Origin of the sequence: Thalassospira sp. GO-4 (assembly GCF_023588965.1) — a bacterium.
Classification (GTDB): Bacteria; Pseudomonadota; Alphaproteobacteria; order Rhodospirillales; family Thalassospiraceae; genus Thalassospira; species Thalassospira povalilytica.
In genome coordinates this window covers 1,210,001-1,325,343 of the sequence record NZ_CP097807.1, presented here as the reverse complement: position 1 = coordinate 1,325,343, position 115,343 = coordinate 1,210,001, and the positions used below count along the sequence as shown (strand labels likewise).

104 protein-coding genes and 4 tRNA genes (1 of these 108 cut by a window edge) are annotated in these 115,343 nt (G+C 54.5%); 63 read left to right on the top strand and 45 right to left on the bottom strand.

Translation table 11 applies throughout. The features are described from left to right. The 3 genes from M9H61_RS06345 to M9H61_RS06335 form a co-directional block, all read left to right on the top strand. A protein-coding gene (locus tag M9H61_RS06345) for a nucleoside deaminase (RefSeq protein ID WP_250284008.1) crosses the window boundary here: on the top strand, positions 1-108 show its end. Its footprint begins 498 nt before the window's first position; 108 of the gene's 606 nt are visible here — the last part of the coding sequence; the start codon falls outside the window, past its left edge; it ends in the stop codon at positions 106-108. 73 nt (positions 109-181) lie between these two features. Next, positions 182-1,684: a DNA-3-methyladenine glycosylase 2 family protein gene (locus tag M9H61_RS06340; protein WP_250284006.1), complete on the top strand. Its 1,503-nt coding sequence runs from the start codon at positions 182-184 to the stop codon at positions 1,682-1,684. Further along, positions 1,684-2,208, top strand: coding sequence for a methylated-DNA--[protein]-cysteine S-methyltransferase (locus tag M9H61_RS06335; RefSeq protein ID WP_242513042.1), 525 nt, complete (start codon positions 1,684-1,686; stop codon positions 2,206-2,208). Before M9H61_RS06340 ends, M9H61_RS06335 begins: the two co-directional genes overlap by 1 nt. Positions 2,209-2,267: 59 nt before the next feature. Here the strand turns inward: M9H61_RS06335 and adhP are convergent, their stop codons facing one another. From adhP to M9H61_RS06310, 5 genes are all read right to left on the bottom strand, one after another. Beyond that, the gene (adhP, locus tag M9H61_RS06330) at positions 2,268-3,290 is read right to left on the bottom strand and encodes an alcohol dehydrogenase AdhP (RefSeq protein WP_068518539.1); all 1,023 of its coding nucleotides are present in this window, start codon (positions 3,288-3,290) and stop codon (positions 2,268-2,270) included. 137 nt (positions 3,291-3,427) lie between these two features. Then, positions 3,428-4,252 carry a ferritin-like domain-containing protein gene (locus M9H61_RS06325; protein ID WP_250284004.1) on the bottom strand — a complete coding sequence of 275 codons (825 nt, stop codon included), beginning with the start codon at positions 4,250-4,252 and terminating at the stop codon, positions 3,428-3,430. A 155-nt stretch (positions 4,253-4,407) separates the two neighbouring features. Then, positions 4,408-5,178 carry a response regulator gene (locus M9H61_RS06320; protein ID WP_250284002.1) on the bottom strand — a complete coding sequence of 257 codons (771 nt, stop codon included), beginning with the start codon at positions 5,176-5,178 and terminating at the stop codon, positions 4,408-4,410. 262 nt (positions 5,179-5,440) lie between these two features. Beyond that, the gene (bcp, locus tag M9H61_RS06315) at positions 5,441-5,905 is read right to left on the bottom strand and encodes a thioredoxin-dependent thiol peroxidase (RefSeq protein WP_068518536.1); all 465 of its coding nucleotides are present in this window, start codon (positions 5,903-5,905) and stop codon (positions 5,441-5,443) included. Between the two features lie 101 nt (positions 5,906-6,006). Next, positions 6,007-8,988: a bifunctional [glutamine synthetase] adenylyltransferase/[glutamine synthetase]-adenylyl-L-tyrosine phosphorylase gene (locus M9H61_RS06310; RefSeq protein WP_250284000.1), complete on the bottom strand. Its 2,982-nt coding sequence runs from the start codon at positions 8,986-8,988 to the stop codon at positions 6,007-6,009. Positions 8,989-9,257: 269 nt separating this feature from the next. Between M9H61_RS06310 and M9H61_RS06305 the strand changes: the two genes are divergently transcribed. Beyond that, positions 9,258-12,809: an AsmA-like C-terminal domain-containing protein gene (locus M9H61_RS06305; protein WP_250283998.1), complete on the top strand. Its 3,552-nt coding sequence runs from the start codon at positions 9,258-9,260 to the stop codon at positions 12,807-12,809. Between the two features lie 132 nt (positions 12,810-12,941). Here M9H61_RS06305 and tyrS read toward each other — a convergent pair whose 3' ends face one another. From tyrS to M9H61_RS06285, 4 genes are all read right to left on the bottom strand, one after another. After that, positions 12,942-14,195, bottom strand: coding sequence for a tyrosine--tRNA ligase (gene tyrS, locus M9H61_RS06300; RefSeq protein WP_068518533.1), 1,254 nt, complete (start codon positions 14,193-14,195; stop codon positions 12,942-12,944). 145 nt (positions 14,196-14,340) lie between these two features. Further along, positions 14,341-15,003 carry a cupin domain-containing protein gene (locus M9H61_RS06295; RefSeq protein WP_114113626.1) on the bottom strand — a complete coding sequence of 221 codons (663 nt, stop codon included), beginning with the start codon at positions 15,001-15,003 and terminating at the stop codon, positions 14,341-14,343. Between the two features lie 83 nt (positions 15,004-15,086). Beyond that, entirely contained in the window at positions 15,087-15,857 is a 771-nt protein-coding gene (locus M9H61_RS06290) for an SDR family NAD(P)-dependent oxidoreductase (RefSeq protein ID WP_114113627.1), read from the bottom strand. A gap of 98 nt (positions 15,858-15,955) precedes the next feature. Then, on the bottom strand, positions 15,956-16,519 hold the full coding sequence (locus M9H61_RS06285; protein ID WP_114113628.1) for a TetR/AcrR family transcriptional regulator: 564 nt from the start codon (positions 16,517-16,519) through the stop codon (positions 15,956-15,958). A 134-nt stretch (positions 16,520-16,653) separates the two neighbouring features. Between M9H61_RS06285 and M9H61_RS06280 the strand changes: the two genes are divergently transcribed. Continuing rightward, entirely contained in the window at positions 16,654-17,778 is a 1,125-nt protein-coding gene (locus tag M9H61_RS06280; protein ID WP_114113629.1) for an anhydro-N-acetylmuramic acid kinase, read from the top strand. A 45-nt stretch (positions 17,779-17,823) separates the two neighbouring features. On the opposite strand, the gene M9H61_RS06275 is transcribed toward M9H61_RS06280, so the two are convergent. After that, on the bottom strand, positions 17,824-18,462 hold the full coding sequence (locus tag M9H61_RS06275) for an alpha/beta hydrolase (RefSeq protein ID WP_068518531.1): 639 nt from the start codon (positions 18,460-18,462) through the stop codon (positions 17,824-17,826). A gap of 245 nt (positions 18,463-18,707) precedes the next feature. On the opposite strand from M9H61_RS06275, the gene cysE reads away from it, so the two are divergent. The 15 genes from cysE (at position 18,708) to M9H61_RS06200 (ending at position 31,240) form a co-directional block, all read left to right on the top strand. Further along, a complete protein-coding gene (gene cysE, locus M9H61_RS06270) occupies positions 18,708-19,445 on the top strand; it encodes a serine O-acetyltransferase (protein ID WP_206928464.1) in 738 nt (245 codons plus the stop codon). Between the two features lie 88 nt (positions 19,446-19,533). Continuing rightward, positions 19,534-20,016: an Rrf2 family transcriptional regulator gene (locus tag M9H61_RS06265; RefSeq protein WP_068518530.1), complete on the top strand. Its 483-nt coding sequence runs from the start codon at positions 19,534-19,536 to the stop codon at positions 20,014-20,016. Positions 20,017-20,065: 49 nt separating this feature from the next. Beyond that, positions 20,066-21,193: a cysteine desulfurase family protein gene (locus M9H61_RS06260; RefSeq protein ID WP_068518529.1), complete on the top strand. Its 1,128-nt coding sequence runs from the start codon at positions 20,066-20,068 to the stop codon at positions 21,191-21,193. Positions 21,194-21,221: 28 nt separating this feature from the next. Further along, positions 21,222-22,445 carry an IscS subfamily cysteine desulfurase gene (locus M9H61_RS06255; protein WP_068518528.1) on the top strand — a complete coding sequence of 408 codons (1,224 nt, stop codon included), beginning with the start codon at positions 21,222-21,224 and terminating at the stop codon, positions 22,443-22,445. 60 nt (positions 22,446-22,505) lie between these two features. Then, the gene (gene iscU / locus M9H61_RS06250) at positions 22,506-22,904 is read left to right on the top strand and encodes a Fe-S cluster assembly scaffold IscU (protein WP_068518527.1); all 399 of its coding nucleotides are present in this window, start codon (positions 22,506-22,508) and stop codon (positions 22,902-22,904) included. Positions 22,905-22,948: 44 nt separating this feature from the next. Beyond that, entirely contained in the window at positions 22,949-23,290 is a 342-nt protein-coding gene (locus tag M9H61_RS06245) for an iron-sulfur cluster assembly accessory protein (RefSeq protein ID WP_068518526.1), read from the top strand. 143 nt (positions 23,291-23,433) lie between these two features. Then, positions 23,434-24,054, top strand: a complete 621-nt coding sequence (gene hscB / locus M9H61_RS06240; RefSeq protein ID WP_101247651.1) for a Fe-S protein assembly co-chaperone HscB — start codon at positions 23,434-23,436, stop codon at positions 24,052-24,054. Between the two features lie 31 nt (positions 24,055-24,085). Continuing rightward, on the top strand, positions 24,086-25,984 hold the full coding sequence (gene hscA, locus M9H61_RS06235; protein WP_250283994.1) for a Fe-S protein assembly chaperone HscA: 1,899 nt from the start codon (positions 24,086-24,088) through the stop codon (positions 25,982-25,984). A gap of 144 nt (positions 25,985-26,128) precedes the next feature. Then, positions 26,129-26,464, top strand: a complete 336-nt coding sequence (locus M9H61_RS06230) for a ferredoxin family 2Fe-2S iron-sulfur cluster binding protein (RefSeq protein ID WP_101247649.1) — start codon at positions 26,129-26,131, stop codon at positions 26,462-26,464. Positions 26,465-26,520: 56 nt separating this feature from the next. Continuing rightward, positions 26,521-26,718 (top strand): Fe-S cluster assembly protein IscX, encoded by a 198-nt coding sequence (gene iscX, locus M9H61_RS06225; protein WP_068518522.1) that lies wholly within the window; start codon positions 26,521-26,523, stop codon positions 26,716-26,718. A gap of 150 nt (positions 26,719-26,868) precedes the next feature. Further along, positions 26,869-27,573, top strand: a complete 705-nt coding sequence (gene tenA, locus M9H61_RS06220; RefSeq protein WP_250285031.1) for a thiaminase II — start codon at positions 26,869-26,871, stop codon at positions 27,571-27,573. 117 nt (positions 27,574-27,690) lie between these two features. Then, a complete protein-coding gene (mnmA, locus tag M9H61_RS06215; protein WP_068518521.1) occupies positions 27,691-28,836 on the top strand; it encodes a tRNA 2-thiouridine(34) synthase MnmA in 1,146 nt (381 codons plus the stop codon). Between the two features lie 243 nt (positions 28,837-29,079). After that, positions 29,080-29,156: transfer RNA gene (locus M9H61_RS06210), tRNA-Met, on the top strand. Between the two features lie 175 nt (positions 29,157-29,331). Further along, positions 29,332-30,135 (top strand): trypsin-like peptidase domain-containing protein, encoded by an 804-nt coding sequence (locus M9H61_RS06205; protein WP_250283992.1) that lies wholly within the window; start codon positions 29,332-29,334, stop codon positions 30,133-30,135. A 421-nt stretch (positions 30,136-30,556) separates the two neighbouring features. Next, entirely contained in the window at positions 30,557-31,240 is a 684-nt protein-coding gene (locus M9H61_RS06200) for a hypothetical protein (protein ID WP_250283990.1), read from the top strand. Between the two features lie 201 nt (positions 31,241-31,441). Here M9H61_RS06200 and M9H61_RS06195 read toward each other — a convergent pair whose 3' ends face one another. The 4 genes from M9H61_RS06195 to M9H61_RS06180 form a co-directional block, all read right to left on the bottom strand. Continuing rightward, the gene (locus M9H61_RS06195) at positions 31,442-31,810 is read right to left on the bottom strand and encodes a type II toxin-antitoxin system HicB family antitoxin (protein ID WP_250283988.1); all 369 of its coding nucleotides are present in this window, start codon (positions 31,808-31,810) and stop codon (positions 31,442-31,444) included. 47 nt (positions 31,811-31,857) lie between these two features. After that, positions 31,858-32,046, bottom strand: a complete 189-nt coding sequence (locus M9H61_RS06190; protein WP_250283986.1) for a type II toxin-antitoxin system HicA family toxin — start codon at positions 32,044-32,046, stop codon at positions 31,858-31,860. Positions 32,047-32,122: 76 nt separating this feature from the next. Further along, positions 32,123-33,259: a DMT family transporter gene (locus tag M9H61_RS06185; RefSeq protein WP_250283984.1), complete on the bottom strand. Its 1,137-nt coding sequence runs from the start codon at positions 33,257-33,259 to the stop codon at positions 32,123-32,125. A gap of 144 nt (positions 33,260-33,403) precedes the next feature. Then, complete coding sequence (locus M9H61_RS06180; RefSeq protein WP_250283982.1) at positions 33,404-34,312, bottom strand: DMT family transporter; 909 nt, start codon at positions 34,310-34,312, stop codon at positions 33,404-33,406. Positions 34,313-34,612: 300 nt separating this feature from the next. Between M9H61_RS06180 and M9H61_RS06170 the strand changes: the two genes are divergently transcribed. From M9H61_RS06170 to M9H61_RS06110, 13 genes are all read left to right on the top strand, one after another. Further along, on the top strand, positions 34,613-35,536 hold the full coding sequence (locus M9H61_RS06170) for a LysR family transcriptional regulator (RefSeq protein ID WP_068518517.1): 924 nt from the start codon (positions 34,613-34,615) through the stop codon (positions 35,534-35,536). A gap of 144 nt (positions 35,537-35,680) precedes the next feature. After that, positions 35,681-36,718: a C4-dicarboxylate TRAP transporter substrate-binding protein gene (locus tag M9H61_RS06165; RefSeq protein WP_068518516.1), complete on the top strand. Its 1,038-nt coding sequence runs from the start codon at positions 35,681-35,683 to the stop codon at positions 36,716-36,718. Between the two features lie 96 nt (positions 36,719-36,814). After that, positions 36,815-37,333: a TRAP transporter small permease subunit gene (locus M9H61_RS06160; protein ID WP_068518515.1), complete on the top strand. Its 519-nt coding sequence runs from the start codon at positions 36,815-36,817 to the stop codon at positions 37,331-37,333. Further along, entirely contained in the window at positions 37,330-38,640 is a 1,311-nt protein-coding gene (locus M9H61_RS06155) for a TRAP transporter large permease (RefSeq protein ID WP_250283980.1), read from the top strand. Before M9H61_RS06160 ends, M9H61_RS06155 begins: the two co-directional genes overlap by 4 nt. Before the next feature lie 10 nt (positions 38,641-38,650). Next, the gene (locus tag M9H61_RS06150) at positions 38,651-39,316 is read left to right on the top strand and encodes a glutathione S-transferase N-terminal domain-containing protein (RefSeq protein WP_206928469.1); all 666 of its coding nucleotides are present in this window, start codon (positions 38,651-38,653) and stop codon (positions 39,314-39,316) included. Further along, positions 39,313-39,861, top strand: a complete 549-nt coding sequence (locus tag M9H61_RS06145) for a carboxymuconolactone decarboxylase family protein (protein ID WP_250283979.1) — start codon at positions 39,313-39,315, stop codon at positions 39,859-39,861. Before M9H61_RS06150 ends, M9H61_RS06145 begins: the two co-directional genes overlap by 4 nt. A gap of 48 nt (positions 39,862-39,909) precedes the next feature. Continuing rightward, entirely contained in the window at positions 39,910-40,782 is an 873-nt protein-coding gene (locus M9H61_RS06140; RefSeq protein WP_250283977.1) for an amidohydrolase, read from the top strand. Between the two features lie 10 nt (positions 40,783-40,792). After that, positions 40,793-41,593, top strand: coding sequence for an SDR family NAD(P)-dependent oxidoreductase (locus M9H61_RS06135; protein WP_250283975.1), 801 nt, complete (start codon positions 40,793-40,795; stop codon positions 41,591-41,593). 205 nt (positions 41,594-41,798) lie between these two features. Next, positions 41,799-42,728 carry a helix-turn-helix domain-containing protein gene (locus M9H61_RS06130; RefSeq protein WP_082817790.1) on the top strand — a complete coding sequence of 310 codons (930 nt, stop codon included), beginning with the start codon at positions 41,799-41,801 and terminating at the stop codon, positions 42,726-42,728. 501 nt (positions 42,729-43,229) lie between these two features. Beyond that, positions 43,230-44,210 (top strand): C4-dicarboxylate TRAP transporter substrate-binding protein, encoded by a 981-nt coding sequence (locus M9H61_RS06125; RefSeq protein ID WP_114114143.1) that lies wholly within the window; start codon positions 43,230-43,232, stop codon positions 44,208-44,210. Positions 44,211-44,302: 92 nt separating this feature from the next. Further along, the gene (locus tag M9H61_RS06120; RefSeq protein ID WP_228196535.1) at positions 44,303-44,755 is read left to right on the top strand and encodes a TRAP transporter small permease; all 453 of its coding nucleotides are present in this window, start codon (positions 44,303-44,305) and stop codon (positions 44,753-44,755) included. Then, positions 44,755-46,035 (top strand): TRAP transporter large permease, encoded by a 1,281-nt coding sequence (locus tag M9H61_RS06115; protein WP_250283973.1) that lies wholly within the window; start codon positions 44,755-44,757, stop codon positions 46,033-46,035. The genes M9H61_RS06120 and M9H61_RS06115 overlap by 1 nt, the downstream gene beginning before the upstream one ends. A 54-nt stretch (positions 46,036-46,089) precedes the next feature. After that, a complete protein-coding gene (locus M9H61_RS06110; RefSeq protein ID WP_250283971.1) occupies positions 46,090-46,806 on the top strand; it encodes a GntR family transcriptional regulator in 717 nt (238 codons plus the stop codon). A gap of 76 nt (positions 46,807-46,882) precedes the next feature. Here the strand turns inward: M9H61_RS06110 and M9H61_RS06105 are convergent, their stop codons facing one another. Next, the gene (locus M9H61_RS06105) at positions 46,883-47,722 is read right to left on the bottom strand and encodes an SDR family oxidoreductase (RefSeq protein ID WP_250283969.1); all 840 of its coding nucleotides are present in this window, start codon (positions 47,720-47,722) and stop codon (positions 46,883-46,885) included. Positions 47,723-47,904: 182 nt separating this feature from the next. On the opposite strand from M9H61_RS06105, the gene M9H61_RS06100 reads away from it, so the two are divergent. Then, positions 47,905-48,510 (top strand): TetR/AcrR family transcriptional regulator, encoded by a 606-nt coding sequence (locus M9H61_RS06100; protein ID WP_250283967.1) that lies wholly within the window; start codon positions 47,905-47,907, stop codon positions 48,508-48,510. A gap of 10 nt (positions 48,511-48,520) precedes the next feature. On the opposite strand, the gene M9H61_RS06095 is transcribed toward M9H61_RS06100, so the two are convergent. Further along, entirely contained in the window at positions 48,521-49,591 is a 1,071-nt protein-coding gene (locus tag M9H61_RS06095; protein ID WP_250283965.1) for an EAL domain-containing protein, read from the bottom strand. Positions 49,592-50,066: 475 nt separating this feature from the next. Here M9H61_RS06095 and M9H61_RS06090 point away from each other — a divergent pair, with 475 nt between their 5' ends. Both M9H61_RS06090 and M9H61_RS06085 read left to right on the top strand, forming a co-directional pair. Next, complete coding sequence (locus M9H61_RS06090) at positions 50,067-51,839, top strand: tetratricopeptide repeat-containing sulfotransferase family protein (RefSeq protein WP_250283963.1); 1,773 nt, start codon at positions 50,067-50,069, stop codon at positions 51,837-51,839. An 81-nt stretch (positions 51,840-51,920) separates the two neighbouring features. Continuing rightward, entirely contained in the window at positions 51,921-52,895 is a 975-nt protein-coding gene (locus tag M9H61_RS06085) for an adenosine deaminase (RefSeq protein WP_250283961.1), read from the top strand. Between the two features lie 76 nt (positions 52,896-52,971). Here M9H61_RS06085 and M9H61_RS06080 read toward each other — a convergent pair whose 3' ends face one another. After that, positions 52,972-53,952 carry a phytanoyl-CoA dioxygenase family protein gene (locus tag M9H61_RS06080; RefSeq protein WP_250283958.1) on the bottom strand — a complete coding sequence of 327 codons (981 nt, stop codon included), beginning with the start codon at positions 53,950-53,952 and terminating at the stop codon, positions 52,972-52,974. A 143-nt stretch (positions 53,953-54,095) separates the two neighbouring features. Here M9H61_RS06080 and M9H61_RS06075 point away from each other — a divergent pair, with 143 nt between their 5' ends. Continuing rightward, positions 54,096-55,061 (top strand): AraC family transcriptional regulator, encoded by a 966-nt coding sequence (locus M9H61_RS06075; RefSeq protein ID WP_250283956.1) that lies wholly within the window; start codon positions 54,096-54,098, stop codon positions 55,059-55,061. A gap of 42 nt (positions 55,062-55,103) precedes the next feature. Here the strand turns inward: M9H61_RS06075 and M9H61_RS06070 are convergent, their stop codons facing one another. From M9H61_RS06070 to M9H61_RS06060, 3 genes are all read right to left on the bottom strand, one after another. Then, positions 55,104-56,063, bottom strand: coding sequence for an alpha/beta fold hydrolase (locus M9H61_RS06070; protein WP_250283954.1), 960 nt, complete (start codon positions 56,061-56,063; stop codon positions 55,104-55,106). Continuing rightward, positions 56,060-57,364, bottom strand: coding sequence for a carboxylesterase (locus tag M9H61_RS06065; protein ID WP_250283952.1), 1,305 nt, complete (start codon positions 57,362-57,364; stop codon positions 56,060-56,062). Before M9H61_RS06065 ends, M9H61_RS06070 begins: the two co-directional genes overlap by 4 nt. Before the next feature lie 173 nt (positions 57,365-57,537). Next, positions 57,538-57,942 carry an OsmC family protein gene (locus M9H61_RS06060; RefSeq protein ID WP_068518502.1) on the bottom strand — a complete coding sequence of 135 codons (405 nt, stop codon included), beginning with the start codon at positions 57,940-57,942 and terminating at the stop codon, positions 57,538-57,540. Between the two features lie 198 nt (positions 57,943-58,140). Between M9H61_RS06060 and M9H61_RS06055 the strand changes: the two genes are divergently transcribed. After that, complete coding sequence (locus M9H61_RS06055; RefSeq protein ID WP_068518501.1) at positions 58,141-58,476, top strand: hypothetical protein; 336 nt, start codon at positions 58,141-58,143, stop codon at positions 58,474-58,476. 177 nt (positions 58,477-58,653) lie between these two features. Then, positions 58,654-60,306 carry a diguanylate cyclase domain-containing protein gene (locus M9H61_RS06050; RefSeq protein ID WP_233433131.1) on the top strand — a complete coding sequence of 551 codons (1,653 nt, stop codon included), beginning with the start codon at positions 58,654-58,656 and terminating at the stop codon, positions 60,304-60,306. 30 nt (positions 60,307-60,336) lie between these two features. On the opposite strand, the gene M9H61_RS06045 is transcribed toward M9H61_RS06050, so the two are convergent. The 5 genes from M9H61_RS06045 to M9H61_RS06025 all read right to left on the bottom strand — a co-directional run bounded on the left by M9H61_RS06045 (position 60,337) and on the right by M9H61_RS06025 (position 67,869). Beyond that, positions 60,337-62,244, bottom strand: coding sequence for a sulfotransferase (locus tag M9H61_RS06045; RefSeq protein ID WP_250283950.1), 1,908 nt, complete (start codon positions 62,242-62,244; stop codon positions 60,337-60,339). Positions 62,245-62,357: 113 nt separating this feature from the next. Beyond that, positions 62,358-64,109 (bottom strand): tetratricopeptide repeat-containing sulfotransferase family protein, encoded by a 1,752-nt coding sequence (locus M9H61_RS06040; protein ID WP_250283948.1) that lies wholly within the window; start codon positions 64,107-64,109, stop codon positions 62,358-62,360. Then, positions 64,106-65,884, bottom strand: coding sequence for a sulfotransferase (locus tag M9H61_RS06035; RefSeq protein ID WP_250283946.1), 1,779 nt, complete (start codon positions 65,882-65,884; stop codon positions 64,106-64,108). The genes M9H61_RS06040 and M9H61_RS06035 overlap by 4 nt, the downstream gene beginning before the upstream one ends. 174 nt (positions 65,885-66,058) lie before the next feature. Then, complete coding sequence (glnA, locus tag M9H61_RS06030; protein ID WP_008890688.1) at positions 66,059-67,468, bottom strand: type I glutamate--ammonia ligase; 1,410 nt, start codon at positions 67,466-67,468, stop codon at positions 66,059-66,061. Between the two features lie 62 nt (positions 67,469-67,530). Further along, positions 67,531-67,869, bottom strand: a complete 339-nt coding sequence (locus tag M9H61_RS06025; RefSeq protein ID WP_007091888.1) for a P-II family nitrogen regulator — start codon at positions 67,867-67,869, stop codon at positions 67,531-67,533. A gap of 482 nt (positions 67,870-68,351) precedes the next feature. Between M9H61_RS06025 and M9H61_RS06020 the strand changes: the two genes are divergently transcribed. Continuing rightward, positions 68,352-69,524 carry an aminotransferase gene (locus M9H61_RS06020; RefSeq protein ID WP_250283944.1) on the top strand — a complete coding sequence of 391 codons (1,173 nt, stop codon included), beginning with the start codon at positions 68,352-68,354 and terminating at the stop codon, positions 69,522-69,524. Between the two features lie 113 nt (positions 69,525-69,637). Here M9H61_RS06020 and M9H61_RS06015 read toward each other — a convergent pair whose 3' ends face one another. Further along, on the bottom strand, positions 69,638-70,639 hold the full coding sequence (locus M9H61_RS06015; protein WP_250283942.1) for a Gfo/Idh/MocA family protein: 1,002 nt from the start codon (positions 70,637-70,639) through the stop codon (positions 69,638-69,640). 338 nt (positions 70,640-70,977) lie between these two features. Here M9H61_RS06015 and M9H61_RS06010 point away from each other — a divergent pair. After that, positions 70,978-71,054: transfer RNA gene (locus M9H61_RS06010), tRNA-His, on the top strand. Positions 71,055-71,099: 45 nt separating this feature from the next. On the opposite strand, the gene M9H61_RS06005 is transcribed toward M9H61_RS06010, so the two are convergent. Both M9H61_RS06005 and M9H61_RS06000 read right to left on the bottom strand, forming a co-directional pair. Continuing rightward, positions 71,100-71,675, bottom strand: a complete 576-nt coding sequence (locus M9H61_RS06005; protein WP_250283940.1) for a hypothetical protein — start codon at positions 71,673-71,675, stop codon at positions 71,100-71,102. Next, the gene (locus M9H61_RS06000; protein WP_250283939.1) at positions 71,653-73,116 is read right to left on the bottom strand and encodes an AAA family ATPase; all 1,464 of its coding nucleotides are present in this window, start codon (positions 73,114-73,116) and stop codon (positions 71,653-71,655) included. Before M9H61_RS06000 ends, M9H61_RS06005 begins: the two co-directional genes overlap by 23 nt. Before the next feature lie 240 nt (positions 73,117-73,356). On the opposite strand from M9H61_RS06000, the gene pyrC reads away from it, so the two are divergent. Next, on the top strand, positions 73,357-74,400 hold the full coding sequence (pyrC, locus tag M9H61_RS05995; protein WP_250283937.1) for a dihydroorotase: 1,044 nt from the start codon (positions 73,357-73,359) through the stop codon (positions 74,398-74,400). A gap of 10 nt (positions 74,401-74,410) precedes the next feature. Beyond that, entirely contained in the window at positions 74,411-74,803 is a 393-nt protein-coding gene (locus tag M9H61_RS05990; RefSeq protein WP_250283935.1) for an ester cyclase, read from the top strand. Between the two features lie 10 nt (positions 74,804-74,813). Here the strand turns inward: M9H61_RS05990 and M9H61_RS05985 are convergent, their stop codons facing one another. Further along, on the bottom strand, positions 74,814-75,575 hold the full coding sequence (locus M9H61_RS05985) for a putative metalloprotease CJM1_0395 family protein (protein WP_250283932.1): 762 nt from the start codon (positions 75,573-75,575) through the stop codon (positions 74,814-74,816). A 313-nt stretch (positions 75,576-75,888) separates the two neighbouring features. Between M9H61_RS05985 and M9H61_RS05980 the strand changes: the two genes are divergently transcribed. Continuing rightward, positions 75,889-76,842 (top strand): DUF547 domain-containing protein, encoded by a 954-nt coding sequence (locus M9H61_RS05980; RefSeq protein WP_250283930.1) that lies wholly within the window; start codon positions 75,889-75,891, stop codon positions 76,840-76,842. Positions 76,843-76,936: 94 nt separating this feature from the next. Here the strand turns inward: M9H61_RS05980 and M9H61_RS05975 are convergent, their stop codons facing one another. Beyond that, positions 76,937-77,176 (bottom strand): hypothetical protein, encoded by a 240-nt coding sequence (locus M9H61_RS05975; RefSeq protein WP_250283928.1) that lies wholly within the window; start codon positions 77,174-77,176, stop codon positions 76,937-76,939. 475 nt (positions 77,177-77,651) lie between these two features. Here M9H61_RS05975 and M9H61_RS05970 point away from each other — a divergent pair, with 475 nt between their 5' ends. From M9H61_RS05970 to M9H61_RS05950, 5 genes are all read left to right on the top strand, one after another. Then, entirely contained in the window at positions 77,652-78,626 is a 975-nt protein-coding gene (locus M9H61_RS05970; RefSeq protein WP_250283925.1) for a DMT family transporter, read from the top strand. 187 nt (positions 78,627-78,813) lie between these two features. Further along, positions 78,814-81,615: a DNA gyrase subunit A gene (gyrA, locus tag M9H61_RS05965; protein WP_068518490.1), complete on the top strand. Its 2,802-nt coding sequence runs from the start codon at positions 78,814-78,816 to the stop codon at positions 81,613-81,615. Positions 81,616-81,626: 11 nt separating this feature from the next. Continuing rightward, positions 81,627-82,154 carry a pantetheine-phosphate adenylyltransferase gene (gene coaD, locus M9H61_RS05960; protein WP_068518489.1) on the top strand — a complete coding sequence of 176 codons (528 nt, stop codon included), beginning with the start codon at positions 81,627-81,629 and terminating at the stop codon, positions 82,152-82,154. A gap of 62 nt (positions 82,155-82,216) precedes the next feature. Further along, positions 82,217-82,720, top strand: coding sequence for a peptidylprolyl isomerase (locus M9H61_RS05955; protein WP_068518488.1), 504 nt, complete (start codon positions 82,217-82,219; stop codon positions 82,718-82,720). A 152-nt stretch (positions 82,721-82,872) separates the two neighbouring features. Then, a tRNA-Lys gene (locus tag M9H61_RS05950) sits at positions 82,873-82,948 on the top strand. Between the two features lie 40 nt (positions 82,949-82,988). Here M9H61_RS05950 and M9H61_RS05945 read toward each other — a convergent pair. Continuing rightward, positions 82,989-83,534, bottom strand: coding sequence for a hypothetical protein (locus M9H61_RS05945; RefSeq protein ID WP_250283924.1), 546 nt, complete (start codon positions 83,532-83,534; stop codon positions 82,989-82,991). A gap of 346 nt (positions 83,535-83,880) precedes the next feature. Between M9H61_RS05945 and M9H61_RS05940 the strand changes: the two genes are divergently transcribed. The 5 genes from M9H61_RS05940 (at position 83,881) to M9H61_RS05920 (ending at position 86,919) form a co-directional block, all read left to right on the top strand. Continuing rightward, positions 83,881-83,956, top strand: a tRNA-Lys gene (locus M9H61_RS05940). 315 nt (positions 83,957-84,271) lie between these two features. Next, positions 84,272-85,147 carry a MotA/TolQ/ExbB proton channel family protein gene (locus tag M9H61_RS05935; protein ID WP_068520073.1) on the top strand — a complete coding sequence of 292 codons (876 nt, stop codon included), beginning with the start codon at positions 84,272-84,274 and terminating at the stop codon, positions 85,145-85,147. Between the two features lie 23 nt (positions 85,148-85,170). Next, complete coding sequence (locus M9H61_RS05930; RefSeq protein WP_068520070.1) at positions 85,171-85,560, top strand: biopolymer transporter ExbD; 390 nt, start codon at positions 85,171-85,173, stop codon at positions 85,558-85,560. Further along, positions 85,557-85,964 (top strand): biopolymer transporter ExbD, encoded by a 408-nt coding sequence (locus M9H61_RS05925; RefSeq protein WP_228196512.1) that lies wholly within the window; start codon positions 85,557-85,559, stop codon positions 85,962-85,964. The genes M9H61_RS05930 and M9H61_RS05925 overlap by 4 nt, the downstream gene beginning before the upstream one ends. Position 85,965: 1 nt before the next feature. Next, positions 85,966-86,919, top strand: coding sequence for an energy transducer TonB (locus M9H61_RS05920; protein ID WP_068520065.1), 954 nt, complete (start codon positions 85,966-85,968; stop codon positions 86,917-86,919). A gap of 94 nt (positions 86,920-87,013) precedes the next feature. On the opposite strand, the gene M9H61_RS05915 is transcribed toward M9H61_RS05920, so the two are convergent. The 5 genes from M9H61_RS05915 to M9H61_RS20645 form a co-directional block, all read right to left on the bottom strand. After that, a complete protein-coding gene (locus tag M9H61_RS05915) occupies positions 87,014-87,307 on the bottom strand; it encodes a DUF2218 domain-containing protein (RefSeq protein ID WP_114114366.1) in 294 nt (97 codons plus the stop codon). Then, positions 87,308-88,099 (bottom strand): ABC transporter ATP-binding protein, encoded by a 792-nt coding sequence (locus M9H61_RS05910; protein WP_250283922.1) that lies wholly within the window; start codon positions 88,097-88,099, stop codon positions 87,308-87,310. 10 nt (positions 88,100-88,109) lie between these two features. Beyond that, positions 88,110-89,180 (bottom strand): iron ABC transporter permease, encoded by a 1,071-nt coding sequence (locus tag M9H61_RS05905; protein WP_250283920.1) that lies wholly within the window; start codon positions 89,178-89,180, stop codon positions 88,110-88,112. A gap of 25 nt (positions 89,181-89,205) precedes the next feature. Then, a complete protein-coding gene (locus M9H61_RS05900) occupies positions 89,206-90,351 on the bottom strand; it encodes an ABC transporter substrate-binding protein (RefSeq protein WP_250283918.1) in 1,146 nt (381 codons plus the stop codon). A 337-nt stretch (positions 90,352-90,688) separates the two neighbouring features. Next, positions 90,689-92,014 (bottom strand): globin-coupled sensor protein, encoded by a 1,326-nt coding sequence (locus M9H61_RS20645; RefSeq protein WP_305879852.1) that lies wholly within the window; start codon positions 92,012-92,014, stop codon positions 90,689-90,691. A gap of 223 nt (positions 92,015-92,237) precedes the next feature. Between M9H61_RS20645 and M9H61_RS05885 the strand changes: the two genes are divergently transcribed. The 3 genes from M9H61_RS05885 (at position 92,238) to M9H61_RS05875 (ending at position 95,403) form a co-directional block, all read left to right on the top strand. Continuing rightward, on the top strand, positions 92,238-92,741 hold the full coding sequence (locus M9H61_RS05885) for a hypothetical protein (protein WP_068520058.1): 504 nt from the start codon (positions 92,238-92,240) through the stop codon (positions 92,739-92,741). 196 nt (positions 92,742-92,937) lie between these two features. After that, entirely contained in the window at positions 92,938-94,029 is a 1,092-nt protein-coding gene (locus M9H61_RS05880) for a TRAP transporter substrate-binding protein (protein ID WP_068520057.1), read from the top strand. Positions 94,030-94,305: 276 nt separating this feature from the next. Continuing rightward, on the top strand, positions 94,306-95,403 hold the full coding sequence (locus M9H61_RS05875; RefSeq protein ID WP_068520056.1) for a TRAP transporter substrate-binding protein: 1,098 nt from the start codon (positions 94,306-94,308) through the stop codon (positions 95,401-95,403). Positions 95,404-95,573: 170 nt separating this feature from the next. On the opposite strand, the gene M9H61_RS05870 is transcribed toward M9H61_RS05875, so the two are convergent. Beyond that, positions 95,574-95,963: a hypothetical protein gene (locus M9H61_RS05870; RefSeq protein ID WP_114114363.1), complete on the bottom strand. Its 390-nt coding sequence runs from the start codon at positions 95,961-95,963 to the stop codon at positions 95,574-95,576. A gap of 154 nt (positions 95,964-96,117) precedes the next feature. Here M9H61_RS05870 and M9H61_RS05865 point away from each other — a divergent pair, with 154 nt between their 5' ends. From M9H61_RS05865 to M9H61_RS05850, 4 genes are all read left to right on the top strand, one after another. After that, positions 96,118-100,086, top strand: a complete 3,969-nt coding sequence (locus M9H61_RS05865) for a NahK/ErcS family hybrid sensor histidine kinase/response regulator (protein WP_250283917.1) — start codon at positions 96,118-96,120, stop codon at positions 100,084-100,086. Between the two features lie 77 nt (positions 100,087-100,163). Continuing rightward, positions 100,164-101,081, top strand: a complete 918-nt coding sequence (locus M9H61_RS05860; RefSeq protein WP_250283915.1) for a restriction endonuclease — start codon at positions 100,164-100,166, stop codon at positions 101,079-101,081. Between the two features lies 1 nt (position 101,082). After that, the gene (locus tag M9H61_RS05855; protein WP_250283913.1) at positions 101,083-101,790 is read left to right on the top strand and encodes a sensor histidine kinase KdpD; all 708 of its coding nucleotides are present in this window, start codon (positions 101,083-101,085) and stop codon (positions 101,788-101,790) included. A 17-nt stretch (positions 101,791-101,807) separates the two neighbouring features. After that, entirely contained in the window at positions 101,808-102,266 is a 459-nt protein-coding gene (locus M9H61_RS05850) for a hypothetical protein (protein WP_250283910.1), read from the top strand. Between the two features lie 93 nt (positions 102,267-102,359). On the opposite strand, the gene M9H61_RS05845 is transcribed toward M9H61_RS05850, so the two are convergent. The 7 genes from M9H61_RS05845 to M9H61_RS05815 all read right to left on the bottom strand — a co-directional run bounded on the left by M9H61_RS05845 (position 102,360) and on the right by M9H61_RS05815 (position 107,930). Further along, positions 102,360-102,740 carry a type II toxin-antitoxin system HigA family antitoxin gene (locus M9H61_RS05845; RefSeq protein ID WP_250283909.1) on the bottom strand — a complete coding sequence of 127 codons (381 nt, stop codon included), beginning with the start codon at positions 102,738-102,740 and terminating at the stop codon, positions 102,360-102,362. 22 nt (positions 102,741-102,762) lie between these two features. Then, positions 102,763-103,065: a type II toxin-antitoxin system HigB family toxin gene (locus M9H61_RS05840; RefSeq protein ID WP_250283906.1), complete on the bottom strand. Its 303-nt coding sequence runs from the start codon at positions 103,063-103,065 to the stop codon at positions 102,763-102,765. A 96-nt stretch (positions 103,066-103,161) separates the two neighbouring features. Next, the gene (locus tag M9H61_RS05835; protein ID WP_250283904.1) at positions 103,162-103,776 is read right to left on the bottom strand and encodes a LysE family translocator; all 615 of its coding nucleotides are present in this window, start codon (positions 103,774-103,776) and stop codon (positions 103,162-103,164) included. Positions 103,777-103,967: 191 nt separating this feature from the next. Then, the gene (locus M9H61_RS05830) at positions 103,968-104,798 is read right to left on the bottom strand and encodes an AraC family transcriptional regulator (RefSeq protein WP_250283903.1); all 831 of its coding nucleotides are present in this window, start codon (positions 104,796-104,798) and stop codon (positions 103,968-103,970) included. Between the two features lie 163 nt (positions 104,799-104,961). Next, the gene (locus M9H61_RS05825; protein WP_250283901.1) at positions 104,962-106,146 is read right to left on the bottom strand and encodes an AI-2E family transporter; all 1,185 of its coding nucleotides are present in this window, start codon (positions 106,144-106,146) and stop codon (positions 104,962-104,964) included. A gap of 205 nt (positions 106,147-106,351) precedes the next feature. Continuing rightward, on the bottom strand, positions 106,352-107,134 hold the full coding sequence (locus M9H61_RS05820; protein WP_250283899.1) for an outer membrane protein: 783 nt from the start codon (positions 107,132-107,134) through the stop codon (positions 106,352-106,354). A gap of 124 nt (positions 107,135-107,258) precedes the next feature. After that, the gene (locus tag M9H61_RS05815; protein ID WP_250283897.1) at positions 107,259-107,930 is read right to left on the bottom strand and encodes a response regulator transcription factor; all 672 of its coding nucleotides are present in this window, start codon (positions 107,928-107,930) and stop codon (positions 107,259-107,261) included. A gap of 416 nt (positions 107,931-108,346) precedes the next feature. Between M9H61_RS05815 and pepN the strand changes: the two genes are divergently transcribed. Further along, positions 108,347-110,989 (top strand): aminopeptidase N, encoded by a 2,643-nt coding sequence (gene pepN, locus M9H61_RS05810; RefSeq protein ID WP_250283895.1) that lies wholly within the window; start codon positions 108,347-108,349, stop codon positions 110,987-110,989. A 76-nt stretch (positions 110,990-111,065) separates the two neighbouring features. Here pepN and M9H61_RS05805 read toward each other — a convergent pair whose 3' ends face one another. Further along, positions 111,066-113,258 carry a methyl-accepting chemotaxis protein gene (locus tag M9H61_RS05805; protein ID WP_250283893.1) on the bottom strand — a complete coding sequence of 731 codons (2,193 nt, stop codon included), beginning with the start codon at positions 113,256-113,258 and terminating at the stop codon, positions 111,066-111,068. 768 nt (positions 113,259-114,026) lie between these two features. Between M9H61_RS05805 and M9H61_RS05800 the strand changes: the two genes are divergently transcribed. Continuing rightward, positions 114,027-115,127, top strand: a complete 1,101-nt coding sequence (locus M9H61_RS05800; protein WP_250283890.1) for an SPOR domain-containing protein — start codon at positions 114,027-114,029, stop codon at positions 115,125-115,127. The last annotated feature ends 216 nt before the right edge of the window (positions 115,128-115,343 follow it).

Genomic DNA, 115,343 nt, shown 5'->3' with positions numbered 1-115,343 from the left:
CAGCGGGCGGATTATATCGCCCGGGCCAAGGCGCTTTCCCATGAATATGACCGCTTGTCCGCCCAGTATCAGAATGGCAAATCCGACAATGACATTCCGTTGAACTGACGGTATCGGGCGATTTGACGTCTGAGTCCGAATCTGGCGAGTTTTGATCGCCGGTTCTGATACACTGCGGGGCATGGAACAGCTCAATAACGATATATGCTATCAGGCACTCAAAACCCGTGATCGCCGGTTTGACGGACGGTTTTATACCGCGGTTCTGACCACCGGGATTTTTTGTCGCCCGATCTGTCCCGCGGTCACGCCAAAGCGTGCCAATGTGGAATTCTATCCCAGTGCCGAGGCCGCAATTGCCCACGGGTTTCGCCCGTGTCTGCGATGCCGGCCCGAAGCAGCCCCGGGAAGTCCGGCCAGTGCCGGTGTCCACGCGACGGTGGCCCGTGCCGTGCGCCTGATTGATCAGGGCGTGCTTGAAACCGGATCGATTGCCGATCTGGCCGACCGGCTTGGGGTCGGGGATCGGCATTTGCGTCGGATATTCAAGGAACATACCGGTGTAACGCCACAGGAACATGCCAAGGCCAGACGCCTTTTGCGGGCGCGCCAGCTGATTGTTGATAGCAACCTGACCATGATTGAAATTGCCGATATTGCCGGTTTTGGCAGTTTGCGGCGGTTCAATGATGCCATGAAGCAGGCCTATAGACAGGCCCCGACGGCCTTTCGCCGGGGGATCAAACTTAAATCATCGCAGGCCCGTTCCGGTAACAGGGGCGATGATGATCCGTTTGCGCCGCGCAATGACGATCTGATTTTGCGATTGCGCGCCCGTCAGCCGTTTGATGCCGAATATCTTCTGGCATTCTTCCGGGCCCGCGCCATTCCGGGGCTGGAAGCCGTCCGGGACCGCATCTATGCGCGCGGCTTTGCCATGGGCGATCAGGTCGGACTTATGATCTGTCATTTCAGTCCGGATCAAAGCGGGGTGGATGTGATCCTGCGGGGGCCGGCCCGCGAAGCAGTGCTTGAAATCGGCGCACGGGTCAGGCGCCTGTTCGATCTGGACGCTGATGTGCCATCAATCACCGCACAGTTTGCCGAAGACATGCTGCTTGCCCCCCTGATTGAAAAGCGCCCGGGGCTGCGCGTTCCGGGATGCTGGGACCGGTTTGAACTGGCCATGCGGGCCGTTCTTGGTCAACAGGTTTCGGTTGCCGCGGCGCGCACTTTGGCGGGCCGTCTTGTCGCACGGTTCGGTGCCGAATTGCCGGGCGATCTTGTTGCCGGAACCGGGGTGACGCATCTGTTTCCCGATGCGCCACAGCTTGTCGGTCAGGAACTGATTTCCATCGGACTTACCACCCGTCGTGCGCAAACACTGGCCGATGTCATTGAACTGTTTGCGGATCGCGCATCCGATCAGAAATCGGGCGAAACCCTGATTGCCGATTTGACGGGGATAAAGGGGATCGGCCCCTGGACGCTTAATTATTTCGGGCTGCGTGGGCTTGGCGATCCGGATGCCTTTCCGGCGGCTGATCTTGGCATTCTTAAGGCATCGGCGATGGGCGGCGGACCTGACAAGGCCAAGGCGCTTGATGCCCTGTCTGAAAGCTGGCGCCCCTGGCGGGCCTATGCCGCGCAATATCTGTGGTCGGCACTCGAAGGAGAAGGATGATGACAACGACAATCTATGTAACCCGCTATGCCAGTCCGATTGGCCAATTGTCCCTGGCGACCGTTGACGGCAAGCTTGTGCATCTCGATTTCGAAAACAATGATGATCGTCTGAAAACCATCCAGACCCGGCGGTTCAAAAAACTCGACTGGGTCGAAGATCGCACTGCCACCCCAAAATCGGTGATCGACTGGCTTGATGCCTATTTCAATGGTGATGTGGTGCGGCTTCCGGTTGATGCCATCAACATGATCGGTACGGATTTTCAGAAATCGGTCTGGGATGCCCTGATCACGATCCCAAGTGGCAAAAGCATATCCTATCGCGGGTTGGCCGATCAGCTTGGCAATGCCAAGGCCGTGCGTGCGGTGGCACGCGCCAATGCGCTGAACCCGGTGTCGATCATTGTGCCATGTCATCGCGTGATCGGATCAAACGGCACACTGACCGGCTATGCCGGGGGGCTTGATCGCAAGAAATGGCTGCTTGATCACGAGGCCGCCATGCTGGCGCGTGCCGCGTGACATTGAAAACAAAAGGCTGCCTGATGGCAGCCTTTTGCATCTCGGGATATGAAGATTGATCAAATCGACATCACGATACGGCCATCAATCTTGCCATCGCGCATGCGGTCAAAGATCGAATTGATGTTTTCCATCGGCTCGGTCGTAAAGTGCGAATGCACCTTGCCGTCGCCTGCAAATTCCAGCGCTTCCTGAAGGTCGGCACGGGTGCCGACGATCGAACCGCGAATGGTTTTGCGCGACAGAACCGTATCAAAGATATCAAGTTCGAACGTTCCCGGCGGAAGACCAACCAGCGACATGGTGCCACCACGACCCAGCATGCCGACACCCTGTTTGAAGGCGGCGCGTGAAACTGCGGTCACCAGAACACCGTTGGCGCCGCCCATCTGTTTCTGGACTTCCGATACCACATCGATCTCGGATGCATTCAGGGTCCAGTCCGCACCAAGATCACGGGCGAGTTTCAGTTTGTCATCGGCAATATCCACGGCAATGACTTTCATGCCCATGGCCTTGGCATATTGCACGGCCATGTGACCAAGCCCGCCAATCCCCGAAATCACAACCGTTTCACCGGGTTTGCATTCGGTTTCCTTCAACCCCTTATAAACGGTCACACCGGCGCACAGAACCGGGGCGGCATTGCCAAATTCAAGCGGTTTGGGCAGATGCCCGACATAGTCCGGATCAGCCAGAACATATTCCGCAAAGCCGCCATTGACCGAATAGCCGGTATTAAGCTGCTCGCCGCACAGGGTTTCCCACCCGGTAATGCAGTGATGGCAATGTCCGCAGGCCGAATGCAGCCACGGCACGCCAACACGATCGCCTTCCTTGACGGATGTAACCCCTTCGCCAACTTCGGCAACGATGCCGACACCTTCATGGCCGGGGATAAAGGGCGGATTAGGCTTGACCGGCCAGTCACCCTCGGCGGCATGAAGATCGGTGTGACAGACACCCGATGCTTCGATTTTCACAAGGATTTTTCCCGGCGTGACTTTCGGAACGGTCACTTCTTCGATGGAAAGCGGTTTGCCGAACGCGCGAACGACGGCGGCCTTCATAGTGCGTGGCATGGTCGTGCCTCCTGACGGAATGGAATATGTGCCGCACCGGTGCGGCTGTCTCATTCTCGGAAAAAGGCTAAACCTGATTGCTTATGCACGCTTTGCGCTGGGTCAAATTTTAAAAATCCCAGTTCGCGACATCGGGCCTAAAGACCATCTGCCTCGCCCGGCAGTTCCAGAACATAGTCCTGATAATAATCCGGCGGCATGCCCGCCTCGTAACGGGCTTCGTCATTGAATGGCGGTTTGAGAGGCCCGCGGAAATGCTTGCGCAGCATGTCATGCCAGGTGGTGTAATAGGGCAGGCCACGCTGATCGCAGACATATTCATAATATTTGCGCCCCGCAGCAACATGGGCGATTTCATCATGGGCGATGATTTTAAGGATACGGGCACTTTCCGTATCTCCATGTGCCAAAAGACGTTCAATGGTGGGCGGCGTGGCGTCAAGCCCGCGCGCCTCAAACACCATCGGCACCACGGCCAGACGTGGCAGAATGTCATAGGCTGTATCCATAGATGTTTGCCACAGGCCGTCATGGGCGGGCAAATCACCATAGGTCGCACCCATTTCGCCAAGGCGCTTGTTGATCATTTTGAAATGTCGGGCCTCGTCATCGGCGACCTGTACCCAGGCATCGTGGAAGTCCCGCGGCATGTCGGCTTCGGGAAAGCGCACGCAAAGATCCCAGGCCAGATCGATGGCATTAAGCTCGATATGGGCCAGGGCATGCAAAAGCCCGATGCGGCCCTGGACACTGCCTTTTTTGCGCTTGGGCATTTTGTTTGGTGCCAGAAGTTCCGGCTTGGCCGGGCGACCGGGACGATCAGGCAGGTCGGTTGCCCCGACCTCGGTAATCTCGCCATTGCGCCACATCGCGGCGAGTTCGGCCGTTACATCGGCTTTTTCGGTCGCATCTTCGGTCAAAAGCGCACGTTTGGCTGCTTCGGCGAGGGTAAGCTTGGTCATGACGGCCCGGTTTTCAGAATGATTTTCAGATCGGCTTTGTCTGCCATCTGCCGGGGATATGGTCAATGGCCAAACAAAAGGGCGGCCTGCAAATTCGCGTGCCGCCCCTGTGATACATTGCGACAGATACTGTGCTGCCTACGGATATGTCGTTATCAGGTGATGTTGAACCGTGCCAGTGCCTCGGCCAGATCTTCACCAAATGCATTGCCCTTGCGGATGATTGCCGTGCGGCATGGAAGATCCTGCAAGGACGGGTGGTTCGGTGCATCGGACGTCAGAACAGCCGTCGGGATGGCCCGGGTTTTTGGCATGGCCTGCAACGCATTGGCCAGATCAACACCGCTCAGCTCATCAATGGTTTTGGCAACAATGATGAAGTCGGGGCGGGTGCGAACGGCAAGTTCGATGGCCTCGAACGAGGTCTGTGTAACGGAACTGCGATAACCGCATGCGGCGAGTTCGCGTTCAAGAATGGTTGCCATGGAGCGCTGCGGGATCACCAGCAATGCTTCGACATTGGCCTTTTTAAGCCAGTTCGGATCAATGTCAGGGGCACGTTTGGACGGCAATTCACGGACAAATTCCGCGGTGTCGGTGCCGCCGGCGGTCATGTCACCTTCAAGCAGGCTTTGGATCTTGTCGACAAAGGCCTGGATATCTTCTATGGAACCTTCATTCAGTTCCTTGCAGGTGGTGACATAATCGGCCAGGCGATGACTGGTCAGATTGATCAGTGGTGCCGCAACCGATTTGCCCTTGTAACGCAAATTGAAAACTTCGCGCTGGATAGAGGTCAGGTGTGCGGGGTCGCTTTTGCCACGCGCATTTTGCAGATGGAGGTCTATCGCACTGATGATGTCATGTGCCTCATCGCGAAAATCCGCAAGCATCTGATCGTCGAGATCAACAACATTTTTGTTCATAGCAATACCTGCTTTGCCGGCGTGCCGGTTTGTTTTCTCTGAACAGGTGAAAAGCACCTTCACCCAAACTCCCATATGTAAATTGTTATCCTGACATGTAACCCAAGGCAACAAAATCAATGTGTTGGAATGGCCGTTTTGGCAGTTTGGCGGGTTAAATTTTAAAGTCGGCGAAGGCCAAAAAACAAAGCCCCGGCAATCAGTTGCCGGGGCTTGCGGGGTAACGGGACCAATTGGTCTGCTACGAGTGTCATTTTTTTGATCAAAGGGCGCGAACGGCTTCTAGAACCTCTGCCACGTGGCCTTTGACCTTTACCTTGCGCCAGGCATTGCGGATGACGCCGCTGCCATCAATGACAAAGGTGGACCGTTCAATGCCCATGAATTTTTTGCCATACATGCTTTTTTCTTTCCAGACGCCGAAATCTTCGCACACGGTGCCGTTTTCATCCGATGCCAGAATGAAGTTCAGGTCATGTTTGGCCTTGAACTTGTCATGGCGGCTGACACTGTCCTTGGAAATGCCGATGATCTGGGCATCGACGGCGCTGAAGTCCGGCTCGGCATCACGAAATTCACAGGATTCCGTGGTGCAGCCCGGTGTCATGTCCTTGGGATAGAAATAGATCACCACCGGTTTGCCTGCCAGATCGGACAGCTTGATGCTGTTGCCACCATCGGTTGGCAATTCGAAATCCGGGGCCTTGTCACCTACTTCAAGTGTCATGTTCCATCCTTTGTCTGTCTGTGTCGCTGTGCGATCCGTTCCGCACTGAAAATACAATCCTTTATAAGGATGGCAAGGCCAGCCGGATCATTTCGATCCGGCTATTGTGTGGTTTCGGGCGGGCTGATCTTTTCGGCCGGATCGGCGATGATCCGGTCATAGATCGTTTTGATCCGGGTTGCCGTGATTTCGATTTTGTCCTGAAGACTTGCGAAATCGTCACATTTCCCGGCCCGTGCCAGCATCTGTTGCAGGTCGGTGCTGGCCCGTGCGGGATCAAACGGCCCTTCGGTCGTCAGGCGCAGCATTGCCTGAAGTGCCAACCAGAATGATCCGGCATTGGCCAAAAATTCTGCCTCTTCATTTTCAAGAATGCCGGCCGTGCCAAGCCGTTTGAACACATCGCGTGTGGTTGGCGACAGAATGTCGGCATGGTCATGGGCGTGGCGCAGTTGCAGATATTGCGCGATGAATTCCAGATCAACCAGCCCGCCGCGCCGCATCTTGATCGCCCAGGGGTGATTGTCGCCTTTGCCGGCTTCCATGCGGTTGCGCATGTCATAGACCGCACGTACCAGCTGATCGGGGTCACGTTCCTTGCGCAGAACGGCCGTTGTGGTGGCAATCACCTTGTCACACAGCGATTGCGGCCCATAAACCGGGCGCAACCGCGTAAGTGCCATGTGCTCCCACGTCCAGGCTTCATTGTTCTGATAGGCTTCGAAACTTTTGAAATGGGTGGCAAGCGGGCCTTTTGACCCGCTGGGCCGCAGGCGAAGGTCGGTTTCAAACAGAACACCTTCGGCGGTGGGGGCGGAAAGGGCGTTGATGTAACGCTGGCTCAACCGGATGAAATAATGCCCGGGTGAAAGCGGTTTTTCCCCATCAGACTCTTCGGCTTCTTCGGGCACATCATAGATGAACACCATATCAAGGTCCGACCCCGGGGACAGTTCCTGACCACCATGTTTGCCAAGCGCAAATACCGCAAGCCCGCCATCGGCAAAGGTACCGTGCTTGGCGGCGAAATCATCAGCAATGCGCGGGAACAGGGCGCGAATGGCAACATCTGCCACATCGGCCAGTGCACGACCGGCCTCGTGCGGGGTCTGGCGGTTCTGGATGGTCTGAACGTCGATCTGGAATTTCTGGTCATTGGCCCAGCGTCGCGCCACATCCAGCCAGTCTTCGACCATGTCTTCACGTGACAGGCGCGCATCAAGTTCTGCCAGCATGCTGTCGGCATCGGGCAATTCTTCATGGAAGCCCGACATCAGGACGAAATCAAGAACCGACGCGTTGCGCCCGATATATTTGGCCATACGCGGGGCGGTTCCGGCGATCTGGGCCAGAAGTTCAAGCAGTTCCGGGTGCGCGGTAAACAGCGAGAACAGCTGAACCCCGGCCGGAAGACCTTTCAGGAACTCGTCAAAGGCCCGGAATGCCATATCCGGGTTGGTGGTTTTCGACAGTGCCCCCAAAAGTGTCGGCATCAGTTCGGTCAGAATTTCACGCGCCCGGCGTGACCGGGTGGCGCGATAACGCCCGTGATGCCAGCCACGCACCGTAACCGATACATTTTCGGCATTCTCAAACCCCATTTCACGCAGATTGGCAAGCGTGTCGGGATCGTCTTCGGTGCCGGTAAAGACCAGATTGCCGGTCGTGCTGTCGCCGGTCAGCGGCGTGTCGTCTTCAAACAGTTCGGCATAGTTGTTTTCAACATTGCGCAGATGAAGCAGCAGATGATCCTTGAACGCATCAAGCGTCGCATAGCCAAGGAAAGTCGCAAGGGCGCGCAGCCCGTCATCCGTATCAGGAAGGGTCTGGGTCTGCTGATCATTGATCATCTGAAGCCGGTGTTCGACCGTGCGCAGAAATTCATAGGCCGCCAGCATTTCATCGCGAACTTCCTCGGATACCTGTCCGAATTTGGTCAGGGCGCGCAATGTGTCACATGTCGCCTTGCCACGCAGCGCAACTTCGCGCCCGCCCCAGATCAATTGCTGTGTCTGTGCGAAAAATTCGATCTCGCGAATGCCGCCGCGGCCAAGCTTGATGTTATGGCCGGGAATGTTGATCTTGCTGCCGCCCTTATGGGCGTTGATCTGACGCTTGATCGAATGGATGTCCTGAATGGCAAGGAAATCGAGATGTTTGCGCCAGACGAACGGTCGCAGGATTTCCAGAAACTCGTTGCCGGCCGCCCGGTCGCCGCCAACAATGCGGGCCTTGATCATGGCCGCACGTTCCCAGTTCTGCCCCACCGTTTCATAATAGGTTTCAGCCGCAATCATTGACAGGATCGGCGGGGTCGATGCCGGATCGGGACGCAGGCGCAAATCGGTTCGAAACACATAGCCGTCCCCGGTGCGTTCTTCCATCACGCGCGTGATGTCACGCACCATGCGCACCAGATCCTGTTGCAGGCGATCCTCATCAAGGTAGGTGACAACATCCTGATCATACAGGAAGATCAGGTCGATATCGGATGAATAGTTCAGTTCACCCGCACCCAGTTTTCCCATACCGATCGCAAAGATCCCCGATCCTTCAAGCGGGTTTTGGGGATTGGGCAGGTCATATTTGCGCTGGCGCGCCATCGCACACAGGCAATGGGCCATGGTGAAATCAAGTGTGGTTTCCGCAGTTTCGCTGATCGCTGATGTGACTTTATCAAGCGGCCAGGCCTTGCAGATATCGGCCATCGCAATCACCAGTGCGGCCCGGCGTTTTGCCTTGCGCACCGTGGACATTGTTGTCGCCTGATCAAGATCACGGGCATCCGCACTTTGCCGCACCGGATCCAGTGCGGTGACAAAGGCATGATCAAGGCCGCTTTCGAATACTTCGCACACAATGTCGGGATCGCGCAGGCACAGATTGGTCAGATAGGGGCTGTTACCAAACAGGGCTGCCAAAACCGCCTTGCTTTGGGGATCGGACGCAATATCGCCAATTTTGGATGCCAGACTTTCAAATGCCGGGCGATCGCCAAGGGCGTTCCATCGTTCAAACGCATTGGCAACACGTTCGGCATCAAAGGGTTGGGGCAGGTCCTGTGAAATCCAGGAAAGAGACACTTTTTGCTTTCCTTGTATTGCGAAAAGGTAACGAACCGGGCTATGCACAAACTTGTGCCTGATTGCATGCTCTTGGCAAGGAGATTGCAACCCCGATCATACGGGTGACTGTCTCTATGTAGCTTTTCTGCGATCGGACAAAAAGGGATTAGATCAATACTGGCAGTTCCGGTGATATCTGTTTCGTCTTGCAGAACGGAAACACCGGCCAGAACGTGTGCAGTGGTGCTATTGCGACATATGATATCAGGAAAACAGGATAAATAAGGGTGCGCCTCGTTAAAAGCTTTGCTGGATGGCTGGCGCTGATTTTGTCGGCGGTCGTGCTGTTTGTTGGCGTATTTGCAGCAGTCACCATCTGGCGACTGTCTCAGGAACCTGTGTCCCTGCACCGCATTACCCCCTATATCGTTGATCATCTTAACAAGTCGATGGGTGAAAACCGGCTGTCGGTTGGCGATGTCGTTTTGCGCTGGCGCGGATGGGCCGAAAAATTTGATGTCGGCTTGCGCGATGTCGTGATCATTGGCGGGGATGATCGTGAACTGCTCCATATTCCCGAAGCAGACGTGGTGTTTTCCAGCAAGGCCCTGTTTGAAGGGGTTCTGGCACTTCGTGAATTGAACCTGATCGGGCCGCGCATTCGCCTGGAACGTCGTGCCAATGGTCAGATCGATATCGGCTATGTCGCCGAAAACCCCGATGGGACAGCACCACTTGCCGGACCGGACGAAGACACATCCGTCGAACCGCAAGACCCGGTTTATGACAGCGGGCGGGGGGCGTCGGTCACGATCGATTTGCCCGAAAGTGACGATGCGCAGCCGGTTCTTCCCGAAACCACCGAAATACAGTCCGCACCGCAAACATCCGATGATGAAACCGATGTGGCAACCGCGCCGATTGAAAGATCAGGCAGCGAAATCCTGCGCGATGTGGTCTCGATCCTGTCTGGCGAACGCACCGATTTTCCCGCTGCGGCCTATTTTGAAAGTTTCGGGATTGTAAATGCCGACCTGCAGGTGCGCGATGAACAGCTTGGCATCGTCTGGGCTGCGCCGCAGGCTGAAATTCTGTTGTCGCGCAAGCCGCTTGGCATCGGGGCCGAAGCCTCCTTGCAGGTCAGTGCTGGTGCCTTGTCGACCCGGGTCAATGTGACCGGTGATTACAGCACAAGCAGCGGTGAAATCGATCTCGAAGCCCGCATCGGCGAGGTGGAGCTTTCCGATCTGGTCAGCATCTCTGACATCTTTGAACCGATGCGCGATGCCTATGTTCCGGTTTCGGGGGTAATCCGTGCCAAATATGATGTCAGTGGAAAGCTGGTTTCTGCTGCGACCGATCTGGAAGTCGGAAGCGGGGTGATTTCACTGCCATCCGAAATCCGCGCGACCTATCGGGTCAATGACGGCAAGATCGTCACAAGCTATGTACCGGGCCGGTTCAGTGTTGATGACGTGACGCTTAATGTCGGGGATGCCACGGCATCGGTTACCGGTGTCGTGCTTGATCCGTTTGGCAAATGGCAACTTAGTCTGGATGCCAAGGCAACCGATGTGGCCACAGATGATCTGGATCGGCTTTGGCCGGAATCGGTTGGCGAAGATGCCCGTATCTGGGTTGTAACCAACCTGTCGGACGGCATCGTTCATCAGGCCACCCTGCATACCGAACTTCATCAGGATGACGTCGGCGATGTGGTGCTTGATGCGCTGGGCGGACAGATGACGATGTCCGGTGTCACGGTGCATTATCTGGGGGATATGCCCGATGTGCATGATGCCGGTGGCCGTGCCGAATTCGATGAAACCAGTTTCAATATCTATGTTGATCGCGGACAGGCAGACGGCCTGACTGTAACGGATGCCAGCATCCTGTTCACCAAGCTTGACGAACCGGTCCCGCTTGCCGAAATCGAAGTGGTCGCCAATGGCAGTGCGCGCAAGGCGCTTGAACTGATCGAAGCTCAGCCGCTTGGCTTTGCCACCCGCCTTGGCATTGATCCGGCCCAGATTGCTGGTGAACAGGCGACCCGCGTGCGCCTGAATTTCCCGTTGCTGCGCGACGTGACATTCGACGATGTCGAGGTCGCGGCGGCATCGCGCATCCAAAAGGCCAGCATCACCAACGCGTTCCGCGAACTTGATGTCAATAACGGTAGTTTCGAACTTCAGGTCAACACCAAGGGGCTGGAACTGACCGGTACGGCATCGATCGGAAAGGGCAAAACCGCCATCAACTGGGTTGAAAGTTTTGATACCGCGGCCAAAATCCGCAGCCATTATAGCCTGTCTGGCGATCTCGATCTGGCGGTGATGCCCGATGTGGAACTTGATGTTGCTCCCTATCTTGCCGGGATGGGCAAGGGCAAGGTCGAAATCAGGGTTCTGGATGACCGGGTCGAGATCAAGGGGGATGTGGCGCTTAATGATGTTGCCATCACGCTTCCGATGGAACGGGTCAACTACACCAAACAGCCCGGTGCCGAAGCCAAGGCAAGCTTTGATGTGGCTGTTCGTTATGAAGGCGGCGGCACGCTTAAATCCTTTGCGGTGATGGGACCGGCACTGGTGGCGTCCGGCACCGGCAAATGGCGCGGTGAAAACCCGATTGCCGATCAATGGTCCTTTGAAATCGACAATACCCGTTTTCGTGAAAACACCGGTCTTTCGGGAACGATCAGGCTTGCCAATGATGACAGGATGCTGGTGGACCTGCGCGGGGCGCAGTTTGACTTGCGACCGTTTGTCGAGGATGAAACATCGCCTGAGCCCGCAGAAAGCAGCGACACCAAACCGTCGGAAAAACGCAATGTCATTGTCAATCTGACCGGTGGCGGCTTCCTGCTCAAGGGGGCGGAGCCGCTGCTCAATGATGGCAAGGTCACCTTCCGGCAGAATAATGAAAATCGCGAAATCGAAATCACCGCCCGTCAGCTGATCGCAACCCCCTGGATCCTGTCGGATGACGCCGAAGATACCGGCAAGCCAAAGGATGCCAAGGCACCAAACAGTGGCGGCATCGGACAACGCGCCAGCCGCGAAGGCGGAACGACCGAGATCTTCCTCGATATCGAACAGATGGTGATGGCCAATGGCGAACTGTTTGGCGATGTCAAAGGATCGATCCATGTTGTCGGACAGGAATGGGACCGGCTGGTTCTGAATGGTTCGCTGGCGGACCGGGCCACCATATTTGCACAAGTCAGCCGCGATGATTTTTCCACCCGCAAGGTCAGTCTGACGGCAGAAGATGCCGGTAAATTCCTGCGGGCGCTTGATATGTATGAAAACCTTCTGGGCGGGAACATGACGGTCGAAGGCACGGTCGATGAAAGCGACTTTGCCCAGCCCTTTACCGGATCGGTCAAGATCGGCGATTTCCGTGTCGTCAACGCACCGATTGCCGCACGTGTCCTGGGGGCAGCATCTCTTTCGGGGCTCAGCGACGTTTTGCAAGGAAACGGCATTTCCTTCACCGAGCTGAATGGCGATTTCACCTATGTGAATGATGTGCTGACCTTGTCAAAGGTCGCTGCCAACGGCACCGCGGTTGGTGTTACCGCGAACGGATCGATTGATCTGGCAAAATCCGAAATCCGTCTGGCCGGGTCGATTGTGCCGATCTATGCCATCAATTCGGCCCTTGGCGTGATCCCGATCCTTGGCGATCTTCTGGTGGGGGAAGAAGGCGGGGGCATCTTTGCGCCGACCTACACCATCGAAGGCGACCTTGGCGAACCTGATGTGACGGTCAATCCGCTTTCGACATTTGTGCCCGGCGTGCTTCGCAACCTGATCACCGGTGCCGAGCCGGGCTAAGGTCCAGGCGGGGTAAGGCCGGACCAATCAAGTTGATCGGTCCGGAAACGGGACGATGTTAGCGCTAACAAACGGAAAAAGCCCCGCGCAAATTGCACGGGGCTTTTTAAAATTTTGACCGGATATATGTGATCAGACCGGCTTGATCAGGACATGGCGTTTCTTGCCAGCAGACACCTTGATCACGCCATCGGCATTCACTGCATCTGCGGTGATGTTGGCATTTTCGTCACTGACTTTTTCGTCATTGATCTTTGCACCGCCGCCCTTGATCAGACGGCGTGCATCACCACCGGATTTGGCAAGATCGGCACGACGGAACAGATCGAAGGCCGGGATGCCGGCATCAAGATCGGCCTTGGCGACTTCCACGGTCGGAAGATCGTCGGCCAGAACGCCTTCTTCAAAGGTTTTGCGTGCGGTTTCAGCAGCGGCAAGGGCTGCTTCTTCGCCGCGGCAAAGTTTGACGGCCTCGAATGCCAGAACTTTCTTGGCTTCGTTGATTTCCGAGCCTTCAAGTTTTGCGTATTCGTCGATCTGTTCAAGCGACATCTCGGTGAACAGGCGCATGAACTTGATGACGTCGGCATCTTCGGTGTTCCGCCAGAACTGGTAATAGTCATAGGACGACAGGCGTTCTTCGTTCAGCCACACGGCACCCGCCGCGGTTTTGCCCATCTTTGCACCGGATGCGGTGGTCATCAGCGGGGTCGTCAGACCAAACAGCGATTTCTCGTCAACGCGACGACCCAGTTCAACACCATTGACGATATTGCCCCACTGATCCGATCCGCCCATCTGCAACATGCAGCCATAGTTGCGGTTCAGTTCGACAAAGTCATAGGCCTGAAGGATCATATAGTTGAATTCAAGGAAGCTCAGCGACTGTTCGCGTTCCAGACGCAGCTTGACCGAGTCAAAGCTCAGCATCCGGTTGACCGAGAAATGGCGACCGAAATCACGCAGGAATTCGATATAGTTCAGCTTGTCGAGCCAGTCGGCATTGTTGACCATGACCGCATCGGTCGGGCCATCGCCGAACGTCAGGAACTGCTGGAAGACCTTCTTGATGCCCGCCATGTTGGTGGCGATGACTTCGTCGGTCAGAACCGGGCGCGCATCATCACGGCCGGTCGGATCGCCAACACGCGTGGTGCCGGCCCCCATCAGAACGATCGGCTTGTGGCCGGTTTTCTGCAACCAGCGCAGCATCATGATCGATACAAGCGATCCGACATGAAGGCTGTCTGCGGTGCAGTCATAACCCACATAGCACACCACCGTATTTTCCGATGCATAGGCATCAAGGCCTTCAAGATCAGTACATTGGTGGATGTAACCGCGGTCATGCATGACGCGGAGAAAATCAGACTTCAGTTCAGTCATGGTTTTTTGCGCTATGTTGGTTGTGATAGAAAATTCGACCCGCCCAAAGTGCGGAGGCGATGATCTAGCACATTCATAGCAAAATGGGCAACGATGCAACCAACATCAGTTGCCCATCTCGGTTTTCAGATGTGTTTTTTCCACATTAGGCCGCTTCAGGCAGGTGCCCGGTTTTTACATAAATCAGGCATCCTTCGTCGGTGTAAGGCGCGTGGGAACTGAGATGCGGGCTGCGCAGCCAACTTCCCTGCGGATAGGCGCCATGTTCATCGGCAAACGTGCCTTCGATCACATAAATTTCCTCGCCGCCCCAATGACGATGAGCGGAAAACTGGGTGCCCGGTTGCCAGCGCACCAATGCGGCGTGTTCTGTGCCGTATTCATGAAGCGGCAAAACCGACAGCCCCTGCGCGATGCCGGGCAGGAAGGTCGCATTCTTGGTGTCGATCTTGATTTGCGCTTTGTCACCCGCATCAAACTGATGCAATTTCACAAGGATCGTACAGCCATCCTTGGTGAACGGCTTGTGGCGGGTGCCAATTGGATTTCGAAGGTAACTACCGACTTCATAATCACCGGTTTCGTCGGAAAATACGCCATCAAGGACAAGGATTTCCTCGCCACCATCATGACTATGGGCGTCAAAGTAGGAATTCGGGGCAAAACGAACGATGGTGGTGGCACGCGCCACTTCATCACCAATGCGATCAAGCATCATGCGCTCTACGCCATTGGCTGGCGATTTTTGCCATTTATAATCATCAGGCCGAATAACTACCCTTTTTGTGAAATCAGCATTCAACAACATAACGTCTCTCCCTTTTGCATCAGGGGCGGGGACAAAAACGGCAGCCCAAATTCGATCTTAAAGACCTGGGCTGCCAATGCGGATTAATTACGCCCGGCCATCACGCCGCCATCAACCGGCAGAACCGTTCCCGTAATCCATGATGCCTGACTGGAGGCCAAAAACAGAATGGCCTCGGCGATATCGACGGGTTGCCCGTTACGACCTAGCGGGTGGAAGCTGTTAAAGCCCGGCAGGACTTCCTTGACCTGCTCATCAGTCATAAACGTGTTGTAAACAGGCGTTTCCACAACCGCAGGGGCGACTGCATTGATACGGATATTGTGTTGGGCAAGTTCGATCGCGAGGTTTTTGACCATCTGATGAACACCGGCATTTGCCGCAGAATAGGCCGCCGACGGTGTCGCGCCAATCGCCTGCAGCGCCCAGATCGATCCGGTTTGCACGATGTTGCCGCCACCTTGCTTGATCATGGATTTGGCAGCGGCTTGGGCGGCAAAAAACTTACCCTTCAGGATGATATCAACGAACCGGTCATAGTCGGCTTCACTGAGTTCGAGGAACGGTTTGGGCTCAAACACACCGGCATTGTTGATCAGGATATCCACCCCGCCAAAGGCATCCTCGGCGACTTCAACCAGCTTGTTAGCCGTTTCTGGCAGGGCAATGTCAGCTGCTACCAGTTTAATGCGATCTGATGCATTCGAAATGGTTTCTGACGCCGCCTTAAGTTTCTCGGCGTTGCGGCCATTCATCACGATATTTGCACCTGCATCGTGAAGGCGTTTGGCAACTTCAAGGCCGATACCTGAACCGGCGCCGGTGATGATTGCAGTTTTATTTTCAAAGGTCATAGGATGCTACCTACTAGTTGGAAGGTTGTGTGGGGTTAAAAAATGACGACGGGTCTCTTGGGCTGTCGTCATTTCGAGTGTTTGGTTCGTCGATTATCTCAGGCGCTGACTCGCGCCAGCAAAAGTGCAGTTGCCGATATGAAAACATCAACATCCTGTTGGGCGTGGGCCATTAGCTGTGCGCCTTCGACAAGTGCAAGGCATTGTGCAGCTTCCAATTTGCTATCCGTCACATTTTTGATCGACCCATCTGACTTCGCATCATCAAACAGGGTTTCAAGCCAGGCGAGGCTCATGGCATGAAAGCGTGAAATCTCGTTCAATGTTGCGTCATCAAGACTGTTTCGATCCGAACTCAGCGCCACGCAAAGGCAGATTGTTTTCCCGCCCTGAAGTGCGTCTTGATACAGCCCGACGTAACCACGAAGTCGGTCTGCGGCACTGTTCGTACCGCGTTTGACTTCAGACAGGGCATCATCAAATGAAATCCGATAGCGTTCCATCATCGCCTGACCAAGGATAGCCTTGGTTGGGAAGTGATGATGAATACTGGCTTTGCGGATGCCAACGGCTGCTGACAAATCCGCATAGCTGAAACCATCAAAACCGCGCTGACGTGCGATTGTCTCTGCTGAATCAAGAAGTGCTGTTTTCGTGTCCATGCCAACCTACTAACAGGTAGGTTGGCGGGAGTCAAGTTTGACGTAACGCACAATGATCCACCTGCGAATTCATCCTTGTCGCGTTTTGATGTTCAACGATAAGCTGCCGGTCTTATCGAATTACGAGGCACGACATGACACAAGACTGGATCACGGCAATCGGAATGATGAGCGGCACGTCACTTGATGGTGTCGATGCGGCTCTGATCGAAACCGATGGCATTGATGTGCGTCGTCTTGATCAGTCTGTTTTTGTGCCCTATGCGCCGGAACTGCGCGAACGGATGCGTGAATGTTTCGGCAATCGCAGTGCCACCAATTCCGAACATGTCGTGGCGGATGATTTGACACAGGTTCATGTTGATGCCGTTAACATGCTGCTGGCCAAGGCCGGGATGTTGCCCGGCGATATCGGGATTATCGGCTTTCACGGGCAGACCGTGTTTCATGAACCGGCATCCGGGCTGACCCGTCAGATCGGAACGCCGCATATGCTGGCGGAAAAAACCGGCATTCCGGTGGTCGCCGATTTCCGTCTGGCCGATGTTGCCGCGGGGGGCGAAGGCGCGCCACTTGCCCCGATCTATCATGCTGCCCTGATGAAAAGTGCCGGGGTCGAAACGCCGGTGGCGGTGCTTAATATCGGTGGTGTGTCCAATGTCACCTGGATTGGCGATGGTGCGGACGGGGCGGATCTTCTGGCCTTTGATTGCGGGCCGGGTAATGCGCGTCTTGATGACTGGATGTTACGACATACCGGCAATCCGGTTGATCTGAATGGCGCGACGGCGGCATCCGGAACGGCGGACCCGATGGTCGAAATCAAGTTCCTTGAAGACCCGTATTTCGACCGTGTACCGCCAAAGTCACTGGACCGCGAAGACATGGCTGCGCGCATTGACGGTCTGGTGGCCGAGGCAAGGCTGAATGTTTCTGACGGTGCGGCAACGCTTGCCAATTGCACGGTTGCCGCCATCGTCGCGGGGGTGAACCATTTGCCAGTCGCGCCCAAAAGCTGGTTTGTCTGTGGCGGCGGGCGGCATAATCAATATGTGATGGAAACGCTTGCAAGTCGTCTTGGCGTGCCGGTGCGTCCGGTCGATGACCTTGACTGGGATGGCGATGCGGTCGAGGCGGAATGCTTTGGCTATCTTGCCGTGCGTCACTTGCGCGGCTTGCCGCTCAGTTTTCCGGGGACGACCGGGGTGCCCGCGCCGTGCTGTGGCGGAAAGCTTTATCCAACGAAAAAGGCCGCCTGATCAGGCGGCCTTGATTTCGAGATCGTCAGACATGTTGGCGGGCGGTTATGCGCCGCGCTTGTCGAGATAGGCGATCGAATGCTTGATCACGTCATCTTGCTGTTTGGCAAAATAGTGATCGGCGCCGTCAATCGTGCACATGTCGACTTCGATGCCTTTCTGGGCATTGAGCTTGTCGGCAAGCTTGTTGACCGAGGCAACCGGAATGTTGGTGTCCTGTGACCCGTGGATCAGGATGCCCGATGACGGGCAGGGGGCCAGGAAGGTGAAGTCATATTCACTTGCCGGGGCTGCTACCGAAATAAAGCCGTCAATTTCCGGGCGGCGCATCAAAAGCTGCATGCCGATCCACGAACCGAACGAATAGCCGGCAACCCAGGTTGCGCGCGCATTGGCATTATAGGTCTGCATCCAGTCAAGCGCAGATGCCGCATCCGAGAGTTCACCGATGCCCTGATCGTAAACGCCCTGCGAACGTCCGACGCCGCGGAAGTTAAACCGCATGACGGAATATCCGCGATCCTTGAACATGTTGAACATGTTAAAGCACAATTTGTTATTCATTGTGCCACCCTGCTGGGGGTTCGGATGCAGGATAAGTGCGATGGGCGAATCGTCAGCGCCGTTATGGTGATAGCGACCTTCAAGGCGACCTTCGGGGCCGTTAAAAATGACCTCAGGCATGGATCAGACTGCTCCTGTCCACGAATGGAATGAAGTGTGTAACAAAAATATCCGAGTCTTTTTGTAAGTTTTTTCGTCTTTGCGCATAAATTGCTTTGGGCAAATACTTGACCAAGTTACTCGGTTATCCTATATTCCGGCTAACCCGATGGTGCCGACAAAACCCGATCTTGCGAGTGTCGCGAGGCCGGGCGTAGGCGTGGCTGCCGGGAATCGAAGGTACTAATTACACAGTGGACCGCCCCATGTTCAAGCTAATTCGTCAGGAAATTGACGCGATGATTGCCCGCGACCCCGCGGCACGCTCCCGCTGGGAGATCGCGCTCTGTTATCCGGCGTTTCATGCGATCATGGGATATCGTGGCACACACTGGCTTTGGCAGCGCGGTTTCCGCATCACGGCGCGTTTTCTTTCGCAGATCATGCGCTGGCTGACCGGGATTGAAATCCATCCGGGTGCAACCATCGGCAAGCGGTTCTTCATTGATCACGGCATGGGTGTCGTGATTGGCGAAACCGCCGAGATCGGGGATGACGTAACCCTGTATCAGGGGGTAACCCTTGGCGGGACGTCGCCCAGTGTGAATAGCGACGGGCAGCGCGGCCTGAAACGCCATCCGACACTTGAAGATGGTGTGATTGTCGGGTCCGGGGCACAGATCCTTGGTCCGTTCACCGTGCGCAAGAATGCCCGTGTCGGCGGCAATGCCGTTGTGCTTTCCGAAGTGCCCGAAGGGGCAACTGTGGTGGGTATCCCCGCCAAAATCGTTCGCCGCGAGGCCGATGATCGTTTCTGTGCCTATGGTACGCCGCTTGGTGATCTGCCCGATCCGGTGGCGCGCGCCCTTGAAGAACTTGGCCGCGAGGTACAGTCGCTGCGCAATCAGGTAACGGCACTCGAAGCCGAAAAAACCGGCGCAGCAGGAACACCGGGTGGTGATGTGACGCCGGAAAAACCGCGCATCGTCGCATCGTCGGAATAATTGGCGCCTATCGCGCAAAGTCGAATGAAAAGCCCGCTGTCAGGTCCGGGTAAACCCGAACCCAGGCAGCAAGGCAGGAGGACGCACCGTGAAGCTGAGTACCAAAGGCCGCTATGCCGTTATGGCGATGGTCGATCTCGCTGAAAGCAGCAAGGACCGACCGGTCGCACTTGCCGATATTGCGGACCGTCAGGAAATTTCGCTGTCCTATCTTGAACAGCTGTTTGGCAAATTGCGCAAAGGCGGGCTTGTCCGTTCCGTGCGCGGCCCGGGTGGTGGTTATCTTTTGGCCAGAACGGCCGATGAAACCCGTGTGGCCGATGTCATTCTGGCTGTTGACGAGCCGATCCGCGCAACCCGTTGCAAGTCCGGATCGCCCAAGGGCTGCAAGGCCAACAAGGGCCGCTGTCAGACCCATGAATTGTGGGAAGAACTGGGCAACCAGATTTATCTCTATCTTGCATCGGTAAGCCTTGCTGATGTTGTGGATCGCAATGTCAGCGGATCGCTTCGGGTCTTCCCGGGCAAAACAACTCAAATAGAAGAGCCGTCACAGGTTGCGGCACAGTAAATGCTCCTCTATATCGAGAGCAGATGCGAATAAGGATGATTACAAACTGATGGCCGACCAGGTTTATCTCGACTACAACGCAAGCGCGCCGCTGTGCCCCGAGGCACGGCAGGCCATGATCGCTGCGATGGATGTTGCAGGTAATCCGTCATCGGTTCATGCCAGCGGACGTGCCGCGCGCAAGATCGTCGATCATGCCCGGCGCACCATCGCGGATCTGGTGGGCGGTGATTCCGAACGGATCATTTTCACCAGCGGCGGGACCGAGGCCAACAATCTGGCGCTGAACGGACTTGAAGACGTCACCGTCTTTACCAGTGCCATCGAACATCCCTCTGTCATAGAGGGACGCGTGGATGCAAAACGCATTCCGGTTGATGGCAATGGTGTGGTGGACCTTGATGCGCTTGAAGCGATGCTGAAGGAAGCATCGGCTGCCGGGCAGAAGGTTCTGGTATCGGTCATGCTGGCCAATAATGAAACCGGCGTGATCCAGCCGGTGGCCAAAGTGGCGCTGCTGGCGCGTGAATACGGGGCAAAGGTCCATTGTGATGCCATTCAGGCATTGGGCCGTCTGCCGGTGGATATGGGGCGCTTGCTGGTTGATATGGTGTCGGTTTCGGCCCATAAGATCGGCGGACCCAAAGGAATTGGCGCTTTGGCGATCGCGCCCGGCGTAATGCTGGTGCCGCAGATCCGGGGCGGTGGACAGGAAAAATACCGCCGTGGCGGCACCGAAAACGTTCTGGGCATTGCGGGCTTTGGTGCCGCGGCCGAACGGGCAGGGGCCCAGTTGGCGAATATGGCGAATGTCGCGGCCTTGCGCGACCGCCTTGAAACGGAATTGGCATCAGAGGCGCCTGAGCTTCTGATCGCTGGTAAGGGAACGGAGCGACTGGTGAATACAAGTTGCCTGATCTTGCCGGGAATGCCGGGGGAAACCCAGGTTATGGCGCTGGATCTGGCAGGTGTAGCCATCAGTTCGGGATCAGCCTGCTCGTCAGGCAAGGTACGTGAAAGCCACGTGCTTAAGGAAATGGGGGTTTCCGATGCTGGATCGGCCATCAGGGTCAGTCTGGGACTGGAAACCACCGACGAAGATATTGATACATTTATCCGTGTTTGGAGCCGGATGAGGGGCAATGCAGCGCGTAAGAAAGCGCGTCACGCTGCCTGACAAGAGAGTGAGTGAGGAAGCCTTAAATATGAACGAGCTTAAAGCAAAGCCGATCTATCTGGACTACCAGGCCACGACGCCGACCGACCCGCGTGTCGTCGAAGCGATGCTGCCGTATTTCACCGAGAAGTTCGGTAACCCGCATTCCCGCAACCACAGCTTTGGCTGGGAAGCCGAAGATGCCGTTGAAGTCGCCCGTGCCCAGGTTGCCAAGATCATTGGCGCATCGGCCAAGGAAATCATCTTTACCTCTGGTGCGACTGAATCGAACAACCTCGCACTCAAAGGTGTGATGAAGTTCTATGGCAAGAAAAAGCCGCATCTGATCACGGTCGTGACCGAGCATAAATGCGTGCTCGACAGTGCCCGTCACCTTGAGCAGGAAGGTTACAAAGTGACCTATCTTGGCGTTAAGGAAAACGGCCTGATCGACCTTGAAGAACTCAAGGCTGCGATCACCGATGAAACCGCACTTGTTTCCGTCATGGGCGTGAACAACGAAATCGGTGTCATTCAGCCGCTGAAAGAAATCGGTACCATCTGCCGTGAACGCAAAGTGTTCTTCCACACCGATTGCGCACAGGCCGTTGGCAAGATCGATCTTGATGTCGAAGACATGAATATCGATCTGATGTCGATTTCCGGTCACAAGATCTATGGTCCGAAAGGCATCGGCGCGCTGTTCGTCCGCCGTCGTCCGCGCGTTCGCGTTATCGCCCAGATCACCGGTGGTGGTCAGGAACGCGGCATGCGTTCGGGTACGCTTCCGACCCCGCTGATCGTGGGTCTTGGCAAGGCATGTGATATTCTGTCCAACGAAATGGCCGAAGAAAACGCCCGTATCGCTGAACTGCGTGATTACACCTTGCAGCGTTTCCGTGACCGTCTTGCCGACATTTATCTGAATGGCGACGAAAAAGAACGCGTTTGTGGCAACCTCAATGTTTCCTTTGCCTATGTCGAAGGCGAAAGCCTTCTGATGGACATCAAGAACATTGCGGTTTCGTCGGGTTCGGCATGTACTTCTGCATCGCTTGAGCCGTCCTATGTTCTGCGTGCGCTTGGCGTTGACGAAGAACTTGCACATACCTCGCTTCGTATCGGCATCGGCCGTTACACCACCAAGGAAGAACTCGATACCGCTGTCGATGCGATCTGCACTGCGGTCGAGCGTCTCCGCGAGATGAGCCCGCTTTGGGAAATGGCCCAGGAAGGTATCGACCTCAAGTCGATCGAATGGGCTGAGCACTAAGAAGCGCCTGAATAAACGTCATTGTCTCGCGAGAGACCACAAGAAGATTGGAGAGAAATCATGGCTTATAGTGAAAAGCTGATCGACCATTACGAAAACCCGCGCAACGTTGGTTCCATGGACAAGAACGAATTGTCTGTTGGTACCGGCCTTGTTGGTGCACCGGCTTGCGGCGACGTCATGAAGCTGCAGATCAAGGTCACCCCGGAAGGCATCATCGAAGACGCAAAGTTCAAGACCTTTGGTTGCGGTTCGGCGATTGCGTCGAGCTCGCTGATCACCGAATGGGTCAAGGGCAAGTCGCTTGATGAAGCCGGTTCGATCAAAAACTCGCAGATTGCCGAAGAACTGGCTCTTCCGCCGGTCAAGGTTCACTGCTCGATCCTCGCTGAAGATGCCATCAAGGCAGCCATCAGCGACTACAAATCCAAAAACGGTGCGGCTGACGCTGCTGAATAAGCAGCGTCCCAACCGCCACGTTTTCCGGAATTTGGGAGAATACCATGGCTTTACCGTCACCGATTTCTGTCACGCCAGTTGCCCTTGATCACATCAAGGCGTTGCTTGATAGCCGCGGCAAACCGTCGCACGGCATTCGGCTTGGTGTGCGCAGCAAAGGGTGTTCGGGCCTGTCTTACACGCTTGAATATGCTGACGATGCCAGCGGCTTCGAAGAAGTTGTCGAGCTGGAAGACGGCGTGAAAATCCTGATCGACCCGAAAGCCATCATGTTCGTGCTCGGCACGGAGATGGATTACGAGGTCAACAAGATGGAAGAAGGTTTCGTCTTCCGTAACCCCAACGAAAAAGGTCGTTGCGGGTGCGGGGAATCCTTCCACGTCTGATCGGCCGGGCTTTCCCTGCTTTCTGTTTGGTCATGGCCCCGGTTTCATCGCCGGGGCCATCGGCTGAAAAGGGCGGCCTGATCCATAGTCCCGGCTGCCTTTTGACTGATTTGTTATTGTTTTAATCCTCGGAAGTGCATCGCGTGAGCAATACAGAACATCCGGCACACAAAGCTTGCTGGTCCTGCAAGGGGCCGGTCGAAGTCAGCGCACTGTTTTGTGATACCTGCAACGCCATTCAGGCCCCGGGTCAGCTCGACCATTTCAAACGGTTCGGTCTGGAACGGTCCTTTGACGTTGATATCGACGCGATGGAGGCAACCTACCTCAAACAGCAGCAGCAATTGCATCCCGACCGTTTTGCATCGAAATCCGGTCGCGAGCAGGCTCTGTCTTCCCAGCAGGCTGCCAGCCTGAACGAGGCTTTCGAGACTCTTAAAAACCCGGTGTCGCGCGCCCATTACATGTTGCGTCTGGCCGGGATCGAACCCGAAGGCGGCGAAGGCCATACTGTCAATGATCCGGAACTTCTGATGGAAGCGATGGAAATGCGCGAGGCACTTGATGATGCCGATGACAGGATCACCATCGATGCGATGATCAAGGATACCCGCAAACAGGCGCGCGCCTGTGAAAAGGACCTTGGCCAGGCACTTGATCAACAGTCATATGACGTTGCCAAAAAACTGACCACCCGCCTGAGATACCTGATGAAAATGACCGAGGAAGCGCGCGCGAAGAAATCGCGCCTTGCCGCTGCCTGATCATTTCAAATAACCGATACGGATAGAATTCATGGCTCTGCTTAAAATCCACGAACCGGGCGAAACGCCGCTCCCCCACGAGGACGAGCGCCAGATCGCTGTTGGTATCGATCTGGGTACCACCAACTCGGTCGTTGCGATTTCACGCGGCGAAAAACCCGAAGTCCTGCGCGACAAATCCGGTGGCAATGCGATTGTGCCGTCTGTTGTCTATTATGGCGATGACGCACCGGTGGTTGGCGAAGACGCCCGCAAACATATCAATACCGATGCCAATCGTGTGGTGTCCTCGGTCAAGCGCCTGATGGGGCGCGGGCTTGAGGATGTCAAATCCGTTGCCGGTACGTTGCCCTATGACGTCGAAGTTCCCGAAGGCAGCGACGATGGTGCGGGTGAACCGATGATGGTGCGCCTCAATGTTGGCGGGCGGGTTCTGACCCCGGTTGAAGTGTCGGCCGATATTCTGCGTGCCCTGCGCGCACGCGCCGAAGAAGGTCTTGATAAACCGGTCGAGAAGGCGGTGATCACGGTTCCGGCCTATTTCGATGACGGGGCACGTACCGCGACCAAGGATGCGGCGAAGCTTGCCGGGATCGAAGTTCTGCGTCTGGTCAATGAACCGACCGCAGCCGCCCTTGCCTATGGCCTTGATAACGGGGCAGAGGGGCTTTACGCCGTTTACGATCTTGGCGGCGGAACGTTTGATATCTCGCTTCTGAAAATGCAAAAGGGCGTTTTCCAGGTCAAGGCGACCGGCGGTGACGCCGCCCTTGGCGGGGATGATTTCGATCATGCCATTGCCGAACATCTTCTGGCTGAGCGCAAGGACGGCGGTGCAGCCGATTCCCTGGATGCGTCGGACGCCAAACGGCTTTTGAAAACCGCACGCAAGGTCAAGGAAGGCCTGACCGATCAGGATGCGGTCGAAGTATCTGTCGATCTGAACGGGGCGGTGACCAGCCATACCGTAACCCGCACCGCGTTCGAAGCAATGATCGCCAAGCTGGTATCGCGTACCATCGCGATCACCGAGCAGGTGCTTGATGATGCCGATATCCTGCCCGAAGATGTCAAGGGCGTGGTACTGGTCGGCGGGTCAACCCGTGTGCCTGCGGTGCGCAAGGCGGTGGCCGATCTGTTTGAACAGGAACCGCTGTCTGATATTGACCCGGACGAGGTCGTGGCCCTTGGCGCCGCCCTTCAGGCCGAGGCGCTGACGGGGGGCTCTGACAACCTTCTTCTTGATGTCACGCCGCTGTCGCTTGGTCTTGAAACCATGGGCGGGATTGTTGAAAAGGTCATCGACCGCAACACCCCGATCCCGGTCGCCAAGGCCCAGGAATTCACCACCTATCAGGATGGCCAGTCGGCCATGATGATCCATGTGGTGCAGGGCGAACGCGAAATGGTCGATCAGTGCAGGTCACTGGCCCGGTTCGTTTTGACCGGTATTCCGTCAATGGCGGCCGGTGCCGCGCGGATCCGCGTGCAGTTCAATGTTGATGCCGATGGCCTTTTGACGGTGTCGGCACGCGAAGAAACCACCGGCACCGAACAGGAAGTCGCGGTCAAGCCGACCTATGGCATCAATGAGACCGATATGGCCAACATGCTGCGCGACAGTATGGTACATGCCCGCGAAGATATGGAAATGCGCGTCCTGACCGAAGCACGGGTCGAGGCACGGCGCAATATCCTTGCGGTCCGGGCGGCCATGGCGGCGGACCGTGCGCTTCTGAGTGCTGAAGACGAAACCAGTATCAACAACGCCATCACCGCCCTTGAGACGGCGATGGCCGGCGATGATCGCGACGCGATTAACGAGGCCGCCGAGGCCCTTGAAAATGCGTCGCGACCCTTTGCCGAAACCCGAATGGATAGCCGGATCAGACAGGCGCTTGCCGGTCAAAATGTCGATGAAGTGAATTAATCGGCACCGGTGGAATTGACAAACCGGTCAAGTACGGCGATTGTCCCGAACAACCGCCAAGGTCAGGGCCGGACAATTGCGTTGTGACAAGCAGCGCAGCAAACAGAGATCGAACGAAAAGTATTACCGAGGAGAAAGGCACAGATGCCTAAGATCGTTTTTGTTGAGACCGATGGCACCGAAAAGGAATTCGAAGTTGCCGACGGCCTGTCCGTTCTGGAAGCTGCCCATAAGAACGGCATTGACCTTGAAGGTGCATGCGAAGGTTCGCTGGCTTGCTCGACCTGCCACGTTGTTCTGGACGAAGAATGGTTCGACAAACTTGACGAGCCGTCCGAAGACGAAGAAGACATGCTTGATCTTGCTTTCGGCCTGACCGAGACGTCGCGTCTTGGCTGCCAGATCATCATGAGCGACGAACTCGACGGCCTGCGCGTAAAGCTGCCGGCTGCGACCCGCAACATGATGGTCGACAAGTAAGTTTGACCTTCTTTTGACCGGTGTGTTTTGCGCCCCGGGCACCAAAGGAGACGGATATGCGTTGGACAGATATTCAGGACATCGCGATCGAGCTTGAGGAAGCCCATCCTGACAAGGATAACCTCAACCTTCGCTTTACCGACCTGCATAAATGGGTCTGCGAGCTTGAAGGTTTCGAAGACGATCCCGAGAAATCGAACGAAAAGATTCTCGAAGCCATCCAGATGGCCTGGATCGACGAACGCGAAGACTGATTTCGAAAGGGTTGAGACGTGCGCCTTTCGGCCTGCACCCTGACCACGAAATATCAGACCAGCCTGCTTTGCGCGGGCTGGTCTGTTTTTGTTTGAATGACCGCCATCACTGCCATGATGGCCGATACCGCAAAACGGGACGAAACAGCCATGAGCCAGACCGCCACCTTTACCGATATCATTCCGGGCGACAGCCTGTTTGGCAAATTGCGTGCGCGCGCAACCGACGCCTGGGAAAGCTATGTCTGCCATGACTTCGTCAAACAGCTTGGTGCCGGCACATTGCCCGAAGCGGCCTTCAAGCATTATCTGATCCAGGATTACCTGTTTCTGATCCAGTTTTCGCGTGCCTATGCGCTTGCGGTCTACAAGGCCGAAGACCTGAGCGCCATGCGCCAGTTTTCGGGCACCGTGCATGCGATCCTTGATATGGAAATGAGCCTGCATCTTGAATTTTGCAAAGGCTGGGGCCTGTCCGAGGCCGATATCATTGCTGAACCCGAAGCACGTGCGTGCGTGACCTATACCCGCTATGTGCTGGATCGCGGTGTGCAGGGCGATGTGGTTGATCTTCAGGTTGCCCTGATGCCCTGTATGGTTGGCTATGCCGAAATCGCAAACCGCCTGATGGCAAGTTCTGATACAAGGCTGGACGGCAATCCGTACCGGGCATGGATTGAAATGTATGCGTCCGCCGAATTCCAGGACGTGGCCAAGGCAGAAATTGATTTGCTGGAACATACCGTCGCCAAGCGCGGCGGTCATGATCGCATTGATGGTCTGGTCGATACCTTTGCCATGGCAAGCCGCCTTGAAGCCGATTTCTGGCAGATGGGACTTGATCTGGCAAAATAGGCGAAGATCGCTTATATAAGCTCGAAATATTGCGTGCGGGTGGCGGAAATGCCGCCCGTTGCCTTTTTGGATTAACTTCTTGTCGCTGCGGCCTTGACCCGCAGATGGGTGGGAAAAATGAACTCTCTTGGCTTTGATAAGGCCCCTGAAGACACGCGCGTGGTTGTGGCCATGTCGGGTGGTGTGGACAGCTCCGCGGTTGCGGCCCTTCTGAAATCGGAAGGCTATGACGTGGTCGGCATCACGCTTCAGCTTTATGACATGGGTGCCAATGCACCGACCCGTGCGAAATCCTGCTGTGCCGGGCGCGATATTTACGATGCGCGCAAAGTGGCCGAGGATATCGACATTCCCTATTACGTGCTCGATTACGAATCACGCTTCCGCGAAGAAGTGATCGATGATTTTGCCGACAGCTATATGCGCGGCGAAACCCCGATCCCGTGCGTGAAATGCAATCAGACCGTCAAATTCCGTGATCTGCTTGAAACGTCCTATGATCTTGGCGCGGATTGCATGGCGACGGGCCATTATGTGCAGCGTAAACTCGGTGCCGATGGGCGCGCACAGCTGCATCGTGCGGCTGATCCGAACCGCGATCAAAGCTACTTCCTGTTCACCACAACCCAGGAACAGCTTGATTTCCTGCGCTTCCCGCTCGGCCATCTGATGAGCAAGGCCGAAACCCGTGCCCTTGCCGCCAAATTCGGTCTTGAGGTCGCCGACAAACCCGACAGCCAGGACATTTGCTTTGTCCCGGATGGCAAATATGCCCGTCTGGTCGAACGTCTCCGTCCCGAAGCGGGCGAGCCGGGCCAGATCGTTGACCTTGATGGCAATGTCATGGGTGATCACCGTGGCCTGATCCATTACACGGTCGGGCAGCGTCGCGGCCTTAATATCGGGGGCACGGCAGAACCGCTTTATGTCGTCAAGCTGGTCCCGGAAAAACGTCAGGTCGTGGTCGGTCCCAAGGCCGCCCTCGCCAAGAAAATGGTCTATGTCAAAGAACTCAACTGGCTTGATGGCGACCAGATCGATGAAAACGGGGTCGAGGTCGAAGTCAAACTGCGCTCGGCCATGCAGCCGACCACGGCAACCGTCTTCCCCGAAGCCCGCGGCGAAGCCCGCATCGAACTCCATGATGCCCAGTTCGGCATCGCCCCGGGGCAGGCCGGCGTGTTCTATCAGGGCGAACGCGTCCTTGGTGGCGGCTGGATCACCCGCGAAGAGCTGATCGGCAATACCGCGACGGCGGCATAAGGCGGCATGGTCGCAAGGCGAGCAGCGGAATCATAATCCGCGTGTCGGGGGGGGCAAGTCGTTCCAGCGCTACCAATGCCCACCTTTTCATACGGAAAGGCGGGCTAGGGCAGATAAACTTCATCTGTTGATTGAGGTGAAATCTTTTTTGACAAAAACGTCAAAAAGGCGCTTGACGGGGACGGCTCCCTGACTTAAAAACCGCCTCGTTCCGAACGATACGGAACACCACAAAATACTTGTGGCGGAGTAGCTCAGCTGGTTAGAGCAGCGGAATCATAATCCGCGTGTCGGGGGTTCAAGTCCCTCCTCCGCTACCAATTCAGTAAAAAATCGTTGTAACTCAATGAGTTACAACGATTTTTTGTTTTGGGGCGAAACCATCATTACAGTGCCTTCGGTACTAAATTACACATGGATTTTTCAGCTGCTTGTTCATTCATTGCGTAGTTGCAATAATCGAAAGTGTTATAGTGCAATCTAAGGAATTGATGGATGGGTCTTTCTGATGTTGTTGAAAGGGTCCGTAGCGGTGTTCTTAGTATCAGCTTTCTTGATGCCAAAGATCGGGTGATTGCCAAAGGTACTGGTTTTATGTGCAACGGGTTCTTAGTCACAAATAACCATGTGTTTCAGGGGCCTGACGGTTCGAAAGTCTGGATTAGAAATTGTTTTGATAGTGAGGTGGACTTAACTCAAGGTCATCTACTTAGCATTGAGGACTTCAGATCGGCGCTAGTGGTCGGATCTCCCGAAGAGAATTACGACTACGCAATCCTAGAAATTGCAGCTCTCAAAAACCGCTCTCTATACAATTTCTCACTGGTTGATCCCAAGTATCTTCGGGTTGGGGATAGCGTGGCTCTCCTCGGATTCCCATTAGAGCATATGAACCTTACTTGTCACGCAGGTATTGCTTCCTCATTTTATACAAGGAATGGTGTTGATATTATTCAAGTTGATGCCAGTGTGAATGCAAGTAACTCTGGAGGGCCAATGATCGCGAAAGATACCGGGGAGGTATTGGGAATTGTTACGAGGAAAGCAACTGGTCTTACCAATATGTTCAATCAGCTTCGACAAAACTTAAAGACGAACATTGACTTAGTCTATCGAGCCCGACAAAGTGGTGGATTAGTTTTTATAAATGGCGTTGATCCATTGGAAGCAGTCGGGGTTTCGCAAGGTCAAATGATGGAGCTTCTTGGTGAGATTGAACGTTCTGCAAACGTCGGAATTGGTTATGTGTTTTCTGCGAAACATTTGCTAGAAGAACCAATATTGACTGGGGAGCCATAGAAAATTAGAACTGGACCTCAGTTTCCATATTTCTATGTCAGCAAAAAATTCTAATTAGAATAGAACTTGTACTGCAATGGTGGTTTCGGTCCTCCGCTACCAATCAAAGAAGCCCTGAACCACACGGTTCAGGGCTTCTTTGATTCGTCCGCGAAAGGAGCGGACTGAACCCCCGCGGGTTCGCGAGAAAGCGACGCAGGCAGATTTCGAGAGACGTTGCACGAACCACGCAACGGTCCGCAGGGCAAAGCCCAAGGATAAAAAAAACAGCCCAAAGGCTGGTTTTTAAGATTCTTTCCTCCAAAGCAAGGTTTGGGCAGGAGCCAACTTTCTTACTAGAAATTTTTATGCCATGACGATGCAGGAAAGTAGTGTTTAATTTACTGATAAATTTGGTGGTTTGTTGTTCGAAGAGGATCTGATGAGTAGCTTTGATGTAGTAGCGTCTGTATGCGCTAAGTTAGGAAGTTTGAAATCGTCACCCTTAAAAGTAAATAAATTTGAAAAAATCTCATTGATTCTAGCTGCTGTTTTTTGGGTTTCTGCTGTTATCGTTGCAGTCACTTATTCTATAAATCCGGATCGATATCTTTTGATCTCTGTGAATTTTCTGCTAATATTTTTTCTTATCTCTGTGTTTTTGTTGATTTTTTTTCACTTGGTATTAGCTGCCAAAGAAATGCGAAATCCAGGATATTTTGCTTTCTCTGTAGTTTTGGATAACTACCGAGATGAATTGAATTTAGCAGATCAATTCCGAGGATTTTCGGTGAAGGAATTGGAGTTGTTAAAACATAGAAATATTCTAGGAATAGACCATCTGAAGAAAAGAACATCGTTGATGCTTGGTGCGGTTGATAAAATCGGTGTTTTTCCAGCAATTATTGCTTTGTTTTTGTCAAACTATCGCCTGTTCCAGAGTGAAAATCTAAGTGCATTTGATGGTTATCTCATGTGGGCAATTGTATTTATGTCGCTTATGTATTTGTTCTCTTTTTATGTAGCGTATGCTGTGCACCAAATGGAACGATTGAATTTTACTATTGAGCTAGCAATCACTCGCAATTGTGATCGAACTAAACGTACTCAAGTTGAGAAAAAATGAGACTGGGGACCGACAACCTTGCTTGCCAGAGAGATTGGAGATGGTTATGTCCGCAAGTTCTGGTGAAAATGGTGCACTCTGCGATTGTAAAAAGGGACTTTTAAAAATGGGACAGTCCCTTTTAGGCCCTTGCTGCCAATAGACAAAACCCGCAGCGGCTTAAAGCTGCGGGCGCGACAGTTGTATTGTGCGCGGCGCTGGTTAAAGTGCGCGTCTTGCAGCTTCTTCGAGGAAGCCGGACACTGCGCGTTTGCCGTGCTTTGCTTCGATCAGGTCGATCAGATTGGCATCGATTGTCAGGTTGATACGCCGCTTTTTCCCTGGAATGGTCGCGGTAATGGCAACGATCCCGATTGCGCCGTCTGAAAGTTCGACAGAGGGGGTTGGTAACGGGATTTCCAAGCCGTCTTCATGCATGCCCTCAATGTGGAAATTAAGAGCCTCTGTGCCCAACTCCACCAATTCCGTCATTGTGTCTGCTGCGCTGACGCAACCCGGGAAATCCGGAAAGGAAATCCCGAAGCCGCCGTCATCGTCAGTGTGGACCAAACCCCAATAGGTCTGTTTCATTCTGTTGTCATCCTGTTTCCATTTCCCGTAAGGAACCGGAAAGCCATTTACAGCAGCTTTATACCCGATTGCCTTTCAATGCTTTTAACGGTGCCTTTAGGGAGATCCCGTTTGGGATGTGGCACTGTCACGCGCCCCGGTTTTGTCGGGTGCGCTAGCTGATGGTGACTGCCTTTCGTACGAATGATTTCCCAGCCATCATCTTTCAGCCGTTTGAGTATCTCTCTACTGTCCATAGCCCCCTTTCATAGTTCCAGTGCGCATTATGCGCATTGTCTGAGGGCGGGTCAATATAAATGCGCATAATGCGTATTATGAGGTTTTCGTGCCAAACCGCTTAACCAACCTTCCATCAATCACCGCCAACCCAACCCCGATCACGCCCATCCCGATGATGTGCTGGGACAGAAGCGTTTCACCAAGGAAACCGACACCGAGCAATATCGCGCTGACCGGGATCAGGAAGGTGACGAGTAGCAGGTTGGATGCCCCGGCGCGTTTGAGGATCGCGAAATAGAGGATATAGGCAAGCGATGTCGAAAGGGCGGCGATGCCGAAGACTGCCATCAGGGTTTCGGGGGAGGGTACCGGCAGGGTCCAGGGGCGGTCGATGATCGCGGCAAGCGGGATCAGCAGGATGCTTGAGGCGCTGGTCATTCCGGCCGCTGTCAGGATCGGGTTCATGCCGCCAAACCGTTTGCCAAACACCCCGGTGCAGCCATAGCAAAATGTCGCAAGCAGGATGGCAAAGGGGGCAAGCGGTGCCAGTGCAGAAGCCGGTTTGAAGGCGTTTTCGCCCTTGGCGGCAATGGTTTCGCCACCCGGCAGGCCGATGATCACCACCACCCCGGCAAAGCCGATCAGCACACCCAGCGCCTTGCGCAGATTGAGCTTTTCATTGTCGGTGGCGATATGGGCGATGACGATGGTGAAAAGCGGGGTGGTCGCATTGAGGATGGCGGCAAGGCCGCTTGCGATGTGGGTCTGTCCCCAGACAATCAGCGAAAATGGCACCAGATTGTTAAACGCCCCCATAATGACAATCGCGCCCCAGAATTTCGGATCACGCGGGATCGGGATGTGACGGAGCAACACCACCCACCACAGGATCAGCGACGCAATCGTCACCCTGCACAGCACAAGCGTAAAGGGCGGAAGATCGACAAGCGCGATTTCGGTAAAGAAAAACGATCCGCCCCAAAGAACCGAGAGAATGAGCAACATCGCCCAGCTTGTTCCATCCATCCTGAGATCGGGCAGGCGTTGTGGCTGTGTGGGCATGGCGCGGGTTTCCTGTTTGCGCAAATGTCCCTGACGGGTGGCCGTGGCCTTGGTCAAGGAGGCAGTGGCGGCGAGGCGGTTGCTGTCATCTTGCGGATAAACAGGTTTGCCTGATTGATGATTTTCTTCAAGCGCAAAGCGTTTGGGCGTGATTTGGGTGGGGAGCATGATTTTGTCCGTTCTTTGCTGGTGCTTGTCGGGGCTGGTACTTGTCGGGCGGGGACGCCCCGGTGACGCGCAAAAAAAATAGGCGAGCAACAATCTTGCTGCTCGCCATTTTCGGACCTGAAGCCTGATGACCGGTATTGAAGGTTATTTGACCGGTGCGGTATTTCCCGGAAGGCGGATGAATTTCGGCAGTTTGGCAAAGATCGTGATATTGCCCAGCAACACCATGGCAAGGCCGGTCGCACCAATCGGGGTCCAGACATAGCCTTCAAGGAAGGTCGAAACCGTAAGGGCGACAACCGGGAACAGGACAGTGACATAGGCCGCACGCCCCGCACCAACCCGGTTGACCAGCGCGAGATAGGCGATAAACGCCACCACCGACCCCGGAATGGCAAGATACAGCAACCCGCCGATATAGATCGGGTCGGTCGGCATCACCGGTGTCTGGCCGCGCAAGGTGGCAAAGATAAACAGCAACACCGTGCCATAAACCATGCCGCGCGCAACCGCATCGCGGTTGGGGATGCCCATGGAATGCAGCTTGACCGACACCATGTTGCCGCAGCTGAACACAGCCGTCCCGCACAGGGCCAGCAACATGCCGGTGATCGCATGGGGATTATGCGAAAGCGCGTAAATCTGATTGGCAAACAGGCAGGCAATCCCGCCAAGCCCGAATGCCGCACCAAAGACAAAGCGCACACCCGGACGATTGCCATAAAAGGCCCAGTTGCCCAGCGCATTGAAAATGGTCGAGGTGGTGAAAATCACCGCCACAATGCCCGATGCGATATAGGCCGTGGCCGAATACATCAGGATAAAGTTGATGCCAAAAAGCCCGCAGCCCAGAAGCACGATCCACGGATGGGCGCGCCATGGCACCGGGCGCCATTTGCGCGACAGCACCAAAAAGCCGCACAGCACGGCCGCGGCAAGGGCAAAGCGATAGAAGATCGAAATTTCAACCGGGATCGGACCGATCTGGAGCTTGATCGCATACCAGGTAAAGCCCCAGCAGAATGTAACAATGGCAAATAAAAGGGCAGTCATTTCGGGGCTTTCAAACAGCGTGGCGCCGTAACGGCACATAAAGGGGAAGCGTGGTGACGCAAGAAGGGCTTGGTTGTGCAACGGCCATGTGGGGCATAACCGTCATGCCCGATTAAGCCATAAGCCGGGATTTTGTTCTTTCACGTTCTTGCGGTGTTTTGGGGGTGATTGACGAAAGTCTCAGGGTTATCGGCTATTGCAATTTTGTGGGGGCTTGGCCTTGATTATGCCGTCCAGTTATAGGGGCCGGACTATCAGCAAGAAAAAGCATGATCATGAATTACCGGGAAGGGGAGCCGGATGAACGGGGAATGGCAACCGGAACTGCGGGCCTTGCGATACTTTGTGAGTGTCGCCGAAGAAAAAAGTTTCACCCGGGCGGCAAACCGCCTGCGCATTGCACAGCCTGCACTGAGCCGTCAGATCAAGCGACTTGAGGAAGATCTCAAGGTGCAGCTGTTTACCCGCACGGTACGCGGGGCGGACCTGACCGAGGCGGGCGAAATCCTGTTGCGTCGTGCCTATCTGATGTTCAATCAGTTGCAGCAAACCCATCATGACATCACCATTCATTCAACCCATCTGGGCGGGGTGGTGTCGGTGGGGATGCCGCCGACACCGGGGGAATTTATCGCCCCTCGTCTGCTTGAACGCAGCAAGGCGCTGTATCCCGATATCGAATTGCGCTTTGTCGAAGGTTTCAGTGCCGATCTTGAACAGAAGATGGCCAACAACGAAATCGGGGTTGCGGTCATGCATGACCCGACCCCGCGCGATGATATCCAGATCACCGAACTTCTGGTCGAACATCTTTGTCTGGTCGGGCGATCGGGCACGCTTTCAAAGCCGTCCTACAGCCTCAAAGAGGCCGCAAGCTATCCGCTGATCATGCCGAGTCGACCGAATTTCCTGCGCATTCTGGTCGACAGCTATGCCGAAAAGCATGACGTGTCACTTAATATCGAAACCCGATCGGACGGGATCGGCCATACCAAGTCGCTGGTGCGCTATGGCCACGGGTTCACGATCCTGACCTATGGGGCGATCATTTCCGATGTGCAAAGCGGGGTGCTCGAAGCCATGCCGATTGTCGATCCGGCAATCACATGGCGGCTTTGCGTGGCCATGCGCATGGATCAGGGACGCAAACGCACCCTGAGTGTTGTCGAACAGATGATCCACGAGATCGTTGATGATCTGGTTGCGGCCGGTATCTGGAAATAGCCATGCCGCAAAGGTATGGGAAGCATAATTACATAGTATTTGAATTATAGGTCGTGGCGCGACTAATCAATGAGGACCGGCAGATGGGCATCTGTCGCAAACAAGAAGATTGGTAACCAGGCCCACGCGGCCCAGGGAGGAATGATGAAACGTTTTGGTAAAGGCGGGATGATTGCATCCGCTGCAATGGCGATGGTTGCGCTTGGGGTTGCGACTACTTCTTTTGCAAATAATGCATCGGCAGAAACCTATAAATGGCTGACCTTCAAGCCGCAGGGTGCCGGCGACGCACAGGCGATTTCGACCCAGTGGTTCGTTGACGAATTCAAAAAACGCACCAATGGCGAACATGAAATCGAAGTTTTCTGGGGCGGTTCGGTTGCGAAAACCCGTGAAATTCCCGATGCGCTCAGTGCCGGCGTTGGTGAATTCGGCGATATTGTCACACCGTATTTTGCCGATAAATTCCCGCTTAATAACGCCGTTGGTTTCTTCATTCCGCAGCCGAATTCGACGATCGAAATCGCGCATCTGATGGAAAAATGGCACGCCAAATATCCGCAATTCAGCCAGGAACTGGCCAATTACAACCTTAAGGCCGTCGGGTTCCGTCCGCTTGAAAGCTATGGCCTGCTGTGTACGTCACCGATCCGTTCGCTGGCCGATCTCAAGGGCAAGCGTATCCGGACCTATGGCTTTGCCTATCCGGCACTGGTCGAGGCACTTGGCGCAACCCCGGTTTCGATTGCAACGTCGGAAGCTTACGAAGCACTTGAAACCAGCATCCTCGATTGCACGCCGATTGGTCCGGCGCTGGCCTATGGCTGGAAATATGACGAGGTTGCCAAATACTATATCGAAATTCCGCTTGGCGCGTCGTTCGGTCACCTGATCGCGATGAACCTTGATACCTACAACGCCATGGATGATGCCACCCGTGCGGTGGTCGACAAGCTCGGTCAGGAATATGCCGACGCCTATAATGACGAGCTGGAAAAAACCATCAAGGACGTCCGTGCCGGCTGGCCGGCCAAGGGGGTTGAAGTCATTCAGTTCCCGAAAGAAGAACTGGTCTCCGTGATCAAGGACGAACGCATCCAGGCTGTCCGTCAGGAATGGATCGCGCGCGCCGAAGCCGCGGGCCTTCCGGCCCAGGAAATTGTTTCGGAACTCGAATTCTAAGAGTTGCCGACATTCACCGCCCCGGGAATGCCCGTTTCCCGGGGCGGGTTTGGCACCATGAAATGTGGTGACGCGGATTAAGTGGAGTTTCCATCAATGTCGTTGTTCGAACGGATCTGCCAGTCCTATGGCCGGTTCCTGCGCGGCTGCGGATTTGTCGCAGGCTACACAACCTTTGCCATGATGATGCTGGTTGTGGCCAATGCAGTGTCGCGCTTTTTATTCAATTCCCCGGTGCAGGGCGCCCTTGAAATCACCGAAACCATGTTGACGGTTCTGGTGTTCCTGTCGCTTGCACTGACCCAGTATGAAGGTGGCCATATCAAGGTCACCGTCGTTCTTCAGCACATGCCGGTCTTTATGCAGAAACCGTTGCGTTTGTTTGTTCTCGCACTGGGCTGCGTGTTCTTTGCCTGGTGTGCACAGGCGGGCTGGGAATTTGCGATGCGGTCCTTTGCGATCAATGAACAGCAATGGGGATCGGTGCGCTATCCGCTTTATCCGGTCAAATTTGTGATTTTCTTTGGACTGACGATGCTTGCCATTCAGTTTGCACTCGATTTCATGCGTGAACTGATCGGGTCTGCGCCAAACAAGGAGGCCGTGGGCCAATGACGGGGCTTGAAATCGGATCTTTGGGCATTGTGGCCCTGTTTGCCGCCATCCTGTTTGGCGCGAATGTGATGGTTGCGCTTGGTGTTGTCGGGGCGGCCGGTCTTGCGGCCCTGGTCGGGACCAAGGGGGCGACCGCCATGCTGTCGACGGTGTTTTTTGACACCACGCACAGCTTCCATTTCAGTGTTATTCCGCTGTTTTTGCTGATGGGCTTTTTTGCGATGCGCGCGGGCCTTGGCGAAGACATGTTCGAAGCCGCCACCAAGTGGCTTGGCAATTTAAAGGGCGGACTTGCGATTTCGACCACGATGGGGGCGGCGGCCTTCGGTGCGGCGTCCGGATCAAGTGTCGGGACTGCCACGATCTTTACCAAGCTTGCCCTGCCGGAAATGCTCGCACGTGGCTATGACAAACGTCTGGCATCGGCATCGATTGCCATTGCCGGGACGCTCGCAGTGATGATCCCGCCCAGTGCGCTTGTGGTGGTCTATGGCATCCTGACGGATTCAAGCATTGGCGGTTTGCTGGTTGCCGGTGTCATTCCCGGCGGTGTCTTTGCGGTTCTTCTGTGTATTGCGACCTATTTGACCGTGATGCGCAATCCTGATCTGGCGCCGGTTACCGCCACCAATGTCCCGATGAAGGAAAAGCTTTATTCCCTTCGTCTGGCCGGGCCGCTGCTGTTTGTCATCATCTGCATCATTTCCGGGCTTTATCTTGGGGTTTTCACCCCGACCGAGGCCGGTGGCATTGGTGCGGGACTGACCTTTGTTCTGGCAATCATGCGTCAGCGCAGTATCCGCAAACTGGAACTGAGCAAAACCTTGATGGATACCATCAAGACGTCGGGCATGATTTTCGCGATCATCATCTGCGCGCTGGTCTTTTCGAAATTCCTGGCACTGAGCGGTGTGGCCAATGCGATTGGCGGTTTCCTGATCGGGCTTGAGGTCAATCGCTGGATCGTCGTTCTGATCATTGTCGGCATCTATTTGCTGCTTGGCATGATGATGGATGCCCCGGCATTGCTGGCTATCACGCTTCCGATCACCCATCCGGTGATGATGAACCTTGGATTTGATCCGATCTGGTTCGGGGTGTTTGTGGTGTTGCTTGTGGAAATCGGCGCGGTCACACCACCGGTCGGGATCAACTGCTTTGTCGTGCAGGCGGCCTCTGACGGGCGGGTGCGCCTCGAAGATGTGTTCCGCGGATTGTTGCCCTATATCGCGGCCGGTTTTGTGATGTTGCTGTTGCTGTGCCTGTTCCCGCAAATGGCGCTGTTCCTGCCAGAATCGATGAATTGAGGATCGCAGGATGAATTCAGCAGAAAACCTTTTCCCGTTTGACGGCAAACTGCCCGGACCGAAATTGTTGCGATCAACCCTGACATCCCCGTTCGGGCGCAAGGTCCGCATTGCAATGGATGTTCTGGGATTGTCCGGACGGATTGACGTTCAGCCCGCCGACACCCGTGATCAAAGCGACACCCTGCGTCAGCAGAACCCGCTTGGCAAAATTCCGTGTCTGATCCTTGAAGATGGCAGCATTCTTTATGACAGCCGGGTGATCATTGAATTCCTTGATCGCTGGTCGGGACAAAACAGACTGATCCCCGAGGCGGTGGATGAACGGGCCCGTATCTTGACCCGTGCGACCCTTGCCGACGGGATCGCCGATGCTGCCTTGTTGATGGTCTATGAAGGACGTTTTCGCGATCCGTCACAGATTTCGGAAATCTGGCTTGATCATCAGCGCGGTAAAATCAGCCGGGCGCTCGATGCGATGCAAACCGCTTTGCCCGATCCGCGCAAAACCGATGTGGTATCGATCAGTCTGGCCTGTGCGCTGGGATATCTTGATTGGCGCCAGCCGGTTGAGTGGCGGCAAACCTATCCGGTGATTGTTGACTGGCTTGACGAATTTGCGGCTGCCGAGGCGGCCTTTGGACGAACCGAACGCCCCGCGGAGATCCCGGCATGACCCGTATTGCACCCTTGCAACCCGAAAACCTGACCCCGCGCCAGAAAGAAGTGTATGACGCCATTGCATCCGGTCCGCGTGGCCGGGTGCGCGGGCCGCTTGCCGTGTGGCTCAATCGTCCGGATCTTGCTGATCGGGCACAGGCCCTTGGTCGGTATTGCCGCTATGATTCCTTGCTTGAACCGCGTCTGTCGGAACTTGCCATTCTGGCGACTGCGCGTGTCTGGAAATCCGAATTCGAATGGGCCGCGCACAAGGTCATCGCCCTTAAGGCCGGGATCAGCCCCGAAATCGTCGAGGCGATCCGCACCAACCGGCAGCCGGTCTTTGAAAACGAAGACGAAGCGGTGGTCTATGACTATGCGATTACCCTTCATACCGAACGCCATATTGGCGACGAGCTTTATGCCCGCGCGGTCAAGGTCCTTGGCCAGGAGGCGGTCGTCGATCTGACCGGTATCCTTGGCTATTACACGCTGATCTCCATGACGATCAATGTGTTTGAACTGCCGCCGCCCGACGGGGCTGTACCCGAACTGGAATAGGGTTTCGGGACCACACTGTTTTTGACATCAATACCAACGAGGATGGCCATGAATACTGCGCCCATCACCTATAAACCTGCGCCAACGCAGCCGAAATTCACCATGCCCAAAGGCGCTTGTGACACCCATTGTCATGTTTTCGGTCCTGCTGATGTATTTCCCTATTCACCGCAAAGCAAACTTCAGCCGGGCGATGCGCCCAAGGAAACGCTGTTTGCCCTGCATGACGTGATCGGCATTGAAAAATGCGTGATTGTGCAGTCGGGTGTGCACGGGTTTGACAACCGCGCCATGCTTGATGCCATGAACGCCCGCAAGGGTGATTACCTTGGTGTTGCGCTGTTGCCGGTAACGGTCGAAGACGACGAAATTCGCCGTCTGGATGATCTGGGTGTTCGCGGCATCCGGTTTAACTATATGGCCCATCTTGTACCCGGGGCATCGGTTGACGAACTTTTGCGTCTGGCCGACCGTCTGGCCAGATTTGACTGGCACCTGCAAATCCATATGGAAAGCAGCCTGATCGAAGGCATGGCAGATGGTCTTGCCAAATCAAGCGTGCCGGTGGTGATTGACCATATGGGGCGCGTGGATGCGTCGCTTGGTCTGGATCAGGCACCGTTCGATGCATTGCTGCGCCTGATGGAAAACGATCATCTTCTGGTCAAGGTGTCGGGCTGTGAACGCGCATCGCGTCAGGACGCGCCATATGGCGATGCGGTTCCGTTTGCGCGGACCCTGGTCGAACGGTTCCCCGACCGTGTTCTGTGGGGGACAGACTGGCCACATCCGAATTTCCGGGCCGATGCGCCTGATGATGGTGTTCTGGTCGATCTGATCCCGGAAATCGCCCCGACTGCTGAATTGCAACAGGCACTTCTGGTCGATAACCCGCATCGTTTTTACCGTTTTGACAAATAAGGGGGTCGGTATGACAAGACGCCTTGAAGGACGTATTGCAATTGTAACCGGTGCCGGATGTGTCGGGCCGGGCTGGGGCAACGGGCGGGCAACCGCAGTCCGTTTCGCCGAAGAAGGGGCAAAGATCTTTGCAGTTGATCTGAACCCGGACGCGCTTGAAGAAACCATCGAACGGACCCGCAATGTCGGCGGTGAAATTGTCGGTCATATCTGTGACATCACCGATGGTGATGCGGTTGCCGCGATGGTTCGCGCCTGTGTCGATCATTTCGGACGGGTCGATATTCTGGTCAATAATGTCGGGGGTTCGGCCAAGGGCGGACCTGCTGACATGACCGAGGATGTCTGGGACAAGCAGGTCGATTTCAATCTGAAAAGTGTCTATCTGACCTGCCGCCATGTTTTGCCGATCATGGAAAAACAGCAAAGCGGGGCGATTGTGAATACGTCCTCGACCTCTGGCATGCGCTGGACCGGGGCGGCACAGTCGGCCTATGCGGCAACCAAGGCCGCCGTCATCCAGTTTTCCAAGGTGGTCGCGGTGGAATATGCCGCCAAGGGTGTTCGGGTAAATACCGTTGTGCCCGGGCAGTTGCACACCCCGATGGTCGAAGCCCGCCTTGCCGGGCAACGGGCTGGCGGCGATGTCGATGCGTTGCTGGCGCAACGTCTTGCGCGCATTCCGCTTGGGTTCATGGGCGATGGTCGCGACACCGCCAATGCGGCGCTGTTTCTGGCATCGGACGAGGCCCGCTTTATCACCGGAACCGAAATCGTTGTTGATGGCGGCATGACAGCGCGCTGCGACTGATCAAATGAACTTGTAAATTTCTACCGGACAATAAACTTCCTTCTGCGTCATGCAGTGTGCGGCGATGGGCCTTGGCTCATCGCCATTCTTTTTTTTTCCGGCTTTTATATATTCTTGCGCAATTCAGGGCAGGGATGCGTGGAACGGGCTTTGCAACCGGCAAGGCCGGTGCGATGATCACATTCTGGAATTTCAGGATGCCTTGATGTCAGAGCCGCTTGCCACAGAATGTGCCGGATCGGGTTTTCAGCCCAACGGCCGCTATCAAAAGTTTGAAGTCTTCAATCAGTTGATCGGGGATGCCAATTTGCTGCGCGCGGGGGATTTCGGTGACGGCATTTCGGCGGCCCATTGGCGGCGCAAGGCCCATGTCACCACCAGATATACCGACCCGGATCATCACACGATCAGCCTGTATATCAATGGCGGAACAGGCATCCAGCGCCAACTTGGTCCCGATCCGGTAACCGGTGGCGGGCCGGGGCGCTGCTGCCTGATGCCGGCTTTCATGACATCGGACTGGCTGGTTCAGGGCGAGGTGGAGCTGTTCCACCTTTATATCCCCCACGCCGCCTGGGAACGTGCGGTGGTCGAGGCCTTCGACATCGAACCCAATGCGGTCGAGGTGCCTGAGAAAACCTTTTTCCTTGATCCCCTGATCGAACAGACCGTGCGTCAGGCCATGCTGCCGCTTGACTGGAATGTGCCGGCCGACCGGATGGCCATGTCCAATGCCGGGCAATTGTTGATGGGGCATATGCTGCGCAGTTATTCGACGCGGCGCGATCTTGGCTTTGCGGTGCGCGGCGGATTGTCCCCGGTTGTCAAACGGCGGGTTTTCGACTTTGTCGAAGCCCATCTTGACCAGCCACTGACCATCGAAGATTTGGCAGACGTTGCCGATTTGTCGGCCTATCACTTTGCGCGCATGTTCCGCAAAACCGTGGGCGAGGCACCCCACAAATTTGTTTTGCGCCAGCGTATCGAACGCGCCATGGAAATGTTGCGCGATGACCGGGCATCGGTTGCCGAGATAGCACTGGCCACCGGGTTTTCAAGCCAGGCACATCTGACCACACGGTTCAGCCACTTTACCGGTCTGACCCCGGCGAAATACCGCAATATTGCCCGCTGACGGCGAGGGATAGAGGTCTGCGTATCAAATCCCGTCGGCCTGTCGGCTTTTGCCCCGAAATCACTGTGTTGCATGACCAGAAACCGGCGGGGTGTTCCCGTGTTCCCGGATCGATACCACCTGTCTGGGTGCTTGGTTACTTGGGTATTTAGTCTTTCGGCCGTTTGATAGGTTGCTTCGCACGGCCTGATACGGTGAGTTCGAAACGCACATAAAGCGGATGGCAATTTGGCCATCAGCACGCACCTTTTTGCCGCGCGACATATCCCGAAATAACACCGGTTTTCGGACCGAATGGCAGTGCATCCTGACCGCTATTTGCGTGTTGGTTGATTACAAGCGCGCCGATCACAAAACGCATAATCAAAATAAATAATTGAAATTAAACGATTTTTACAAGTTGAGAAATCCGTTGACAAGATCACTGAATCGTAATTAGGATTTCACAACAACTAAAATATCAATTTAGGCAAAATGCCAATCCAACGGGAGGACATCCAAATGAAAGTGACTGTGAAAACACTCGGACTCTGTGCCGTACTGGCCGGTGCGGTGGCGCTGGCGGTGCCGGCAACTGCGGCAACCACGCTTCGGATCGGAACGGTTTTGTCGCCGAATGATCCGATGGGCCAGGGACTTGAAAAATTCAAGGCCGATGTGGAAAAGGCGACCAATGGTGACGTCATCATCGAGGTGTTCCACAACTCGCAGCTTGGCGATACCACCGAAATGATCGATCAGGCCCGCGCTGGTGCGGCGGTCGGCACCGTGACGGATGTGGCCCGTCTTTCAAGTTTTGTACCGTCACTTGCCATCATGTCGGCACCGTTCCTGTTTGATACCTATGAACAGGCTGACAAATTTGCCCTGTCGCCGGAATACATTGCCTGGGGTGACGAGTTGCGCGAAAAATCCGGTCTCGTGATGATTGCGTCGAACTGGTATCAGGGCGCACGCCATGCCCTGACGCAAAAGCCGATTTCAAGCCCGGCCGATCTTTCCGGTGTGCGCATGCGGACCATCGGTGCGCCGGTCTGGATCGAAACCATTCGTGCCATGGGGGCAGAACCGACCCCGATCGCATGGGGCGAAGTTTACACCGCCTTGCAGCTTGGCTCGATCGATGCTGCCGAAGCCCAGCCGACCGCCATCTGGAATGCCAAGCTTTATGAAGTGATCAAGAACGTCACCAAGACCGGTCACATTCAGCTGGTTACCGCCCTTGTTGTCGGGGCACAGGCGTGGGATGAAATTTCCCCGGAAAACCAGAAAATCGTGCGTGATCTTGCCGTCGAAGATGGCCGTTACGCATCCCAGTTGACCATCGAGCTGGGTGAAAAGGCACTGGCCGATGTTGCTGCAAGCGGTGTGACCGTTAGCGACGTCGATCTGGCCCCGTTCAAGGAGGCTGTCGCACCGGTTTACAAGATGCTTGATCTCGAAGCAGAAGCCGCGACCGTCAAAAAGGTTCTGGGCCGCTAAGTCACACGGCCTGACCAATCTGCCTTGCCTAGGTGCGTTGCCTTGTTGTTTTCGGGGCAACGCACACCAAACATCAGGATGGAATTGAATACATGCTCAAGCGAATTGAGTTTGCCTGTGCCGGGGGGCTTCTTGTTGCTGTTGTTGTCCTTGTGGCCATTGCGTCGGTTGCGCGCGCCATGGGATCGCCGATCATCTGGTCGGTGGAAATGGCGCAATTGATCTTTGCCTGGCTTTGCATGCTGGCAGCCGATATCGCCATGCAGGAAGACCGCCATTTCGGCCTTCAGGTTTTGCAGGAAATCTTTTCGGCGCGCACGGTTGGCCTGATCGAGATTTTCAACATTCTCGTGGTCATCGGTTTCCTTGGATTTCTGCTCTATTACGCGTGGGGCAATATGATCCTGATGCATCCGCGCCTTGTAGGTGCGGCCCAGATTAATGCCTCCTACATCCATGCGTCGATGGTGGTCGGTATCCTTCTTATGATGCGAACCATGGTGTTCCAGCTTGTTCGACGCATTCGGACACGGGGGACCATGTGATGTTGATATTGATTGCTGTTCTTTTTGCGGTTTTCCTGATTATCGGTATGCCGGTGGCCTTTGCGCTGGGCCTGGCATCCATTCCGGTCTTTGTCGTCAGTGGTGCCATGCCGCCAACCGTGGTCATTCAGAAAATGGTGACCGCGACCCAAAGTTTCCCGTTGCTGGCTGTTCCGTTCTTTATTCTGGCCGGGAACCTGATGAATGTGACGGGGATTACCTATCGCCTGGTGAAATTTGCCCGGCTTCTGACCGGCTGGATGGCCGGTGGTCTGGCACAGGTTTCAATTGTGCTTAGTTTCATGATGGGCGGTATTTCCGGGTCCGCGGTTGCTGATGCCTCGATGGAGGCGCGCCTTCTTGGTCCGAGCATGATCAAACAGGGCTATTCCAAGGCCGCCACGGCAGCTGTTCTGGCATTCGGATCGGTCATTACCGCAACCATCCCGCCCAGCATCGGGTTGATCCTGTTTGGTTTTGTCAATGAAGTCTCGATCGGGCGCCTGTTCCTTGCCGGGATTGTGCCGGGTATTTGCCTGACCCTTGTTCTGATGGCGACATCGTGGTTTGTGGCGCGCAAAAACGGGTATCAGCCTGATCTTCCGGAAATGCCGGGCCGTCGCGAATTGTTGAAAAGTTTCTCGGAAAGCATCTGGGCACTGGCCTTTCCGGTGATCCTGATTGTCGGGTTCCGCTTTGGCCTGTTTACCGCGACCGAGGCCGGGGCATTTCTTGTTTTCTATGCGCTGGCGGTCGGGATATTTGCCTATCGCGAACTTGATTTCAGCAAGTTCAAGGAGGCCGTGACAAGTTCGGTTTCCGATCTTGGCATGGTGATGTTGCTGATCATTATGGCGGCGGTTCTGGGCTATGCGATGACCATTGAACGTGCCCCGCAACAGATCACCGAATTCGTCACGACCCTGACCGAAAACCGGGCGATGATCCTTGTACTTGTTGTGGCGGTTCTGGTGATCAGCGGCATGTTCCTTGAAGGGGCGGCCAATATCCTTCTGGTGACGCCGATTGTCATGCCGGTTCTGGTCAATGCCGGGTACGATCCGGTTCACATGGGCATCCTGATTGTCACCCTGATCAATTTCGGCGGTCTGACACCACCGGTCGGGGTCATCATGTTTACGGTCTGCGGCATTCTTGACGTCAAAACCGGGGCTTATAGCCGGGCATCGATCCCGTTCTTCATTGCCATGGTGATCTTTTTCATCCTGATGGCATCGATCCCGAGTTTGACGTTGTTGTTGCCCAATGCATTAATGTAATCAGTGATCTCAAGGATTTAGGCATTCAAAGAATTGCCAGGGAGATAGATGAAAATGAACACATCTACGAACGGACTGATTGGGATCCATGATGGCGGGATCAAGGGCAATGCCCATGTCCCGGCCTCGGCACTGGTGTATGAAGATATCCGCAACCGGATCATTTCACTGGCGCTGTTGCCCGAAACGACACTGGTACGTGCCGAACTGGCCGACAGTTTCAAGGTCAGCCAGTCACCGGTGCGCGAAGCGATCATGCGTCTTGAGCAGGACGGGCTGGTTGTGTCCTATCCGCAGTCGCGCACCGTGGTCACCAAAATTGACGAGGCCCGCATCCGTGAAGAACATTTTCTGCGGGTTGCCGCCGAATGCGAAGTGGTACGCCAGCTTGCCGACATCAAGGAACCCGCCGCGGTCACCAAGGCCAAGGGCATTCTTAAAATGCAGGAAGCCCTGGTTGGTGACATCGAACAGATTGATCTGTTCAAGCAGCTTGATGACAGCTTCCATGCCGCTTTGTTTAACGGGGTGAACCAGTCCAACCTGCATCTGCAAATCACGGCGCGCAGCGGTCATCTGGCGCGGGTGCGGACCCTTGATCTGCCGCGTGCGGGCAAAATGGTGTCTGTCCTTGAAGGCCACAAGGCCGTCATCGACGCCATCCAGTCAGGCGATGCCGCCACGGCCGTTGCCGAAATGCGCCAGCATCTGTCTGGCACGATGGAACGTTTGCCACTGATCATCGAAGAAAACAGATCGCTGTTTTCCTGATACCGCGTTTTCCGAACCCCGATGGTGGGGTGTTGCTGAACTGGTGCGTAGCAGAAGACCGCTACGCACCATTTTTTTATGCGCGTTTGGCAAGTTTCCAGATCCCGGTCTGCGCGGTCTGTCGGGCATAATCGGCAAGCGATGTCGGCATGCGGCCAAGGATATGTTCGATATCCCCGGTTGGTGCGCTGTTGCGTCCGTCAAGAACTTCGGAAAACAAATAGGAAATCAGACTGCGAAAGTCCTGCGGAACGCCGTCGCTTGCCAGTCCGGCATCAAGCTGGTCAATCGTGATCGGCACGAAATCGATCTTGCGGTTGGCACTGTTGCCAATGATCGATGTGACGTCTTCAAAGGTCAGGGCTTCGGGACCGGACAGTTCATATGTCTTGCCGATATGTTGCGGATCAAGCAGGCAGGTTACCGCGCAATCGGCAATGTCATTGGCATCAACAAACGGTTCGGGAATATCACCCGCGGGCAGGGCAAGGGTGCCGGCCTGGATATAGGGCAGGAAAAGATCCTCGCTGAAATTCTGAAAGAACCAGTTGGCGCGCAGAATGGTGGCCTCTGCACCGGATTGAAGCAGTACCTGTTCAGCACGGTGGGCGGCTTCTTCGCCGCGTCCTGACAGCATCACAAGACGTTTTGCACCATGCTTGAGTGCGGCTTGCGCAAAACGGGCAATGGTTTCGGCCGATCCCGGAACCGCCAGATCAGGCTGGAATGTAATGTAAACGGCATCAATATCGCGCAAGGTGTCGTCCCAGCTTTCCGGTTTGGTCCAGTCAAATGCAGGGGACGTGCTGCGCGATACAGCGCGAACGGAATGTCCAAGGGCGGTCAGTTTTTCCGCGACACGGCGGCCGGTTTTGGCGGTCGCGCCAAGAACCAGAAAACGGGGTTGTGTGGTCATATTGCTTGCTCCTGAAGGGTAAAATAAAATGTGAGTAATCCTCACATTTGCCAAATGTGATAAATCCTCGTATTTTGATCGTCAAGAGAGTTTGGCAGTCACAAGCCCGTGAACAACGCCGTATACGGCATGTCCCAAGGGTTAAAACAGGACGCAACCAATTGTCGGAAAACGCGAAAAAAATGCGCAAGGCACCCACACAAAAAAGAAGTCGCGAACGTGTGGAAAATATCCTGAAAGTGGCCTGTGAGCTGATCGCAGCCCAGGGAAGCGATGCCATGAAGATGGGTGAACTCGCCCAAAAGGCAGGAGTCTCGATCGGATCGCTGTATCAATATTTTCCCGACAAGGCATCGGTCATTCATGCCCTTGCGGATCGCTATAACGACGAATCCCGTCACTGCATCGAAGACGCATTGGCAGACGTGTCATCAGCAGATGAACTTGTCCGGGCGTTTGATCAGCTGATTGATACCTATTACGAGCTGTTTCTGGCCGAACCGGTGATTTGCGATATCTGGACCGGCACCCAGGCCGACAAAACCTTGCGCGATATGGAAATGGAAGTCAGCCGCGCCAATGCCGCCATGCTGACCAAGGCGATATTGCGCATCCGGGAAAATGATGGCGATGCCAGTACGATCGCCGCGCGTTGTCTTCTGATCATGTATAGCGGCGAAGCCGCCATGCGGCTTGCCATTTCGGTGCCGCCAAAAGAAGGCCGGGAAATCGTTGCCAGCTATAAACGCATGGTGGGGCGCGAAATTACCGATATGACCCGCGTGTGATTTACGGGCATCAGGCGGATTTAGCCTGATAGGGGCCATCACCCGGCCGACCCAGCAGGAAGCCCTGCACATAATCGACATCATGTTCGATCAGGAAGTCGAGTTCTTCTTGACGTTCGATCCCTTCGGCAATGACTTCGATTTCAAGCTGTTTTGCCAGTGCAATCAGCTTGCTGACAATGGCCTGTTTGTAATTGTCATGGTCAACATGGTCGACGAGTTCGCGGTCGATCTTGATGATATCGGGGCGCAGTTCGGGCAACATGTTCAGGGTCGAATAACCCGATCCGACATCATCAAGCGCCACCCGAAAACCGGAATTGCGATAGGACTGCAAAATCGCACTCAGATGTGCTGTGCTTCGGACCTTTTCGGTCTCGATGACTTCAAACACCACATTCTTGCGGTCAAGATTGCATTCCTCGACAACGTCGATGGTGGATCGCAGGCAGGAATCCGGATCATAGATCGAACTTGGCGTGAAATTGATGAACAGGTTCCCCGAAACCCCGGCCTTGGTGGCGTTGCGCACATTGGCTGCGCGCGCCGCACGGTCAAGCTGGAACAACAATGTGGCTGATTGCGCTGCTTCAAACAGCTGGCCGGGATTGATGACGCTGCCATCGCGCGCCGCCCCGCGAATAAGGCATTCATGGGCATAAGGGGTACCAAGATCACCAATCGGAAAGATCGGCTGAAACGCCGAATTCAGGCGATTTTCACGCAACAGATCACCGAGCCATTCCGCACCGATCGCGGCGCGAATGGCCCCCAGACTGGTGACGCGACTGATATCGTCAATGTCGGGTTTCTGGCCTTCTGCCATGATCAGGGCTTTGGTGTCGGCCAGTTCTTCGGGCAGAAGATCCTTGGCAATGGTGTCGATCAGCTTGCGCAAGCCCGGACGACTGTAATGGATCGAAAGGGTGGCGACACTTGGCGTTTTATCGACCGACAGCGAAATCGATTTGGCACCGGCAAGAATTTTACCGGTGGTATGTGCCACCGGTGGCCACAGATAAAGTGTGCCCAGACGTGGGGCAATTTCCGGAACCGCGTCGCATTTTTCGCAGTATGTCACCTTCTTCTCCCCGTCGGGTTGTCACATGGCGGTCTGGCCATCAGGCCGGGTGGCTAAATTCCAATATTGTAATTTTTACCATACGAGATGCGCTGATTAAAAGTTCAGGAAGAAAAATATATTTTTCAAGACGATAGGGCGCTTTTTCTGTGTGGTACAAGTCGATGAAATTTCACCGGCGTCGGCGTGTTTTCAATCGTCGGCTCAGGCCCTGTCGCCTGTGGCTGTTTGCAATGGTCAAACGATTTGGTTCAATCTGAAAGTGAATTCGGTTCAGTCAAGACCGACCAGCATCTTGCAATAGGCTATGAAATGCCACGCCTATAACAAAGGTTGTGGTTTTATTGTCACAATCTCGTGATCTTTGGCATTCATATCAACATTTGTGCTGTGCGATAAGTTTTAAGTGACCTATAGTCGTTTTGTGCTTGGGGAGGGGGCGTGAGATTATTTGATCGCATCCAGGGACAGATGAATGACGCAGTCAAAAAAGGATATTGCCGGGGATCTTAAGCGGGCAATGTCAGCAGCCGACTTTGATACGGCTGCCAAAATTGGTGCCCGTATTTTGCGGCTGCATCCAAGACGTACTGATATCGAGATTATGACTGCTGTCAGCGAGTTGCAGGGGAAAAATCCTGCGTCTGCGGGTCCGCGTCTTCGCAAACTGTTTCGCACTGTCCCGACCAATGACAGACTGTTCACGGCTGTCGCCCAGAATCTGCTGCAATATTCATATCTTACAAGTGACTTTGGTTCATTCGAGTCGGTCCTTGAGGAGCGCCTTCGCGCTGCACCAAAGGACGGATTTCTGGCCTTTTTGCTTGCCGATGTCCTGTTTCGCGCAGAGTCACATGTCAGTCCCGGAAAATGCGTTGCACCTAAACTTTCGCGTGCTGTTTCGGTGCTGAAAACCGTTGGGGAAAGCAGTTCCCATTTCAACGATGCGCAGACATTAATGGCGCGTATTCATTTGCATCAGGAAGATCACGCACAGGCCTTTGCGGTTCTGGAAAAGGCGGTTGCGCGGCAACCTGGCAATCTTGAATTGCGGGTAGTTCTGGCATCAAGCTACGCCATGGCAGGCGAGGTCGAGCAGGCAGTATCAACCAGCCTGTCGATCATTAATGACCGTCCGGGATATTCAGCCCAGCCTTATATGGTCATCTCCTTCATGCGTCCCCAGGCCATGCCCGAGGACGCTGTCAAACATCTTGAGGCGATCCTTCAGAACCCCAAATCAGACAGTTCTGAAAAATACAAGGCCGCCTATGCCCTGGCCAAGATCGCCGAAACCGAAGGCGATATGGAACGGGCCTTTGCCTATTACGGCAAGGGTCATGCGGCCAACCGCGCCGCCCGCCCGTTTGACATGGAACACGAATTGCGTGAAATGAAGACGCTCGAAGACATGGCGCGTCAGGCCGCCGCAACGGATATGTCATCGGGCGATGTGATGGCACTTGATGCCAAGGGCCCCAAGCCGATCTTTATCGTCGGCATGCCGCGATCGGGAACGACGTTGACCGAACGCATTCTTGGTGCGCATCCCGATGTGTATGCGGCCGGTGAAATCGGTGATTTTGCCAAGGCGGTCAATGATGTCGTTGGCAAAGGGCGAATTTCCGAACAGTTGTCGCGTATTGATGACAAGGCCGCGCGCAAGATCAGAAGCCAGTATCTGGAAGCAATGCGTGCCTATGCCCCGGAAAAACGGTTTGTCACCAACAAGACACCGGCCAATTTCGTACGCCTTGAAATGATCCGCCGGGTATTTCCCGACGCACCGATCATTCATACCCATCGTCATCCGCTGGCAACCTGTTTGTCGGTTTACACGACGCCCTTTGCCATCCCGATGCGCTATTCCGATGATCTTGGCGAACTGGCCGATTACTATCGCGCCTATGTCGGGCTGATGAATGTGTTCTTTGAAACAGACCGCAACGGCATGCTTTATGATCTGTCTTATGAGGATCTGGTGGCCAATCCGGACGTTGTCGCAAAGGATTACCTGGCGCATTGCGGGTTGGACTGGCATCCGGAATGTCTTGAATTTTACAAGACCGATCACACGGCCACCACGGCAAGTATGATCCAGGTCCGTCGGCCGATTTTCAAGGACTCGCTTGGGAAATGGCAACGGTTTGAACCCTATATCGGCCCGTTGGCGACGCTTGTTTCCGATGCAGACGAGACAAAGGTCAAGACAGCACAGAAATCGTCACGCAACGCGGTTGCTGCGTGACGTTGCTGCGTGACGTGGCTGGGGCTTCGGGTTAGAAGGTATTCATAGCAAAAAAAATACCGACAGATCCGGAGCGCCCAAATGACCCTGTCCATTCCAAAGGCCGAATTGCATCTGCATCTTGAAGGGGCCCTGACGCCTGCGCTGGTGCGTAGCTTTGCCAAGCGCAACAATCTGACCCTGCCTGATGACATCTATGATGAACAGGATCGTTATATCTGGGACGATTTTCCGGAATTCCTCAAAAGCTTTGACAAGGCCAGTGCGGCCATCCGCACCAAGCAGGATTATTCGGACCTGACCCACTTTTACCTGACCGAACAGGCAAAGGTCGGCGCCCTTTATGTCGAGCTTTTCTGTTCACCGACCCATGCGGCTGATTGTGGTCTTTCCTATGACGAACATCTCGAAGCGGTGGTCGGTGGCATTGACCGTGCCGAAAAGGAAACCGGGATTATCGGCCGGATCATCATGACCTGTGTGCGCCATGTCGGTGGCGATATCGCGGTTAAGGTCGCGCGCGAAACAGCAGATTGCGGGCATCCCTATATTGTCGGTTTCGGCATGGGCGGGAATGAAAGCATGTTTTCGCAAGAAACGTTTTATCCGGCCTTCAAGATCGCGGCGGATGCGGGGTTGGGCTGCACCACCCATGCTGGCGAGGTGCAGGGACCACAAAGCGTTTGGGATGCGATTGACAAACTGCCGGTAACCCGTATCGGCCATGGCGTGCGGTCAATCGAAGACCCGAAACTGGTCGAAACATTGGCAAAGCGCGGAATTGTTCTGGAAATCTGTCCGGGATCAAACATTTCACTGTCGGTCTATCCGGATTATGCATCCCATCCGCTGCGCAAATTCCATGATTCCGGGGTGAAAGTCACATTGGGATCGGATGATCCGCCCTTCTTCCACACCAGTCTGGCCGAGGAATATCAGCGTGCCAAGGATGTGTTCGGTTTCAGTGATGCCGAATTGCTTGGGGTAACGCGCACCGCGATCGAAGCGGGTTTTGTTGATGACGCGACCAAGGCAAAATTGCTAGCCAAACTCTAGGCCCGGTTGTTATGCCAAAAAACAAAAGAGCGCCCGGTGTGATTGCCGGGCGCTCTTTGTTTTATGGGGGAGGTCCTTACCAGGGCGTCTTGCCCAGAAGCTTTTCACCAAGTGGGGTCAGCTTCGCCCGTTCATAGCGGGTCTGTTCCCAATTGCGCGGATCACCGGGAAAAGCATAACCGCGCGCAGGCAACCGTTCGGACCAGCTTTTAACCCGCCAGTCGACAAGATCCTGTTCCTCGGGTGTGGCTGGCGCCATGGAAATATATTGCGCGATGCGGGCCTGATCGGACCGGTTGGCGCGAATACCGTGGGCCAGCAGGCTGTTGAAAATCACAAGATCCCCGGCCTTCATGGCAATGCGTTTGGGTGTATAGGGCACCGTATCCATATCCGGGCGGAACGGATCACGATCCGCAGGGGCGGTTTTGCGCCATTCTTCGAAATTCGCAAACAGATCGGGTACGCACTGGAACCCGCCCATGTCATCGGTGGTATCAACCAGTGACAGCACGCCTTGCACATTGATCGGCAGCGGGTTGGCACTGGTATCGGCATCCCAGTGAATGAAACCGTCAAAGGCACGCGTGCCCTTGTTGGGCGTATTGAGGTTGGCACGATCAATCGAGACCCAAAGATCGGTACGATCCCAGATATCGACAAAGGCGTCATAGACTCGCTGGGTCTGGCGGTTATCCCAAAGGGTTTGGTGGTTGTAAATCTCGACCATGCCGGAATTGTTCAATTCCTTCATCGCATTGTCGCGCATTTGCGGGCGGCCCCAGCTTTCCGGATCGTTGGGGTCCATTTCTTCGAATTCCCACAAAAGATCGACGGTCGCCTTGACCTGTTCGGCGGGGACTGCGTTTGGAACAACCACATATCCATATGTCTGCCAATGAGCAAAATCGTCTTCGGACAGGACGCGTAACGGAAGTTTCTTTTTCAGATCGCGCAGCTGTGTACCGCTGACTTCCTTGGTGGATGCATTTCCCGGTCGGTCACTGTTCGGGGCCATGGTGGGCGTCATGGTCGGGGCATTGGCAAGCATGGACATGATGTTCCTCCGTCATCCTGTTTTGATCTGGAAAAATTAAAACAGGATGACAGGCACCTGCACACTGACAGGGCGGACAAAGAATGATACTATTTGGCCAAATTAATCCAGATTATGTTCCGTAAAGGCGTGGATGCGATCTGATGAAGCTTTTGTTCGAACATGTTCAGATTGCCCCGGACCGATCTTGGAAGGGCCTGTATCGCAATCTTCTGGCGATCCCGTTTGAATGGCATTTTCACCCGGAATATGAACTGACATTGACACTTGGAAGTTACGGGCAGCGTTATGTCGGTGATCATATCGGGTCTTATGGCGATGATGATCTGGTGCTGTTGGGGCCCAATCTTCCGCATACTTGGCATTCCGCAAACGCCCAGCCGCCATCGGCCAGCCACGGCGAATTGCGTGCCCACGAAGCCGCCCTGCAGGTTGCGGGGACAACAAAGGGACATCAGGCCTTTGTTTTCTGGTTTACGGCCGACTGGATCAATACCGTTTGCAAAACCATGCCCGAACTGGCCGGGCTTGAAACCGCGTTGCGGCTGTCGCGTCGCGGTGTTCAGTTTGATGCGGTAACGGCCCGAAAAGTCGCGGCATTTGCCCCGGTCTTTGAACAAGGCACACCGGCAGATCAGCTTGTCATGTTGATCGACGTGCTTCGGACATTGCTTGATGCGAGCGACCTGACACCGCTGGCATCTGATCGTTTCGATGCGGCAATTCCCGATCATGATGATGCCAGCCGACTGGGCAGGGTTCTTGATTTGCTGCATGGCAGTTATTTCGAACCGGTCAGCAGTGCCTGGATCGCGCGCAATGCCGGCATGAGCGAACGCACCTTGCGCCGGTTTTTTCAGCGCCATATGGGGTCCACCATTCAGGATTATCTGATGGGGTTGCGGCTTGGCCGGGCGGCAAGCTTGCTGTTATCGTCAGATATGCCGATCTATCGGGTTGCCGAAGAAGCCGGTTTTCAAAACCTGTCGCATTTTAACCGCCAATTCCGTCGTCACCGCGGAATGGCACCAAGCAGCTTTCGCAAATCACGGTTCGAAGGCATCCTGCCCCCCGCCGCGACGCAAACCCGCCATTCAAAGGCCAGATAGCCTGATGGCTTGTTGGACGGAAACAGGCGGAAACAGGCGGAATTAGGCCCCGTAAAGGTCCATATGCCGGTCAAAAGCCGCCCAGAACTGATCACGATAAAGATCGCGTTCCTGCAAGATTTCATGGCGGGCTTCGGGGATTTCCCGGATCGTTACATTCGGGAAATGGCCAAGCAGATCTTGTGTCGTCCGGTTTGAAACGACCTGATCATTGCCCGCCAGAATGATGGTCATTGGCGGAAGTTTCTGCGCCTTGTCGGGCTGTGCCAGGCGATCGGCTGTTTCCGATTGTGCCCTGAAACAGGCATCAAGCCATCCCGCCGATGTGCCGCCAACCACCAAATCGGGCGCGGCTTGCAGGATCGTGCGGTTAAGGTCATGGCGGTGCGGATCAGATGTCAGGATGTTTTCCGGATCAAATTCAGCAAGCGGGCTGAGGTTTCGTTGCCCGGGCAGATATTGTTTGTCAAAACCATATCGGCACAAGCTGCCAGACAGGATCTGGGCGGCAATCGAAAACCATCGCGGACCGCCAAGCCCGAAGAACGGCGCAATCATCACGACACTTTTCCAAAGATCAGGCTGATCAAGCAACATTACCATCGCCACCAGCCCGCCGGTTGAATGGGTCATGACGGTGTCACAGGTAATGCCGTGCTGATGTTTGACGTGATCAATGACGTGACGGGTATCGGCCCCGTAATGCGCAACATCACGCACATATCCCATCATCGGGTCCGGGGTGGCGCGTGAAGACCCGCCATGTCCGCGAAAATCGAATGTCACGGTGCCGTATCCGCGCCGGGCCAGATCGTTCGCCGTCTCGCGGTAGCGTTCAACGAATTCACCACGCCCCTGAAGAATAAGAACATGCCCGCGAATATTGGCCGGGGTCATGATGGCGATGCGCAACCGCACGCCATCGGGGGCGTTGAAGTGATCAATGGTAAAATCCATCAGATCGGAAGATGTGCCTTTGCCGGGACGTGATTGCACGGTCATTGCGCAGCAGGCTGTTTGTTTACGCCAAGCGATGCCGCAACAAAGATTGCCATCTTGTCCATCATGACGTTGAAATCAGGATTAAACGTGCCCCGGCGCAGGGTCCCGGGTGTTGCCGATTTCAACAGATTGCGTTCGCCATAAACTGCATCCGTCCCGGACTGGCAGGATGCAAGTTCGTCGGGATCATCATAATGGCCGCAATCAAGTACCGCACCATCAAGACCGTAAACCGGGTTTTCCGGGCTCATGGTAATGGCGGTATGGGCGTGATTGATGGTTCGCATGTCGTCATTGGCGGATTTCACGATATCGATGTCATCACATTGGGGATGTTCATCAACAGTATTGATTTCGCCCTGATACCAGATCATCTGGCGGATCGGGCTTTGGACCTTGTTGCAGAAATAGTCCACGGCGGCCAGCGGGTTGACGGTCTGGTCATCGGAACTGATGGCAACAAAAACCGGAACGTTCGAAGCCGGGATCGATGCATCGCGATACGGCGCGGTCAAAAGATGAAACTCGGCTGCTGCATTCATCGCCATGGACCCGTATTTTCCGGGATCATTTTCAGATCCCTGACCGACCCATTTTTTGACATACCGGACATAGGGCGTCAGCCATGCCATATCGCTTTTGGCCGCAAGCCCCGGGGACAGCATGATCATGGCACTGATGCGCGGATCATTGCTGCGCGCGGCGATATCACGTCCGATCAGGGTGGCCCCGGTTGAATAGCCGATCGCGATGATATGTTCGATATCCTTGTCAAAGGCCGTCATGCCGTAATTCACGGTATCCAGCCAATCCTGATAACTGACATCGATCAGATCACCGGGCGCCGTGCCATGGCCGGGCAACAGCACGCCGTTAAAGGTGGCGCACGGGAAGTCCCGGCGCAGCTGATCGCGCACATCACTTAGCCAATAGGGGCTGTCTGTCAGGCCGTGAACAGCCAGAAAACCGACTTTTTCACCATGGGCAAGTCCGCGTCCGGCCGTCAGACAGGCGGCCTCGTCCGCCCCAAGGGAATAGGGGCTTCGCATATCGACAACCTGATCAATATCGAACGGACCAAACGGGTTTGCTTCGGCCCCGAAACGGGCCGATATGACATCGCGAAGCTGTTTGCGCGTTGCGGTGACATAGTCATCAAAGGCCAAACCGTTGGCCGGGCTTGTGACGGCATTGCCGGACGGCTCATATTGCCCGAACGCCTGCGTGCCAATGCCGATTGCCATGACAGCACCCAGGGCAAGTGACGTGATGCCGGTCCGTATCGTTTGTGGTTTGACCATGGGGTGGCTCCGTATCGGTTGGCGCAATCAATTGTAATCGATATCGTTTCAGGCAGAACGCGATGTTAACCCGTCTGGTGGCCGGGTGCGAACAACAAAAAAGCGGTCCGTATCCAGACCGCTTTTTCTAAGTCATCATCGTGACCTGTTTGGGGCAGAAAGTCAGATGCCCGTTATTCAATGACTTCCCAGCTATGGGTGATTTCGGCGGCCTTGGACAACATGATCGATGCCGAGCAGTATTTTTCTGCCGAAAGTTCAACCGCACGTCCGACCTTGGTTTCGTTAAGGTTCTCACCCTTGACCTTGAAATGCAGGTGGATTTTGGTGAAGACCTTGGGATCGGTTTCAGCGCGTTCTGCCTTGACGTCGGTTTCAACATCAAGAACGTTCTCGCGGCCTTTTTTCAGGATGTGCACAACGTCAATCGACGAACAGCCGCCAATCCCCAGAAGCAGCATTTCCATCGGGCTCGGTCCAAAGCCGTTATCCTTGTCCCCGTCCATGACAACGCCATGACCGGTGCCGCTGGTGCCGGTGAAGGTAAGGTTCTCAAGCCACTTGACGCGTGCTTCCATGATAGAATTCCTGTGTTTGAAAAATCATTGTCCCATCCTCTAGCGCGGTTATCGCGCGCCTGCAAGTTGCGATCCCGACAGACGGGATGCAAAATGGCCGATGGCGGACTTCGGGTAGCAAACTGTTATAGGTGTTTTTACTTTCCCGCGTAATACTGTCCCATGAATTCAGACCCTTATGATGTAGGAGTAAAGGGCATGTCACAGGATACAAACCGCAGCAAAAGCCGTTTTATGATGGGCATGGAACATGTCCTGCGTGAAATCAATCACGAAATCATCAGCCCGGCCATACCTGACATGTCGGTGGAAAACGCGGTGCCGCTTATGATCACGGTTGCCCGGTTGCGCGCCGATTATCTGAAATATGCGTTCAAGCTCAGTGCCGATCGCACCGACCAGCACCCGACCGAGGAAGAGCTTAAAAAGCTCAGACATTTGCGCGAAACCTATCAGGAAATGCTGGCGGCGGCGCGAGAACTCGAACATTGCATTGATCGCGGCTATATCGATCTGCCCATTCCGACGAAATAATCTGCAACGACAAGGCCGTAAGGCATTCTTCTGGCCGCAAGAAAAATAATGACTTATCCTCAAGTATATGCAATGGGTGTTGCTTATATAAAGAAAGACCGGTCAAAAAAGGTCTGAGCTGGGACATCTATATAACATAGCCGAGGGAGCACGTCGTTTTGCGGCGTGCGGGGTGTCTTGTCAGTTAGTGTGGATGTGGTGGCAACAGCAGCGTTGTCACGTGATAGTCTTGTTTTTCTTGATAAGGGCGATCTGAAAATCGTTCATGTCAATCCGGCCGCCGAGAAACAGCTCGCTGCGGCGAAAACTGTTTTGCGTGCCGGAACCGAAATCAAACAGTTTCTTGCCTTCCTTGCCAAGAAGGGCGAATTTTCCGACGGGGATTCTGTCGGATCGGTTCGCCACGCGCTGGGTGCGATTTCATCTGGCGGGCGCGCGGATCTGCCGGGGTTTCGGCTCGAAAAGACGGTGTTTTCCTGGCATTGCGACACCGGGCCCGGCAATACGATTGCCCTGGTCCTGCGTGATGGTGGCAAGGCCCAGGAACTGGCGCGTGCATTGGCAGACCACAAAATCTTTATCCAGCATCTGATTGATGTGTTGCCGACCCCGGTTTACCTTAAAAACCTCGAAAGTGTTGTGACGCGCTGTAACGGCGCCTTTGCGGAACTGTTTGATCTTCAGGTTACCGACGTTATCGGTAAAAAGCTTGTCGAAGTGGCGCCAAAAGACCTGGCCAAGACCATTACCGATCACGAAAAGGCATTGCTGGTCAAAGAAGGCCAGGTGCGTGATGAAATCTCATTCGCGCTTGGCGATGATAACCGGACGGCTTTGTTTGCGGCATCAAGCCTTAAGGGGCCAAGTGGCAGCATTGCCGGCACCATCGGATCCTTGATTGATGTCACCAGCCTGAAAAAGGCGCAGGCCGAAGTCGCCGAGGCAGCCCAGCGCCTGACCGGGCTTCTGGAAAGTGCGCCGATCGGTGTCGGCATTTCCAGCCGGGAAACCGGGGTGTTCCAGTTTTTCAACAGCACCTTTGCCAACATGCTCGACATCAAGGACGAAAAACAACCGACCGATGCGATTTTGCTGTCGGACCGTTATCGCCAACAGTCGCTGAGCGACATGGATATGCTTGGCGAATTGCATGATGTCGAAATCCGCTTGCGCCGCCCGAACATGTCAGAGGCCAAATGGCTCAAGACATCGCTGGAACCGCTGTCGTTCGAAGGCGAGGAATCGGTTCTGTGGTGGACCAGCGACATCACCAAACAAAAACACGCGGCACGCGAACTGCAAAACAAGGCCAATAATGATGAACTGACCGGCTTGGCCAACCGGGCGCGCTTCATGCAAAAAATTGATCAGTGTGAAACCGTGCTGCGCGGCACCAACACCCCGGCCGCCATGTTCATTCTCGATCTTGACGGGTTCAAGAAACTCAATGACGAGAAGGGGCATGCCGCGGGGGACTGGCTTCTGAGCGAGACCTCCAAACGGCTGAAGCGCGCGGCGCGCCGGGCCGAAGAAGTCGCGCGTCTTGGCGGTGATGAATTCACCATGCTGTTCATCAACAAGGGCGGTGAAAAGGAAATGATCGAGATGGCCGATGCCATCTTGTCGGAACTCAATCAGCCCTTCGTCTGGAAAGGCGAAGATTGCGGTGTGACCGCATCAATCGGTTTTGCGGTCTTTGATGGCGGCAGCAGCGACATGAACGAACAGCTGCGCCGTGCCGACAAGGCAATGCATCAGGCCAAGGCATCGGGCAAGGCGCGCCATTGCCTTTATACCCCCGATCTTGAACCGGAACTGCATCAGGACTGACATCAATATCAGATAGCCAAAAGGCCAGCGTCAGCTGGCCTTTTTTGTATCGGTGTTGCGCGGGTTGCCCTGTTCATCAAGGCCCAGTGTTTCCAGTAACGGACCAAGATGTTTTGCATAGGGCTGCCAGCCCTTCAGGCTGCTGCGATAGATCGGTTTGCGGACTTGCAGGGCACTGTGTGTGCGGACCTGACGTTCGTTCTGATGGAAATTCAGACAGGCATCATCCCATGGCAGGCCAACGAATTCGATTAGTCGGCGGGCTTCTGTTTCAAGATTGTCGACGACATTTTCGTAATCGACTTCGATCAACCGGTCCGATGGCAAAACATCGCGCCAGTGATCCATAAACCGTTCATAGGTATTGTAGTAATGCCCAAGATCGCGCTGGTCATAGGCAAAGTTCTGCACACCGCCAAACCGGCGATTATAGATCGAAAAGCATGATGCCACCGGATGACGCCGGCAATGGATGATCCGGGTGTTTGGCAGCATCAGTGCCAGCATCCCGGCCCGCGTGAAGTTTGATGGCAGCTTGTCGACGATCCTGCGGATGGTGGCGGTGCCGTTATCGCTGCTGCCGGACTGGATGCGCGTGATCCGGCCCAGTGTTTCCTTGCGGTATGCCTGACCAAGTATACGGATGAAGTCATCATCGTATTTCATGACATCTTCGCGTGCGGCCCCGTTTTTGACCTTATGCTCGATCAGGGCATGATGGTGATAGACCATGGTATCAAGCTCGCCCGCGCCGAATACATCGGGGTGTGAGCTCAGGATCTGCTCGGTCAGGGTCGTGCCCGAACGGGGCATGCCGACAATGAAAACATGCTGGGGTTCGTCGGCATCGTTACGAACCGGACCAAGATGGGCAAACCGTTCGGCCGGAAACCGGTCACGAACATGATCAAGCATGTCTTCGATTGCAGCGGGGGTGTAATTGATGGTTTGGCGTTTGGTTCGGTTGGCTTCGGCAAGCGCCTTCATCGCGGCATCGACATTTTTGGCTTCCATTTCGACCTTGCCGATCGAAAACAGCAGCATTTCCTGTTCGTTTACCGGCATCGATTGATAGCGGCCCGACTGATAGATATCGTAAATGACGGCACGTGCCGGGTGGTCTTCGGGCACGCGTGTCGCCAGGGTCAGGCAATGCCATGCCCGCACATTATGGGGTTCCTGGGACAGGACAATGTCAAACAATGCGCAGGCTTCGGCGACATTGCCCAATTCCTTCTGACATTCGCCAATACTGATGCGGATATCATTGATTGCCTTGGCATCGGCATTGGCCTGTGCACATTTCAATGCCTTGCCCAGATGTTGCAGGGCGGCTTCGATGTCATCAAGCGACAGCAACACAACCCCCATGGCACTCCAGGCGGTCCAGTCATTCGGCGCAAGGGCAATGGCACGTTTAAGATGGGGAATGGCATTGCGGGTGCCCATGCCGCGGGCTTCAAGAAGCCCCAGCTGCAAGTGAACTTTTCCGTCAAGCGCAAAGCGTTTTACCGCGGCATTCAGAACGGTTTTGGCTTGTGCCTCATACCCGGCATTGGCCAGAACGGCCGAAAGATCGGTGAAATAGACGGGCTTGGGCGATGCGCAGTTGCATGCGCGCTCAAGACTGCGGACCGCATCGGATACCTGTCCGCTTTCATTGCAAATCAGCCCGTTGATCTGCAACAGATCACCATTATCGGGATAATCTTTCAGAAGCTTGCCGCACAGCTTGCGGGCCGCACGTCGATGCCCGGAACTCCATTGCGTCCGGATTTCAGAAAGCCCGGTTGCCAGTTTATGCGCCGGTACCGATGGCGTCGCCCCGCGATTGCCCGGCAAAGACGTGCTGTTTGTGGGCGGTATGGCGGGTTGCAGGCGAAGTTTAGCCCGCAAATGGGCGGCGTTTGGTGCTGTTGTGCTTTGATCGTCACTCATGGCCGACATCCTGTTTGCTCAGTGATGCGGGCGAATGCAAAGCCCGCCCATTATGAGCAAACACGTATCAGCAGGCAAAAACTGGCGCGCGACGTGACGATTTTATGGTGTGATCAGTCCGGATTGATGCCAAGTGCCTCGATCAGCGGGGTCAGTTCCTTCTGATAGGGGCGCCAGCGTTCCAGGCTGCTGTTATAGACGGGCTGGCGGACTTCAAGGGCGCTATGGGTGCGGACTTCACGCGTGTTGGCATAAAATTCAAGACACGCCTCCTGCCAGTCAAGGTCAAGGAAATCAACAAGCCGACGGGCTTCGTGATCGAGGTCGGCAATGACTTTTTCATAATCGACCGTGATCAGCTGATCCTTTGACAGGGTCTTTTCCCAATAGGCCATCAGATCACGATACGCGACATAGAAATTGCCGATTTCACGCAAGTCACACAGATATTTATGCCCGTCGGCAAAGAAATGGGTAAAGCATGAAAACGCGGTATCCATCGGGTCGCGGCGCGCGTGAATGATTTTTGAATTGGGGAATGCCATGGCGATCAGGCCGACCGACACAAAGTTGCCCAGCATCTTGTCAACGATATAGCGCGGGCCTTTGCCATTTTTCAGAACTTCCGGCGGCAGCATCCGCAATACTTCGTCACGATAGGCCTTTGCAAACAGGGCCAGCCGTTTGGGATCAGCCAAAAGTTTTTTATGGGCGGGCAGGGACGGGAAGCCATCGCCGTAGGCCCGCTTCAAAAGCCCGGGCAGGGTGCGAATTTCCCCGACGCCGAACGCGTCGCTGTGACTGTCAAGAACCTGTTCAAGCAGGGTCGATCCGCAACGCGGCATGCCAACAATAAAGATGAATTGCTGTTCATCCCCGGTTTCGCTCAGGGTGTTGTCGGCAATCGCATCCGGGGTAAAGAAATTCGGCAGGTTCGCAAGGAAAGCCAGGGTCTTTTCCTCGTTATAGTCGATTTGTTCACGCTGATAGGCATTGGCCTTAAGGTAATGCGCCATCGCGGCTTTGCCGTCATCGCGCATCATATAGGCAAGGCCAAGTGCATGGTGCAGATATTGCAGATCAAGCTTCGACAATTTGCCGCGTTCGGCACCGATCATTTTCTCGACCGTTGCGACATCATCGTCGGTAAATGCCTTGAGCGTTGCCAGTTCCGCCCATGCGCGCGCGACATATTTTGTCTGGGCGATTGCGGCGCGAATAAGGGCTGTGCAGCCGTCTTTGTCGCCGATGGTTTTAAGGTGATCGGCCTTGGCCATCAGGGTGTTGGCAATATCGGCTGGCGACGGCTTTGCATCCGCATCCGATGCACCGGCACCCTGCATGATTTCAAGTGCCTGGTCATAAAGTTCGGCGGCCTGTTTGGGCCGGGATGATTTGGCGACCGAATTTGCAAACAGGGTCCATCGTTGCCAGTTTGACGGGCTTTGGGCCATCACGTGACTGAACAGCTTGACACCCTGATCAAAGAAACCGTTCAGGATCAACATGCTGCCAAGCTGGGCCTGGATTTCCTGATTACCCGGATCGCGCTTCATCGCAACCGTCAGGACATTCTGGCTTTCGACATACATTTGCTGTTTGCCAAGCAGTGATGCCAGATCAAGGAAATACAAGCTTTGGCTGTTGGGCGCCTTGCAGGCAAATTCCAGATGTTTGATTGCCCCGAATATATTGCCCTGCTTTTCCAGAACGCCCGCAAAGAAATGCAACAGCGGCCCGTCATTGGGATTGGCCCGCAAATAGGTCGAAACAAGGTCGTAGGTCTTCTGGGATTTGCCCTGCGCCCAAAGTTTCTGCGCCTGCTCCAATACCTGTTCGGGTGTCTGCGATGTCGCCGTGTTCATGAATTTTCCCTGTCGCTATCATGCAGGCCAAGTGCGGATAAAAGTGGCTGAATATAGGGTTCGTAAGGTTTCCAGCGTTCAACACTGGTTTGATAAAGTTTTTGACGGACTTGTGCCGCACTGGCGGTTCGAACCGACCGCCTTGCCTTTTGGAAATCAAGCACGGCATCGTCCCATGGAAGGCCCAGAAACTCTATCAGGCGATGTGATTGCTGTTCGATTTCCGAAACGACGTCTTCGTAATTGACTTCAATGAACCTGTCGGCAGGAAGAACCTTGCGCCAATGGGCCATCAAATCGTCATAGGCGCGATAAAATTCGCCAAGCTCTGTCTGGTCACAGGTATAGACCTGCAAATTGGCAAAGCGCTTCGAATAGCACGACAAACAGGTATCAACCGGATTGCGCCGACAATGGATGATCTTCGCGCCGGGTATCGCAAGCAGGATCAACCCCGCCCAGGAAAAGTTGCCAAGCATCTTGTCGATAATGACCCGGGTGTCTGGTGACGGGGCAAACATCTCGGCCAAATCATTGCGATACAGGGTGGCCAGTTCACCAAGAAGGTCGCCCGATGCGATCTTTTCATGGTCGCCCGGCGTGCTCGGGAATAATTGCCCGAAAAGGCGATCCTTGAATTTCGGAAAACTGCGCAATTCCCCGGTCGGCAGGGTGTCGGGATGGCTTCCCAGAATTTGCTCGGTCAAGGTGCTACCAGATCGCGGCATGCCGACAATGAAGGCATATGTCGGGTCATCCTTGCCCGCCTCTGGCAGGTTTTCAAACAGGCTGGCCGGAAAATAATCGGCAATGGCGCGCACGCGTGCACAGGCAATTTTTGAATCATAGCCTTGCTGGTTTTCGTCCTGACCGGCGAAATCCGACCGGCGCAATGCATTTGCCTGATCAAGGTGGGCGATTGCCTGTTTGGCATCGCCGCAATCCATGAACGCCTTGCCCAGGGCAAAGCCGATTGTTTCGCGGTCAAATTTGTCCAGTGGCGGGTCATCCCGGTTCAGCAGGGCCACCATGGTTTTTATGTCGTCACTGTCGGCAGTGAATTTGGTGATATCGGAAAGATCTTGCCAGGCCTGTCCACAGGCGGGATTGGCTTTCAGCACGCTGCGAAAGCAGGTGCGCGCGGCTTCCATATCGCCAAGATGCCGATGGGATTCGCCGGTCAGAAGCAGGGTGCGTTCAAGCTGTTCGGGATTGTTGCGCGCAAGTTCGGACGCCCGGTCAAGGTAGGGAATCGCTTCCTTGTCCCGGCCAACCTTGGCCAGTGCCGATCCAAGATTGTGCAGGCTCGACCAGTCGTCCTTGTTAAAGGCAATGCCCTTTTCAAGGATTTCAATCCCCTGGGTGACGAATTCCCGCTTAACAAGCACAACCCCAAGCTCGTTATAGGTCGGGCCATGGGTTGGAAAGCGGCGTAGTGCGGCAAACAGAATTTGCTGCACCAGATCGAACTTGCCCATCGCGCCCAGAATACCGGCAAATTCGTGGAAATATTCGACCTTGGCATCGGGACTGTTACAGGCATTCTGAAAGTGCCGGGCGGCATCCGGCAGTTTGCCGGTTGCGCGCGCAACTTGTCCAAGAACAAACTCGGCCGCGGGATAACCGGCAATCAGCGAAAGCGCCTGGTTGGCGGCATTTTGCGCATCGGAAACCCGGCCCGTTGCCAGCGCATTTTCGGCCGTCCTCACCAGTTTGTCGGCTTTTTGCCGATTGCGTTTTTCGGAAAAACTGGGCGTTGAAGGTTTGCTGCTCATAGGCTTGATTAAATCCCGATACGAAAGGTCAGGTCAAATCTTATCGGGAAGGGGTAAGCAAACCGTTTAATGATTGCCGCCTGTTATGCACAAAAGAAGATGTACAAATGAAAACGCCCGGCCAGATGGCCGGGCGTTTCCGATATTTCGCGTCTTCCTTTCGGGTGAAAGGAATTAGCCGCTGTAATACATGTCGAATTCGACCGGGTGCGGAGCCTGTTCGAAACGAACGACTTCTTCCATTTTCAGCGCGATATAAGCGTCGATCAGGTCGTCGGTCATAACGTCACCCTTCTTCAGGAACTCACGGTCAGCATCGAGGCTGTCGAGAGCTTCGTGAAGCGAGCGGCAAACGGTCGGAACTTCTTTGAGCTCTTCCGGCGGAAGGTCATAGAGGTTTTTGTCCATTGCTTCGCCCGGGTGGATCTTGTTCTCGATACCGTCAAGGCCAGCCATCAGCATTGCAGAGAATGCGAGATACGGGTTGGCAAGGGCATCCGGGAAGCGGATCTCGACGCGCTTGCCCTTCGGCGAAGCGGTGTACGGGATACGGCAGGAAGCAGAACGGTTACGTGCGGAATATGCCAGCAGAACCGGTGCTTCGAAGCCCGGGACCAGACGCTTGTAGGAGTTGGTCGTCGGGTTGGTGAATGCGTTCAGTGCTTTGGCGTGCTTGATGATACCGCCAATGTAGTACAGAGCGGTTTCAGAAAGATCAGCATAGCCGTTACCAGCGAACAGCGGCTTGCCTTCGTGCCAGATCGACTGGTGGGTGTGCATGCCCGAGCCGTTGTCACCGAAGATCGGTTTCGGCATGAAGGTCGCGGTTTTGCCATACTGGTGTGCAACCATGTGGATGCAGTATTTGTAAACCTGAACGGCGTCAGCATGTTCGATCAGGGTGCCGAATGCGATACCCAGTTCGTGCTGCGACGGTGCAACTTCGTGGTGGTGCTTTTCGCAACGCACGCCCATTTCGTTGATGTAGTTGACCATTTCGGCACGGATGTCGTTTGCCGAGTCAACCGGCGGTACCGGGAAGTAACCACCCTTCGGACCCGGACGGTGGCCGCGGTTGCCGCCTTCGAATTCGGTGCCGGTGTTGTACGGACCTTCTTCGGAGTCAAGCGCGTAAGCCATGCTCTCCTGCGAGGTGCTCCAACGAACGTCGTCGAACATGAAGAATTCCGGCTCTGCGCCGAAATATGCGGTGTCGCCAATGCCAGCCGACTTCATGTAAGCCAGTGCGCGTTTCGCGGTCGAACGCGGGCAACGCTCGTAACCCTGGCCGGTTGCCGGTTCGATAACGTCGCAAACGAGGATCAGGGTCGGCTGTGCGGTGAACGGATCAACAACAGCGGTCGACGGATCCGGCATCAGGATCATGTCGGATTCGTTAATTTCTTTCCAGCCGGAGATCGACGAACCGTCGAACATGATGCCGTCAACAAAGACGTCTTCGTCGATCGTGCAGATATCCTGCGCGGTGTGCTGCCATTTACCTTTGGTATCGGTAAAGCGCAGATCGACAAACTGGATGCCTTTTTCTTTGATCAGATTAAGTACAGAAGCAGCGTCAGACATGATGCAACCCTTTAAAACTCAAATTTAGTTACCGTACGGTGTTCATTGACAGGCAAGACCGATCAGATCGCGTCGTTGCCCCGTTCACCGGTACGAATACGGATCGCGTCCTCGAGTGAGGAAACGAAAATTTTACCGTCGCCGATACGGCCGGTATGAGCGGCTTGCTGGATTGCCTCAATCGCACGCTCAACCAGCGTGTCCTCAACGACGATTTCCAGCTTTACCTTCGGCAGAAAGTCCACAACATATTCGGCGCCGCGATACAGCTCCGTGTGACCTTTCTGACGGCCGAAACCTTTGGCTTCGGTGACGGTAATCCCTTTGAGGCCGATCTCCTGAAGGGCCTCTTTTACCTCGTCAAGCTTGAATGGCTTGATGATGGCTTCGATCTTTTTCATTAAGCGCCCTCTGCTTTTTGCGAGAGTTGCGTAGAACTCGGAAAGCGTAATGCTTCGCACGGTGTCTGTTGCACGGACCATGCCAAGTTTGGTCCGCGGTGGCATTCTAAGGATTCTTTGCGCGAAAACCCAGCAAAACCCATGAAATTTTTAAGATTTTCTTGATTGCAGGTGATCGAGTTTTAGGCAAAATGATCAAAAAATATGCAAACGCCCTGCATCATCGCCGGGCAGAGTGATCCGGATTGCTCAATCCTTGCCAGAATGACACCGGCATGCGACAGGATTTGCCGCAAAAGAGTGAATTGTGTCATGCATATGCGCCAGATGACCTTTAATCGGTCTGTCTGATATATGGACTCGAACAATTTGCCTTTGGGCGATTATAGTACGGCACGGATGACCCATAAAATGGCCTGATCGGGCCGGGCTGCAACCGGACGCCACCATCCGGCGAACGCATATAATATAAAGGACGCCTCATGACCGAATTTGTCGGCAACCCGCTTTTTGCTTCGGGCGGTATTACGATCTTTGAAGTGATGAACGAACTGGCCCAGAAACATCAGGCCATCAATCTGGGGCAGGGTGCACCCGATACCGACGGCCCGGCCGATATCCGCGAAGCCGCCGCCAAGGCAACCATGGAACTGTCCAACCAGTATCCGCCGCTTGCCGGGGTGCCCGAATTGCTTCAGGCCGTTGCCGATCACAATAAACGGTTCTATGGCATCGATGTTGATCCGAAAACAGAGGTTCTGGTTGCGGTCGGCGCAACCGAGGGGCTGGCTGATGTGATCCTTGGTCTGGTGGCCCCGGGTGATGAAGTCATTCTGATCGAACCGCTTTATGACAGCTACCTTCCGATGGTGAAGCTGGCCGGTGGTATTCCCAAACTGGTGCGCGTGACCCCGCCGCACTGGGAATTGCCGCGCGAAGAACTGGCCGCCGCCTTTAGCGAAAAAACCAAGCTGATCCTGATCAACTCGCCGCAGAACCCCTGTTCCAAGGTTTATAGCGACGACGAACTGCAATTTGTTGCCGATCTGTGCATCAAGCATGACGTCATCGCGCTGTGTGACGAGGTGTATGAACATCTGGTCTTTGATGGCCGCAAACACAAACCGTTGATGACTTTCCCGGGCATGCATGATCGCACCGTGCGGATCGGATCGGCGGGCAAGACATTCTCGCTGACCGGGTGGAAGATCGGTTATGTCACGGCCTGTGCCAAACTGATGGAGCCGATCAAAAAGGCGCACCAGTTCCTTGTCTTTACCGTGCCGCCGGGGCTTCAGCACGGTGTGGCCTATGGCCTGAACAAGGATGACGAATATTTCGAAACCTTCACCGCCGAAATGCAGGCCAAGCGTGATTTCCTGATGAGGGGGCTCAAGGACGTCGGGTTTGATGTTCTGGATTCCCAGGGGACCTATTTCATCACCTGTGATTTCCGCCCGCTTGGCTATGATTGTGATGATGTCGAATTCTGCCAGATCATGATCAAGGAAGCCGGTGTGGTCGCCATCCCGGTGTCGGCCTTCTATCAAGGTGAAGACGGTGGCGTGCGCCATTTCGTGCGGTTCTGCTTCTGCAAGGAAGAAACAAAGATGCAGGATGCCATCGACCGCATGAAAAAGGCGTTTGCCAAATAGGATTGCCGTACTGTGCGGTGCCGTGATCCGGCCGGTGCCGGATATGCCGATACACAAAGGGCGCAAGCATCTGCTTGCGCCCTTTGTCATTTAATAAGGTCGATACCTGCTGATCAGGATTTGACCATTTCCCAGCTGCCGGTCTTGGCCGAACGGGCAAGGGCATCAAGGATCTGCATGTTCATGATCGCATCTTCGATCGGATAATCGACCGGGCTTTCACCGGCAAAGATCGCGGTCGCCGATTCCCCTTGCAGGGTATAGTGATTGCAGACCGGGAATTTGATTTCGCGGGCTTCGTCAAAGCCCGGCTGTTTCTGCCCGCCAACCCGGATGATTGCGGGGTTTTCCGGGATCGGGTTGAACGGCATCAGGATTTCGATCCGGCCCTCAGAGCCCAGAATATGCACGCGCTGAACTGCCGCGGACTGGGTGCCGCAGACAAAGCTCGCCTGAAGGCCCGAACCGAAATCAAGCATCCCCGATACAAGCCGGTCGGTGCCGAATTTCGGGTCCTTGTCCATCAGCGACACAACGCGGACTGGCTCCTTTGCCGTGACAAAGCGCGGGCCGACAACGCAATAACAGCCGATATCAAGCAACCCGCCGCCGCCAATGTCCTTTTTGTTACGCACATTGTTCGGGTCGGCATTGAAATAGGTAAAGATGCTTTGCACCGCGGTCAGCTGGCCGATCTGACCGCTTTCGACGATCTTGCGGGCTTCTAGCCATTGCGGGTGATGACGCACCATAAAGGCTTCAAGAACCTGTTTGCCGCTTTTGTCGCGCGCAGCAATCAGGCGCTTGGCATCCTCGGTATTAAGGCCGATCGGCTTCTCGCACAGGACATGTTTGCCCGCTTCCAGCGCCTTGATCGTCCATTCGACATGAAGATGGTTGGGCAGGGGATTGTAAACCGCCTCGATTGACGGGTCGGCCAGAAGCTCCTCATAGGAGCCATAGGCGCGCGGAATACGCAAATTTTCGGCGACCTCGCGGGTCTTTTCAAGATCGCGTCCGGCAATCGCCAGAATTTCAAGCTTTTCGCTTTCCTGCATGGCCGGAATGACCTTTTCCGTGCCGATCTTGGCGGTGCTGATAACGCCCCACTTCATTCCGATACTCCGTCTGTTTTTCTGTTTTGTGGCCGGTTGCCCCAAGATCAACCATCGGGTGCCGGCAATCCGCAAATACATATATGCATGGTTTTGCACGCTGTTTTGCGGTTCAGTTCGTGACCCCGATTAATTAAGGCATGTGGCCCGACATGCAAGATGTTCAGACGGGTAGGTCGGCGAATTTGTATGAAGAATTCACCAGTCAAACCACCACCACATCGCCCAAGCCCGCAAAATTCGGCGCTTTGAAGGGCTTGGGAAAAATCAGCGGAAAAAAGTGAAAATATGCGCTTGACGTTGGGGGCCACGGGCCATATAAACCGCGCCACACGATGGCGGGTGTAGCTCAGGTGGTTAGAGCACCAGATTGTGGCTCTGGGGGCCGTGGGTTCAAGTCCCATCACTCGCCCCATGTGAAAAGGTCAGGCAGAAATGCCTGGCCTTTTGTCGTTTAGCCTTATGGTTCGATCCACCAACATTTGATATTAGTGCTGCTGTAAAAATCGTTTGCGCTTGAACTTGCTTTTGCACAGTTTGCAATGCGAAGTTTTTTCAATAAATTGACGCCGTGGTAGGTTTCTTTATAATTTATCCCCAGTGATTTATGTAATCTCTTAATGTGAGACTTACCATTTTTTCCTTCTAATGTGTAAGTGTATGATGGGTCTTTAAGGATAGACCTCATTAATTCTTCGTCGGATAATATCAAATTCTCAGTCATTTGATCTGGTATTAAAAATTTTATTTTTTTTCTGTCGAATCCATGCATTGACATCTTTTTTGTTATAAGGCTTTTGATTTTAACTACTGACCTGCTTGGGTCTTCACGGTCCAGCCAAATCCAGATTAAATCCGGGTTTGCATCCTTTGCGATGAATTTGGTAAGTATTTGTTCTGACATTGCTTCCTCTGACCAGGAAACTCCGTTCATTAGTGTGATAGTATCAACGTAGCGGAAGTTGTCCGCGATAAACATCCGCTCCATATGGCCCTCAACAAAGGCCAGTATTTTAGGAAAGTGCATTGCTGGCATAGTAGCTCCCCAATCCAAAGCCAGTTCTGTTTATTTCTTCCTCTATGCGCTTGGGATTGCGCACTTTTGAGCAAGTTGTTCCATTGGATCCGTATTCAAAGATCACTATCTCATCTGGTCGACATTGATTAATAAGTGTCTCGCTGTGTGTGGATAATGTGAAGTGTTTGGTGGGAGATGAGTCCTCGATGGTTTCTCTGATCAGACTGATAAGTGATTGCTGCATTTTGGGGTGTAAGAAGTTCTCGGGTTCTTCAATTGAGAACACTCCATTGTACGAGAGTATCAAGCAGGCAAGAGCGAGCCATTTCAATGTGCCATCACTAGCGCTTTGAAGGGGGATTCGGAGAGGCTTTGCTTCGTTGACGACCAAGTATCCCAAGTACTTTCCTGAGTGAGGGTCTTGGTTGACCACGATGGCTAAAAGCTCTGGGATTACCAGTTTGGTCCATTGGATGACCATGTCGAGAGTTTCTTTGTCTGCGCGGCGAATGCTACTCATCAGCCGTTGAGGTCTACGCAGGGCAGTGTCATCTCTCTTTAGTTGTTGTAGGTGGTATAGCGTTGCTGATAATCCCGAACCGTCAAAGGTTATGCCGGGTCGCGAGGCTAAGTCATCTGCGGCCCTAGATTTTTCCGGCAGAGGGTTAAATGAGTGCCCCCGAGAGATCGATTTTCTAATGACGTCAAGAGCCGGGATGCCTTTGATTGCTGACAAAAAACTCTCGTCAGGCATTATGGGTGTGCTCTCAATGCGTTCTCTGATCGACTGTAGAATAAGGCGGTGGTTTTTGGTTTTGCCTGCATTCCGAATTAGATAGAAACGACTCAGGACGTGAAAAGGGTTTCTGTGGTTTTGCGTGAAAAGCCGAGAGCCCAAGTGCCAAATTGAATTTCCGTTTTCGACAGGTGAGCGTCGTTTTACAGTAATGTTGCCAACAGGCGAGTATGAAACCCACCACTCTTGGCGGTTATGCATTTTGAAAATCTTGAGATTTTCTTTGTGAATGTAGATTGCCGAATGCTTTTTACTGTATCGAATTTCAATCTGGTATTCGTAGCGGAAAAAACGATGTGAAGAATCTTCTGCATCGAAGCTGTCTTCAATGTCGGCAATCCCTTTTATTGTTGCGTGAAGTTTGCTCGAGCTTCTTTTAGTGTTCTCTTGACTGAAGACTCGCGAAATTCCACCAGCCGAAAATACTGCTTTTGAGCATCCATTTTCGATCACGTCGCTAATAAAATCTTGGAATTCAATGAAATTAGTTTTCCCGGACCCGTTCGGTCCAACAAGAATATTTACTCCGGGTGTTAGCTTTATCTCGAAATCGACGAGTGAGCGGAATCCTGCAATCGAAAAGTGTGTGTTGAAATCTGGCTCGTATGGTTCGTAAAGGTTTTCGAAGTTGTCTAAATCATCGGACTCATTTGAAGGAACCATGTTCGTTTCCTGTTGGATAAGATTCTATTGAAAATTTTAGATCGTTACTAAAATTCAACTCAATATTGAATTAGGTCATTTTGATTTTCAAGAGAGCTTTCTTCGAATAAATGGTCAAGACAAGTTTGAAATAGTGTTGAGTGGAATCTTGGCGCTTTGACGTTCCCAATTTCGCGCCAATCTGCTAGGTAACGCTCCATATTTCCCAAACGGGTTCATCGGTTGCCAGGAGATCGCCACATGTCGACACAACGCATTACCCTTCGCCGTCCGGATGACTGGCATTTGCATCTGCGTGATGGTGAGATGCTCAAAGGTGTGATTGGCGAGACGTCGGAGCATTTTGCCCGTGCGATCATTATGCCGAACCTGGTGCCGCCGGTGGTCAAGACCGCGGATGCCGTGGCCTATCGCGATCGCATCACCGCAGCCATTCCGCAAGGCCATGATTTCACCCCGCTGATGACCCTGTATCTGACCGAGGGCACCAATCCCGATGATATCGAGGAAGGATATAAGGCCGGTGTGATCACCGCCTTGAAGCTGTATCCGGCCGGGGCAACCACCAATTCCGACAGCGGGGTGCGCAATTTCGATAATGCGATGCCAGCCCTTGAACGTATGGCAGAGCTTGGTATTCCGCTTTGTGTGCACGGCGAAGTCACCGATGCGGATATTGATATCTTTGATCGTGAAGCGGTATTTATCGACCGGGTTCTTGATCCGCTGCGCAAGCGTCTGCCGGAACTGCGTGTGGTGATGGAACACATCACCACCGAAGACGGCGTTGAATATGTCAAAGCCAATGACAAAAATCTGGGCGCGACCATTACGACGCATCACCTGATCATCAACCGCAATGCCATTCTGGTCGGCGGCATTCATCCGCATATGTATTGCTTGCCGGTTGCCAAGCGTGAAAAACACCGTTTGGCCCTGCGTGCGGCGGCAACGTCGGGGGATGCGCGCTTCTTCCTGGGCACGGATTCCGCCCCGCATACCGATGATCGCAAGGAAAGCCCGTGCGGCTGTGCCGGTATCTTTACCGCCAACAATACCGTGCAGCTTCTTGCCCATGTGTTCGAGCAGGAAAACGCCCTTGACAAGCTTGAAGCCTTTGCCTCGATCAACGGGCCGCAATTCTATGGTCTGCCGCTAAACGGTGATCAGATCACGCTGGAAAAACGCGCGGAACCGGCGAAATTCCCCGCCAAGATCGAAACCGGCGACGGTCCGGTCACGGTGTTCAATCCGGGCTTTGATATCTTCTGGCATTACGCATAGGGGGCGGTTTATGCGCGCCCGGCGTCTGGAAGAACTTTACCGCGGATATATCGATTGCCTGAATGCGCAGGATTGGGATCGCCTTGGTGATTATGTTGGCGACGATGTGCATTACAACGGCAAGCATGTTGGTTTGTCGGGCTATCGCGCCATGCTTGAACGGGATTATCGGGAAATTCCCGATCTTCGGTTCACTATCGATTTGCTGGTCGCCAATGAAACCCATGTTGCAAGCGTGCTGGCTTTTGAGTGCTCGCCAAAGGGCGAGTTTCTCGGGCTTGCGGTAAATGGTCGGAAGGTTGCCTTTTCTGAGAATGTGTTCTACGAATTTCGCGATGGCAAGATCGTGAATGTGCGTTCGCTCCTTGATAAGCTTGCGGTCGAAGCACAGATTGCCCGATGATGACGGCTGATTAGCCGCGAAGGTCGACCGACCCCGGTGCGGCATTCAGCCCGATATTCAGTCCGATGGTCGCGCGGTAGCTTTCCGCTGCCGCATAGGCCTGTGCCGAAATCATTGCCGATATATTCATTGATGCACCCTTGGCGACATTGAAGTCGGCCGCCGAGCTTCCCGGTACCGATGCCGCGCGCGATATCGCGGCCTGATTGGCGATGGCGGCGATGCCGTCCAGCCCCTGAAGCGGGCGGATGCTGACCTTGCCGCCGGTGGCATAAAGCCGCCCGTCAGGTCCGGCGGTATAGCTATAGGTGATCATGCCGGCATTTGCCCCGGCAAGGGCCTGATGACTTTCTTCCTCGGTTCTGACGGTGGCGTCGCGGGCGCGAAGCTGCTGGACGATTTCGCGTTCGCTTGCGGTCAGAAGCGCCGGGTTGGCGGTGGGTTGCCGGGCGCTTTTCGGGGTGTCTTCGCGTTCCTGTTGCTGACGTTCGGTCGGGCTTCTTGTGTCTGTTTCCCCGGCCGTTTGTTCGCCCGCAATATCGCGGGGATCAAGTTGCTGAATGATCGTGATCACCGATGCGGCCCGGTTGACCGGCGCGGTTGAGGGCGGCGGGGGTGATGGCTGCGCGGGTTCTGGGCTGCTGGCCGTTCCCGTCGTCGATCCGAGGGAGCCGGCCTGCCCCGACCGTGACAGGGTGTTCGATCCGGTTTGTGACGGGTTGGGCGCGGGGGTGTTGCTGGCAAGCGGTACAAGGGCGACGGCGGCTGGCATGGTTTGTGGCGCAGACGCGCCCGTTCCGCCCGACCCGCTGGTCGGCGGCTGGCTCCCGGAGCCGGGCAGGGCACGTGTGGCTATGATCTGGCCAAGTTGCCCACCACTCCCGGGGATAACCTGTATTGCGCCTGCCTGTATCATGGGTGATAGTGTAACCCAACTTGGGGTTAAAAGTACATAAAGCAGGTTCCCGTGATCACGCCGGTTTGATGAGGCTGTGACGTGCTGAAACGGGTTACACTGGAAACTGTTCCAAAAGCCGACAGGCGCTTGCCTGATCCTGTATCACTGATGAAACGGTTTTGCGGTTATGCGTTCTTTGCCCCTTTTGCCATTTGTTTCCGGTCTTTGCCGTCTTTGCGACCTGTGCGGTCTGTGGCGTCTGGTTCGACGCGCCAGTTTGCCCGGATGGCCTGGTCTGGCCAGTCTTGCGCCTGTGCTTGTTGTCATGGTGATGCTTGCGATGCCGGGGGCGGTCAATGCCGCGCCAAAGGCCGATCTGTGGCCGGACTGGCAGGTTTACGATCCGCAAAGCACGATCATGGTCGATCATTCGGAATGGCAGGGGGTTCTTGACCGGTTTGTTGATCAGCCCGAAGCCGGGGTGACCACATTTGATTACCAGCGTGCCTTGTCGGAGCGCGCAAACGGGATTTATGCGGTTGCACATTATATAGACCAGATGGTCGATATATCGGTCAGTCGCCTTAACCGGGCCGAGCAGATGGCATACTGGATCAATCTTTATAACGCGCTGACCGTGAAGGTGGTGCTTGACCATTATCCGGTGGCATCGATCCGCGATATCGACATTTCGCCGGGCCTGTTCGCATCGGGTCCGTGGGGCAAAAAGCTTGTCCGTATCGAAGGGCGGACCTTGTCACTTGATGATATCGAACACCGGATATTGCGCCCGATCTGGCAGGATGCGCGCATTCACTATGCGGTCAATTGTGCATCGGTCGGCTGTCCGGCGCTGGCGCGCGATGCCTATGATGCCAAACGGATCGAAAGCCAGCTTGATCAGGCCGCGCGCGGTTTTATCAACCATGCGCGCGCCATCCATAGTGACGGCGATGGCGGCTTTGTGATTTCAAGTCTGTATGACTGGTATCGGGATGATTTCGGGGCGGGGGATGCGCAATTTGTCGCCCATCTTCTGACCTTTGCCGGGCCCGAGCTGACCGCACAGCTTGATCATATCGGCGGGTTTGATGTTTCCGACGACGAATATGACTGGGCGCTGAACGCACCGCAATCCTGACAAAGGTGCGGCAATTCCCGCGTGCCGATTACCCAAGGATCATGATCAGATCTCCGGGCGCGCTTGATGGCGCCCGGTGGCAAGGCCAGCACGATCAGGCCGCGTTGTGGCGCAGGCGGCTCGTGTTGGCATGGGATGCACCCCAGTGCAACCGGTTGTGATGGTGCGTCCCGGGAAGGGCCGCCTCGGCCTTTTGGGCGCGATTTTGATTTACCTGCTCGATCGTGTGACGAACGTCACTGGCAGAAATGCCGTCATAGCGCATTAATGTCTGCACGATCGGGTCGGCAAGCATGTCTTCAATCGACAATTCCTGATCAACGTAACTCATCATCTCGTATCCTGGTCTTTTTGTTGCGCGTAATGTAGTGCTATTGCAAATCATTCGCAACCAAAAACTTGCGCCGATTTTACTTTTTTCCACTTTTGCTGGTTTGCTGCATTGATCTGCCTTGGTGTTCGGTGAAAATCACCGGGTACTGGCAATCAAAAATCCGTACCTTGCTGACCGTATAAAACCCGGAAATCTGCATCTTTTGGCTGTGTGGTCCGGACGGGGCCGGGTGTTCTGGTTCTATCCTGTGAGGTTGATGTTTTTCTGTGGCGGCTTTGCTGTCTTGGCCGGGTGGTTCGGGCCCGGCCGGTTTGGGTCCCGATGCGCAGCCCCATGAACGGGGCAATCGCGCCAGCCTTTGGGCTGTCGGGGTTCTATTTTCTTGATTCTTTGGTATTTGGCCTCTAACGCTGGATGCCGGTTTGATCACAACCGTGATAAAGCCCAAAAACTATGGCGAAAATAGGCTGGGAACATGACACGTCCGGGAATTCGTGAATATGGCTTGCTGTTGCTGCTGGCGATGATTTGGGGCAGTTCGTTCACCTTTATCAAGATCGGGGTTCATGCCTATTCCCCGCTGGTGGTGGCGGGCGGGCGGCTGACATTCGCGGCCCTTGTGTTGTGGTGTTTTGCCCTGATCCGCAAATCCGACATGCCGCGCGGGCGGCGGGCCTGGATATCGACATTCATGGTTGCCCTTGTTGGCAATGCCATTCCGTTCTTTCTGATCAGTTATGGTGAAATTCGCGTTGATGCGGGGCTTGCGGCCATTCTGATGTCGACCGTGCCGCTGACCACCGTGGTTCTGGCGCATTTCTTTACCCATGATGAAAAGCTGACGCTGGGCAAGGTGATCGGGGTGATCATGGGCACCATTGGCGTCATTGTTCTGGTCGGGCCGGAAACGCTTTCGGGGCTGGGGGGCGAATTCCTGTTTCAGTTGGCCATTCTGGTGGCTGCGGTCGGATATGCGATTTCGTCGCTGGTCGCACGCAATCTGCGCGATCAGCCGCGCATCGGGTCGACCGCCGTGATCCTGAGTTTCGCGGCCCTCATGCTGATGCCCTTTGCCCTGATCATTGATCGGCCATGGACCATGGAATGGGACCTTGGGGCGGCGATATCGATCATGTATCTGGGCATGTTCCCGACCGGGATTGCCATGTTCATGATCCTGCATCTGATTGCGGTGGCCGGGGCGAGTTTCCTGGTGTTTAACAATTATCTGGTGCCGGCAGTCGGGGTTCTGATCAGTTTTATCGTGCTGGGCGAAGTGCCCCAGCCCAATGCGCTGGTGGCACTGGTGATCATTTTATGCGGGATTGCCGCATCGCAATTGCGATTTGGCCGCACGGCAAAGCGGACAGGCGTTGATGGCGTCAAAGGCGATCCGATCGCGCCAGTTCTTGACAGTCCCGATCGTGAAAAAAGCAAGTCTAATCCGTAGAAAAAACACAAAATCGCGATAAAAGCCGAACTTTATCGCCCAACGTGGAATGTCGGGATTTGTCAATATTGTTTGTGGGCGACAAACCTGATACTTTCCGCCTTTCTGGTCCGGCATGTGCTTGAAAACAGGTGCATGTCACGCCGATTGAATCATTTCTGATCAAGCGTTTAAGAGGTCACGGCCTTTGTCCACCCAAGAGACCAATTCCGAGAGCCGCGATATTTTCCCGGTTTCCATCGAACAAGAAATGCGCCGCAGCTACCTTGATTACGCAATGAGCGTGATTGTTAGCCGTGCGCTGCCTGACGTCCGGGACGGTTTGAAGCCTGTGCATCGTCGTATTCTGTACGCCATGCACGAAAACGGTTTCGAATATAACAAGCCGTTCCGCAAATCGGCCCGTGTGGTCGGGGACGTGATGGGTAAATACCACCCGCATGGTGACAGCGCGATTTACGACGCGATGGTCCGTATGGCCCAGAACTTCTCCATGCGTCTGCCGCTGATTGACGGGCAGGGGAACTTTGGTTCCATGGATGGCGACAAGGCCGCCGCCATGCGTTACACCGAAGCCCGCATGGCCAAGGCAGCCCATTTCCTGCTTGATGATATCGATAAAGACACGATTGATTTTCGCGATAACTATGACGAAACCACCAAGGAACCGTCTGTTATCCCGGCACGTTTTCCGAACATGCTGGTCAATGGTGCGGGCGGTATTGCCGTTGGTATGGCGACCAATATTCCGCCCCATAACCTTGGCGAAGTCATTGATGGCTGCATGGCCTATGTCGACAATCCCGACATCACCGTCGAAGGGCTGATGGAATTTGTCCATGGGCCGGACTTCCCGACCGGTGGCCTTATTCTGGGGCGTTCGGGCATCCATTCGGCATTCAAGACCGGCCGCGGGTCGGTCGTCATGCGTGCACGCACCCATGTCGAGGAAATCCGTGCCAACCGCGAAGCGATCATCGTTACCGAAGTTCCCTATCAGGTGAACAAGGCGACCCTGATGGAAAAGATCGCCGAACTGGTACGTGACAAGAAACTCGAAGGCATTTCCGATCTGCGTGATGAGTCGGACCGTTCCGGTGTCCGGATGGTGATCGAACTCAAACGTGATGCGAATTCCGACGTTGTCCTGAACCAGCTGTTCCGCTTTACCGCCCTTCAGACGTCGTTTGGCGTCAATATGCTGGCGTTGAACCGTGGCAAGCCGGAACTGATGAACCTGAAAGACATCATTCAGGCCTTTGTCGAATTCCGCGAAGAAGTCATTACCCGCCGGACCATCCATCTTCTCAAAAAGGCGCGTGAACGTGCCCATGTTGTGGTTGGTCTGGGGATTGCCGTTTCCAACATTGACGAAGTCATCAAGCTGATCCGCAATGCGGCCGATCCGACCATTGCGCGTGAACAGCTTATGGCGCGTGACTGGGCGGCGGGCGATATTGTTCCGTTGATCGAACTGATCGCCGATCCGAACCAGATCGGGTCATCGGATGGCATGTATCGCCTGTCCGAAGCACAGGCCCGTGCAATCCTTGAACTGCGTCTGCATCGCCTGACCGGTCTCGAACGCGACAAGATCGCGGGCGAATTGACCGAGTTGGGTGAAAAGATCAAAGACTTCCTTGATATCCTGGCCTCGCGCGAGCGCAAGCTTACGATTCTCAAGGACGAACTGAGCGAAATGCGCAATGAATTCGCCGACCCGCGTCGCAGCGAAATTCAGGAAGCAGAATTCGAACATGACATCGAAGATCTGATTGCCCGCGAAGACATGGTCGTCACCGTGTCGCACAGCGGCTATATCCAGCGTGTTCCGCTGTCGACCTATCGCGCGCAGCGTCGCGGTGGCAAAGGCCGTTCGGGCATGGCCACCCGCGAGGAAGATTTCGTTTCCAAGCTGTTCGTGGCCAATACCCATACCCCGGTTCTGTTCTTCAGCTCCGAGGGCATGGTCTATAAGATGAAGGTCTGGCGTCTGCCGGTCGGTACACCGCAATCGCGCGGCAAGGCCCTTGTGAACCTGCTGCCGCTGTCCGAAGGCGAATATATCACCACGGTCCTGCCGCTTCCCGACGAGGAAGAATGGCCGAACCTGCATGTGATGTTTGCCACCTCGACCGGGAATGTCCGCCGTAACAGTCTTGCCGATTTCGTGAATGTGAAATCCAACGGCAAGATCGCCATGAAGCTTGAAGAAGATCGTGGTGACAAGCTGATCGCGGTTCAGACCTGTACCGATGATGACGATATTCTTCTGACCACGCGAATGGGCAAATGCATTCGCTTCCGTGTCGGGGATGTCCGCGTCTTTACCGGCCGTAATTCGGTTGGTGTGCGCGGTATTCGTCTGGCGGACGAAGATTCGGTCATCGCGATGTCGGTTCTGTTTGGCAACCATGTCACCATGGAAGAACGTGATGAATACCTTTCGATCGCAGGCAAACTGCGCCGCGAGGAAATCACCGAAGACAATCTTCCGCTCGAAGTGCTCAGCGCTGAACGCTATCAGGAAATTCTTGCTGGTGATCAGCTGATCCTGTCTGTGACCGAAAACGGTTATGGCAAACGCACGTCTGCCTATGAATATCGTGTAACCGGTCGCGGCGGGCAGGGCTTTGCCAATATCGAGATGTCCGAACGTAACGGTAATGTTGCTGCATCCTTCGTCATCGAAGAAGGCGACGAACTGATGATGGTCACCAATGGTGGCAAGGTCATCCGTATGCCGACCCACGACATCCGTATCGCCGGCCGCAAGACACAGGGCGTGACATTGTTCCGTACTGCCGATGACGAACAGGTCGTCGCGGTTGAACGTCTGTCAAACCTTGGCGGTGACGAAGAAGGTGAAGAGGGCGATGTGGATGGTGTTGAAAACACCGATGATGCATCAACCGACACCGCAGAAACCAGTGCCAGTGATGCGGGTGATGATGCACCGGCAACTGATGGCACCGAAAGCGACGAATAATTGGAAATTCGATGACTGAAACGTCTTCTACCATATCGCGCATCGGGATTTATCCGGGCACATTCGACCCGGTGACCCAGGGGCATATGGATATTATTCGTCGTGCGACCCGGATTGTGGACCAGCTTATTGTCGGCGTTGCGATCAACGCCGGCAAAGGTCCGATGTTCGGCGTTGATGAACGCTGCAAACTGGTCGAAGAGGCCCTGAAAGCGGCGGGCGGCGAAGTTGCCGCGCGCACCTCAGTTAAGCCATTTTCTTCGCTTCTGATGGATTTCGCCAAAGAAAACGGTTCAAGCACGATCATCCGCGGTCTTCGCGCGGTATCGGACTTTGAATATGAATTCCAGATGGCGGGCATGAATGCTCGGCTGTCGCCGGAAGTCGAAACCGTGTTTTTGATGGCATCCGACAAACAGCAGTTTGTTTCGTCGCGCTTCGTCAAGGAAATCGCCCGGCTGGGTGGTAATGTAAGTGAATTTGTGCCAGCCAACGTGCTTAAGCGCTTGCATGAAAAGCTGGCAGAAGAAAAGGAATAACGCAGGCCATGCGTCTTTTTCGTCTATTCTCAATAATTGCTCTCGTACTAGGAATTGTAACCATGTCCAATGGAAACGACGCTGTCGCGCAGGATTTGGAAAACACGCTTTATCTTGATCTGAAAGATGGCCGCGTTGTTATTCAGCTTCGCCCGGACCTTGCGCCGAAACATGTTGCCCGCATCAAGGAACTGACCCGCGAGGGGTTCTATGATGGTCTGAAGTTCCATCGTGTGATCGAAGGCTTCATGGCGCAGACCGGCGACCCCAAGGGCAATGGTACTGGCGGATCGGGTCAGAAACTTGATGCCGAATTCTCCAAGGAACATCATGGTCGCGGCACCGTTTCCATGGCCCGTTCGGCCAATCCGAACAGTGCTGATTCGCAATTCTTCATCTGCTTTGCCGATGCACCGCATCTGGATGGCCAATACACCATCTGGGGTCAGGTGACCGAAGGCATGGAATATGTCGACATGATCAAAAAAGGCGCCCCCTGGGCCAACGGGTCGGTTGCCGATCCGGACGTGATTGTCAAAATGCAGGTTGCTGCAGACGCGCAATAATCGCGCAAACCGATCATTTGCAACCGAAAGCCGTCCCTTTGTGGGGCGGCTTTCGCGTTTTAGGGCGCGAAAGCAGAAAAAGAGGAAAAATATGGAAAACAGGTGTTGACCAGCGCGTGCTCTCCCATTAAAACGCGCTTCACCAACGTTGAGGGCCCGTAGCTCAGTTGGTAGAGCAACTGACTTTTAATCAGTTGGCCACAGGTTCGAATCCTGTCGGGCTCACCAATAAGCCCCTGAAACCTTTCCGGTTTCGGGGGCTTTTTCTTTATTGAGAATTTCGGATCTCGAAGTTGATTGCTACGGACGGAGAGATGCCTAGTTCGGCAGAAAATCCTGTAATCACAAAATATTGGTTTGTTCTGTATTTTTCTTGTAGCCGTGCCACTTCCTTTATTAGACCATTCATCACATCCTGTGCCATTCCGCCTAAATCTATAGCGAATGCGCTAGCGTCTACCCATCCCTCAAAATCTTTGTTGGCGATTGAGTACCTGCCATCTGATATTTCTTTGATCTCTACTGAGGTTCCGGCGTTAATTGATCCGATTGAATCCATGCTGTTTGGCGAGGGGAATATTGGAGTGGGTTTGCTTGTTGTCGCTTTCGTCCAATAATCTTCAGTATCGCTTCCTGTACCTGAAAAATTTGGTTTTTGCTGTGCAGCCAACATTAACGTTGGTGCATCAAGGACCTTTAAGTCGTTTGATAATTCTTCCCATGCCTCAGATGGCACTGCCATAGGTTCAGCAACTGCGGGTGAAGAAAGCAAGGCTAGGCTAAGAATGTAAAGGCTTGCGCATACCGTTTTCATCTGTGCTGTTACCTTATTGTTATCAAGTTTGGCGACTTGGTTTTATCTATGGTTGAAGTTTGATCCATTCAACTATTTGTTTGGTTGTTTTTGCGATGGCATCTATTTGCTCAGGATGTAAATCAAACAAATTTTCTTAACTCGTTTCAGCGTTCAAATTTTAGTCATACTGGGTTCATGCTGTGAGTAGTGCGCATTAGTGGCATTTTCAGCTCATTTTTTAACCGATCAAAACCGGGGTTTTCCGGGGTTTTGGCGCGAATTCATGGCAGATGTGCAAAAACACGTAAAAAGGGGGGTTGACCGATGACGCCAGTCCCATTAAAACGCCGCTCACCAACGTTGAGGGCCCGTAGCTCAGTTGGTAGAGCAACTGACTTTTAATCAGTTGGCCACAGGTTCGAATCCTGTCGGGCTCACCAATTCAAAACCCCTGGAACCCAGAAGTTCCGGGGGTTTTGCATATCCGGCATTTGGATCACTTAATTCTTCGCCGCACTTGTTTGCCCTATCGGGCATTTTCGCCCGCGTTGCCGGTATGGTCCGACTTTCCCGTTCTGTCTGTTTCGATATCTGATCGCTCTGGTGCGAAGCAAAGCAGCCATGCACGAAAAAGCTGTATGTTTTGTTGGTTGCGATTGCATCGCAATTCTATTTCCTGTAAAGAATGCAAATCAGTTTCAAATGCATCAGAGCAGGACGTCTGATGCTGATCGTATATTTGATCGGAAAGTTAAATGCCTGAACCTGTAAATCCGTTGGCCGCATCTGATGATGCGCAAAGCCCGCTTGCATCCGATGGCGCAATTGCACCTGACGCAACTGCGACCGGAACCCTGTCCAGTGATGGTACAGTGATCCTTGATCCCGCTACGGGACTTCCGATGGACACAACGGCAACGACCCAGGCCAATTCCATGACCGATGCCTTTGTCGGGTTGCCGGTGATCGAACAGGTTGACCGGGCCGGGGTTGTCGGCTGGGTGCTGGCAGCGATGGCTTTGATCGGGCTTGTCCTGTTCTTCTACAAGCTGGTTGGTTTCTTGCGCCGTGGTGTCTTTGCCGACGGGTTTGTGCGTGATGTCGAACGCCACCTTTCAGATGGCGACGAAGCACAGGCCGCAGACCTTCTGGCGCGCCGTCGTCATCCGGCGGCACGTATCGGGCTTTCGGGCCTGTCACTGTCCGTGGCATCGGCTGATGAACGCGAAGCCGCATCCGATCTTATTGCCGCACGTGCGCGCAAGGAAATCGACAGCCTGAATGGCGGTTTGCGCATCATGTCGGCCATCGCGGTCCTTAGCCCGCTTCTGGGCCTGCTTGGAACCGTGATGGGCATGATCGAGGCCTTCCAGAAAATGGAAGGTGCGGGCAGCCGCATTGATCCGTCTGTCCTGTCGGGCGGGATCTGGCTGGCGTTGCTGACAACTGCGATCGGTCTTGTGGTCGCGATCCCGGCAACCGCATTCCATATGTGGATGCAGGGCGTTATCGGCCGTGCAGCAGCGGTGATGGAAGATGTCTGCACCATGGTGGTCAATCGGGGCGAACTGGCCCACAGGACCACTCTGGGGGCGTCCAACGTATCCGAACTTCGCCACGCAGCCGAATAAACCCAATCCGCCGGAATACGCCTATGCAATTGCGCGAACGTAATCGCGGTTCATCACCGATGATCGGTCTGACCCCGCTGATTGATGTTGTCTTCATTTTGCTGATTTTCTTCATGCTGGCATCAAGCTTCCTTGACTGGAAGGGCTTCGAGATGTCGGTCAGCATCACCGATGGCAGATCGACCAGCCAAAGCGACGTACGCCCGGTAACGGTCAATGTCGATGCCAATGGCGGTCTTTCGATCAACGGGGAAACCGTATCGCTGTCGGGACTTGTCCCGGCATTGCAAAGCGACTATGGCGGATCACCCGTGCGTCTGCGTCCGGTCAATGGCGCAAGTCTTCAGCATCTGGTTGATGTGATGGATGCACTTGGCCGTGGCGGGGTTACAGATGTGGAGTTCATCGAATGAAACGCCGCATTCAGATCGCCGAGGACGGCCCGGTCCAGGAACCGATGTTGCCTTTGATCAATATCGTCTTTCTGCTTCTGATCTTTTTCATGATTGCCGGAAGCCTGCAAAAGCTCGGCCCATTTGAAGTCGACCCGCCGGCAAGCCAGACTGCCGAAGCCCGCCCCGAAGACACGATTGTCCTGTGGTTCGGGAAGTCGGGTGAAATCGGGATTGATGATCTTAAGGGCGGCCTTGATCGCCTGTCATCGATGTTGCCGGTTGATTATATCGGTCGTCCTGTCGAAATCCGTGCCGATCGCGATACCGAAGGTGCCAAGGTTGTTGCCTTGCTCAAACGGTTGCAGGAACTGGGCGTTGACAAGGTACAGCTGATGACCGCAATCGAGGCGGGACAGGATTGATATGTCAAAACGCGTTGATTTCCTGATCGCAACCGGGCTGACCGGTATTGTTCTGGCCGGGGGGATTGTTCTGGCCATGCCCGATCCGCAACCATCGGGTTGGGGCGGTGCCGGATCGGTCCAAAGCATCAGCATTTCGCTTGGTGCCGGGCATGCCGTAAGTGGTGAGTCCGAAATTGATGAACAAAGTGCGGATTCTGTTGAAAGCCGTGCTGCCGAAGAACCGGTCGAGGTTACCGAGCCTGAACCCGAACCGGAACCGGAGCCGGTCGTTGAACCGGAACCCGAGCCCGAACCGGTCGAGGAACCCGAAGAAATCGTCGAGCCGGAACCAGAGCCCGAACCCGAAATTGTCGAACCCGAGCCTGAACCGGAACCCGAGCCCGTCGTCGAAGAAGTCGTCGAACCCAAGCCCGAACCGGAACCTGAGCCGGTTGTGGTTCAGGAACTGGCCGAAGTTCTTCCGGTCCGGATGAAGCCCAAGCCGCCGGTCACCAAGGTCGAAGCACCGAAAAAGCCGGAACCGGTTCAGAAAAAGCCCGAACCGGTCATTCAGCCAAGCGGCCTGACCAATTCAAGCCGGTCCGAAGGCACCGTGGGTGAAGTCGCCCAAAGCCAGGCGGCCTCGGCATCGAATGGCAGCGGCGGCGGAGCCGCCAGCAAGGCCGCGATGGTCGATTACCAGTCATCGGTTCTGCAAATGCTGAACCGCTATCGCGAATATCCCGACCGGGCCAAGCGGCGCGGCATCGAAGGTCAGAACAGCATCTATATCGTGATTGCACGTGACGGAACGGTGCTTGAAACCCGGGTGCTGTCATCAAGCGGATCCAAGCTGCTTGATCGCGAAACCCAGCGGATGATTGAACGGGTACGCCAATTCCCGCCATTCCCCGACACCATGACCGAAGACAAGATCATGTTGACCGTGCCGGTGGTCTACAATCTGCGCTAATGCAAAACGCCAGCCCCGAAAGGCTGGCGTTTTTTATTTCGCACTGTGGCGTGTGATGTGTGGCGTGTGACGGGGTAGGTGAGGGAGACCAAGATCAGGCCTGACCGTCTTCCCACCGATAGTCCAGCGGCGCCTCGCGCCAGGCGAATTTGTCGAGATGGACGATAATCACGCCTTTCATCTTTTCGATTCCTTCGGCCTTTTCGGACTGACCATCGAAAATCAGGGCGTCATCCGTTGCCGTGATGGTGCATGGCCCCATCGGAAAAGCAACATCGCCCGATGTTTCACCAAGATCGACTGTGACCTTGTGGGCGAAATGCTTGCATAGCTGCACAAGATATTTGGCGGCGTTATCGGTTTTGACCGATCCCCTGGTGGTAAACATTTATCGGTGTCCCTCTATGGTGTTGAGCCCGTCGACAATGACGAATGGTGACCCGTGCGAGCATGTTTCAAGCCGCCCGCTGACATGATAGGCACGCGACAGCATTTCGGGTGTCATGGCGTGTCGTGGGGCGCCATGTGACAACACACCGCCTTCGCCAAACAGGATCAGGCTGTCGCAATGGCGCATCGCCAGATTGATGTCATGCAGCGCAATCAGCGCCAGTCCCTGTTTGTCTTTGACAAGGGTGCGCACCACATCGAGAACCCCGAGCTGCCAGCGCAGATCAAGCGCGCTTGTCGGTTCATCAAGCAGCATGATGTCGGGTTCGCGGACAATGATCTGGGCAAGCCCGACCATCTGGCGCTGACCACCGGACATGCGGCTAAGCGGTTGAAACGCGATATGGCGGATGTTCAGACGGTCAAAAACCCGTTCGGTCAGGGTTTCCACATGGTCGCGTGTCAGATCATGGCGCACCGCCCGGCAGGCCGAAATAACCGCCTCATAAGCCACAAGATTGGTGGCCTGGGGCAAGGTTTGCGGCAAATAGGCAACCTTGCGTGCGCGCTGATTATGGCTGAGCTTGCGGTTTTCGTCCCCGTCATAGGTGATCGACCCGCCATAGGAGGCAAGCCCCGCAAGCGAACGCAGGAAGCTTGATTTGCCAACACCATTGGGGCCAAGCACGCCGATCACGCTGCCCGGTTCGAAATCGGCCAGCGTGATGTTGGACAGGATGGTGTTTTTGCCATGGGCAATCACAAGATCGCGGATATCAAGTTTGGTCATGATCGGCCCCTTATCCACGACGCTTTTGCGAAATCAGCAAGGCCAGGAACAGCGGAATGCCGATCAGGGCCGTGACAATGCCGTCGGGGATCATGATGCCCGGGACAATCGATTTGCTGGCCAGGGACGCACAGGACAGGATAAACGCCCCGGCAAGGATGCTGCCCGGGATGTAGTAACGATGGTCCTCGCCAAAGGCCAGGCGCGCAATATGCGGCCCGACCAGCCCGACAAAGCCGATCACGCCGGTAAAGGATACGGCAACCGCGGTCAGAACCCCGACGCGCAGCAATACCAGCATCCGCAAACGTTCAACCGACACCCCATAGCTTTTGGCGTAATCTTCGCCGCCACGAAGGGCTGTCATTTTCCAGACATGGCGGATGCTGAACGGCACACAGCACAGGAACACCACGCCGACAATCGCGATCTTTTCCCAACTGGCGCGTGCAAGGCTGCCCATGGTCCAGAACACGATCTGTTGCAGGCTGTCGGTATCGGCAACAAACTGGATAAGCGACACCAGCGCATCCAGTGCAAAAACCAGCGCAATACCAAACAGCACGACCGTATCAATGGTCGCGCCGTAAAATCCCGCCAGCATCTGGATCAGGAAAATCGCGCACAACGCCCCGGCAAAGGCAAATACCGGCACAATGTAGTTTTCCGGCAGGCCATATTGATCAAGCTGAAAGACAATGGCGACCGATGCACCAAGGGTCGCGGCATGCATGATGCCAAGGGTCGACGGGCTGGCCAGCGGGTTGTTGAGCACCGTCTGCAATTCCGCCCCGGCAAGGCCCAGCGTCGCGCCGATCAGGATCGCCAGCACCGCAAAGGGCAAACGCACGTCAAACACGATCACCTTCATGGCGCCGGAAAGCGTTTCCGGATCAAGGATGCCCGTCACTACATCGACAAAGGACAGCATGGCCGGGCCGGTGATCACATTGGCAACAAAGGAAATAATCAGGGCAGTCAGGAATATGCACAGCCAGAAAATCCGCTTGAATACGAATGCCCGATACTGGTGTGACAGCGACGGCGCAGCATGTGCTGCGCCGGTGGTCTGGTCTTTCATTATTTGGTCCGATGTTTTATGGCGTTTACAAAGATGACGCCTGATCAAGGCCAATCCAGTAAACACCATTCAGATCAACCGCCTGGAAACGCTCAAAGAAGGTTCTCAGTGTCGCGTCCGGATCAAGATCGGCAAAGGTTTCGGGATGGAACCACTTTGCCATCGCCTGAAGGGTCGTGACATTGATCGGGTTGTTATAGACATGGTGCCATACGGAATAGACATGGCCGCTTTTCACCGCTGAAAGCTCCGAAAGGCCGGTACGTTCCATGCTGTGCGCAAGCGACGCTGCGGCCTGTTGGGCACTGGTCGATGCGCCAAGAACAATGCGTTTGGAATTGAGTTCCGGATCAAGCCCGGCCGATCCGACCGCGGTCGTCACATAATAGTCCGGGTTCTTGAGAAGAAGCTGCTCGATCGATACCTGTGCGATGACGCCGGGGATTTCGTCACCAAACACATTGTTGCCGCCGGCAAGTTCGACAAATTTGCCGATCATTTCATTGCCCATGGCCTCGCAGCAATTCTGTTGCAGGCCAACCCGGCTTTCAAGAAAGACACTGGGCTTGTCGGTGATCTGTGCGGTTTTGTCGGTCACCTTGTGCAGGTTTTCTTCGTAGAATTTTACGAATGCTTCGGCCTGGTCTTCCTTGCCCATCAGCTTGCCCAGAATGCGGATGCTTTTTGGGGTGTTTTCAAACGGCTTGCTGCGGAAATCGATCATCACGACCGGGATATGGGCCGCCCCCAGAACCGACAGGATTTCATGGCTTTTTGATCCCGGCCCATGGCCGCCCGACATGCCAAATATCGCAACATCGGGTTCAACCGTCAGTGCCTTTTCGACCGAAAAGGTTGCTTCACCGCTACGCCCGATCAACGGAATGTCGTCGATTTCGGGAAATTTGGCTTCGTACTGGGCGTAAGAGCCCGGATCAAGTTGTTTGAATTCGCCCATCATGCCCGCGATCCAGCGCACCGGATTTTCCGGATCCAGAATGCCGATCGATGGCAAAAAGCGACCTTCGCCCAGGATCATGTGTTTGATCGGGACTTCGACGGTAACTTCGCGTCCGGCAACATCGGTCAGGGTAATTGTTTCACCAGCCCGGGCCGTGGTGGCGCACAGGACAGCGGCGGCAACGAAACTCAGTAAACGGTTAAATTTCATATCGTTTCTGCATTCTGGAAGGTTGCATGATGTAAGCGACAATCTGTCTGGCTGTGTCGGGGCAGGGTGCTGCGCCTTCACCATCGGGTTGATCAGCACCAAAACCGCTGCCATGGCCGGCGCATCAAGAATGCGCGCCATCCACACAGCCGGAAATTTTCATAGCAAAGAAACCATTCAATTGCGAATGATTTTGAATATTATTTTCTTTAAGGCCCGGATCATCTGGCAAAGGACGGGGCTGTGCTGATCACAATCCATCAGCCGTCAGCCAAAAAAAAGGGGTGCGGAAACCGGCGTTCCGCACCCGCACGACCGCGCATCAACGGTCAGAAAGTCATGACGTCACTGTCAGACGCGACACAAAGGCATCAACATCACTGCGCAAACGTTCGGAATTCTGCTTAAGGGTTTTTGACACCTCAAACACCTGGGATGCCACGGAGCTTGTCTTGCTTGCCGTGCCATTGACGGTTTCAAGACTGGTATTCACGTCCTGATTGGCGGCAGATACCGCGTTGATATTGCCACTGATTTCTGTGGTGGCGGCGGCCTGTTGTTCGACTGCGGCCGAAATTGCCGTCACCGATTCAACAATGGTGCCGATTTGTCCGGCTACGGTCTGAATGGCACTGACGGCTGCTGATGTGCTTTGTTGAACGGCATTGATCTGTTCGGTGATATCGCCGGTTGCCTTGGCGGTCTGATTGGCAAGGTTTTTGACCTCGCTTGCGACCACGGCAAAGCCTTTGCCGGCTTCACCGGCCCGGGCGGCTTCGATTGTCGCATTCAGCGCCAGAAGGTTGGTTTGGCTTGCGATCTTGTCAATCAGATCGACGACCGTTCCAATCTGGTCTGCCGCGGCGTTCAGTGTTTCGATGGTGTCCGATGTTCGCCGAACGGATTGTTCGACCTCGTTGGAAATGGTCGATGCCCGCGACACCTGACTGGAAATTTCACGAATGGAACTGTCGAGTTCTTCGGCCGCACCGGCAACGGTGGTGGCATTGTCCGCGGAAATTTCGGCAGCCCCGCGGGCTCTTTGGACCTCGTCCTGGGTTTCGGTCATGCTGGAAATCAGCGTATTGGACGCTTGTGACATGTCTTCGGCCGATGAGGCGACGGCGGCAACGACGGTGCCGATGGTTTCCTCGAAATCATGCGACATCTGTTGCAGTTTGTTGTGATAGGTATTTTGCGTTTCCTCGTAATAGACCGTGATCGCCATTTCGACATCGACCAGAAGCGCATTGATCGATGCAACCACCATCAGGGAAACCTGTGAATCGCGGTGGAACTGCCTGAACAGCAGGGCCGATATTTCACCAAGCATGAAATTATAGGCCGACACATAGGATTCCGGCGTCAACCCGATCCGTTCATGGGCCTTGCCGATGCGTCGGACATCCTCGTAAAACGAGTCATCAAACGACCCTTCGAACAGTTTGGCCCAGTGTTTGCGCTGGGCGTCCTTGAGGCGGCTGATATTGGACGGATCCCCGACGATTTTTGCCAGTTCCGGTCGGCCCATCACCTTTTTGTAGAATTCGTCCAGAATGGGCGGAAGGTTCTTTTCGATTACCGGCCATGCCCGTTTGAGCTGTTTGACCTTGTTCTCGTCAAAGCCGATGAATTCAAGACGGCGTTTTAGTTCCGGATGCATGCCATTCTCCCCGATAGCAGGTTGATCTCTCTCAGCATTTGTTATGCGCATCTTGGTTTTAGGTTGGGCTTCAATTTGGGAAAATAACTATCCATTAGGATTGATGATTTGCTCGCAAGGGTAGAACTACCTCGGCATGTCGCAGATTTTCGGGAAAAATCGTCACACCCTTTGGGGCAGGGCGTCGTGTCATCTGTAAGTCACAGATGAACAGGAGGCCGCCGTGCCGATTAACAAGGATCAGCTGAGAACTTTGATCGTGCAGCCGGTTTTGGCCGTGCTTGATCTTCCGGCCCCCGATGTGGCCGAAAACCTTCTGATGGGTACCGCTGCCCATGAAAGTCATCTGGGCGACTATATCCAGCAGGTTGGCGGCGGTCCGGCACTGGGCATCTATCAGATGGAACCGGCAACCCTGAATGATTGCTATGTCAATTATCTGGATTATTCGACCCGTGCGGCTTTGAAGGCCAAGGTTGATGGTTTCCTGGCGGCACAGCCGGTCGGATCGGATGGTAAACCCGACAAATCCGCACAGCTTGCCACCAATCTTGCCTATGCAACCGCGATGTGTCGCATCCGGTATTATCGGGCCCCGGGTGCCTTGCCGTCCGATCCCAATGATCTGAACGGGCTGGCCGCCTATTGGAAGCAATATTACAACACCCCGCTTGGCGCCGGCACGGTGGATCAGTTCATTGCCGATTATAACCGTTTCCTTGGCTAGGGTTGCGGCCCGAACGGCGATCATTGACGGTATCCGGCATTCTCATAAAACCAGCATGCCGTAACGTCGGGGAAAAAATATTTCCCCGTTTTGGCAAAAATAGTGGAAACAGACGCGTCTTTTAGCGAAAATCCCCCTCCGCAGGCTGGTGGTCGCGCAAAAAACCACCAAAACACAAGAATCTAAGGGGATCCCAATGAAACGTCGTCAGTTCCTTAAAGGAGCCGGTCTGGGTGCGGGTGCGGTTGCCGCATCGGTCGCGGCACCGGCTATTGTTTCCGCGCAGGAAAGTCTGAATTGGCGCATGGTGATGCCGTGGCCAAAAGGGACGCCGGGCCTTGGCACCAATGCAGAAAAATTTGCCGCCATGGTCAAGGAAATGTCCAATGGTCGTCTGAATATCAGTGTGTTCGGTGGTGGCGAGATCGTCCCGCCGTTCGAATGCATGGATGCGGTCGAACAGGGCGTGGTCGAAATGGCCCATGGTACGCCCTATTACTGGCAGGGCAAAAACCCGGCCCTGAACTTCTTCTCGACCATTCCGTTTGGTCTGACCGCATGGGAACTCTCGGCCTGGCTGCGCTTTGGCGAAGGTCAGAAGCTTTGGGAAGAAGCCTATGCCGAATTCAATGTTGTGCCGTTCTATGCGGGCAACTCCGGCATGCAGGCTGGCGGCTGGTTCAACAAGGAAATCAATTCGCTTGATGACCTTAAGGGCCTTAAAATGCGCTATGCCGGTCTGGGCGGCGAAGCCATGCGCCGTGCCGGTGCGAATGTGACCATGATGCCGCCCGGTGATATCATGCCGTCGATGCAGTCGGGCGCGATTGACGCTGCCGAGTGGGTCGGTCCGTGGAACGATCTGGCATTTGGTCTCTATCAGGTTGCCAAATTCTACTATACCCCGGCCTTCCACGAACCCGGACCGGGTCTTGAGATCTTTGTCGGCAAGGACAAGTTCGATGCCCTGTCACCGGATCTGCAGGCAATCATCCGTTATGCCGCACAGGCGATTTCGGAAAACACCCTGGCCGACTTTACCTTCAACAACCTTCAGTCCTATCAGCCGCTGATCGACAAGGGCGTTGAAGTGCGTCAGTTCCCCGATGATGTCATCATGACCCTGGCCGAACATTCCAAGGCCGCGGTTGATGAAATCGCCGCCAAGAACGACCTTTCGGGCCGAATTGCCGCAAGCTACCTTGACCTCGTCAAGAAGGGCGCGCGCTATGGCAAGGAATTCGAAGCAACCGGTCTGTTGCAGCGTGCAAAGGTCTGGGGCTACTAAGTTCGCCAGTGTCTTGAAACAATCTTCGCGAACCGACCGCAACCCGGTCCGGTGCGCATGATATCAGGGGCTGCCTTCGGGCGGCCCCTTTTGTTTGAACCTTCGGGTGAAGAAATATCGATGAAATGTCGATGTCATGCAGTTTGCGCGATGCTGCATCCCGCAAACATGAATTGTTGCATGCGCCAAAAACCGTAACTTTGGGTTCAAACAGAGTTACGAAATTACCTTCGTAGAGTTTTTACGCAAAAATTTACCAATATTGGGAGCCCCACAATGAAACGTCGTCAGTTTCTGAGCGGCGCAGGCGTTGCTGCCGGTGCATTTGCTGCCGCTGCTACTGCGCCGGCCATCGTCAAGGCCGATGAAACCATCAATTGGCGCATGGTCATGCCCTGGCCCAAAGGCACGCCGGGTCTTGGTGCCAATGGCGAACTGTTTGCCGAACGCGTCAACAAGATGTCGGGTGGCCGTCTCAAGATTACGGTTTATGGTGCGGGCGAACTGGTTCCGGCCCTTGAATGCATGGACGCGGTCGAACAGGGCGTTGCCGATCTGGCCCATTCCACGCCCTATTACTGGTTTGGCAAGGACCCGGCCGTTTCGTTCTTCACCACCATTCCGTTTGGTCTGATGGCGTGGGAACTTTCGGGCTGGCTGCGCTTTGGCGGTGGTCAGGAACTTTGGGACGAACTTTATTCCCAGTTCAACGTCAAGCCGTTCCTCGCAGGCAATACCGGCCTTCAGGCAGGTGGCTGGTTCAATAAGGAAATCAATTCTGTTGATGACCTTAAGGGCCTTAAGGTCCGCTATGCCGGTATCGGTGGCGAAGCCATGCGCCGTCTGGGTGCGACCCCGTCGCTGCTTCCGGCCGCTGACATTCTGCCAAGCTTGCAATCCGGTGCGATTGATGCCGCTGAATGGGTTGGACCGTGGAACGACTATGCGTTCGGTCTGGCCTCGGTTGCCAAATATTACTACACCCCGGCATTTGCCGAACCGGGTTCGGGCATTGAAGTCTTTATCAACAAAGACAAATTCGCCGAACTGCCAGAAGATCTTCAGGAAATCGTCGCCATTGCCGCACAGGCCAATGTCGAACAGACCCTTGCGGACTTTACCTTCAACAACGTTCAGTCCTATCAGGCGATCCTCGCCAAAGGTACCGAGATCCGTCATTTCAATGATGATCTGATCGCGGCCTTTGCCGGTGCCGCCAAGGAAGCGGTTGAAGAAATCGCAGGTCAGAATGACCTTAATGGCCGCATCTATGCGTCGCTGATGGATTTTGCGAAAAAGGCAGCCCCTTATGGCAAGGAGTTCGAGGCAACCGCGCTGAATCAGCGCGCCAATGTCTTTGCCAATCAGGGCTAATCAGCCCGCGATCCCGATCTGAAACAAAAAAGGCCGACACCCGGGTGTCGGCCTTTTTTGGTGCGTGTGCGCTATGCGCTATAGGCTATGCGCCAAGTCATGCTTCATGCACCGTGCATTATGCGCCTGATGCGGGATACCTGACGCCTGATGCATGATCCTCTTGGTGCCTAATGCACGGTCGGCTTGTTGGGCGCGGGCAGGTCAAAGGTGAACCTGTCCTGATCTTTAAGCTCTTCGTTTGCGGCGCGCTTGACCAGTTCGGCTGCCATGACAAGCGATGTTTCAATCGCCCATTTAAGCTGTTCGACCGCGCCTTCATTCCCGGCATTCAGTGCCTCGGGCAGAATGCGTTCCTGCAGGAATTTGGCAACCCCGGCAAAGGCACGTGCGGCACTTTCGCAATTGTCGCGTTCGATCATGAAACGCCCGGATTGCGCGATGGCATCGGCAATGCCCGACAAATGGCCCATCATGATGCGGATTTCACGGTCATCGGTTTCGGTTTTCTTTGCGACAAAGCGCAAAATTCCGGCGTAAAAGCCATAATCAGAAGACATCTGAACCACGCTTTCATTGGTCTTTGGTCTGGGTGCTTATTGCACCAAATCGAATTTGCGTCGTTTTAGACAATTCATCGGCCGTGGTATAGTCCCCGGGAAAAGATAATCGTAACCGCCTGAAACGGTGGTCAGAATACAGGGCTATACACGGATGCTTCAGGGCGGACTGATCTTTATCGTTGCCATGACCTATATCGGGTTGTTGTTTGCCATTGCCCATTATGGTGACAAATACGCCGATAAATGGCGCGCATCAAAGTTGAAGCCGTCGATCTATGCCCTGTCGATGGCGGTCTATTGCACCAGCTGGACATTCTTTGGATCGGTCGGGACGGCGGCAACACGCGGCTGGGCCTTTTTGCCGATCTATATCGGCCCGATCATTGTGATGATTGTCGGTTTTGGCATCATGACCAAAATCGCCCGGGTCTGCCATCAACAGAACATCACCTCGATCGCCGATTTTCTGGGGTCGCGCTATGGCAAAAGCCAAAGTCTGGCCGCCCTTGTCGCGCTGATCGCGGTGGTCGGTGTTCTTGCCTATATCTCGCTTCAGCTCAAAGCCGTGTCGCTGTCCTTTGATGTGCTGATCGGGGAACTTGGCGAACAGGTGGTGCGTCACTCGGCCGGTCATTTTTCCAAGGATACGGCCTTTTATGTCACCATCCTGATGGCGGTTTTCGCCATCCTGTTTGGTGTACGCTATATCCATGCCTCCGAACATCATGACGGTCTTATTCTGGCGGTGGCGTTCGAAAGCCTGGTCAAGCTGGCTGCTCTTTTGCTGGTCGGGTTCTTTGTGGTGTACGGGATGTTTGACGGTGTTGCCGATATCAACAAGCGCGCCTTGTCCGATCCCGCCGTCCGGCAACTTTTCAGGCCCGATACGTGGCTGACATCGCATTTCTTTATTGCGACGCTGCTTGCCGCCTTTGCGATGTTCTGTCTGCCGCGCCAGTTCCATGTGACCTTTGTTGAAAATGATGACAGCCGCAATCTCGCTAGTGCGCGCTGGCTGTTTCCGGCCTATCTGGTGGCGATCAATATCTTTGTCGTGCCGATTGCCATTGCCGGCCTGTTCATGTTCGGGGACGAGCCAAAGGTCAATCCCGATACATTCGTTCTGACCTTGCCGCTTTTGGGCGGGCAGGACTGGCTGGCGATTGTTGCCTTTATCGGCGGGCTGTCGGCCAGTACCGGCATGGTGATCGTATCGTGCGTCGCGGTTTCGACCATGGTCTGTAACGATCTGATCATGCCGCTTTTGCTGCGCTCGGAAAAATTGCAAAACCGCATGTCCGGTGATGTCAGCCAGGTGCTTTTGAAAATCCGGCGTGCGGCCGTGATCCTGTTGCTGTTTCTGGCTTACGGGTTCTATCGGTTCCTGTCGGAAAAATATGCGCTGGCCGATATCGGGATGCTGTCCTTTGCCGCCATGGCGCAATTCGGTCCGGCGGTTCTGGCGGCCATCTATCTTAAAAACATCAACCGGACCGGGGTTCGGCTTGGCCTTGTGTCGGGATTTGTGCTTTGGGCCTATACGCTGTTGCTGCCGACCTTTGTGCAGGGGGAATTGCTTCCGGCATCAATCCTGACCGACGGGCCGTTCGGTTTTGCCATTCTTAATCCGCAGGCATTGCTCGGGGTCGGGATCGAAGATCACCTGACCCACGGGGTGGTCTGGTCGCTTGGGGTGAATTTCGTTCTGATGTTTGTCGGATCGGCCGTCGGGGTACAGGGGGTAACCCAGCGCCGTCAGGCCCAGGTCTTTGTCGATGTCTGGCGCAAAAGTACCAAGGCACGCAATGACACCTGGCTTGGTCGGGTCACGCTGGGCGATCTGGAAGATCTGGCCGCGCGGTTTCTTGGAAAACATTGGGCGCAGCGTGCCTTTCGCAATTATCTGAAATCGCGCGGGGGCGAACCCAAACGATCCGACCTTGCCGATGTCGATGCCGCAAGTTTCACCGAACATCTGCTTTCGGGGGCGGTGGGGGCGGCATCATCGCGCGTGGTGATGGCGCTTTTGCTGCCCGATAAGGCGGTGTCGCGCCGTGATGCGATGGAACTTCTCGACGAAGCGTCCGAGGCCATCAAATTCAACCGTGATCTGTTGCTCAATACCCTTGAAAACATTTCCCAAGGGGTTGGCGTGTTTGACCAAAACCTGCGTCTGGCGACCTGGAACCACCGGTTCATTGATTTGCTTGGCATCGCGACAAGCGACATTCAGGTCACCCTGCCGCTGTCCGAGCTGGTGCAGATTTGCCGTGCCAACGACACCCGTTCGGTTGATATCGATATCCTTCTGGGCCGCAATGCAGCCCCCCAGATGCGTCGGCTTCCCCATACTTACGAGCGCAAACGTTCCGATGGCATGGTGCTTGAAATTCGCACCAACCCGATGCCCGATGGCGGTTTTGTTGCCACCATCGCCGATATCACGGCACGCGTTCGCACCGAAGAAGCCCTTCGCGAAAGTGAACGCAATATCCGGATTTACACCGACAACATTCCGGTGATGATCGCCTATGCCGATAAAAATCAGCGCCTGCGCTTTACCAACCGCCCCTATGAGCGGATGTTTGGCCTTCGGCGTGTTGAGGCCCACGGCATGTCGGTCCGCGAAGCGGTGGGCGAGGAACGCTATGTCCATCTGGCTCCGATGATCGAGCTGGTGCTCAAAGGCTATCGCCAAAGCTTTGAAATCGAATTCCCGGCAATCACGCGCAATCGCAATGATGAACGCGGCATGCAGGGCGTGCGCGAAGGCCGCTATGCCGAAGGCACCTATATCCCGCATTTTGACGAAACCGGCGAAGTGCTGGGTTACTTCTGCATCTATCACGACATTACCGAACGCAAGACCGCCGAACAGGCCCTTAAGGAAGCCAACGAGGGGCTTGAGGCCCGCGTGACCGAACGTACCCACGCGCTTGAAGTTCTGAACTCCGAACTTTCAGACGCCAAGGAACAGGCCGAAACCGCTAACGATACCAAGACCCGCTTCTTTGCCGCGGCCAGCCACGATCTTTTGCAGCCGCTTAATGCCGCACGCCTGTTTACCGTGGCGCTCGGCGGCAAACAGGGACTGGCCGAGGACGTGCTCGACCTTGTCGGCAAGGTTGATCTGTCGCTCAAGGGGGTCGAGGAACTGCTGAACGAGCTTTTGGATATCTGCAAGCTCGATGCCGGGGCGATGCAGCCCAATATCCGCAATTTCGCAATCAGCGATGTGTTAAGCGCACTTGAAACCGAATTCGGCCCGATTGCCGAAAATGCGGGGCTGAGCTTCAAGGTCCATAAACGCGATCTTTGGGTGCGTAGTGACAGTCGCTTGCTTCGTCGTATCCTGCAAAACTTCATTTCCAACGCCATGCGCTATACCCGCACAGGCGGTGCGGTGGTCGGCTGCCGTGTGCGGGGCGACAAGCTGAAACTCGAAGTCTGGGACAGCGGACCGGGCATCCCCGAAGACAAGCTCAAAATCATCTTCCGCGAATTCCACCGTCTTGAGGGCCCGGAAACCACCGATGTTAAGGGGCTTGGCCTTGGTCTTGCGATTGTCGATCGTCTTGGCCGGTCCCTTGATCATCCGGTATCGGTGCGCTCGCGCCCCGGACGCGGCACGGTCTTTTCGGTCGAAGTGCCGCTTGGCGTTGCCGATACGGCTGCAACCCCCAAACCCAAACGCCGCATGGCGGGGGAACTGGGCGGCCTGCGTGTGCTGTGCATTGATAACGAACCCGATATTCTTGACGGCATGAACGCGATGCTCAGCAACTGGGACTGCGTGGTCGCAACTGCCCGGTCCGGCCCGGTGGCCGAAGACCTTCTGAGCGGATCAGAACCGGGCAAGGGCACCTTTGCACCCGATATCATCCTTGCCGACTACCACCTTGATTCCGGCCAGACCGGCCTTGATGTCCTGATCAAGCTTCGTGATGTTCACGGCGTTAATGTGCCCGGCGTCATCATCACCGCCGACCGCTCGACTGAGACCGCCGACCTGATCCGCGAACAGGGTTTCTCATTGCTCAACAAACCGCTCCGCCCGGCTAAGCTGCGAGCATTGATGACGCGGGCGTTGAACCGGTTGGGGAGTGATGCTGCGGAGTGATATTAATTTTCTTGGACGACAAAAAATGTAAGTTTGCTATGTTTCTAAATTCTAGGTTGTTCTTTTGGAGGTGACTATTGTTAGATCGCATCAAGTCTTTAGAGCCGACGGTCTTTGAAAACTTAGTATATGATTTAATGGGATCTAGTGGTTTTGAAAATCTGGTTTGGAGAACGCCAGGGGCTGATGGTGGACGGGACATTGAAGGAGAGGCTCTTTGTCGAGATTTGAGCGGATTCATGCATGCTCAAACGTGGTATATTGAATGTAAGCGATATGACGGTACCCTTAGCTGGCCGCTAATTTGGGAGAAGATAGCTTTCTCAGAAGCCTCTGATACAGATTACTTGTTGGTTGTGACAACGTCTACTCCAAGTCCTCTGGCTGAAACCAAGATTTCTGAATGGAATAATTCTAGAAAGCGGCCGCAAGTTCGCGTTTGGAGAGGGTATGAGCTTGAGAGGAAGATTCAACTTGTTCCAGTACTACAGGTTAAATACGGGTTGGTTGACGATCCGGACCTCAGGCCTGATGCATTCTGGCCATTGGCTGAAAAATCAATGAAAGCTATCTTGGCGGCAAAAGGTAGTCTCGTTGTCCCGAAGCTAACACCGCTTTATGTGGAGTACGCAACAGCCCTTTCGCAACTTCTCAGTCGGCGTCTTGAGGATTTGAGCACTGAAGGTAAGATTGTGGTATCCGGATTCAATAAGGATAAGGATAATTACGATTGGTTGGATGTTTCTGGTCTAAGAAACAGTAATACTTTTGACTCATTTGGCATAAGGGCAATTATTTCTGGATTGAGGATATGGGCCAAAGAAGGAAGCCCGATTAAAGTGGAGCAAGTTTCAAATAATAAGATATCAATTTCTGTCCAATTTAAAAGAGACCCACCTGATTCTTTGCTTGATGAGATGAAGGACGTGTGCTTGTGGTCTGATCTTGAGGTTTGTCTTGAGGGATTGATCGTCATAATTACTTCTAGAGGTTGATATGAATAATTCAGATGTTGATGCTTTAAACTTAAAGTTGCTGGCAAATTTTATTCACCAAGTTGTCAATCCGTTAAATGGTGTTTCAGGAATTCTTAGAAATGTCGTGGATGGTCGTATCACAGATGAGAAGAAAGTAAAGCAAAGGCTAAACCAAAGTAGTGTTCAGTTGGGGCAATGTATATCACTTATCAAGAACTTAGCTTATTTCGCTCAAGGATTTCAGCCTATAGATGATTCTGAAAAAACAAATATAGTTGTTCCTAAGATGATTATTGACTCAATAAATTTTTTTCAAGAACAGGCATCTAATAAAGGCGTGGATATAGAGTTGATCAACCCAAAAGATCAGTTCAGGTATGATGGGCACCTTGAGCTATGCAAGCAAGTGATTATCAATTTGATTGATAACGCGGTCAAATATTGCGAACCAAACACAAATATAAAAATATATTCTGATTTGGTGAATAATGAAAATTATTTGCGTATTACGGTGGAAAGTTCCGGAAAAAGAATAATGCCAGATGATGTAAATAGGATTTTTGAAGTAGGTCACCGGGGGAAAAACGGAAAAGATATACTGGCGTCTGGAACTGGACTCGGATTGTATATTTGTAAGGAGATTGTTGAAGTCTGTCATGGGGGTAAAATTTGGTGCGAGTCAACGAGTGCAGGCTTAACAAAGTTCTTCGTTAAGTTTCCAATATAGTAAGTGTGAGAGTATCGATGGCTGTAACGGAATTTCCAAAGAAAGTTATCTTTGTTGATGATGAGCAATTTATAAATATTTGGGTTGTCGATTTTCTCGAATCAGAGGGATATGAGGTTGTATCTATAGAGAATGTGGAAGATGCCATTCTCGAAATTGAGAAGGGTGTTGGTAGGGCGATTATTATTGACTTACAGGTGCCCGTAGCTGATGGGTTGAAAAAAAATGTGGAAGAGGAAGGGAAAGTGTTTTCAAGATTTCCCGGGCTTTTTTTAGCAAAATTAGCACGGAATAAGGGGTTTCGAGATCGACAAGTTATCATTTACTCAGTGCATGAAAATGAAGAAGTTTCAAGTATTGCTAAGGATAAGCTGAACTGTACTTATTTGCTTAAAGAGCGCCCAGATGTTTTCTCTGCAGAGTTGTTGAGCGTTCTTGAGTATGACCCTACCGATAAAGTTGTTTCGAGTGATTGAATTTAGATAGACAATTCAAATAGCGGTGGAGTTTCTATATTAGGGAATTCTCTTGTTTGAAGCTTTGAAAAGGGGGGAGATTTATTTTGTGTCCTAAGCACTCTCTCTAACCGGCTGTATCAAAACATCCGCCGGAATATTCCAAGCCTCATTCAGCGTTCTGATCTGTGTAAGTGACAGGCTGGTCTTGTGATTTAGGAATTCGGACGCACGGGAACGACTGCCAAGCAGTTTGCCAAGCTCGGCGCGTTCCAGTCCATTTTGCTCCATGTAAAACAGCACAGCTTCGACCACATCGGGGGCGGCGATCGGGTATTGTTGTGCTTCGTACTGGTCGATCAGGATGCCAAGTACTTCTAGCTGGTCGGCTTCCGCTGTGCCCGGTTTGGCATCCCAAAGGTTTTCAACAAGCTCCATCGCCGCTTCATAGTCGGCTTCGGTTTTGATCGGTTTGAGGGCATAGGTCGTTTGCATCTCTTTCTCCTGGCAAGTCCGGTTAGAACCTGTCGACGGTTTTGGCATCGATCTTGTCGTATTCCGCATGGGTACCGATGAACTTGATCCATGCGATCTGGACGTCATAGCGAAAGGCGACGATCAGGCGGTAGTCATTGCCGTGTATCTTGAACCTGATCCGTTCGGCATTGATTGATTTGGCTGTACCAAAAACGTTCAGAACATCCTGATGGCTTTGCCAGTTTGCTTTGCGGGTCCGATCAAACCATGCCTTAAGGGGCTGTTCCGTTTCAGGATGTTTAAGCCAGAAATCGACAAGCACCTTGCGGGCAATGATACGCATACGGTTTCCTGACGCGGGTTTGTTTCAATCTGTCCATTACCAATAAAGTATCATGTTCCATAAATTGGAACAATATCGTTTTGTCGTGCAATCTGCTTATCGTGCCGTCATGACAAGTTTCGCCCCCATCGCCACAAACGCCCCGGCAAAACCTTTGCCGATCCAGCTCATGACTTTCGGGCGTTCTATGATGTGGCTGCGCAATGTCCCGGCAAAGCATCCATAGATCACAAAGACCCCAAATGTCATCGCCATGAAGATCAGACCGAGCAGGGTCATGTCCCATGTGGTGTCGGGTGTATCGGCGGTAACGAACTGTGGCAGGAAGGCCAAGAAGAAGACCGATAGTTTGGGGTTGAGCAGGTTTAGCAAAATGCCGTCGCGGATGATTTTGGCGATGCCGGTTTTGGTTTCATTCGCGGTGACTTTCATCGCACCTGTGCCATGCCACATACCCCAGGCCATATAAAGCAACCACGCCACGCCGAGATAACGCACGATTTCAAAGGCGACCGCGCTGGCATGAAGCAGGGCGCTCAGGCCAAGGATGCTTGCCGCCATATGGGGCACGATGCCAAGGGTGCAGCCAAAGGCCGCCCAGATGCTGGCTTTCATGCCGCGTCCCAATCCAAGGGCAAGGGTATAAATCACGCCGGTGCCGGGCAGGGCGACGATGATGAGCGATGTGATCAGGTAATCAAGGGTGATCATGATGTGTCCGTTTGTTTGACTGTGATGCGGTCAATTTACGGACGGGGCGCAAAGCATTCTTGAACGGAATTGCAGGATGATTTTAGCCTTGGTGGGGCTTTGCGTTGATGCGCATTTGGGGCGGTGTTCCGCATTGTCCGGCAAGCTATGTCTGGCGGATCAGAACGGCAAATGGAAAATGTGAGGATTGGTCAGTTTTGCCGAGCGGCCCGGGCATAGCGGCCCGGTGTCAGGCCGAAGGCCCGCACGAAATGGCGGTTAAGGTGGCTTTGATCGGCAAATCCGGCGCGATGTGCAATATCGGCAAGTGGCTGGCCAGCCCGGATCAGGTCGCGGGCAAGGTCAATGCGCCGCTGGATCAGATAGGCATGCGGGGTCAGGCCGGTGGCACGGGTAAATTCGCGCACGGTTTGAAATTTGCTTAGTCCCGTTACCTCGGAAAGATCATCAAGGCTGTGCAGATCAGCCGGGCAATCATCAAGCAATGCCTTGGCTCGTTTGATCCGTGCATGGGCGACAGCCGTTCGGGTTGCGGGTTTGGCGGGCCCGTCACCCGAATGGGAAAGGGCATGATGAAGCAGCAAAAGCAGCATTTCTTCACGGCGCAACCGTGCGGCATCCACCGTGCCGTGGGTGATCGCATCAAACAAGGTTGCAAAGCATTGCCGGACCTGTGGGTGATCCATCACGGGCCGGGTGAATTCATAATGCGGGTTTGCGCCGTCTGACATGTCGCTTGCTGTATTGGCAATCAGGGCCGGATCGAAATACAGCATGTTCCAACCCCGCGCTGCATCGCCGATCGGATGGCCGTCATGGATTTCGCGCGGATTGACCGTAATGATGTTGCCAGCCCCGGCTTCGACCATGCCGCGGCCCGATGCAGATTTTTGTGGGCCTGAAAACATCAAGCCGATGCCGAATGTTTCATGGCTGTGTTTGGCAAAGCTGTGGCGCGTGCGGGCGCGAACGGCCTCGACACCCGGGCAGTCATGACAAAGAATTTCAACCAGATCGGACATGCCCCAAGGGTGGCAGCCCCGCCGATACTTGGCAAGCGATTAGACGTGCGCAGCAGGGGCGGCGGGGGAATAGCCGGATTTAGGGCATGCCATCATGCGTTGAGCATGCGTTGATCGGGGCTTTGGCGCCTTTGACGCCTTTGACCAGCGCTGCGCAATCGATCTATTTCGACCGGGCAAGGTTATTGCCCTGATTGCCGTGATGATGGGGGCCCAGCAATTCGCGCAACCCGCCAAGCCCGTCGACATGATTGGCAATAACCCGCGAAACGATCAGAAGCGGCACGGCAACCAGAATACCGACCACACCCCACATCCAGCCCCAGAACGCCACAGCCAGAATGATGGCAATCGAATTGATCCGAAGCCGGTTGCCGACAAGGGCCGGTGTGATGATCTGACCTTCAAGTGCGGTGCAGACGAAATAAAGGGCCGGGGCCAGAAGGGCTTCGCTTGTTGTCTGCATGGATACAAGGCCAACCACGGCAACAATGGCAATCCCGGTAAGGGCACCCAGAATCGGCACGTAATTCAGAACCGCGGCGGCAATCCCCCACAGGATCGGGTTGGGCAGACCAATGATCGCCATCAGGGTGCCGACAACAAGACCAAGCGTGATGTTGATCGCGGTGATGGTGGCAAGATAGCGCGAAACTTCGCGTTCGACATCATGGGCAATGCGCAATCCCTTGCGCCGGTCGCCAAAGGTCGGAAGCGCGCGCACCAGTTTCTCATAGACAAGATCACCGGCCGACAAAATGAACAGAAGCAGCACCAGCATCAACGCAATACCGGCCAGAATATCGGGCGCACCTTCGGCGGCCTGACTGATCAGGTTGGGTTCGGTCACCACCACCTTCTGGACATTTTCATCGCCGCTGTTCTGGTCGGTTGCCTCGGCCACCTGTTGCTGGGCATCGCGCAGCTTGTCAAGCGGCTCGCTAAGATCGGCAAGGCGCAGGCGCAGCCGTTGCTCGATCTGCGGGGCTTCGTCGATCCAGCCCGATACCGGGCCGCTCAATCCGTAAATGCCGGCAATCACCGATGCGCTAAGGCCAAGCACAATGGTCAGCGCAGTTATGCTGCGCGGAATGCGAAATTGCGCAAGCGTGCGCACGACCGGCGAAAACACAAGCGACAGCAAAAACGCCATGATCACGGGCAGCACAAGACTTTGCGCCACATAAAGACAGCCAAGGGTGAGGATGCCGAACGTCCCGATGACCGAAATCGTCCGGGCCCGGCGATAGATCAGGGCGCGGGCCACCATGTGCGGGCTGGTGGTTGAAGGCGGGGATGCAGTCGCACCACCGGTTTCAGGCGAAGGCCCAGTGCTTCTGGTCGACATGCATGCTCTCCTGGCGGGCAGGACAAAACGCCTGCCGAGTTTTAAGCGATATCCATGTAACGGTTGAAGTGGCGCTAAGTTCCGGATGCAAGATTGTCGGGGCAAAGCCTGCGCAAAACCAGCGCAAAACATTAAACGGCGCCCAATTAAATTGGGCGCCGTTTAATGTTGGGGGGCAAAACCCTTTGGGCTCTGGGCTTTGGGCCTAGAAGCGCTTGATCAATGCAAAACGGACATTGTGTGACTGGAAATCAGCGTCATAAGAAAAATCCGCCGCAGATCCACCTTGGCCAACGTCTGCGTCACCATTTACGATTTGCGGGAAATAAGTCATGACATAATCACCACGAAGCGCCCATCCGTCGCCGAGCATATAGCCCGCGCCGATACTGCTTGATACGCCAAAGGCCGTTCTTGTGTCGGTGAATGTATGATCGGTTCCGCCCGATACATTATCGTTGAATTTATGCGTGGTCTTGAACCGGCTGATGGACGGACCGGCTGCAAAATAAACTTGCCATTCACCGGTTGCGTAGCCGATTTTCGGGCGAATGCTAAAGGAGAAATCAGTTTCTACGGTCGTCTGGGTCGAGAAGCGTCCGCCCGCATTTGTGTCATATACGAACGGCCCATGACTTTTCGTTTCAGAAAACGGCATGAAGGTCAGATCGCCTTCAATCCCGTAAACAATGTTCCGGTCCTGATAGTCATAGCCAAGCAGGGCGGAGCTGCTGACATCAAAGCCGTCAAGCGTATCATTGAGAAGAGGTGTAAGCTGTTCTCTGTCACTGCCACCACCAAGATCTTCGAAATAACCTGTATAAAGAACGTCGGTGTTTGGCTTCGCAGCGCTATAGGCGCCACCGAGCGCAAGGCCCCCATAAAGCCCAGACCAGTTTGTATCAGCTGCAGCATGGCTTGTAGCCGCGCAAAGGGTGAGGGCGACAAGACCGGCACTTGAAATTGGGGACTTCCGAAGAAACAACATTGGGTGGCTCTTATTCTATTGTGTAATGGACTATGTCAACTTGTATAGTCCATTAGAGAATTGTTGTCTCTGTAAAAAAGTGAAATTTTGCAATAGTTTAACCCTACCCTTAAGGGGGGAGGGATTACATATCGACTGCCGGTTCCTGAAGCTGAAGTTCACGGGCGATAATCACCGCCTGGGTGCGGCTGTGAACCGACAGTTTGCGCAGGATGGCCGATACATGGGCCTTTACGGTGGCTTCGGTCACATCAAGCTCATAGGCGATCTGCTTGTTAAGCTTGCCTTCGGTCAGCATGTTGAGAACACGAAGCTGCTGCGGGGTAAGTTGCCCGATTTTTTCGGCAAGGCCCGTGGCCTCGTCATCAGCCGGGCCGTTTTCCATGGCTTCGCGCGCCCAGTCGGGCATCCACATGCCACCATCCAGAACGGTTTTGACAGCCAACCCGATCTGATCGACCGGGGCCGATTTCGGGACAAAGGCCGATGCGCCATATTCGATCGAACGGCGGACAACCGGTAGTTCCTGACTGGCCGAAACGATGGAAACCGGAATGTCGGGATAGGATGCGCGCAATGAAAACAGGCCGGTAAAGCCGTTCATGCCGGGCATATGAAGATCAAGCAGTACAAGGTCGATATCGCCTTTGCGGGCTTCGATCTGTTCGATGGCTTCAAACAGGCTGCCGGCTTCATAGACTGTGACGTTATCCAGCTCTGTTGTTAATGACTGTTTCAGGGCACCGCGGACAAGCGGATGGTCATCAGCGATCAGAATCTGGAATGTCTCGGTCATTGGCGAGTTCCCCTGGACGTTATTTCCCCGACAGGTCGCAATTATTCTATCCCGATCAATCGGAACTCACAAAGTCTTAGGTGAGAAAATGTTGGGATAATTTTGATTTTGGTGCGGGTGCGACCCGGAAAGCGCCCATCTGCCCGCAAGGATCATCGGCAGAAAGGTTGAGGGAAACCAAAGATCACTCTCGCCCCACGAAATGTGAAACTTTGGCCCCCCTCGCGCCACCGTTTGGGATTATGCATACTAAAATCGGTGCCGTAAACTCCGCATTTGAGGAAAAATGAAATTTATCCTATCAGTGAAACGAATGACCGAAATTCAGTTCTGACAAACGACACTGCGCTGCAATATTGGCGAATTTATACAATCCGTTCCAAAACCGCGCAGCCCAAGGGAAAAAGGACACAGAAATGTCTGAACAGCCGCAAGTGATCCACCGTAAAGACTATAAAGAACCTGACTTTTTTGTAGAAAAGGTCGAACTGGTTTTTGATCTCGAACGGGACGTCACAAATGTCAAATCACGGCTGTTTGTGGCTGCGAATCCTGCGCGCGGCACCGGCAAGGGCGACGAAGTTTTCCTTCATGGCGAGGACATGAAACTGCTTTCGGTGACCCTTGATGGTGATCGTCTGGCCTCAAGCGACTTTACCGTCGATGCCGAAGGTTTGCGCTTTGCCGCACCGGGGGCAAATTTCATTGCCGAAATCGAAACCCAGATTTCACCGGCCAACAATACACGCCTCGAAGGGCTTTATGTTTCGCAAAGCGCGTTCTGTACGCAGTGCGAGGCCGAAGGTTTCCGCCGCATTACCTATTTCCCGGATCGCCCCGATGTGATGGCGACCTATAAGGTGACGATCAATGCGGACAAGGCAAGCTGCCCGGTTCTGCTATCGAACGGCAACCTGATTGACAGTGGCGATCTTGATGGCGGGCGTCATTTCGCGGTGTGGGAAGATCCGTTCCCCAAGCCGTCCTATCTGTTTGCGCTGGTTGCCGGGGATCTGGCCTGTGTCGAAGACAGCTTTGTCACCCGTTCCGGGCGCAAGGTTGCGCTGCGCATCTTTGTTGAACATGGCAATGAAGACCGCTGCGATTACGCGATGGACAGCCTGATCCGCTCGATGAAGTGGGACGAGGATGTCTATGGTCTGGAATATGACCTTGATCTGTTCAATATCGTGGCGGTGTCGGACTTCAATATGGGGGCGATGGAAAACAAAAGCCTCAATATCTTTAATGCCAAATACATTCTGGCAAAGCCCGACACGGCAACCGATACCGATTATGAACTGATTGAATCGATCGTTGCCCACGAATATTTCCATAACTGGTCGGGCAACCGCGTGACATGCCGTGACTGGTTCCAGTTGTCCCTTAAGGAAGGCCTGACCGTTTTCCGTGATCAGGAATTCTCGGCTGATCAGCGGTCCCGCCCGGTGCAGCGCATCAAGGATGTCGCACAGCTTCGTGCGCGCCAGTTCCCCGAAGATGGCGGGCCGCTTGCCCATCCGGTGCGCCCGGACAGCTATATGGAAATCAACAATTTCTATACCGCCACAGTCTATGAAAAGGGCGCGGAACTGATCCGCATGATGCATACGCTGCTGGGGCCGGATAGCTATCGCAAGGGGATCGATCTTTATTTTGATCGCCATGATGGTCAGGCCGTGACCTGTGATGATTTTGCCAAGGCGATGGAAGACGCCAATGACGCCGATTTCACTCAGCTCAAACGCTGGTACTCGCAGGCCGGTACCCCGAAGCTGACCTGGCAGGGCGAATTTGATGCTGATGCCAAACAGTTCACTCTGACCGTGTCACAGAAAACCGATCCGACCCCGGGACAGCCGAACAAATATCCGCTTCACATGCCGATTTCGGTCGGTCTTCTGGCGGCGGACGGATCGGATCTGGTGGCAAAGACGGTGCAACTGACCAAGCAAAGTCAGGAATTTGTCTTTGACGGTGTATCGGAAAAGCCGGTTGTTTCCTTTAACCGCGGTTTTTCAGCACCGGTCAATGTCATGACCGATCAGCCCGACGATGAACTGGTGTTCCTGATGGGCAATGATTCCGATGCGTTCAACCGCTGGGAAGCCGGACAGAAATATGCAACCCGCCTGATGCTGGCGGCCATCACCGAATTTGAAAAGAATGACGGGGATGCCAATGCCGCACTGGACGGGCAGGGCGACAGCATCGCGGCCTTTATTGATGCGATGCGGGCCACCCTTTGCAATGAAGACCTTGATAAGGCCTTCCGGGCTGATGCGCTGGCGCTGCCGGGCGAAGAATTCCTGTCCGAACAGCGCAAACCGGCAAACCCCGAAGCCATCCATCAAATCCGCAAGGCCCTGCGCAAGCGGATCGGTCTTGGCCTGCTGGCGGAATTTGATGCGACCTATCGTCAGAACGGCTCAAACGCGGCCTTTACCCCCGATGCAACATCTGCTGGTCAGCGTGCCTTGCGCGCGACGGCGCTGGCCTATCTGGTGGCAAGCGACAAGGTGGAATATGCCGATCTTGCCGCCGAACAGTATCGCACCGCGGACAATATGACCGACCAGATGGCGGCACTTTCGGTGCTGAACCATCTGGATCATCCGGGGCGGGCCGAGGCACTGGCCGATTTCGAAGCCCGCTTTGCCAAGGACGGCGTGGTTCTGGATAAATGGTTTGCGCTTCAGGCGATGTCATCGCGTGATGATACGCTTGCCCGCGTCAAGGATCTGATGAGCCATCCGGCCTTTACCATGCGCAACCCGAACAAGGTCCGGTCGCTGGTCGGGGCCTTTGCCATGGCCAACCCGCGTGCCTTCCACGCCAAGGACGGATCGGGATACGCATTCTATGCTGATCGTCTGATCGAACTTGATGATATCAACCCGCAGGTGGCCGCACGCCTGTGCGCACCGCTTGGCAAATGGGCGAAATATGATGTCGATCGCGCACGCCTGATGAAACAGGCGCTTGAACGGGTTCTGGCAAAACCGGAAATCTCGCGCGATCTTTATGAAATCGCGTCGAAATCAATCGCCAGCCGATAGCCGGCTTTGACGACATCTAACGAAAAGGGCGGCCTTGCGGGGCCGCCCTTTGTCTTGATCCGGTCCGGTTTCCTGATCAGGTCAGTTTCATGCGTTCGCTGAATTCGCGCATGCGATCAGAAAGATTGCGCGCCATCTCGGAAAGCTGATGGCTTGCGGTATTAAGGTCCTGGGCATTGCGCCCGGTGCCAAGTGCGCCTTCATTCACGAACCGGATCATTTCATCCATCGACCCGGCGCCTTCGGCGATGCGCTGGACGTTTTCGGAAATCTCGCTTGTCGCACGGCGTTGTTCATCAACCGACTGGGTAATGGTCGACTGGATGTCATTGACCTGATGAATAACGTCACCCACCGTGCTGATGGAATGGGCGGCTTTCTGAACTTCCTGCTGGATCGCAGTGGTCAGATCGCCAATCTGCCCGGTGGCGTTTGCGGTCTGATCGGCAAGCGATTTGACCTCGTTGGCCACCACGGCAAAACCCTTGCCAAGTTCACCGGCACGTTCGGCCTCGATCGTTGCGTTCAACGACAAAAGCTTGGTGCGGTGCGCGATATCGTTGATCAGATCAATGATAGATCCGATCTCCGAACTTGCCTTTTCAAGTGATCCGATATTGCGCTGGCTTTCCTCGGCTTCTTTTTGTGCCCGGCCGGTCACATCGGATGCCTCGGTTGCCTGGCGGTTGATTTCCGCGATCGAGGATGAAAGTTCCTCGACGGCGGTGGCAACATTCTGGGTGTTTGATGCGGCTTCGCGCGATACATCAAGTGCACCGCCCGATTGCTGGACCGTATTTTGCGACTGATCGGTCAGTTCGCTTGCCAGCTCCAGAAGGCCTTCGGATTGCTCGGTTACCGATTGGGCAACGCGGGCAACTTCGGCCATCATTTCGGTGACGGCGATTTTGCTTTCCTCGCGTTCCGTCACTGCATTCCAGGCAAGCATGGTGCCCAAAAGCGCGTTATCCTTGTCCAGCACAGGTGCGGCAAGGATTTCGAGATAATCACGCTTGTTCTGGATGATCTCGGTAAAGGGCAGGTTGGCCGGATTGGACAGACGGCTCTGGAAGTCTGCACCAAGTTCAAGGAAGTCGCCCGAAAGCGAACTTGCCGGGGCTCCGACATATTCCTGCCCGCTGGCATTCAGATACCCGACCTTGCCATCAGGGGTGATCAGTGCGGTCATGGTCGGGGTATGTTCGACCATGTTTTGCAGGATCAGGGCCTGACGCACCGATTCCCGAAGCGCAATCAGGGCCTTTTTCATATCGCCGATTTCGTCGCTGCCGACCTGTGGCAGATCGACATTGGTATCGCCCTCCGAAATCGACGTCATCGCGCGCGAAAACGCCCGAAGATTGCGGAACACGGTGGTCCGCAACAAAAGCCACCCGGCCACCCAGGCCGCAAGCAACACACCGATCAGGATTTCGATCGACAGGGCCCGCAAATCATCGGTCTGGGCATAGAAATCGGAAATGTCGCGATCAAATACCGCCTCGGCCCAGATGCCACCACGCCCGTCGCTGATGGTCACATCAACGGCCGCACGGTGGGTTTCGCCGGTGTCGGCCGGTGTTGTGCCCGCGTCTGCCGGTTGGGCATTTTCGGCGGTCACGCCATCGGCCGAGTCTTCTGTCTGGGGGATGGCAGTGCCGCCTTCGCTGGCTTCGCCATCTTCAAGGCTTTCAAACAGCACCGTCCCCGATTTGTCGAGAATCTGGAAATTGCCCCCCAGAACCTTGCCGATGCCAGCCAGTGTCGGCAGCGGGTCGGTAATGACTTCAAGGAAGCCGACTGCGCGGAAACCCCCGACCGGCAGGATCAGGCTGAAAACCGGTCGCCCGTCGGGCGTGGTCCACATGAAACTGGCCGGTTTGCGGGCTTCGCCCTTGTCACGTCCGGTCAGGAACGCCTTGACGTCCGGATCATCGGTCACACTGGCGCCAAGATTGGCCTTTGACGTTGCAAGCTGGTTGAAATCGGTGTCATAGGCAATCGCATCAATCAGTGTCAGGTCACCCTGAACCACCTCGCGGGCATTCGACAGAATATCAAGTTCCGCCTTCATGCGAGTCTGATCGTTTTCCTGATAGCTTTTCACCAGACTGCCAAGCCGCGACCATTCATTGGCAATCGGGGTAATCTTGTCTGCATAGTCGGTTGCCACCCGCGAACCGACAAAGAAATTCACCGTGCCACTGACCGAGTTGTTCAGCGTCTCGATGGCAAAATTGCGATAGGTATCTCCCGTCCAAAGGAGCATCCATGTAACAGCACCTGAAACCAGTAAACCCGTCACGAGCAAAATGCGCCGTAACGTCAGAAGGCTGGTTGCACCTCCTGAAATAGCCGTCTTTGCGGCCTTGTCTCCCGTCATATTCATCACTCCAGAGCAAACCGTTTTTTGTTTTTTGTATTGTGTCGGTGTCTCGCTCCCACCTGGCTACTTCTTATGAGTAGTTTCCCTGATCCAAACAGAGCTTAATTTGGAAAACAATCTTTTAGTTGTTAAAAACTGCCGAAACCCGCGGAAAAATCAGGAATTTGTATGTGGTTGCGGGGGCTAATTCTCCTTTAAATGGTGTCCATTCTGACGCGTTAAAAGTCAGTGTTTTGAAATTTCGGAAAAAATATGCGAATGTGTGTGATAATCGTTTGCAATTAGATTTTCGATGGTCTATGACTGTCTTTGTCAAATGCAGACGGCAATGTCGTTTGTGACCGGTCTTCAGGCTGACATGGCGTGCCTGATGACCATTTATCTTCGGGACTCTCTCTCCCCGAAGGTCGATCTCTCTCACTCGAGGGGGCTGGTATCCGGTTTATTGTGCGGGACAATGCCGGGGAACATACCAGTCCCCCTTTTTTTATCCCGGTTTCTCCCATCATCCATCATCACTGTTCGTGCGTGGCTCACATGCCGTGCGGGCGTTTCTTTTATATATGGTCGTGTGTCGCCGATTAAACGGCTTTAGCGTTTTATAAACGTGCTGGCGGTTACAAAATCATGATCACAATGATGTCGTGAAGGATGGCCAAGTTCATGGTTGGCGAAGACCAAACCAACAAACCCGATCTGCGTGCGACCCCGCAACCCGATTCCGAACCGGAATCCGGGCAAAAGGATGCGCCGCTTCCGGCCTTTATTTATGGGCGTGACGGGCATGGTGATGGCAACGGGCGTGACGGACGTCGCACCGGTGATCGGCAAAACTTTAATGCACGGATAGCTGATATGGATCGCAAAACCCTTCTTGGTCTTGTTACCGGGGCCGGTATGCTCGGCCTGGTCTTGTTCTTTGCCGGGATGCTGGTCGGGGCCGGACTGTTTATGGATTCCGATGACGGCGCCACCAATGCCGCCCTTGAAAAGCCACCGGTTGAAATGCTCGCGACCGAGCCGGATGAACCGGCCGTGGTTTCCGAACCGGTACCGCAAAGCCCGACAACCACCCCTGAAACGGTTGCCGAAATCGCCGAAAGCAGCGATGACCCGGTCGGGGATCTGATTGCCCAGCGCAGTGCGGCCCTTGAAAATTTCGACGAAGCCGCATCGGATGACGCGGGCGGGGCGGCTTCCGAGCTGACGGCAAATGACACGGCGGGTGATGGTGAAACGCTTTCTGCACCGGAAATTCGAGAAGTCGGCGAAGCGCCGGCCGCACCTGATGCGCCCGAAGCACCGGCGGTGGAAAGCTCTGCTGCGACGGCTCAGGGCACGAATGATCAGGCCGCGGGCGAAAACTCTGCTTCTTCCGAACCGGCCAAGGCCGATGCTGCCCCAGATGCCCCGGCTGCTCCTGCCAAACAGGAAACGGCGGCGCGCACATCAGCAACACAGAATGACGAGGCCGAAGTCGCCACCAACGGTGAAACACCATTCTCGGTACAGGTCGGGGCCTTCAAGGTTCATGAAAATGCCAGCCAGCGGGCCGAGGAACTGCGCAAAAAGGGCCTTGAGGTCGCGGTTGTCGTGCGCGGTGCCGCCGATGATTCGGCCTGGTATTATGTGCGGATCGGCAAATACGCCACCCTGAAACAGGCCCGTGATGATGCCGCCAAAATCAAAAAGGACCACGCGCTTGACGGGTTCCCGGTCCGGGCCGAACCCAATGATCGCGAAGTCGACTGATCAGCCGGGACTTTGGTTACAAACGGGGCGATACAATATTGTATCGCCCCGTTTTGCGTTTGGGCCATGGGCCGCTCAGGTCCTCGGCAAAGGCGAGCCGGTTCACAGCAGGGGCGCAGCATGATCTGGCAGGGGCCGCGCGCGGCATCTTGGCCGACTGTGCGGGCAGGCAGCAGTCGAGCCGGCGAACAGGCAGATCGGCAAGCGGGCGGGCCG

Bases quoted from the DNA above. Each gene is read 5' to 3' on its own strand.
- coaD (WP_068518489.1), top strand. From the start codon at position 81,627: ATGACTGAAACGTCTTCTACCATATCGCGCATCGGGATTTATCCGGGC.
- tenA (WP_250285031.1), top strand. From the start codon at position 26,869: ATGAGCCAGACCGCCACCTTTACCGATATCATTCCGGGCGACAGCCTG.
- M9H61_RS06170 (WP_068518517.1), top strand. From the start codon at position 34,613: ATGAACGGGGAATGGCAACCGGAACTGCGGGCCTTGCGATACTTTGTG.
- M9H61_RS05900 (WP_250283918.1), bottom strand. From the start codon at position 90,351: ATGAAATTTAACCGTTTACTGAGTTTCGTTGCCGCCGCTGTCCTGTGC.
- M9H61_RS06090 (WP_250283963.1), top strand. From the start codon at position 50,067: ATGACGCAGTCAAAAAAGGATATTGCCGGGGATCTTAAGCGGGCAATG.
- M9H61_RS06015 (WP_250283942.1), bottom strand. From the start codon at position 70,639: ATGAAGTGGGGCGTTATCAGCACCGCCAAGATCGGCACGGAAAAGGTC.
- M9H61_RS06135 (WP_250283975.1), top strand. From the start codon at position 40,793: ATGACAAGACGCCTTGAAGGACGTATTGCAATTGTAACCGGTGCCGGA.
- glnA (WP_008890688.1), bottom strand. From the start codon at position 67,468: ATGTCTGACGCTGCTTCTGTACTTAATCTGATCAAAGAAAAAGGCATC.
- M9H61_RS06080 (WP_250283958.1), bottom strand. From the start codon at position 53,952: ATGTCCATGCTTGCCAATGCCCCGACCATGACGCCCACCATGGCCCCG.
- M9H61_RS06045 (WP_250283950.1), bottom strand. From the start codon at position 62,244: ATGAGTGACGATCAAAGCACAACAGCACCAAACGCCGCCCATTTGCGG.
- M9H61_RS05945 (WP_250283924.1), bottom strand. From the start codon at position 83,534: ATGAAAACGGTATGCGCAAGCCTTTACATTCTTAGCCTAGCCTTGCTT.
- M9H61_RS06120 (WP_228196535.1), top strand. From the start codon at position 44,303: ATGCTCAAGCGAATTGAGTTTGCCTGTGCCGGGGGGCTTCTTGTTGCT.
- M9H61_RS06295 (WP_114113626.1), bottom strand. From the start codon at position 15,003: ATGTTGTTGAATGCTGATTTCACAAAAAGGGTAGTTATTCGGCCTGAT.
- M9H61_RS06195 (WP_250283988.1), bottom strand. From the start codon at position 31,810: ATGAAACAGACCTATTGGGGTTTGGTCCACACTGACGATGACGGCGGC.
- M9H61_RS06280 (WP_114113629.1), top strand. From the start codon at position 16,654: ATGACACAAGACTGGATCACGGCAATCGGAATGATGAGCGGCACGTCA.
- M9H61_RS06155 (WP_250283980.1), top strand. From the start codon at position 37,330: ATGACGGGGCTTGAAATCGGATCTTTGGGCATTGTGGCCCTGTTTGCC.
- M9H61_RS05915 (WP_114114366.1), bottom strand. From the start codon at position 87,307: ATGTTTACCACCAGGGGATCGGTCAAAACCGATAACGCCGCCAAATAT.
- M9H61_RS06075 (WP_250283956.1), top strand. From the start codon at position 54,096: ATGAAGCTTTTGTTCGAACATGTTCAGATTGCCCCGGACCGATCTTGG.
- M9H61_RS05855 (WP_250283913.1), top strand. From the start codon at position 101,083: ATGAATAATTCAGATGTTGATGCTTTAAACTTAAAGTTGCTGGCAAAT.
- M9H61_RS06130 (WP_082817790.1), top strand. From the start codon at position 41,799: ATGTCAGAGCCGCTTGCCACAGAATGTGCCGGATCGGGTTTTCAGCCC.
- M9H61_RS05820 (WP_250283899.1), bottom strand. From the start codon at position 107,134: ATGTTGTTTCTTCGGAAGTCCCCAATTTCAAGTGCCGGTCTTGTCGCC.
- bcp (WP_068518536.1), bottom strand. From the start codon at position 5,905: ATGACACTTGAAGTAGGTGACAAGGCCCCGGATTTCGAATTGCCAACC.
- M9H61_RS05910 (WP_250283922.1), bottom strand. From the start codon at position 88,099: ATGACCAAACTTGATATCCGCGATCTTGTGATTGCCCATGGCAAAAAC.
- M9H61_RS05905 (WP_250283920.1), bottom strand. From the start codon at position 89,180: ATGAAAGACCAGACCACCGGCGCAGCACATGCTGCGCCGTCGCTGTCA.
- M9H61_RS06340 (WP_250284006.1), top strand. From the start codon at position 182: ATGGAACAGCTCAATAACGATATATGCTATCAGGCACTCAAAACCCGT.
- M9H61_RS05835 (WP_250283904.1), bottom strand. From the start codon at position 103,776: ATGATCACCCTTGATTACCTGATCACATCGCTCATCATCGTCGCCCTG.
- M9H61_RS20645 (WP_305879852.1), bottom strand. From the start codon at position 92,014: ATGCATCCGGAACTAAAACGCCGTCTTGAATTCATCGGCTTTGACGAG.
- M9H61_RS05930 (WP_068520070.1), top strand. From the start codon at position 85,171: ATGCAATTGCGCGAACGTAATCGCGGTTCATCACCGATGATCGGTCTG.
- M9H61_RS06180 (WP_250283982.1), bottom strand. From the start codon at position 34,312: ATGACTGCCCTTTTATTTGCCATTGTTACATTCTGCTGGGGCTTTACC.
- M9H61_RS06020 (WP_250283944.1), top strand. From the start codon at position 68,352: ATGACCGAATTTGTCGGCAACCCGCTTTTTGCTTCGGGCGGTATTACG.
- M9H61_RS06060 (WP_068518502.1), bottom strand. From the start codon at position 57,942: ATGGAAGCACGCGTCAAGTGGCTTGAGAACCTTACCTTCACCGGCACC.
- M9H61_RS06035 (WP_250283946.1), bottom strand. From the start codon at position 65,884: ATGAGCAGCAAACCTTCAACGCCCAGTTTTTCCGAAAAACGCAATCGG.
- M9H61_RS05865 (WP_250283917.1), top strand. From the start codon at position 96,118: ATGCTTCAGGGCGGACTGATCTTTATCGTTGCCATGACCTATATCGGG.
- M9H61_RS05990 (WP_250283935.1), top strand. From the start codon at position 74,411: ATGCGCGCCCGGCGTCTGGAAGAACTTTACCGCGGATATATCGATTGC.
- M9H61_RS06070 (WP_250283954.1), bottom strand. From the start codon at position 56,063: ATGACCGTGCAATCACGTCCCGGCAAAGGCACATCTTCCGATCTGATG.
- M9H61_RS05925 (WP_228196512.1), top strand. From the start codon at position 85,557: ATGAAACGCCGCATTCAGATCGCCGAGGACGGCCCGGTCCAGGAACCG.
- M9H61_RS05920 (WP_068520065.1), top strand. From the start codon at position 85,966: ATGTCAAAACGCGTTGATTTCCTGATCGCAACCGGGCTGACCGGTATT.
- M9H61_RS05815 (WP_250283897.1), bottom strand. From the start codon at position 107,930: ATGACCGAGACATTCCAGATTCTGATCGCTGATGACCATCCGCTTGTC.
- iscU (WP_068518527.1), top strand. From the start codon at position 22,506: ATGGCTTATAGTGAAAAGCTGATCGACCATTACGAAAACCCGCGCAAC.
- M9H61_RS06025 (WP_007091888.1), bottom strand. From the start codon at position 67,869: ATGAAAAAGATCGAAGCCATCATCAAGCCATTCAAGCTTGACGAGGTA.
- M9H61_RS06145 (WP_250283979.1), top strand. From the start codon at position 39,313: ATGACCCGTATTGCACCCTTGCAACCCGAAAACCTGACCCCGCGCCAG.
- M9H61_RS06000 (WP_250283939.1), bottom strand. From the start codon at position 73,116: ATGGTTCCTTCAAATGAGTCCGATGATTTAGACAACTTCGAAAACCTT.
- M9H61_RS06100 (WP_250283967.1), top strand. From the start codon at position 47,905: ATGCGCAAGGCACCCACACAAAAAAGAAGTCGCGAACGTGTGGAAAAT.
- M9H61_RS06160 (WP_068518515.1), top strand. From the start codon at position 36,815: ATGTCGTTGTTCGAACGGATCTGCCAGTCCTATGGCCGGTTCCTGCGC.
- M9H61_RS05850 (WP_250283910.1), top strand. From the start codon at position 101,808: ATGGCTGTAACGGAATTTCCAAAGAAAGTTATCTTTGTTGATGATGAG.
- M9H61_RS05985 (WP_250283932.1), bottom strand. From the start codon at position 75,575: ATGCCAGCCGCCGTCGCCCTTGTACCGCTTGCCAGCAACACCCCCGCG.
- M9H61_RS05825 (WP_250283901.1), bottom strand. From the start codon at position 106,146: ATGTCGACCAGAAGCACTGGGCCTTCGCCTGAAACCGGTGGTGCGACT.
- M9H61_RS05975 (WP_250283928.1), bottom strand. From the start codon at position 77,176: ATGATGAGTTACGTTGATCAGGAATTGTCGATTGAAGACATGCTTGCC.
- M9H61_RS06285 (WP_114113628.1), bottom strand. From the start codon at position 16,519: ATGGACACGAAAACAGCACTTCTTGATTCAGCAGAGACAATCGCACGT.
- iscX (WP_068518522.1), top strand. From the start codon at position 26,521: ATGCGTTGGACAGATATTCAGGACATCGCGATCGAGCTTGAGGAAGCC.
- M9H61_RS05980 (WP_250283930.1), top strand. From the start codon at position 75,889: ATGCGTTCTTTGCCCCTTTTGCCATTTGTTTCCGGTCTTTGCCGTCTT.
- M9H61_RS06260 (WP_068518529.1), top strand. From the start codon at position 20,066: ATGGCCGACCAGGTTTATCTCGACTACAACGCAAGCGCGCCGCTGTGC.
- M9H61_RS06125 (WP_114114143.1), top strand. From the start codon at position 43,230: ATGAAAGTGACTGTGAAAACACTCGGACTCTGTGCCGTACTGGCCGGT.
- M9H61_RS06110 (WP_250283971.1), top strand. From the start codon at position 46,090: ATGAACACATCTACGAACGGACTGATTGGGATCCATGATGGCGGGATC.
- M9H61_RS06275 (WP_068518531.1), bottom strand. From the start codon at position 18,462: ATGCCTGAGGTCATTTTTAACGGCCCCGAAGGTCGCCTTGAAGGTCGC.
- M9H61_RS05970 (WP_250283925.1), top strand. From the start codon at position 77,652: ATGACACGTCCGGGAATTCGTGAATATGGCTTGCTGTTGCTGCTGGCG.
- M9H61_RS06150 (WP_206928469.1), top strand. From the start codon at position 38,651: ATGAATTCAGCAGAAAACCTTTTCCCGTTTGACGGCAAACTGCCCGGA.
- M9H61_RS06040 (WP_250283948.1), bottom strand. From the start codon at position 64,109: ATGAACACGGCGACATCGCAGACACCCGAACAGGTATTGGAGCAGGCG.
- M9H61_RS06255 (WP_068518528.1), top strand. From the start codon at position 21,222: ATGAACGAGCTTAAAGCAAAGCCGATCTATCTGGACTACCAGGCCACG.
- M9H61_RS06320 (WP_250284002.1), bottom strand. From the start codon at position 5,178: ATGAACAAAAATGTTGTTGATCTCGACGATCAGATGCTTGCGGATTTT.
- M9H61_RS06335 (WP_242513042.1), top strand. From the start codon at position 1,684: ATGACAACGACAATCTATGTAACCCGCTATGCCAGTCCGATTGGCCAA.
- M9H61_RS06185 (WP_250283984.1), bottom strand. From the start codon at position 33,259: ATGCTCCCCACCCAAATCACGCCCAAACGCTTTGCGCTTGAAGAAAAT.
- tyrS (WP_068518533.1), bottom strand. From the start codon at position 14,195: ATGACTGAACTGAAGTCTGATTTTCTCCGCGTCATGCATGACCGCGGT.
- hscA (WP_250283994.1), top strand. From the start codon at position 24,086: ATGGCTCTGCTTAAAATCCACGAACCGGGCGAAACGCCGCTCCCCCAC.
- M9H61_RS06085 (WP_250283961.1), top strand. From the start codon at position 51,921: ATGACCCTGTCCATTCCAAAGGCCGAATTGCATCTGCATCTTGAAGGG.
- M9H61_RS05880 (WP_068520057.1), top strand. From the start codon at position 92,938: ATGAAACGTCGTCAGTTCCTTAAAGGAGCCGGTCTGGGTGCGGGTGCG.
- M9H61_RS06065 (WP_250283952.1), bottom strand. From the start codon at position 57,364: ATGGTCAAACCACAAACGATACGGACCGGCATCACGTCACTTGCCCTG.
- M9H61_RS06140 (WP_250283977.1), top strand. From the start codon at position 39,910: ATGAATACTGCGCCCATCACCTATAAACCTGCGCCAACGCAGCCGAAA.
- M9H61_RS06205 (WP_250283992.1), top strand. From the start codon at position 29,332: ATGGGTCTTTCTGATGTTGTTGAAAGGGTCCGTAGCGGTGTTCTTAGT.
- M9H61_RS06230 (WP_101247649.1), top strand. From the start codon at position 26,129: ATGCCTAAGATCGTTTTTGTTGAGACCGATGGCACCGAAAAGGAATTC.
- M9H61_RS05845 (WP_250283909.1), bottom strand. From the start codon at position 102,740: ATGCAAACGACCTATGCCCTCAAACCGATCAAAACCGAAGCCGACTAT.
- pyrC (WP_250283937.1), top strand. From the start codon at position 73,357: ATGTCGACACAACGCATTACCCTTCGCCGTCCGGATGACTGGCATTTG.
- M9H61_RS06290 (WP_114113627.1), bottom strand. From the start codon at position 15,857: ATGACCTTTGAAAATAAAACTGCAATCATCACCGGCGCCGGTTCAGGT.
- M9H61_RS05955 (WP_068518488.1), top strand. From the start codon at position 82,217: ATGTCCAATGGAAACGACGCTGTCGCGCAGGATTTGGAAAACACGCTT.
- M9H61_RS06115 (WP_250283973.1), top strand. From the start codon at position 44,755: ATGTTGATATTGATTGCTGTTCTTTTTGCGGTTTTCCTGATTATCGGT.
- M9H61_RS06245 (WP_068518526.1), top strand. From the start codon at position 22,949: ATGGCTTTACCGTCACCGATTTCTGTCACGCCAGTTGCCCTTGATCAC.
- mnmA (WP_068518521.1), top strand. From the start codon at position 27,691: ATGAACTCTCTTGGCTTTGATAAGGCCCCTGAAGACACGCGCGTGGTT.
- pepN (WP_250283895.1), top strand. From the start codon at position 108,347: ATGTCTGAACAGCCGCAAGTGATCCACCGTAAAGACTATAAAGAACCT.
- M9H61_RS05840 (WP_250283906.1), bottom strand. From the start codon at position 103,065: ATGCGTATCATTGCCCGCAAGGTGCTTGTCGATTTCTGGCTTAAACAT.
- M9H61_RS06005 (WP_250283940.1), bottom strand. From the start codon at position 71,675: ATGCCAGCAATGCACTTTCCTAAAATACTGGCCTTTGTTGAGGGCCAT.
- M9H61_RS05830 (WP_250283903.1), bottom strand. From the start codon at position 104,798: ATGTCCGATCTGGTTGAAATTCTTTGTCATGACTGCCCGGGTGTCGAG.
- M9H61_RS06055 (WP_068518501.1), top strand. From the start codon at position 58,141: ATGTCACAGGATACAAACCGCAGCAAAAGCCGTTTTATGATGGGCATG.
- M9H61_RS05935 (WP_068520073.1), top strand. From the start codon at position 84,272: ATGCCTGAACCTGTAAATCCGTTGGCCGCATCTGATGATGCGCAAAGC.
- cysE (WP_206928464.1), top strand. From the start codon at position 18,708: ATGTTCAAGCTAATTCGTCAGGAAATTGACGCGATGATTGCCCGCGAC.
- M9H61_RS05805 (WP_250283893.1), bottom strand. From the start codon at position 113,258: ATGCTCCTTTGGACGGGAGATACCTATCGCAATTTTGCCATCGAGACG.
- M9H61_RS05800 (WP_250283890.1), top strand. From the start codon at position 114,027: ATGGCCAAGTTCATGGTTGGCGAAGACCAAACCAACAAACCCGATCTG.
- M9H61_RS06325 (WP_250284004.1), bottom strand. From the start codon at position 4,252: ATGACCAAGCTTACCCTCGCCGAAGCAGCCAAACGTGCGCTTTTGACC.
- adhP (WP_068518539.1), bottom strand. From the start codon at position 3,290: ATGCCACGCACTATGAAGGCCGCCGTCGTTCGCGCGTTCGGCAAACCG.
- M9H61_RS06190 (WP_250283986.1), bottom strand. From the start codon at position 32,046: ATGGACAGTAGAGAGATACTCAAACGGCTGAAAGATGATGGCTGGGAA.
- M9H61_RS05870 (WP_114114363.1), bottom strand. From the start codon at position 95,963: ATGTCTTCTGATTATGGCTTTTACGCCGGAATTTTGCGCTTTGTCGCA.
- M9H61_RS06200 (WP_250283990.1), top strand. From the start codon at position 30,557: ATGAGTAGCTTTGATGTAGTAGCGTCTGTATGCGCTAAGTTAGGAAGT.
- M9H61_RS06165 (WP_068518516.1), top strand. From the start codon at position 35,681: ATGAAACGTTTTGGTAAAGGCGGGATGATTGCATCCGCTGCAATGGCG.
- M9H61_RS05875 (WP_068520056.1), top strand. From the start codon at position 94,306: ATGAAACGTCGTCAGTTTCTGAGCGGCGCAGGCGTTGCTGCCGGTGCA.
- M9H61_RS06105 (WP_250283969.1), bottom strand. From the start codon at position 47,722: ATGACCACACAACCCCGTTTTCTGGTTCTTGGCGCGACCGCCAAAACC.